General features: G+C 71.9%; 79 protein-coding genes, 2 tRNA genes and 1 pseudogene (1 of these 82 running past the window's edge). 52 read left to right on the forward strand and 30 right to left on the reverse strand.

Annotation, left to right across the window (positions count from 1 at the left end):
• The 4 genes from V2J85_RS13755 to obgE form a co-directional block, all read left to right on the forward strand.
• A protein-coding gene (locus V2J85_RS13755) for an Rne/Rng family ribonuclease (RefSeq protein WP_330821730.1) crosses the window boundary here: on the forward strand, positions 1-1,362 show its 3' end. 2,463 nt of this gene lie to the left of the window's left edge; the window shows 1,362 of its 3,825 coding nt (coding positions 2,464-3,825); its start codon lies off the left edge, out of view; its stop codon occupies positions 1,360-1,362.
• Between the two features lie 235 nt (positions 1,363-1,597).
• Entirely contained in the window at positions 1,598-1,918 is a 321-nt protein-coding gene (rplU, locus tag V2J85_RS13760) for a 50S ribosomal protein L21 (protein ID WP_030413828.1), read from the forward strand.
• A gap of 14 nt (positions 1,919-1,932) precedes the next feature.
• The gene (gene rpmA / locus V2J85_RS13765) at positions 1,933-2,190 is read left to right on the forward strand and encodes a 50S ribosomal protein L27 (protein WP_261951501.1); all 258 of its coding nucleotides are present in this window, start codon (positions 1,933-1,935) and stop codon (positions 2,188-2,190) included.
• Between the two features lie 222 nt (positions 2,191-2,412).
• Positions 2,413-3,849 carry a GTPase ObgE gene (gene obgE / locus V2J85_RS13770; RefSeq protein WP_330821731.1) on the forward strand — a complete coding sequence of 479 codons (1,437 nt, stop codon included), beginning with the start codon at positions 2,413-2,415 and terminating at the stop codon, positions 3,847-3,849.
• Positions 3,850-4,111: 262 nt separating this feature from the next.
• Here the strand turns inward: obgE and V2J85_RS13775 are convergent, their stop codons facing one another.
• Positions 4,112-6,199 (reverse strand): hypothetical protein, encoded by a 2,088-nt coding sequence (locus V2J85_RS13775; RefSeq protein WP_261951503.1) that lies wholly within the window; start codon positions 6,197-6,199, stop codon positions 4,112-4,114.
• 505 nt (positions 6,200-6,704) lie between these two features.
• On the opposite strand from V2J85_RS13775, the gene proB reads away from it, so the two are divergent.
• The 5 genes from proB (at position 6,705) to V2J85_RS13800 (ending at position 11,846) form a co-directional block, all read left to right on the forward strand.
• Positions 6,705-7,823, forward strand: coding sequence for a glutamate 5-kinase (gene proB, locus V2J85_RS13780; RefSeq protein ID WP_261951504.1), 1,119 nt, complete (start codon positions 6,705-6,707; stop codon positions 7,821-7,823).
• Between the two features lie 247 nt (positions 7,824-8,070).
• A complete protein-coding gene (locus V2J85_RS13785; protein WP_261951505.1) occupies positions 8,071-8,568 on the forward strand; it encodes a hypothetical protein in 498 nt (165 codons plus the stop codon).
• Between the two features lie 72 nt (positions 8,569-8,640).
• Positions 8,641-9,909, forward strand: coding sequence for a glutamate-5-semialdehyde dehydrogenase (locus V2J85_RS13790; RefSeq protein WP_261951506.1), 1,269 nt, complete (start codon positions 8,641-8,643; stop codon positions 9,907-9,909).
• Between the two features lie 87 nt (positions 9,910-9,996).
• Positions 9,997-10,614, forward strand: coding sequence for an SCO2584 family spore wall biosynthesis protein (locus V2J85_RS13795; protein ID WP_261951507.1), 618 nt, complete (start codon positions 9,997-9,999; stop codon positions 10,612-10,614).
• A gap of 107 nt (positions 10,615-10,721) precedes the next feature.
• A complete protein-coding gene (locus V2J85_RS13800; protein WP_261951508.1) occupies positions 10,722-11,846 on the forward strand; it encodes an SCO2583 family membrane protein in 1,125 nt (374 codons plus the stop codon).
• A 60-nt stretch (positions 11,847-11,906) separates the two neighbouring features.
• Here the strand turns inward: V2J85_RS13800 and V2J85_RS13805 are convergent, their stop codons facing one another.
• On the reverse strand, positions 11,907-12,995 hold the full coding sequence (locus tag V2J85_RS13805) for a M48 family metallopeptidase (protein WP_261951509.1): 1,089 nt from the start codon (positions 12,993-12,995) through the stop codon (positions 11,907-11,909).
• Between the two features lie 151 nt (positions 12,996-13,146).
• Here V2J85_RS13805 and V2J85_RS13810 point away from each other — a divergent pair, with 151 nt between their 5' ends.
• The 9 genes from V2J85_RS13810 to V2J85_RS13850 all read left to right on the forward strand — a co-directional run bounded on the left by V2J85_RS13810 (position 13,147) and on the right by V2J85_RS13850 (position 18,261).
• Positions 13,147-13,296, forward strand: a complete 150-nt coding sequence (locus V2J85_RS13810; RefSeq protein WP_261951510.1) for a hypothetical protein — start codon at positions 13,147-13,149, stop codon at positions 13,294-13,296.
• Between the two features lie 92 nt (positions 13,297-13,388).
• Positions 13,389-13,598 carry a hypothetical protein gene (locus V2J85_RS13815; protein WP_261957574.1) on the forward strand — a complete coding sequence of 70 codons (210 nt, stop codon included), beginning with the start codon at positions 13,389-13,391 and terminating at the stop codon, positions 13,596-13,598.
• Positions 13,599-13,650: 52 nt separating this feature from the next.
• Complete coding sequence (gene nadD / locus V2J85_RS13820; protein WP_051798734.1) at positions 13,651-14,262, forward strand: nicotinate-nucleotide adenylyltransferase; 612 nt, start codon at positions 13,651-13,653, stop codon at positions 14,260-14,262.
• Between the two features lie 24 nt (positions 14,263-14,286).
• The gene (locus V2J85_RS13825) at positions 14,287-16,155 is read left to right on the forward strand and encodes an LCP family protein (protein ID WP_330821732.1); all 1,869 of its coding nucleotides are present in this window, start codon (positions 14,287-14,289) and stop codon (positions 16,153-16,155) included.
• Between the two features lie 271 nt (positions 16,156-16,426).
• Positions 16,427-16,861 carry a ribosome silencing factor gene (gene rsfS / locus V2J85_RS13830; protein ID WP_261951512.1) on the forward strand — a complete coding sequence of 145 codons (435 nt, stop codon included), beginning with the start codon at positions 16,427-16,429 and terminating at the stop codon, positions 16,859-16,861.
• Entirely contained in the window at positions 16,858-17,511 is a 654-nt protein-coding gene (locus V2J85_RS13835) for a histidine phosphatase family protein (RefSeq protein ID WP_261957127.1), read from the forward strand. Before rsfS ends, V2J85_RS13835 begins: the two co-directional genes overlap by 4 nt.
• Positions 17,512-17,625: 114 nt before the next feature.
• A tRNA-Ala gene (locus tag V2J85_RS13840) sits at positions 17,626-17,698 on the forward strand.
• A 149-nt stretch (positions 17,699-17,847) separates the two neighbouring features.
• Positions 17,848-18,024, forward strand: a complete 177-nt coding sequence (locus V2J85_RS13845) for a hypothetical protein (RefSeq protein ID WP_261951513.1) — start codon at positions 17,848-17,850, stop codon at positions 18,022-18,024.
• Positions 18,025-18,027: 3 nt separating this feature from the next.
• Positions 18,028-18,261: a hypothetical protein gene (locus V2J85_RS13850; protein WP_030413843.1), complete on the forward strand. Its 234-nt coding sequence runs from the start codon at positions 18,028-18,030 to the stop codon at positions 18,259-18,261.
• Positions 18,262-18,481: 220 nt separating this feature from the next.
• On the opposite strand, the gene V2J85_RS13855 is transcribed toward V2J85_RS13850, so the two are convergent.
• Positions 18,482-19,816 (reverse strand): glycosyltransferase 87 family protein, encoded by a 1,335-nt coding sequence (locus V2J85_RS13855; protein ID WP_330821733.1) that lies wholly within the window; start codon positions 19,814-19,816, stop codon positions 18,482-18,484.
• A 155-nt stretch (positions 19,817-19,971) separates the two neighbouring features.
• Between V2J85_RS13855 and V2J85_RS13860 the strand changes: the two genes are divergently transcribed.
• The 7 genes from V2J85_RS13860 (at position 19,972) to V2J85_RS13890 (ending at position 32,405) form a co-directional block, all read left to right on the forward strand.
• Positions 19,972-20,044, forward strand: a tRNA-Ala gene (locus V2J85_RS13860).
• 343 nt (positions 20,045-20,387) lie between these two features.
• The gene (locus V2J85_RS13865) at positions 20,388-22,346 is read left to right on the forward strand and encodes a S53 family peptidase (RefSeq protein WP_261951515.1); all 1,959 of its coding nucleotides are present in this window, start codon (positions 20,388-20,390) and stop codon (positions 22,344-22,346) included.
• A 253-nt stretch (positions 22,347-22,599) separates the two neighbouring features.
• Entirely contained in the window at positions 22,600-25,506 is a 2,907-nt protein-coding gene (locus V2J85_RS13870; RefSeq protein ID WP_261951516.1) for a leucine--tRNA ligase, read from the forward strand.
• Positions 25,507-25,876: 370 nt separating this feature from the next.
• Positions 25,877-26,776 (forward strand): hypothetical protein, encoded by a 900-nt coding sequence (locus tag V2J85_RS13875; protein WP_410011143.1) that lies wholly within the window; start codon positions 25,877-25,879, stop codon positions 26,774-26,776.
• Positions 26,777-27,187: 411 nt separating this feature from the next.
• On the forward strand, positions 27,188-28,033 hold the full coding sequence (locus V2J85_RS13880) for a DegV family protein (RefSeq protein WP_261951517.1): 846 nt from the start codon (positions 27,188-27,190) through the stop codon (positions 28,031-28,033).
• A 407-nt stretch (positions 28,034-28,440) separates the two neighbouring features.
• Positions 28,441-29,424, forward strand: a complete 984-nt coding sequence (locus V2J85_RS13885) for a ComEA family DNA-binding protein (protein ID WP_330821734.1) — start codon at positions 28,441-28,443, stop codon at positions 29,422-29,424.
• Positions 29,421-32,405 (forward strand): ComEC/Rec2 family competence protein, encoded by a 2,985-nt coding sequence (locus V2J85_RS13890; protein ID WP_330821735.1) that lies wholly within the window; start codon positions 29,421-29,423, stop codon positions 32,403-32,405. Before V2J85_RS13885 ends, V2J85_RS13890 begins: the two co-directional genes overlap by 4 nt.
• Here the strand turns inward: V2J85_RS13890 and V2J85_RS13895 are convergent.
• The gene (locus V2J85_RS13895; protein ID WP_330821736.1) at positions 32,335-33,963 is read right to left on the reverse strand and encodes a substrate-binding domain-containing protein; all 1,629 of its coding nucleotides are present in this window, start codon (positions 33,961-33,963) and stop codon (positions 32,335-32,337) included. The two genes, V2J85_RS13890 and V2J85_RS13895, sit on opposite strands and share 71 nt — an antisense overlap.
• Before the next feature lie 363 nt (positions 33,964-34,326).
• On the opposite strand from V2J85_RS13895, the gene V2J85_RS13900 reads away from it, so the two are divergent.
• Positions 34,327-35,112: an arylamine N-acetyltransferase family protein gene (locus tag V2J85_RS13900; RefSeq protein ID WP_330821737.1), complete on the forward strand. Its 786-nt coding sequence runs from the start codon at positions 34,327-34,329 to the stop codon at positions 35,110-35,112.
• A gap of 206 nt (positions 35,113-35,318) precedes the next feature.
• Here V2J85_RS13900 and V2J85_RS13905 read toward each other — a convergent pair whose 3' ends face one another.
• Entirely contained in the window at positions 35,319-35,555 is a 237-nt protein-coding gene (locus V2J85_RS13905) for a hypothetical protein (RefSeq protein WP_261957128.1), read from the reverse strand.
• A 241-nt stretch (positions 35,556-35,796) separates the two neighbouring features.
• Between V2J85_RS13905 and holA the strand changes: the two genes are divergently transcribed.
• Positions 35,797-36,780, forward strand: a complete 984-nt coding sequence (gene holA, locus V2J85_RS13910; protein ID WP_261951522.1) for a DNA polymerase III subunit delta — start codon at positions 35,797-35,799, stop codon at positions 36,778-36,780.
• A gap of 280 nt (positions 36,781-37,060) precedes the next feature.
• On the opposite strand, the gene V2J85_RS13915 is transcribed toward holA, so the two are convergent.
• Both V2J85_RS13915 and rpsT read right to left on the reverse strand, forming a co-directional pair.
• A complete protein-coding gene (locus V2J85_RS13915) occupies positions 37,061-38,029 on the reverse strand; it encodes a hypothetical protein (protein WP_330821738.1) in 969 nt (322 codons plus the stop codon).
• A 612-nt stretch (positions 38,030-38,641) separates the two neighbouring features.
• A complete protein-coding gene (gene rpsT / locus V2J85_RS13920) occupies positions 38,642-38,908 on the reverse strand; it encodes a 30S ribosomal protein S20 (protein ID WP_261951524.1) in 267 nt (88 codons plus the stop codon).
• Positions 38,909-39,224: 316 nt separating this feature from the next.
• On the opposite strand from rpsT, the gene lepA reads away from it, so the two are divergent.
• From lepA to hemW, 4 genes are all read left to right on the forward strand, one after another.
• Positions 39,225-41,099 (forward strand): translation elongation factor 4, encoded by a 1,875-nt coding sequence (lepA, locus tag V2J85_RS13925; RefSeq protein ID WP_261951525.1) that lies wholly within the window; start codon positions 39,225-39,227, stop codon positions 41,097-41,099.
• A 359-nt stretch (positions 41,100-41,458) separates the two neighbouring features.
• Positions 41,459-43,348 carry an AMP-dependent synthetase/ligase gene (locus V2J85_RS13930; protein WP_261951526.1) on the forward strand — a complete coding sequence of 630 codons (1,890 nt, stop codon included), beginning with the start codon at positions 41,459-41,461 and terminating at the stop codon, positions 43,346-43,348.
• A gap of 251 nt (positions 43,349-43,599) precedes the next feature.
• Entirely contained in the window at positions 43,600-45,951 is a 2,352-nt protein-coding gene (locus tag V2J85_RS13935; RefSeq protein ID WP_330821739.1) for an ATP-binding SpoIIE family protein phosphatase, read from the forward strand.
• A gap of 77 nt (positions 45,952-46,028) precedes the next feature.
• Complete coding sequence (gene hemW, locus V2J85_RS13940; RefSeq protein ID WP_330821740.1) at positions 46,029-47,261, forward strand: radical SAM family heme chaperone HemW; 1,233 nt, start codon at positions 46,029-46,031, stop codon at positions 47,259-47,261.
• A gap of 109 nt (positions 47,262-47,370) precedes the next feature.
• Here hemW and V2J85_RS13945 read toward each other — a convergent pair whose 3' ends face one another.
• Together V2J85_RS13945 and V2J85_RS13950 are read right to left on the reverse strand one after the other, a co-directional pair.
• Positions 47,371-48,204, reverse strand: a complete 834-nt coding sequence (locus V2J85_RS13945; protein ID WP_261951529.1) for a DUF3097 domain-containing protein — start codon at positions 48,202-48,204, stop codon at positions 47,371-47,373.
• An 88-nt stretch (positions 48,205-48,292) separates the two neighbouring features.
• A complete protein-coding gene (locus V2J85_RS13950; protein WP_261951530.1) occupies positions 48,293-49,030 on the reverse strand; it encodes an MBL fold metallo-hydrolase in 738 nt (245 codons plus the stop codon).
• Between the two features lie 194 nt (positions 49,031-49,224).
• Here V2J85_RS13950 and hrcA point away from each other — a divergent pair, with 194 nt between their 5' ends.
• The 4 genes from hrcA to V2J85_RS13970 all read left to right on the forward strand — a co-directional run bounded on the left by hrcA (position 49,225) and on the right by V2J85_RS13970 (position 53,618).
• The gene (gene hrcA / locus V2J85_RS13955; protein WP_261951531.1) at positions 49,225-50,241 is read left to right on the forward strand and encodes a heat-inducible transcriptional repressor HrcA; all 1,017 of its coding nucleotides are present in this window, start codon (positions 49,225-49,227) and stop codon (positions 50,239-50,241) included.
• Positions 50,242-51,378 carry a molecular chaperone DnaJ gene (gene dnaJ / locus V2J85_RS13960; protein WP_261951532.1) on the forward strand — a complete coding sequence of 379 codons (1,137 nt, stop codon included), beginning with the start codon at positions 50,242-50,244 and terminating at the stop codon, positions 51,376-51,378. It begins immediately after the preceding gene.
• A 363-nt stretch (positions 51,379-51,741) separates the two neighbouring features.
• Positions 51,742-52,878, forward strand: a complete 1,137-nt coding sequence (locus V2J85_RS13965; protein WP_330821741.1) for a nitronate monooxygenase — start codon at positions 51,742-51,744, stop codon at positions 52,876-52,878.
• Positions 52,875-53,618 (forward strand): 16S rRNA (uracil(1498)-N(3))-methyltransferase, encoded by a 744-nt coding sequence (locus tag V2J85_RS13970; RefSeq protein WP_261951534.1) that lies wholly within the window; start codon positions 52,875-52,877, stop codon positions 53,616-53,618. The genes V2J85_RS13965 and V2J85_RS13970 overlap by 4 nt, the downstream gene beginning before the upstream one ends.
• A gap of 144 nt (positions 53,619-53,762) precedes the next feature.
• Here V2J85_RS13970 and V2J85_RS13975 read toward each other — a convergent pair whose 3' ends face one another.
• Entirely contained in the window at positions 53,763-54,194 is a 432-nt protein-coding gene (locus V2J85_RS13975; RefSeq protein WP_261951535.1) for an OsmC family protein, read from the reverse strand.
• 151 nt (positions 54,195-54,345) lie between these two features.
• On the opposite strand from V2J85_RS13975, the gene V2J85_RS13980 reads away from it, so the two are divergent.
• The gene (locus V2J85_RS13980) at positions 54,346-54,705 is read left to right on the forward strand and encodes a histidine triad nucleotide-binding protein (RefSeq protein ID WP_261951536.1); all 360 of its coding nucleotides are present in this window, start codon (positions 54,346-54,348) and stop codon (positions 54,703-54,705) included.
• A gap of 6 nt (positions 54,706-54,711) precedes the next feature.
• Positions 54,712-55,617: a ribonuclease Z gene (locus V2J85_RS13985; protein WP_330821742.1), complete on the forward strand. Its 906-nt coding sequence runs from the start codon at positions 54,712-54,714 to the stop codon at positions 55,615-55,617.
• Between the two features lie 64 nt (positions 55,618-55,681).
• Here the strand turns inward: V2J85_RS13985 and V2J85_RS13990 are convergent, their stop codons facing one another.
• Positions 55,682-56,512, reverse strand: a complete 831-nt coding sequence (locus V2J85_RS13990) for an HAD family acid phosphatase (RefSeq protein WP_330821743.1) — start codon at positions 56,510-56,512, stop codon at positions 55,682-55,684.
• Between the two features lie 306 nt (positions 56,513-56,818).
• Between V2J85_RS13990 and V2J85_RS13995 the strand changes: the two genes are divergently transcribed.
• The 3 genes from V2J85_RS13995 to V2J85_RS14005 all read left to right on the forward strand — a co-directional run bounded on the left by V2J85_RS13995 (position 56,819) and on the right by V2J85_RS14005 (position 60,012).
• A complete protein-coding gene (locus V2J85_RS13995; RefSeq protein WP_261951539.1) occupies positions 56,819-58,126 on the forward strand; it encodes an enolase C-terminal domain-like protein in 1,308 nt (435 codons plus the stop codon).
• Between the two features lie 171 nt (positions 58,127-58,297).
• A complete protein-coding gene (locus V2J85_RS14000; RefSeq protein ID WP_261951540.1) occupies positions 58,298-59,383 on the forward strand; it encodes an S-(hydroxymethyl)mycothiol dehydrogenase in 1,086 nt (361 codons plus the stop codon).
• Positions 59,383-60,012, forward strand: coding sequence for an MBL fold metallo-hydrolase (locus V2J85_RS14005; RefSeq protein WP_261951541.1), 630 nt, complete (start codon positions 59,383-59,385; stop codon positions 60,010-60,012). Before V2J85_RS14000 ends, V2J85_RS14005 begins: the two co-directional genes overlap by 1 nt.
• Before the next feature lie 279 nt (positions 60,013-60,291).
• Here the strand turns inward: V2J85_RS14005 and V2J85_RS14010 are convergent, their stop codons facing one another.
• Entirely contained in the window at positions 60,292-61,629 is a 1,338-nt protein-coding gene (locus V2J85_RS14010) for a family 4 glycosyl hydrolase (protein ID WP_330821744.1), read from the reverse strand.
• A 111-nt stretch (positions 61,630-61,740) separates the two neighbouring features.
• Between V2J85_RS14010 and V2J85_RS14015 the strand changes: the two genes are divergently transcribed.
• From V2J85_RS14015 to era, 7 genes are all read left to right on the forward strand, one after another.
• A complete protein-coding gene (locus V2J85_RS14015) occupies positions 61,741-62,841 on the forward strand; it encodes a carbohydrate kinase family protein (protein WP_261957129.1) in 1,101 nt (366 codons plus the stop codon).
• Positions 62,842-63,006: 165 nt separating this feature from the next.
• Positions 63,007-64,011: a PhoH family protein gene (locus tag V2J85_RS14020; protein ID WP_261951543.1), complete on the forward strand. Its 1,005-nt coding sequence runs from the start codon at positions 63,007-63,009 to the stop codon at positions 64,009-64,011.
• Positions 64,012-64,053: 42 nt separating this feature from the next.
• Positions 64,054-64,551, forward strand: coding sequence for an rRNA maturation RNase YbeY (ybeY, locus tag V2J85_RS14025; protein WP_261951544.1), 498 nt, complete (start codon positions 64,054-64,056; stop codon positions 64,549-64,551).
• A 12-nt stretch (positions 64,552-64,563) separates the two neighbouring features.
• Positions 64,564-65,880 (forward strand): hemolysin family protein, encoded by a 1,317-nt coding sequence (locus V2J85_RS14030; protein WP_261951545.1) that lies wholly within the window; start codon positions 64,564-64,566, stop codon positions 65,878-65,880.
• A gap of 326 nt (positions 65,881-66,206) precedes the next feature.
• On the forward strand, positions 66,207-66,566 hold the full coding sequence (locus tag V2J85_RS14035; protein WP_330821745.1) for a cytidine deaminase: 360 nt from the start codon (positions 66,207-66,209) through the stop codon (positions 66,564-66,566).
• A gap of 240 nt (positions 66,567-66,806) precedes the next feature.
• The gene (locus tag V2J85_RS14040) at positions 66,807-67,808 is read left to right on the forward strand and encodes an aldo/keto reductase (protein ID WP_330821746.1); all 1,002 of its coding nucleotides are present in this window, start codon (positions 66,807-66,809) and stop codon (positions 67,806-67,808) included.
• A gap of 55 nt (positions 67,809-67,863) precedes the next feature.
• Positions 67,864-68,802 carry a GTPase Era gene (era, locus tag V2J85_RS14045; RefSeq protein WP_261951548.1) on the forward strand — a complete coding sequence of 313 codons (939 nt, stop codon included), beginning with the start codon at positions 67,864-67,866 and terminating at the stop codon, positions 68,800-68,802.
• A gap of 269 nt (positions 68,803-69,071) precedes the next feature.
• Here era and V2J85_RS14050 read toward each other — a convergent pair whose 3' ends face one another.
• The 4 genes from V2J85_RS14050 to V2J85_RS14065 all read right to left on the reverse strand — a co-directional run bounded on the left by V2J85_RS14050 (position 69,072) and on the right by V2J85_RS14065 (position 73,445).
• Positions 69,072-70,355: an MFS transporter gene (locus V2J85_RS14050; protein WP_330821747.1), complete on the reverse strand. Its 1,284-nt coding sequence runs from the start codon at positions 70,353-70,355 to the stop codon at positions 69,072-69,074.
• Positions 70,352-71,719: a GH1 family beta-glucosidase gene (locus V2J85_RS14055; protein ID WP_330821748.1), complete on the reverse strand. Its 1,368-nt coding sequence runs from the start codon at positions 71,717-71,719 to the stop codon at positions 70,352-70,354. The genes V2J85_RS14050 and V2J85_RS14055 overlap by 4 nt, the downstream gene beginning before the upstream one ends.
• Positions 71,720-71,872: 153 nt before the next feature.
• Positions 71,873-72,139 carry a protealysin inhibitor emfourin gene (locus tag V2J85_RS14060; RefSeq protein WP_261951551.1) on the reverse strand — a complete coding sequence of 89 codons (267 nt, stop codon included), beginning with the start codon at positions 72,137-72,139 and terminating at the stop codon, positions 71,873-71,875.
• 196 nt (positions 72,140-72,335) lie between these two features.
• Complete coding sequence (locus V2J85_RS14065; protein WP_330821749.1) at positions 72,336-73,445, reverse strand: M4 family metallopeptidase; 1,110 nt, start codon at positions 73,443-73,445, stop codon at positions 72,336-72,338.
• A 287-nt stretch (positions 73,446-73,732) separates the two neighbouring features.
• On the opposite strand from V2J85_RS14065, the gene leuA reads away from it, so the two are divergent.
• Entirely contained in the window at positions 73,733-75,496 is a 1,764-nt protein-coding gene (leuA, locus tag V2J85_RS14070; RefSeq protein ID WP_330821750.1) for a 2-isopropylmalate synthase, read from the forward strand.
• 248 nt (positions 75,497-75,744) lie between these two features.
• Positions 75,745-76,455 carry a TerB family tellurite resistance protein gene (locus tag V2J85_RS14075; RefSeq protein WP_261951554.1) on the forward strand — a complete coding sequence of 237 codons (711 nt, stop codon included), beginning with the start codon at positions 75,745-75,747 and terminating at the stop codon, positions 76,453-76,455.
• 576 nt (positions 76,456-77,031) lie between these two features.
• Here the strand turns inward: V2J85_RS14075 and V2J85_RS14080 are convergent.
• From V2J85_RS14080 to V2J85_RS14115, 8 genes and pseudogenes are all read right to left on the reverse strand, one after another.
• Positions 77,032-78,276 carry a cytochrome P450 family protein gene (locus V2J85_RS14080; RefSeq protein WP_261951556.1) on the reverse strand — a complete coding sequence of 415 codons (1,245 nt, stop codon included), beginning with the start codon at positions 78,274-78,276 and terminating at the stop codon, positions 77,032-77,034.
• Entirely contained in the window at positions 78,192-79,649 is a 1,458-nt protein-coding gene (locus tag V2J85_RS14085; protein WP_410011144.1) for a cytochrome P450, read from the reverse strand. The genes V2J85_RS14080 and V2J85_RS14085 overlap by 85 nt, the downstream gene beginning before the upstream one ends.
• Positions 79,646-80,224, reverse strand: a complete 579-nt coding sequence (locus tag V2J85_RS14090; RefSeq protein WP_078872263.1) for a GTP-binding protein — start codon at positions 80,222-80,224, stop codon at positions 79,646-79,648. Before V2J85_RS14090 ends, V2J85_RS14085 begins: the two co-directional genes overlap by 4 nt.
• Positions 80,225-80,258: 34 nt before the next feature.
• A complete protein-coding gene (locus V2J85_RS14095) occupies positions 80,259-80,621 on the reverse strand; it encodes a DUF742 domain-containing protein (RefSeq protein WP_030413708.1) in 363 nt (120 codons plus the stop codon).
• Positions 80,618-81,046 (reverse strand): roadblock/LC7 domain-containing protein, encoded by a 429-nt coding sequence (locus tag V2J85_RS14100; RefSeq protein ID WP_261951557.1) that lies wholly within the window; start codon positions 81,044-81,046, stop codon positions 80,618-80,620. Before V2J85_RS14100 ends, V2J85_RS14095 begins: the two co-directional genes overlap by 4 nt.
• A complete protein-coding gene (locus V2J85_RS14105; RefSeq protein WP_330821751.1) occupies positions 81,043-82,512 on the reverse strand; it encodes an ATP-binding protein in 1,470 nt (489 codons plus the stop codon). The genes V2J85_RS14100 and V2J85_RS14105 overlap by 4 nt, the downstream gene beginning before the upstream one ends.
• Before the next feature lie 241 nt (positions 82,513-82,753).
• Positions 82,754-82,966 carry a DUF397 domain-containing protein gene (locus V2J85_RS14110; protein WP_261951559.1) on the reverse strand — a complete coding sequence of 71 codons (213 nt, stop codon included), beginning with the start codon at positions 82,964-82,966 and terminating at the stop codon, positions 82,754-82,756.
• Positions 82,948-83,780 (reverse strand): annotated as a pseudogene (locus V2J85_RS14115) (helix-turn-helix domain-containing protein). The gene V2J85_RS14110 and the pseudogene V2J85_RS14115 overlap by 19 nt, the downstream one beginning before the upstream one ends.
• Before the next feature lie 131 nt (positions 83,781-83,911).
• On the opposite strand from V2J85_RS14115, the gene recO reads away from it, so the two are divergent.
• Both recO and V2J85_RS14125 read left to right on the forward strand, forming a co-directional pair.
• Positions 83,912-84,658, forward strand: coding sequence for a DNA repair protein RecO (recO, locus tag V2J85_RS14120; protein ID WP_330821752.1), 747 nt, complete (start codon positions 83,912-83,914; stop codon positions 84,656-84,658).
• 94 nt (positions 84,659-84,752) lie between these two features.
• Positions 84,753-85,571 carry an isoprenyl transferase gene (locus tag V2J85_RS14125; RefSeq protein ID WP_261951562.1) on the forward strand — a complete coding sequence of 273 codons (819 nt, stop codon included), beginning with the start codon at positions 84,753-84,755 and terminating at the stop codon, positions 85,569-85,571.
• A 219-nt stretch (positions 85,572-85,790) separates the two neighbouring features.
• On the opposite strand, the gene V2J85_RS14130 is transcribed toward V2J85_RS14125, so the two are convergent.
• The 6 genes from V2J85_RS14130 to V2J85_RS14155 form a co-directional block, all read right to left on the reverse strand.
• Positions 85,791-86,828, reverse strand: a complete 1,038-nt coding sequence (locus V2J85_RS14130; RefSeq protein ID WP_330821753.1) for an NlpC/P60 family protein — start codon at positions 86,826-86,828, stop codon at positions 85,791-85,793.
• A 30-nt stretch (positions 86,829-86,858) separates the two neighbouring features.
• Positions 86,859-87,212 (reverse strand): WXG100 family type VII secretion target, encoded by a 354-nt coding sequence (locus tag V2J85_RS14135; protein ID WP_261951564.1) that lies wholly within the window; start codon positions 87,210-87,212, stop codon positions 86,859-86,861.
• Positions 87,213-87,356: 144 nt separating this feature from the next.
• Positions 87,357-87,785 (reverse strand): Fur family transcriptional regulator, encoded by a 429-nt coding sequence (locus tag V2J85_RS14140; RefSeq protein WP_261951565.1) that lies wholly within the window; start codon positions 87,783-87,785, stop codon positions 87,357-87,359.
• Between the two features lie 101 nt (positions 87,786-87,886).
• A complete protein-coding gene (locus V2J85_RS14145; RefSeq protein ID WP_261951566.1) occupies positions 87,887-88,786 on the reverse strand; it encodes a metal ABC transporter permease in 900 nt (299 codons plus the stop codon).
• The gene (locus V2J85_RS14150) at positions 88,786-89,565 is read right to left on the reverse strand and encodes a metal ABC transporter ATP-binding protein (protein ID WP_330821754.1); all 780 of its coding nucleotides are present in this window, start codon (positions 89,563-89,565) and stop codon (positions 88,786-88,788) included. Before V2J85_RS14150 ends, V2J85_RS14145 begins: the two co-directional genes overlap by 1 nt.
• 40 nt (positions 89,566-89,605) lie before the next feature.
• Positions 89,606-90,568: a metal ABC transporter substrate-binding protein gene (locus V2J85_RS14155; protein WP_330821755.1), complete on the reverse strand. Its 963-nt coding sequence runs from the start codon at positions 90,566-90,568 to the stop codon at positions 89,606-89,608.
• A 210-nt stretch (positions 90,569-90,778) separates the two neighbouring features.
• On the opposite strand from V2J85_RS14155, the gene V2J85_RS14160 reads away from it, so the two are divergent.
• Complete coding sequence (locus tag V2J85_RS14160; RefSeq protein WP_261951569.1) at positions 90,779-92,161, forward strand: glycine--tRNA ligase; 1,383 nt, start codon at positions 90,779-90,781, stop codon at positions 92,159-92,161.
• Positions 92,162-92,258: the final 97 nt, after the last annotated feature.

The following is a 92,258-nucleotide window of genomic DNA, read 5'->3' on the forward strand; positions in this document are numbered from 1 at the left end:
GAGACGATCCACGGCTACGTCGCCCACGTGGCGCCGGACCTCACCGACCGGCTGCAGAAGTGGACCTCGGACGTCGACGTCTTCGCGACGTACCGGATCGACGAGCAGCTGATGAAGGCGCTGGACCGCAAGGTCTGGCTGCCCAGCGGCGGCTCGCTGGTGATCGACCGGACCGAGGCGATGGTCGTGGTCGACGTCAACACCGGCAAGTTCACCGGCCAGGGCGGCAACCTGGAGGAGACGGTCACCAGGAACAACCTGGAGGCGGCCGAGGAGATCGTGCGCCAGCTGCGGCTGCGCGACCTCGGCGGCATCATCGTGATCGACTTCATCGACATGGTGCTGGAGTCCAACCGCGACCTGGTGCTGCGGCGCCTGCTGGAGTGCCTGGGCCGGGACCGTACGAAGCACCAGGTGGCCGAGGTCACCTCGCTCGGCCTGGTCCAGATGACCCGCAAGCGGGTCGGCCAGGGCCTGCTGGAGTCGTTCTCCGAGTCGTGCGTGCACTGCAACGGCCGGGGCGTCATCGTCCACATGGACCAGCCGACGACGGCCGGCGGTGGCGGCAAGCGCAAGAAGAAGGGCAAGGCGGCGCCGGTCGAGGCCGTCGAGCCGCACGTCCACGAGGTCGAGGCCGCCGAGCCCACCCCGGACGGTGGTGCGCCCGAGCTGGAGCCGGTGGCCGTGACGGAGGCCGAGCTGCAGCCCACGGTGGCCGGTGCCGACGAGTGGTTCAGCAGCCCGGCCGAGGCCGAGGCCGCTGCCGGACGGGGGCGGGGCCGCCGCCGGGTGAGCCGGAAGGTGTCCGCTCCGGCGGGCGCACCGAAGGCCGCCGCCGAGGAGGCCGCCGCGATCGTGCTGCCGGCCGAGCCGGCGCCCGCACAGGCCGTCGAGCCGGAGCCGGCCGCCGAGGTCGCTGCCCCGGAGCCCGCGCCGGCCCGTCCGCGCCGTCGGGTGACCCGTAAGGTGACCGCTCCGGCGGGCTCGCCCGAGGTGTCCGACGACTCCGCGGCGACCGTGGTGATCGCCACGCCGGCCGCCGAGCCGGTGACGGAGCCGGCCGAGGCGCCGGCCGTGTCCGCGGAGCCCGTCGAGGGCGCCGAGGCGGCCGAGCCGGAGGCGGCGCCCGTGGCCAAGAAGACCGCGAAGAAGGCGACGGCCAAGAAGGCCACCGCCAAGAAGACCGCGGCGAAGAAGACCACGGCCAAGAAGACGGTGGCGAAGAAGACCACCACCGCCAAGAAGGCCACGACGAAGAAGACCACCACGAAGAAGGCGACGACGAAGAAGGCCGCGGCCAAGAAGACCGCAGCCGCCGAGCAGCCCTCGGTCGCGTCGGTGTCCCTCTCGACGGAGGACTGAGCGTCACGGATCTGCCCCGGGCCGTCACGGCGGCCCGGGGCCGGTTTGACCCCCTGGTCAAGGCCCCGTAACCTTGACCGTCGGTGTCTGAAACTTGAGGCACCACCAACTTCTGAGCAACTACCTCTCGGTCCGCCGAGGGAGGCCGCTCGTCCGATCGGATTCCACGGGACGTCCCGAGCCCGTGAGAGCGGCTGGCATCAGAGGATCCGTTTCTAGCGAAAGAGAGTTCCGCGTGTACGCGATCGTGCGCACCGGCGGACGCCAGCAGAAGGTTTCTGTCGGCGACGTCATCGAGATTGACCGCATTTCCACCAGCAAGGTCGGCGACACCGTCGAGCTCTCCACGCTGCTGGTCGTCGACGGTGACGCGGTCACCAGCGACCCGTGGGTCCTGGCCGGCGTGAAGGTCCAGGGCGAGGTCGTGGACCACCACAAGGGCAACAAGATCCGGATCCAGAAGTACAAGAACAAGACCGGTTACAAGAAGCGGATCGGCCACCGCCAGCTCCACACGGCGCTGAAGATCACCGGCATCGACGCCCCGGCGAAGTAAGGGACTGAGGAGACATGGCACACAAGAAGGGCGCATCGTCCACCCGGAACGGTCGCGACTCCAACGCTCAGCGGCTCGGCGTGAAGCGCTTCGGCGGTCAGGCCGTCCTCGCCGGTGAGATCCTGGTCCGCCAGCGTGGCACCCACTTCCACCCCGGCGCGGGCGTCGGCCGCGGCGGCGACGACACCCTGTTCGCCCTGCAGGCCGGTGCGGTGCAGTTCGGCACCCACCGTGGCCGCAAGGTCGTGAACATCGTCCCGGTCGCCCAGTAATACGGGCCCGGACGTCACACAGCATCACCAGGGGCGGACCGCCTTTTCCCGCGTGAGCGGGAAGGCTGGTCCGCCCTTGGCGTGTTACGACAGAGAGATCCCTGACGTACGCGCCTTCACTGCCGTACGTGCCGCACTGCTCCCGGCAGTTCCGCGGCGCGGCCGCAGTACCCCCGTAGTACGCAGTACCTGACCACCCCGCTCATCTGGAGGCACCCCACCATGACCACCTTCGTGGACCGCGTCGAGCTGCACGTCGCCGCGGGTAACGGAGGCCACGGCTGTGCCTCCGTACACCGGGAGAAGTTCAAGCCGCTCGGCGGACCCGACGGCGGCAACGGCGGCCGCGGCGGCGATGTGATCCTGGTCGTCGACCAGGACGTCACCACGCTCCTCGACTACCACCACCACCCGCACCGCAAGGCCACCAACGGCCAGCCCGGTGCCGGCGACAACCGCGAGGGCAAGAACGGCAAGGACCTAATCCTGCCGGTCCCGGACGGCACGGTCGTGCTCGACAAGAACGGTGAGGTGCTCGCCGACCTGGTGGGCCAGGGCACCACCTTCGTCGCCGGCCGGGGCGGCCGCGGCGGCCTCGGCAACGCCGCGCTGGCCTCCGCCCGCCGCAAGGCGCCCGGTTTCGCGCTGCTCGGCGAGCCGGGGGAGAGCCGGGACATCGTCCTGGAGCTCAAGACCGTCGCGGACGTCGCCCTGGTCGGCTACCCGAGCGCGGGCAAGTCGTCGCTGATCTCGGTGCTCTCCGCGGCCCGGCCGAAGATCGCGGACTACCCGTTCACGACGCTGGTGCCCAACCTCGGCGTGGTCACCGCCGGCGCCACGGTCTACACCATCGCGGACGTCCCCGGGCTGATCCCGGGCGCCAGCCAGGGCAAGGGCCTGGGCCTGGAGTTCCTGCGGCACGTCGAGCGCTGCGAGGTGCTGGTGCACGTCCTGGACACCGCGACCCTGGAGTCCGACCGGGACCCGGTCTCCGACCTCGACGTCATCGAGGAGGAGCTGTCCCAGTACGGCGGCCTGGAGAACCGGCCCCGGGTGGTCGTGCTCAACAAGGTCGACATCCCCGACGGCAAGGACCTGGCCGACATGATCCGGCCGGACCTGGAGGAGCGCGGCTACCGCGTCTTCGAGGTCTCGGCCGTCGCCCATCAGGGCCTGAAGGAGCTGTCGTACGCGCTGGCCGACATCGTCGCCAAGGCGCGCGCCGCCAAGCCCGTCCAGGAGGCCACGCGGATCGTCATCCGTCCCAAGGCGGTGGACGACACGGGCTTCACGGTCACGCAGGAGGGCGAGGGCTTCTTCCGCGTACGGGGCGAGAAGCCGGAGCGCTGGGTGCGGCAGACCGACTTCAACAACGACGAGGCGGTCGGCTATCTGGCGGACCGGCTCAACCGCCTCGGCGTCGAGGCCGCGCTCCTCAAGGCGGGCGCCCGCGCCATGGACGGCGTGGCGATCGGCCCCGAGGACAACGCGGTGGTCTTCGACTGGGAGCCGACGGTGACGGCCGGCGCGGAGATGCTGGGCCGGCGCGGCGAGGACCACCGCTTCGAGGCGCCCCGCCCGGCCGCGCAGCGCCGCCGCGACCGCGACGCGGAACGCGACGAGGCCGCCCAGGAGTACGACGGCTTCCGGCCGTTCTAAGGGTTCCCGAAGCGCCGTTCCAGGGGTTCCCGAAGCGGGGGGCCCGCGCGCATGTACCCGCCCACCCCCCCGAAGGGGGGTGGGCGGCGGGGAAAAACCAAGCGGCAGCCCCCAAGCAAGGCAGCCCCAAGCAAGGCAGCACCCCTCCGCGGCAGTCCCCACCCGCAAGAACCCAAAGCGCAGGCCCCGGGAAGATTCTCTTCCCGGGGCCTGCGCCGGTGCTCAGGGCCGTCCGCGGAGGCCGCAGACGGCGTTCTGCGGGCTAGACGCCGGCCGTCGCGTCCGAGGTGCCGGTGGCCTCGTGCTCGGCCGTCTCCGGGCCGTCCACGCCCTCCTGCGAGCGCTGGCCGGGGATGCCGGAGAGCCGGTTCTCCATGCGGATGCGGCGCTCGTCGGCCTTGGTGCACAGATCCATCGCCGCCAGGTTGAAGCGGACCGATGACGGCGGGTCCGACGGGCCCAGCAGGTGCTCCTTGAGCTCCGCCCGCGCCGCGACGAGGGTGTCCTTCTCCCGGTCGCGGACCGCGTCGAGCAGACCGGCCACCCCGGCCGCGTCCGGCGTGAGGATCGTCGCCGCCCGGACGGTCGGGAAGTTCGCCCGGAAGTCGTCCTCGGTCATGCCCGACGTATTGGCGACCGCGTACGGCTTCTCGCTGGTCAGGTAGTCGGAGACCACGCTGGAGACATCGCTGACCAGCACGTCGGCCTGGTTGAAGCAGCTGAAGATGCCGGGGCGGGCGGTGGTGATGATCTGGTGCTCCCACTCGGGGAAGGAGTTCCAGTACGCCTCCTCCCAGGCGGTGACCGCGTCCGCGACGGCGGCCGCGCGGCCCTCGTCGGGGGTGCCCTGCAGCCGCATCCGCTCCAGCTCGTCGGCGCTCTTGCGGAACGCCGAGGTGGTCAGCGTGTCCAGCTCCTCGGCGCGGCGGGCCAGCTCGGCGGCGGCCTCCGGGCCGGGGCGCGTCCCGCTGCGCCGGCCGTTGGCCTCCGTGATCATCGCCTGGATACGGGCGTTGGCGGCGCCCGCCCGCGGGTCGACGGAACCGGTCATCGGGTGCGGCTTGTACAGCAGCCGCACGTTCTCGTCGGCGAGGAGCTCGCGGACGATGTTCTCGCCGGCCAGGATCACCGAGGTGTTGCCCGGGTTGCCGTCCCAGCCCTCCCAGGTCGGGGCGTACAGCACGGTGGTCGGCCGGCCGGCCGGGGCGCCCTCGTACGCGCGGATCGGGGACAGCTGGGGGCGGCCGACCTCGACGACGTCCTTGTCCTCCACGCCGATGTCGGCGAGCTGGTAGCGGTCGCGGGCCGCCGGGCCCGCCACCCAGACCTCGTCGTAGGCCTTGGCGTACGGGTTGCAGGAGGACAGCTTGTCGCTCTCGCCGTGGTTGATGAACGCGTGCTTGATCGACGGGATCCGGAGGATCTGCGAGGTCTTGCCGGAGTTCGCCGGGTGCAGCAGGACCTTGAGCGTGGAGTGCTCCAGGCGCATCAGGTTGGCGACCTTCGGGATGCAGACGATCGGGATGTCCGTGGCCTCGATCTTCTGCACCATGAAGCGCTCACGGAGCACGATGATCGGGTTGCCGTCCAGGGAGGCGAGCGTGCTCAGCCACATGTTGGCCTGGTAGGCCGAGGACGCGCCGCCGGAGAAGTACATGCCGACCGTCGGCCGGTACCCGGCCAGCCAGTTGTCCAGCCACTCCAGCGCCTGCTGTTCGGCGACCACGCGCTTCTTGGGCAGCAGCCAGGTGCTCAGGTAGAGGGTGCCGCCGGCCGACAGGGCCAGGGAGACGGTCAGTCCGATGCCGCCCCAGTAGGCGTCGGTCGTGATCGCGGTCACCATCATGCCGATGGTGGTGGGCACCGAGAAGCGCAGCAGCCGCCGGCCCGTCTGGCGGGACAGGATCCGCGGCGGGGCGTCGCACAGCCGCAGCTCGCCGGCGTCGATGTTGCGCGTCACGAACGGCAGGCTGCGGGTCCGGCGGACCAGCACCGCGACCGCCTGGCACACGAAGTGGGTGCCGTAGAAGAGGAGCAGCGTGATGGTGAGCGGCGCCTGCTCCTCCAGCGGGTTGATGCCGTCGATGTGCAGCAGGCCGACCAGTATCAGCATGTCGCGCAGCAGCTGGCGCACCGTGACGTCGAACCGGATCCGGCCCAGCACGGCGAGCAGGCCGGGCTGCTTGTGCTGCAGGACCAGGTCGAGGCCCAGGTTGACCACGGAGGCGGCGATGAACAGCGGGATGACGGGCAGCAGCGCACCGACGAGCTGGGCGGTGAACGCGAGCATCATCGCGAGGAGTGCCGCGAGCTGTACGGCTCGGCGGGGAACGATTCCGGCGGAAGGCACGGGGGAGGGCTCCTGGCAGCAAGAAGGTCAGGGGGGAGGCCGAGGTGGGGCGGCCGGGTCCCGCGCTGCGACGCCGCCGGAGCGGCGAAACGGGACCGATGGACACCCGACCGTATGACCTTGTTGGCCTTGGTGACAATCTGCTGTGGCTCTCATCACCGCGAAAGCGGACCAATCGAACGCAACCTCTTGGCCGTTCCGCCCGTCTTAAGGAATTCCGGGTGGGTGGCGGTGAATGCAGGAAATACGGCCGTGGGAAGAAGCCTTCGGCCGTACGGGGCGGGCGGACCGGAGGGCGCTCCTCCGTATTGTTCCAGCCACTTCATGGTGGCGTTCGCCACCCGGACGGCCCGGTCACCGTTCCGCCGGACGTCCGCCAGGCGATATCGGCACGCGCCGGCGGGCCGCACTGCCGTAGATTGCGCCCGTAGGGACGTGTACGGGACGGTCCGGGACCACCCGTACGGCGGCCGGGAAACAGGCGAGCAGTACAGGGGTACAGCAGGTGGCAGGCGCAAGGCAGGACGTCGCTCACGCCCGGCGGATCGTGGTCAAGGTGGGCTCGTCCTCACTGACCACGGCCGCCGGCGGACTGGACGCGGACCGGGTCGACGCGCTGGTGGACGTGCTGGCCAAGCACCAGGACAAGGAGATCGTGCTGGTCTCCTCCGGTGCCATCGCGGCCGGCCTGGCCCCGCTGGGCCTGGACCGGCGGCCCCGCGACCTGGCCCGCCAGCAGGCCGCCGCCAGCGTCGGCCAGGGCCTGCTGGTCGCCCGCTACACCGCCTCCTTCGCCCGCTACGGCCGGCGCGTCGGCCAGGTCCTGCTGACCTCCGACGACACCAGCCGCCGGGCCCACTACCGCAACGCCTACCGGACCCTGGACCAGCTGCTGGCCATGGGCGCCGTGCCGATCGTCAACGAGAACGACACGGTCGCCACCGACGAGATCCGCTTCGGCGACAACGACCGGCTGGCCGCGCTGGTCGCCCACCTCGTCCGCGCCGACCTGCTGATCCTGCTGTCCGACGTGGACGGCCTCTACGACGGCGACCCGGCCACCCCGGGCACCTCGCGGATAGCCGAGGTCCGTGGTCCCAAGGACCTGGAGGGCGTCTCCATCGGGAGCGCGGGCAAGGCCGGCGTGGGCACCGGCGGCATGGTCACCAAGGTCGAGGCCGCCCGGATCGCCGCCGCGGCCGGCGTCCCGGTCATCCTGACCTCCGCCGTGCACGCCGCGGAGGCGCTGGCCGGCGGGCCCACGGGCACGCACTTCCTGCGGACCGGGCGGCGCTCCGCCGACCGGCTGCTGTGGCTCGCGCACGCCTCCACGCCGCGTGGCGCCCTCGTCCTGGACGACGGGGCGGTGCGGGCCGTCGTCGAGCGGCACTCCTCGCTGCTGCCCGCCGGTATCGCCGCGGTGGAGGGCGAGTTCTCGGCCGGCGACCCGGTCGAGCTGCGGGACGGCGGGGGCCGGGCGATCGCCCGCGGCCTCGTCAATTTCGACGCCCGGGAAATCCCCCGATTGATTGGCCGTTCGACCCGCGATCTCGCCCGTGAGCTGGGCCCCGCCTACGAGCGGGAGGTCGTGCACCGCGACGATCTGGTGCTGCTGCACCACTGACGCCGTCGCGCCCCCGCCGGCGGCCGGCACGGCACCGGCACCCGCCCCGCCCGTGGTACGCGGACCGGTCTTTCCCGCGAGAGCTTGGCAAAAACGCCCCCGCGACGGCCCGCGGACTGGTCAACTTTGTTGCGGGGCGCCACAGGGGAGGGGTGCCCGCCGCGCGCAAGCGCACCCGTCGACGTACCACCCAGTCGGCCCCGCAACCGCCCGGGGGCCGAGCAATTCGCAACACAGGAGGCCGCCGGTGAGACGAGGGCGCCCAGGGGCACCGCCCCGAGGGACGGCGGAGCGCGCACTGACCAGCGTCGGACCCGGCTTGGCCGCCGGCCGGCCCGAGGACGAGGACCTGGGGGAGCGCAGCCGGACCGCGCGGCCAACCACGGAGAGTGACCGTGTGGAGGCGTCCCGGCTCTGGCACATCACCCTCAGCGTCTCGGGGGCCGAGGCCCCGCTGCGGGAGGTCCGGCGGGCGCTGGAGCAGCTCGCGCACGACCATCCCTTCCTGCTGACCAGCCGCTACGCCAACGACCACGCCGAGATCCGCTACTGGGAGGAGGCCCGCGACCTGCACGACGCCGCGGCGGTCGCCCTGCGGCTCTGGGGCGAGCACCGCTCGACGGCCAAACTGCCCCCGTGGGAGATCGTCGGCCTGGAGGTCATCGACCGGGAGACGTACCACCAGCGCATCGCCGAGGGCTACGGGCCGCCACCGGCCGCACCCGTGGGCGTGCACCCGTTCTGACCGGTGGCCCGCCGCGTTCCGCGCTGTGAGATACCCCCTGGCCGCGGCCTGCCCGCCCGATAGGCTGCGGCCATGACCAGCAGCGCATCGCAGACCTCACCCGTCCTCGACACCGCCCGCCGCGCGCGGGAGGCGGCCGCCGTCCTGGCGCCACTGCCGCGGACGGCCCGCGACGCCGCGCTGCTCGCCATCGCCGACGCCCTGGTGGAGCGGACCGAGGAGATCGTCGCCGCCAACGCCCAGGACATCGCCAAGGCCCGTCAGGCCGGCACCGCCGAGTCGATCGTGGACCGGCTCACCCTCACCCCGGAGCGGATCGCGGCGATCGCCGCGGACGTCCGCCAGGTCGTGGCGCTGCCCGACCCGGTCGGCGAGGTGGTCCGCGGCTCGACCCTGCCCAACGGCCTCGACCTGCGCCAGGTCCGGGTCCCGCTCGGCGTGATCGGCATCATCTACGAGGCCCGCCCCAATGTGACGGTGGACGCCGCCGCCCTCTGCCTGAAGTCCGGCAACGCCGTGCTGCTGCGCGGCTCGTCCTCCGCCTACGCCTCCAACAGCGCACTGGTGGACGTGCTGCGCGACGCCGTCCGGAGCGCCGGGCTGCCCGCCGACGCCGTCCAGCTGGTGCCCGGCGAGAGCCGCGACTCGGTGCGCGAGCTGATGCGCGCCCGCGGCCTGGTCGACGTGCTGATCCCGCGCGGCGGCGCCTCGCTGATCCGTACGGTCGTCGAGGAGTCCACCGTCCCGGTGATCGAGACCGGCACCGGCAACTGCCACGTCTACGTCGACGAGGCCGCCGACCTCGACATGGCGATCGACATCCTGATCAACTCCAAGGCCCAGCGGCCCAGCGTCTGCAACGCCGCCGAGACCGTGCTGGTGCATGCCGGGATCGCCGAGAAGTTCCTGCCGCGCGCCCTGGAGGCGCTCACCGAGGCCGGCGTGGTCGTGCACGGCGACGCCGCCTGGCAGCAGGCCGGCCCCGGGCTGGTCGCCCCCGCCACGGACGAGGACTGGGCGACGGAGTACCTCTCGTACGACATCGCGGCCGCCGTGGTGCCCGACCTGGAGGCGGCGGTCGCGCACATCCGGCGCTGGTCCTCCGGGCACACCGAGGCGATCGTCACCACCTCGCAGGCCGCGGCCCGCCGATTCACCCAGTTGGTGGATTCCACGACCGTCGCGGTCAACGCCTCGACCCGCTTCACGGACGGCGGCCAGTTCGGTTTCGGCGCCGAGATCGGCATTTCCACCCAGAAGCTGCACGCCCGCGGCCCCATGGGCCTGCCGGAGCTGACCTCCACCAAATACATCGTCACCGGCGATGGCCACACCCGCTGACGCCGGCCCCGGATTTCCCGTCCCCGCAGCCCCGTTCTCTGTGCTTTCTCCCTGCCCAAAATGGCCCCCCGGGGCTAACCTGGACGGGTGCCGTACGACGTGGGGGGCACGCCGTTCCCGGACGGCGAAGAGCCCGACGAGCACCACCACGGGAGCCACGGAAAAGCGGATGAGGAATTCGCTTCCGTGGTCTTCGACGAGGAATTCGTCCGGTCCGCGCGGATCCACGAACCCTCGGCGGTCGAGCGGATGCTGGCCGCCGCCGAGGCGCGCGCCGAGGCCGAGGCGGCCCGCTCGGCCCCCGGTTTCGGCCCCGACGCAGCGGACGACCCCGATGCGTACGGCGACCCGCGGCACCGCGGTGCGTACGGCGGGTACGAGGACGACGACTACGACGACCGGCCGTACGGCCCCTACGGTGGCTCGCTGCGGCCCTACCGCGGCAGCACCCGCTGGCACCGGCCGGTGGCCTGGGTCCTGGCCGTGGTCATGGGCATCGGGCTGGTCGCGCTGGCCTTCAGCGCCGTCTACCGCGGCGCGTCCGGGCGCAACCAGAGCCCGGCGCCGGCACCCACGTCCAGCGGTGTCGACGCCCCGGCCACCGGCGGCGCGGACAGCGTCCGTACGGCGCGCCCCGGCCTGCCGTCGCTGCCGTCCGCCGAGACCGTGCGCCCGTCATTTTCCGCCGGCACCCAGGCACAGTGACACCGCCGCGCGTTGCCCGCATCCGGGGCGCCCGAAACGGAACGGTGCGCTGAAGTTGCCCGCCGCCCCGGCGTTTACCTTTGCCCCGGCCGACCTACTCTTGTTGTATGACCGGGCCTGGTGACCCTCCCGAAGGGACGCCCAACGGCGCCCCGGGAGGCGGTGAGGACGAGTACCGATCCGTCGTCTTCGACGAATCGTTCGTGCGCGCTGCGCGGCTGCAGGAATTCTCCGCCGACGAACGGCTCGGCGAGCACCACGCACCGGCGGTGAAGACCCGGCGCGCCTGGATGCGGCTGGGGGGTTCCCGGCAGGCGATCCTCCTGGTGCTGCTGATCGTGCTGGCCTTCGGCACCGCCGTCTACATGGGCATCCGGCACCCCTACAAGACCCCCGAGCCGGCCCGGGTGCAGCCGTTGCGGTCGGCCGTCGTGCCGCTCGCGCCGAGCGGGGAGGTGCCCGGCGGGACGCCCGAGGACCTCTTCGCGCACAGCCCCGCGGCGAACTACCGGGTCGGCGCCGCGGGCGTGAACCTGCCCACGGTCTCCCGCACCGACCACTTCTCCGACGGCCAGATCGTCTCCGCGCTGACCATCGCCAAGGACTACCTCGTCCGCTCCTCGCTGGACCCGGACACCGTCACCGGCGGTTCCGTACGGCCGCTGCGGCTGCTGCTCGACACCGGCCAACTCGACCAGTTCGACCGGAGCTTGGCGCACCCCGACGACAACGGCCACGACGCCGCCACCGGCTGGCTGGTCCGCTTCGACCCCCGACAGACCCGCCTCGCCGACCGGAACGTACGGGTCAACGGCACGCTGTCCGCCGCGGAGTTGAGCCCGGACGCGCTGGAGGTCACCGCGGACTACACCTTCGTCTACGCCGTCCAACCCGCCCCCGGCGCCCGGCAGGCCGCGGCCGGCCAGGACGTCGGCAAGGCCACCGCGGGCGCCGCCTCGCTGGTCACCGTGCGGCGCGAGATGCACTTCCGGCTGGGCCGCGACGACCTGGCCGACCACCGCCTGGAGGTGCTGCAGAGCAGCCTGCAGGCCGGGCCGCTGGCCTGCTCCTCGCAGCCGGCCGACGCGCTGCACCCGCTCTTCGCGGGACAGCACGCCGGCAGCGACCGCCCGGCCGGCACCGACCCCTACGCCAGGGACCGGGCCAACCCCTCGCTGTGCGGTCAGCTGGCGCCGTCCGCCGAGCCGAAGCCGGCCCACCCGATCCGCTAGGCGGCCTAGGACCCGCCGGGCGTGCGGGCCGCTCCACCGGGGGTCGTGCGGGCCGCTCCGTCAGGCTTCCGAGCCGTTGGGCCGGTCCGTGCCGTTGGCGCCGCCCTGGCCGCCGCGCGAGCCGCCGCCGAAGACCGTGTCCCGCAGCTTGCCGCCCAAGTCGCCCGCGCCGCCCGCGATATCGCGGACCAGGCCCATCAGCGGGTCCTTGCTGTTGCGGACCGAATCGGCGTAGTGCGCCGCGGAGTCCCGGAACGAGTCGGACACCGAGGCGTCCTTGTCCTCGTCGCGGCGGGGGTAGTGGCCGTCCATGATCCGCTGGTAGTCGCGGCTGGCCGCCCACTTCTTCAGCTCGGCCGCCCGCACGGTGGTGAACGGGTGGCTGCGCGGCAGGAGGTTGAGGATCTTCAGCACGGAGTCGCGCAGGTCGCCGCCCGACTCGTACTCGTCGGCCTGCTTGAGGAAGGCGTCGACGTTCATCTCGTGCAGGTGATTGCCGCCGGCCAGCTTCATCAGGCCGCGCATCGAGGCCTGCAGGTCCTGACCGACCAGCAGCCCGGCGCGGTCCGCCGACAGCTCGGACTTGCGGAACCACTCGCGCAGCGCCGTCACGATCGCCATGATCGCGACGTTGCCCAGCGGGATCCAGGCGACCTTCATGGCGAGGTTCGTCAGGAACAGCAGGATCGTGCGGTAGACCGCGTGCCCGGAGAGGGCGTGGCCGACCTCGTGGCCGACGACCGCCCGCATCTCCTCCTCGTCGAGCAGCTCGACGAGACCGGTCGTCACCACGATGATCGGCTCGTCCAGGCCGATGCACATGGCGTTGGGCTGCGGGTCCTGATTGACGTACATCGGCGGGACCTTCTCCAGGTCCAGGATGTAGCAGGCGTCGCGCAGCATGTCGTTCAGGTGCGAGAACTGCTGGTCGCCGACGCGCACCGAGTCCGACAGGAACAGCAGCCGGAGGCTGCGCTCCGGCAACAGGCCGCTGAGCGTCTTGAAGACGGTGTCGAACCCGCTGAGCTTGCGCAGGGCGACCAGCGCCGAGCGGTCCGCGGGGTGCTCGTACGACCGCGAGGAGATTCCGGGGAATCGCCGCCGGTCCCGGCTCGGTACGTGCGCGCTGCCGTCTGGGCTCTCCGTCATTGGGGCCTCCCCCTCTTCGACTGCGTGAGTTTCAGACTAGAGGACGCCACCGACAGGCGAATGGATGCTCGGGCGTACGCTGGCGATCGCACCAATGACCGCACAGGCCCGTACAAAAGACCCGCCGGGCCGGTACCCGAGGAGCGCCGCCATGCCGCATCCGAGCCTGCTGCTCGCCGCAGCCGAGGAGACCGCCAGGGACGGCGGCCCCGGATGGATCCTGCGCACCGTGATCATCGGCGGCGTGCTCGGCGCCGTCCTGCTCGCGTGGTTCCTGCTGCGCGGCTACGGCCAGGACTGACCGGCCGGGGGCCGCGCCCGGAGGCGTGCGGACGCGGCCGGGCGCATCCGGGTGGAGTCGCCGTGAGCCGGCGGTGAGCCGACGCTTACGATGTGGTGGAAGTCTCTGCCCGCACCGAGCCCGGATTGGTCCTGCTGACGATGAGCCTGCACACCACCGCACAGTCCCTGGTTTCCCTCGCCGCCGAACCCGGCCACGAGGGCGGTCACGCCAGCCTCAGCCCTTTCGTGACCGGCGGCGGTGCCCTGTTTGTCCTGCTCCTCCTGCTGTGGGTCACGACCCGCTTCAACCGGGACCGCTGAGCCCCGGCACCCGGCCCCCGGCATCGCGCGCCGCCCAGTAGGGTCTGCACGCATGGGAGAGCACACAGGGCCCGTGAAGCGGCGACTCGGAGTGATGGGCGGGACGTTCGACCCGATCCATCACGGACACCTCGTCGCCGCCAGCGAGGTGGCCAGCCAGTTCCACCTCGACGAGGTCATCTTCGTGCCGACCGGGCAGCCGTGGCAGAAGAGCCACAAGAAGGTGTCCCCGGCCGAGGACCGGTACCTGATGACGGTCATCGCGACCGCCTCGAACCCGCAGTTCTCCGTCAGCCGCATCGACATCGACCGCGGCGGCAAGACGTACACGATAGACACGCTGCGTGATCTGCGCGCGGAGCACCGTGACGCGGATCTGTTCTTCATCACCGGCGCCGACGCGCTCAGCCAGATCCTGACCTGGCACGATGCCGCGGAGCTGGTGTCGCTCGCCCACTTCATCGGGGTGACCAGGCCCGGCCACGTCCTCGCGGACCCCGGGCTGCCCGAGGGGGCGGTGTCCCTGGTCGAGGTGCCCGCGCTGGCCATCTCCTCGACCGACTGCCGGGCGCGCGTCGCCCAGGGGGATCCGGTCTGGTACCTGGTGCCGGACGGTGTGGTGCGCTACATCGACAAAAAACAGCTGTACCGCAACGACCGCTGACGGGGCTGACGGAAAGGGGCACCGGTGAGCGACCGACACGATCCGTACGGGCCGCAGGACCCGTATGCCCGCGACCCTTACGCCCAGGAGCAACCAGGGCAGCAGGGGCAGCCGGGCTACACCTACGACGCCTACGGGCAGCCGGTCTACCACGACGCCGCCCGGCCGCCGTACGAGCAGCAACACGACCCGTACGGCGGGCACTCCGCCCCGTCCGCCTACGAGGGCTACGACCCGTACGGCACCGCGCAGGGCCACCAGGCGCAGCAGACCTACCAGGGTCACCAGGGGCAGCAGGCCGGCGTGGACTACGGCTACGACCCCTACGGCCGCGGCCAGGTCCAGGCCGACCCCGGCTACCCCCAGCAGTACGACCCGTACGGCCGGCCCCAGCAGGCGTCCCCCCAGCAGGCACCGCCGCAGCAGGTCCCTCCGCAGGAGTGGATCCCGCAGCAGGCCCAGCAGTCGCCGTACGAGCAGCTCTCCTACGAGGAGCAGCGCCACGGCGCACCGGCACCCGGTGGCCGCGAGGACGCCCGGCAGCCGGGCGGCGGGCGCCGCGCCCCCTCGGACGGTCCGGCGGCGGCGACGCCCGGCGGCCCGGCCGACAGGTCCGGCGGCGCCTCTTCCGGTGACCCGGAGTACCAGACCGAGCAGTTCTCCTTCATCGAGGAGCCCGACGAGGACTCCGAAGACGTCATCGACTGGCTGAAGTTCACCGAGAGCCGCACCGAGCGGCGCGAGGAGGCCAAGCGGCGCGGCCGCAGCCGGATCATCGCGCTGTCGGTCGTGCTGGTCCTCCTGGTGGCCGGAGGCGCCGGCTACCTGTGGTGGGCGGGCAAGCTGCCGGGACTGGCCGGGCCGGGCGCCGGCCGGACCGCCGCGGCCGGCGGCCAGAAGCGCGACGTCCTCGTCGTGCACCTGCGGGACACCAAGACGGGCAACAGCTCGACCGCGCTCCTGGTGGACAACGAGACCACCCACAAGGGCACCACCGTCCTGCTGCCCAACAGCCTCGTGGTCCCCAAGGACGACGGCAGCGCCACCACCCTCGGCAAGTCCGTGAAGGACGACGGTGCCGAGCCCACCCGGGACGCCCTCAACAGCCTCCTGGGCGCCGATCTGAAGGCCACCTGGCGGCTGGACACGCCCTACCTGGAGAACCTCGTCGAGACGGTCGGCGGCATCACCCTCGACACCGACGCCACCGTGCCCGGCGCCAAGAAGGGCGCCTCCCCGGTGGTCAAGCAGGGCCGGGCCCAGGACCTGGGCGGCCAGGCGGCCGTCGCCTACGCCACCTACCAGGCGCCCGGCGAGCCCCAGACCCGGCAGCTCCAGCGCTTCGGCCAGGTCATGCAGGCGACGCTGAAGAAGGTCTCCAGCGATTCGGACGGCGCCACCGCCACCGTCAAGGCGCTCCTCCAGGTCCTCGACCCGCCGCTCACCGAGGCCCAGCTGGGCAGCTCGCTGGCGCAGCGCGCAGAACTGGCGAAGACCGGCGCCTACCGCACGACCCTGCTGCCCGTACAGACCGATGGGACGCTCAGCCAGGGCACCGCGGCCGGCGTCGTCAAGGACGTGCTCGGCGGCACGGTCAAGAAGACCGCCCCCGACTCCACCGCCCGGGTGGCCGTCCGCAACGCCACCGGCAACAAGGCGGCCACCGGAAAGGCGCAGGTCGCCCTGCTCAACGGCGGCTACAGCTTCGTCGACGACGGCGCCGAGGGCGCGGCCCGGGCCACCTCCCGGGTCACGTACGCGGACGCCGCCTCGAAGGCGAAGGCCGCCGAGGTCGCCAAGACGCTGGGCCTGCCGGCGGGCGCGGTCCGACAGGGCAAGGGCGCCGGGAACGCCGACATCACGGTGGTCCTCGGCCAGGACTACAAGGGCTGACGGGAGGGGCGGGCGGTCCACCGGACCGGCCCGCCCCGACCGGTCACCGGTGGGCCGTCGGATCCGCCGCCACCGCCCTGACCAGCCCGGATGTGCGATCTGACCGGCTGGTTCGAAAACCCTGCCGGGAGTGTCAGTGGTCCGTGAGACCCTTGAGGGGTACCTGACCGCCGATCCGGTTGCCCACGGGGACTGCGGCGCGCGCCGCGGCGGGGCCGAGCCCCGCCCCGTGACCGGCCGGAGAAGCAGCCCTCGACCCGGAAAGCCGCTTGTGACCGCCACGGACCGCTCCATCGAGCTCATCAACGCCGCAGCCCAGGCCGCGGCCGACAAGCTCGCGCACGACATCATCGCGTACGACGTCAGTGACGTCCTCTCGATCACCGATGCCTTCCTGCTGGCCTCGGCCCCCAGCGACCGCCAGGTGAAGTCGATCGTCGACGAGATCGAGGAACGGCTCTCCAAGGACCTCGGCGCCAAGCCGGTCCGCCGTGAGGGCGACCGCGAGGCCCGCTGGGTGCTGCTCGACTACGTCGACATCGTCGTGCACGTCCAGCACAGCGAGGAGCGTGTGTTCTACGCGCTCGAGCGGCTGTGGAAGGACTGCCCGGAGATCGACCTCCCCGAGGACGCCAAGGCCACCCGCGGCAAGGCCGCCGCGCACGCCGAGGCCACTGCGGGCGGGCAGGACGGAGAGCTGCTCTGAACGGCACGAAGCGGGCGTCGGGCCGCCGCATCGTCCTGTGGCGGCACGGCCAGACGGCCTGGAATCTGGAGCGCCGCTTCCAGGGCTCCACGGACATCGAGCTGACGGACGCGGGCCTGGCCCAGGCCCGGCGCTCGGCCCGGCTGCTCGCCGCGCTGCGGCCGGACGCGATCATCGCCTCCGACCTCAGCCGCGCGGCCGCCACGGCGAGCGAGCTGGCCACGCTCACCCGGCTCGACGTGACCCATGACGCGGCCCTGCGCGAGACGTACGCGGGCTCCTGGCAGGGGCTGACCCACGAGGAGATCCTCGCGCGCTACGGCGAGCAGTACACCGCCTGGAAGCGCGGGGAGCCGGTGCGGCGCGGTGGCGGCGAGCTGGAGACCGAGGTGGCCGACCGGGCCGCCCCCGTGGTGCTCAACCACGCCGACAAGCTGCCCGAGAACGGCACCCTGGTCGTGGTCAGCCACGGCGGCACGATCCGCACCACCATCGGGCGGCTGCTCGGCCTGGAGGCCCACCACTGGGAGGGCCTGGGCGGGCTGTCGAACTGCTGCTGGTCCGTGCTCGGCGAGGGCGCGCGCGGCTGGCGGCTGTTGGAGCACAACGCCGGCACCCTGCCGGAGCCGGTGCTCGGCGACGACGTCTGACCCCCGCCGGGGGCCCGGGCGGACCCGGATTTCACATCTGGGCAGGTCGCAGGCTAAAGTTCATCTTGTTCGCGGCGCCGCCGGGGAAAACCCCGGAGGAGCGGAACAAGACCCGGGGCTATAGCTCAGTTGGTAGAGCGCCTGCATGGCATGCAGGAGGTCAGGAGTTCAATTCTCCTTAGCTCCACAACCCGGATGATCCCGCCTCCAAATGGAGGCGGGATCATTGCGTATGTGCGGACCCGCGCACGGCCAGGCCCGCTGCGAAGACGGACCTGACCTGGTGGGCCGTCCGTGGCAGAATCGGACGGCGCCGCCAGGGGAGGAGAGACAGCGATGCCCACGAGCATCCTCGGGGAGGTCGACGGCCTGCTCGACGTCGCTGCGGCGGGCGCCGGTACCGGCTCCGCCCTGCAGTGCCCCTCGTGCGGGTCGTCACACGTCGCGCAGGTGCTGGGCGACAACGGCGGCATCTCCTTCGTTTGTACGGCCTGCGGCCACAGTTGGAGCTGATGGATGGGCGCCCACAGCAGGAAATGTGACTGGTGCGGCAGCGGAACGCCGATCGTGCGCGACATGGAGCCGGTCAACACCGACTACCAGTACTGGTGCGAGGAATGCGCCCGTGCCCTGGTCATAAAGGGCGACCCGATCGAGACCTACCGGGAGCTCGACGGGGAGCCGATCTACGGGCGGTTGCTCGACGAGCACTGCACGCTCAAGCGCTTCTACTCGTTCGCCACGGCCTGACCGGCGCCGCCCGCCAACTGGCGCCCGTTCCGAACATCTTGGGACGGATGAGCACGCCGTTCTGGCGCTCTTCCCGGCATCTCCGGAGTCTTCCGGGCACTTCCGCACGGTTCCGGTCGGTTCCGGTCGTTTCCGGTCGGGCGGAACTGCCGTGAGTCTGCCCGGCGTTGGACCGGACGACGGCATACCGGCCGGCACACCGACCGGCGTCCCGGTCGCGTCAATCGCGGGTGGCGGGGGAGCGGTTGGCCCGCCACAGCCGGGCCCCGGCCAGGGCCAGCACGGCCAGTCCGGCGAGCGGATAGACGTCGGAGAGCAGCATCTGGATGCCGTTCTGGTGCAGTTCCTGGTGCTGGTGCCAGCGGTGCGGCACCCACCACAGGGCGAAGGAGCAGAAGAGGAGGCCGAGCGTGACGGTGGTCACCCACCAGCGGCGCGCGCCGGTGCTGGTCCGGTCGAGCGCCTCGGAGCCGAGCAGGACCAGCATCGGCACGCACCACACCCAGTGGTGGGACCAGGAGATCGGGCTGATCAGGAGGGCGGTGGCGGCGCAGGCGACGGCCGCCCAGGCGCGCCCGCCGTCGGCCGGGGACGCCGTCGGCCCGCGCAGCAGCGCCCCGGCGGCCAGCGCGAGGCCGGCGAGCGCGGTCAGCCCGGCCAGTACGGCCCAGGAGGCGCCGGGGTCGTGGGTGTGCAGCAGCCGGGCGAGCGCGCCGCGCAGCGACTGGTTCGCGGTGATCTCCACCTCACCGACCCGGTCGGCGGCGAAGACGATCCCGGTCCAGAAGCGGTGCGAGTCGCGGGGCAGTGCGAGGGCGGAGAGGACGGCGGTGGCGAGGAAGGTCGCGGTGGCGACGGCGGCCTGCCGCAGCCAGGGGTTCCAGGCGGCGCGCGGACCGGCGCCGGAGTGCAGGCGCTGCCCGGCCCGTACGGCGCCGGCCACGGCCAGGAAGACGGCGAACAGCGCCGGTGTGAGCTTGATGCCGGCCGCGATACCGATGCCGATACCCGCGAGCCGCTGGGTGTCCTTGCGGGTCAGGTCCCACAGCACGAGCGCGGCGAGCAGCAGGTTGATCTGGCCGTAGCGCAGCGTCGTCCACACCGGTTCGCACCACACCAGCAGTGCTGAGACCGCCAGGGTGGCGGCCGGCCGGGGCAGCCGCCGGGGCCGGCCCGCCAGGCGCAGCGAGAGGTCGACGACCGCGATGAGCAGCAGCAGGTTCCCGGCGGTGGCCAGGGTGCGCATCGCCGGGACGCCGAGGAGGGTGAGCGGGGTGAAGAGCAGCGCCGCGAAGGGCGGGTAGGTGTTGGGCAGGTGGGCCGAGGTGGCCACCATGTCGTAGAGGGACCCGCCGTCGCGGACGGTCAGACCCTCGGCCCGGTAGACCATGAGGTCGATCATCGTGACGTGCGCGAGCCGCTGGGCGATCCAGAAGGCGGTGAAGGAGACCAGGCAGGCCAGGGCCGCCGCGGCCGTCGGGTGGCGGCGCAGGACGCCCTTGCCGGGGTGCGGGCCGCCGGGGTCGGTGGACTGTTCCAGCTCCAGCGCGGTCACGGCGTACGGCTCCCCCAGGACGAATCGGGCACGGCCTGCCGACAGTACCGCGCGCCCCGTCCAAGGGCCCTCGGGAGAACGATTTGGCAGAAGGCGGGGAGGTCCGTGTAATGTAGGCGATGCCGCAGCGGGGAACCGGGCGGAAAACAAAATACGGGGCTATAGCTCAGTTGGTAGAGCGCCTGCATGGCATGCAGGAGGTCAGGAGTTCAATTCTCCTTAGCTCCACAGAGACAGAACAGGCCGTCCATCGCGGACGGCCTGTTCTGCTGTGTGCGTCCGGCTCACGGGTGGGGCGAATGCTGGGCTTGTGGCGTGACGGTAGGTCAAGTCCGTGTCCGCTATGGCGGATTCACTGTTCGCCGGATGGTCATTCCTGACCAGTCCTTGCCATTCCTTGGCTTCTTCTTGGTGATCACATTCCCCTGACATGAACAGTTCACCGAAAGAGTGGCGAATCGCGTGTGAGCGTCACATCCACCGCATGCACCGCTCGTGAGGTGCCGCGCATCGGCGCACCGGCGCACCGCGTCACCCCGCAGCGCATCGCATCGCCACAGCAGGGGGTTACATGAGATCAAGCCACACCGGATCACCGCGCGTCCGCGCCGGTCTGGCCTGGGCAGCCGCGCTGCCCCTGGTCGCCGGCGCGCTCGCACTCGGCGCGCCCGCCGCCGACGCCGCGGGCCACGACGGTGGCCGGCACGCGCTTCTGGGCACCAAGCCCCTGTGGGCCACCAAGCAGGCCGACCAGGGCGCCACCGCCGACTCCGCGGCCGTCAGCGCCCGGGTCTACCTCGCCGGCCGCGACGCCAAGGGCCTGGCCGCCTACGCCCGGGCCGTGTCCGACCCGCACTCGGCCGCGTACGGGAAGTACCTGAGCGCCGCGCAGACGCGGGCCCGCTTCGGTGCCACCCGTGACCAGATAGCCAAGGTGACCGACTGGCTGACGAAGTCCGGCCTGAAGGTCACCGGCACCACCAACCGCTACCTCACGGTCACGGGCGACGCGGCCGCCGCCGAGCAGGCCTTCGCCACCGACCTGCACAACTACCGCAAGGGCGGGCACACTTACCACGCCCCGTCGACCACCGCCTCCGCGCCCGCCACGCTGGCCGACGCGGTGCTCACGGTCACCGGCCTGGACAACGCGCCGAAGCTCGCCAAGCACCACTCCGGCGAACTGCCGCCCCCGGAGGACGTCTTCCGGAACTCCGGCCCGTTCTCCTCGTACTACGGCTCCCGCACCAACAAGAAGCTGCCGTCCGCCTACGGGAGCAAGGCGCCGTACGCGGTCAAGGGCTACACCGGCAAGCAGCTGCGGGCCGCCTACGGGGCGAAGAAGTGGACCGGCAAGGGCGTCACCGTCGCGATCACCGACGCCTTCGCCTCGCCGACGATCTCCAAGGACGCCGCCACCTACGCGGCCCGCAACGGCGACGCCGCGTACCGCCGCGGCCAGCTCTCCCAGGTGCTGCCCAACAAGTACACGCACATCGACGAGTGCGGCGCGGCCGGTTGGTACGGCGAGGAGACCCTCGACGTCGAGGCCGTCCACGCGGTCGCCCCGGCCTCCGACGTCGTCTACGTCGGCGCCTCGTCCTGCATGGACGACGACCTGATCGACTCGCTCGGCAAGATCGTCGACGGTCACCTCGCCGACATCGTCTCCAACTCCTGGGGCGACATCGAGGCGAACGAGACCCCGGACGTGGCCGCCGCCTACGACCAGCTCTTCCAGCAGGGCGCGGTCCAGGGCATCGGCTTCTACTTCTCCTCCGGCGACAACGGTGACGAGGTCGCCAACACCGGCACCAAGCAGGTCGACACCCCGGCGAACTCCGCCTGGGTGACCGCGGTCGGCGGCACCTCCCTGGCCGTCGGCAAGCACGACACGTACCAGTGGGAGACCGGCTGGGGCACCCAGAAGGCCCTGCTCTCCAAGGATGGCAACAGCTGGGCCGGCTTCCCCGGCGCCTTCAACGGAGGGGCCGGCGGCGGCGTCAGCAAGACCGTCCCGCAGCCCTTCTACCAGCGCGGAGTCGTTCCGGACTCGCTGTCCAACTCCCTCCTGAAGGGCCGGATGCGCACCGTTCCGGACATCTCCGCGGTCGCCGACCCCAACACCGGCTTCCTGGTGGGCCAGACCCAGACCCTGCCCGGCGGCAAGCTCGGCTACGACGAGTACCGCATCGGCGGCACCTCCCTGGCCGCCCCGGTCATCGCCGGCGTCCAGGCGCTCGCCCAGCAGGCCCGGCACGGTGTGGCCATCGGCTTCGCCAACCCCGGCATCTACCAGCGCTACGGCACGTCCGCCTACCACGACGTCACCGACCACCCGCTGGGCGCCGGGCGTGACCTCGCCGTCGTCCGCGTGGACTACGTCAACGGCACCGACGGCAGCAAGGGCACCACGACCTCGCTGCGCAGCCTCGGCAAGGACAGCTCCCTGCACGCCGTCGTCGGCTACGACGACGTCACCGGTGTGGGCAGCCCCAGCGCCGGCTACGTGAGCTCCTACCGTCCCTGACGGACCGCGCGGCCCGCGCCGGGGAATCCTCGGCGCGGGCCCCGCACGCCCTGCGGTACCCTGGCGCCATGCGTGCCGTACGCCTTCTGCTTAGCGGGCCGCGCTGATCAGTGCCGACGGATGACAGACCCGTCGGAATCGGCGCGGCGTCCCCTCCTGTGCGAGGGGTCTTTTTGTTTCCGGAGTTCCGGGGACAAGGTCCGGGACAAGGCGCGTTTCCGCAGGCAGAGACGATCGATGGAGCTTTGAGACGATGAGCGAGACGACCACCGCTGCCGAGGTGGCAGCGCCGCACCGCTATACGGCCGCGCTGGCCGCCGACATCGAGGCACGCTGGCAGGACTTCTGGGAGAAGGACGGGACCTACGAGGCCCCGAACGCGAGCGGGGAGCTGGCCGGCGACCCGGAGCTGGTGGCCCGCCCCAAGAAGTTCATCATGGACATGTTCCCCTACCCGTCGGGCGCCGGCCTGCACGTCGGCCACCCCCTGGGGTTCATCGCCACCGACGTCTACGCCCGCCACCAGCGCATGACGGGCCACAACGTCCTGCACACCCTGGGCTTCGACGCCTTCGGCCTGCCCGCCGAGCAGTACGCCGTCCAGACCGGCACCCACCCGCGGGTCTCCACCGAGGCCAACATCGTGAACATGCGGCGCCAGCTGCGCCGCCTGGGCCTGGGCCACGACCAGCGCCGCTCCGTCGAGACGATCGACCCGGCGTACTACAAGTGGACCCAGTGGATCTTCCTGCAGATCTTCAACTCCTGGTACGACCCGGAAGCGGACGCCGCCCGCCCGATCGACACCCTGGTCGCCCAGTTCGAGGCCGGCACCCGCCCGACCCCCGACGGCCGCCCCTGGGCCGAGCTGAGCGTCACCGAGCGCGCCGACGTCCTGGGCGAGTACCGCCTGGCGTACGCCTCGGACTCGCCGGTCAACTGGTGCCCCGGCCTGGGCACCGTACTGGCCAACGAGGAGGTCACCGCCGAGGGCCGCTCCGAGCGCGGCAACTACCCGGTCTTCAAGGCCAAGCTGCGCCAGTGGAACATGCGCATCACCGCCTACGCCGACCGGCTGCTGCGCGACCTGGACGCGCTGGACTGGCCGGAGGCCATCAAGCTGCAGCAGCGCAACTGGATCGGCCGCTCCGAGGGCGCCCGGGTCGACTTCCCGGTGGGCGACGACAAGATCACCGTCTTCACCACCCGTCAGGACACCCTGTTCGGCGCCACGTACATGGTGCTGGCCCCCGAGCACCCGCTGATCGCCGGCTCCGACAACGGCGACACCACCGGCACCATCGTCCCCGACGCCTGGCCCGAGGGCACCCACGACGTGTGGACCGGCGGCCACGCCACCCCGCGCGAGGCCGTCGCCGCCTACCGCAAGCAGGCCGCGGCCAAGTCCGACATCGAGCGGCAGGCCGAGGCCAAGGACAAGACCGGCGTCTTCACCGGCGTCTTCGCCACCAACCCGGTCAGCGGCGAGCAGGTCCCGGTCTTCATCGCCGACTACGTCCTGATGGGCTACGGCACCGGCGCGATCATGGCCGTGCCCGCGCACGACACCCGCGACTTCGCCTTCGCCCGCGCCTTCGAGCTGCCCATGCGCTGTGTCGTCGAGCCGACGGACGGCCGCGGCACCGACCCCGCCACCTGGGACGACGCCTTCGCCTCGTACGACGCCAAGATCATCAACTCGTCCGGCGACAGCATCTCGCTGGACGGCCTGGGCGTCACCGAGGCCAAGGCGAAGATCACCGACTGGCTGACCGGGCGCGGCATCGGCGAGGGCACCGTCAACTTCCGGCTGCGCGACTGGCTGTTCAGCCGCCAGCGCTACTGGGGCGAGCCGTTCCCGATCGTCTACGACGAGGACGGCGTGGCGCACGCGCTGCCCGAGTCGATGCTGCCGCTGGAACTGCCCGAGGTCGAGGACTACTCCCCGCGCACCTTCGACCCGGACGACGCCGACACCCAGCCCGAGACCCCGCTGTCCCGCAACGAGGACTGGGTCAACGTCGAGCTGGACCTGGGCGACGGCCGGGGCGTGCGGCGCTACCGCCGTGAGACCAACACCATGCCCAACTGGGCCGGTTCCTGCTGGTACGAGCTGCGCTACCTGGACCCCCGCAACGACGACGCGCTGGTCGACCCGGCCGTCGAGCAGTACTGGATGGGGCCGCGCGACGGCCAGCCGGCCGGCGGTGTCGACCTGTACGTGGGCGGCGCCGAACACGCCGTGCTGCACCTGCTGTACGCCCGCTTCTGGTCCAAGGTCCTGCACGACCTGGGGCACGTCTCGTCCTCCGAGCCGTTCCACAAGCTGTACAACCAGGGCATGATCCAGGCCTTCGTCTACCGGGACAGCCGCGGCATCGCCGTCCCGGCCGCCGAGGTCGAGGAGCGCGACGGCGCCTACTACTACCAGGGCGACAAGGTCAGCCGCCTGCTGGGCAAGATGGGCAAGTCCCTGAAGAACGCCGTCACCCCCGACGAGATCTGCGCCGAATACGGCGCGGACACCCTGCGCCTGTACGAGATGGCGATGGGCCCGCTGGACGTGTCGCGGCCGTGGGACACCCGGGCGGTCGTCGGCCAGTACCGCCTGCTGCAGCGCCTGTGGCGCAACGTCGTCGACGAGGCGACCGGTGAGGTCACCGTCGCGGACGTGCCCGAGTCGGACATCGACGTGGACACCCTGCGCGCCCTGCACAAGGCCATCGACGGCGTCGGCCAGGACCTGGCGAACCTGCGCTTCAACACCGCCATCGCCAAGGTCACCGAGCTGAACAACCACCTGACCAAGACGGGCGGCCCGGTCCCGCGCACGGTCGCGGAGCGGCTGGTGCTGCTGATCGCCCCGCTGGCCCCGCACATCGCCGAGGAGCTGTGGCGCAAGCTGGGCCACACCGACTCGGTGGTGCACGCGGACTTCCCGGTCGCGGACCCGGCGTACGTCGTGGACGAGAGCGTGACCTGCGTCGTCCAGATCAAGGGCAAGGTCAAGGCCCGACTGGAGGTCGCCCCGTCGATCTCCGACGCCGACCTGGAGGCGACCGCACTGGCCGAGCCGGCGGTGGTCGCGGCACTGAACGGCGCGGGCATCCGCAAGGTCATCGTCCGTGCACCGAAGCTGGTGAACATCGTCCCGGCGTGAGCCATCTGCGGCTTTCCGGTCCGTGCGGACCTGAGCCATCGATGGCGCCTTCCGGTCCGTGAGGTCCGTGAGGACGGACGCCGTCGGCGGTGCCTGCCGGTCCGTGAGGTCCGTGAGGACGGATGCCCTCGGCGGTGTCTGCCGGTCTGCGAGGACGGATGCCATCGGCGGTGTCTGCCGGTCCGCGAGGACGTGAGCGGCGGGCGCCGGCCGGGGGCGGCGGAAGGCCGGACGAGCGCGGTGTAGGGGGTTTCCCCTACGGGCAGGTTGGGGGTTCTTCCGGAGCCCGCAACCTGCCCTTTCCGTTTACGGTGGAAGGACAGGGCGCGGGCGGAAGTCCGGCGCCACCGACACGCCTGGGGGAGATCCCATGGAAGCCGCCGCCGCCATCATCGGACTGCTCTTCGTGCTGTTCGTCCTGGCCGGCGTGCTCCTGACGGTCAAGGCAGTGAAGGCGGCCAAGCGCGGTGTGGACCGTACGGTCGCCCAGGCGCGCCGAACGGTCGAGGACACCACCCTCCGGGCCCGCCAGCTCGCCCAGCCCGGGGTGGTCGGCGAGCTGGCCCAGCTGCGGCTGTCGCTCAGAACGTCCATGCGGGCCACCCAGGACGTGCTGTACGGGGGTGCTCCGGACGACGCGTCCCTGAGCGAGGCGATCGGCCTGTTCGAGCGGCTGAGCGCCCATGGTCACGAGCTGGACGCCGAGCTCAAACGCCTGGAACGCGAGCCCGACCGGGCCACCATCGCCGCCCGGCTCCCGGAGCTGAGGGAGCGATTGGAACGGATCACGCACTCCGCCGAGTCGCTCCGCTGGGCCGCCCGCGACCGGGCCCGCAAGTTCGCCGACGACGACCTCGCGGCGCTGACCGACCAGATCGACGTCGAGGCGGGCGCCTTGCGTCACTGGACCCAGGCTCCTGAGGAGCAGCCGAGCGGCCGGGGTGCGGACGGGGGCCGCTCCGGGGACGTTCGGGGGGCAGGGCAGGGGGCGCCGGCGCCTGATGGTCACCGCTCGTGGGGGCCGGAGGAGGGGGACGAGCAGCAGCGGGCGATCACCGCTCGCGACGGCCGCAGCCGGCCGACGTACCCGTGGGAGAAGTCCCCGCGGGCGGAAGGCATGACGACTCGGCGGACGGAGGGCAGGGGGACGGGAGCGGGCACCGGTACGGGTACGGGGACTGGCACTGGTACCGGAACGGGCACCAGTACGGGCACCGGTACCGGAACGGGTACGGGTACCGGAATGGGCGCGGGCACGACCAAGACCTGAGTGCTGAGAGGCGGTGGAGGTGGGTGGGGGGCGGGGCGGGGCCCCCGGGGAAGGCCCATCCCACCCACGGCAATACGGGAGGCCCACGACCGCCCGCCACCAGGAACGCCAACCGGGAGTCCGCAGCCGGGGCGCGCCAACCGGGAGTCCGCAGCCGGGGCGCGCCAACCGGGAGTCCGCAGCCGGGGCGCGCCAACCGGGAGTCCGCAGCCGGGGCGCGCCAACCGGGAGTCCGCAGCCGGGGCGCGCCAACCGGGAGTACCCGCGCGACCGCGGCCGTCGCGAGGGCCGTCGCGAAGGTGATGCTTCCGTTGCCCGCTGGGTACTTGGCAGAGCCTTGGGGAAACCTGGAAGATCTTGGGGACGGACCCGCACTGTGCGACGTCCCGATCCCCGGATAATCTCCCTGTCATGTCCCGCCATGTCGCGATCGTCACCGATTCCACGGCCTACCTGCCGCGGACGGCCGTCGAGCGCCACCGCATCACGGCTGTACCGCTGACCGTCGTCCTGGGGGACCAGGCCCTTGAAGAGGGCACCGAGATCTCCGCGAGATCCGTCGCGCAGGCCCTGCAGAAGCGGCGCAGCGTGACGACGTCCCGGCCCAGCCCGGCGGTGTTCGCGGACACCTACCGCGAGGTGGCGGCGGCCGGAGCGACCGGCATCGTCTCCCTCCACCTCTCCTCGGAATTCTCCGGCACCTACGACGCGGCCGTGATGGCCGCCAAGGACGCCCCGGTCCCGGTGCACGTCGTGGACACCGGAATGGTCGCCATGGCCCTCGGGTTCTGCGCCCTCGCCGCCGCCGAGACCGCGGAGGCCGGCGGCGACGTGGACGAAGCGGTCGCCGCGGCGGAGAAGCGGGCCGCGGGCACGTCCGCCTACTTCTACGTCGACACCCTGGACTATCTGCGCCGCGGTGGCCGGATCGGCGCGGCCCAGGCCCTCCTCGGCTCGGCGCTCGCCGTCAAACCGCTTCTCCAACTGGCGGACGGGCGGATCGAGCTGCTGGAGAAGGTCCGTACGGCGTCCAAGGCCATCGCGCGGCTTGAGGAGATCGCCGTGGAACGGGCGGGCGAGGGCCAGATCGACATCGCGGTGCACCACCTCGCCGCCGCGGAACGCGCGGACGCGCTCGCCCAGCGGCTCCGTGAGCGGATCCCGGGGCTGAACGAACTCCATGTGAGCGAGGTCGGCGCGGTGATCGGTGCACACACCGGGCCTGGGTTGCTGGGGGTCGTGGTGTCACCGCGCTGAGCGAGGCGGCAGGGGCACGGCAGGGCACGTGTGGGTGACGAAGTTGTCCACAACTTCGCTGATATCCACGGGATGTGACACCGCTCGGCAGATTCTGCGCCGGTCACTTAGCGTCAGGAGCTATGAACTCCTCGCAGACCGCTCGACTCGACTCGTCCGTATCCCTCCCCATGTGGGCCGCGCCGGCTGACCCCTCCTCCTCGGCTCCGGAAGCCTCTGCCGAACGTCCCGGTTGGTCGTGGGCGTCCGACCCAGCAGTCCCGTACGAGCCGGACGCACGGACTGGCACCACTCCACCCACTCCTGACTCCTCACCCCCTCCGGAACCGGTGGGCGAATCCGTGGCGCCCGCGCCGGAGCCGGCTGCCGAAGCCCCGTCGCCCGCGCCGGAACCTGTGCGCGGACCCGTGGCCCCCTCTCGTGCGCGGGCGCGAGAGGAGTGGGAGCGCGAGCGGGTACGGGCCCGGGTGGCGGCGATCTTCGGCGATACGGAGCGGGCGGCCGCGATGACCGGGCCGCTGCCACCCGGACACGATCCGCCGCCCCAGCCCCAGCCCCAGCCCCAGTCCCCGCGACCGCGCCCGCAGCGCGCGGAGCGGGCCTGGCTGGCGGTGCGCGAACGGCTCCCGCTGTGGCTGCAGTTACGGTGCGGTACCGACCCCAGGGCACTGGCCGCCCTGGCGTTGGTGCTGATCGTGGCGGTGGCGTTCGCGGTGCACCACTTCTGGACCGGGCGGCCGGAACCGGTACGCGCCCCGGCCGTCGAACGGTCCGCCACGGGGCCGGACGACCAACACCGTGGGCCGGGCCGGGCCGCCGACCCGCACTCGTCCACCCTTCCGTCACCCGCTTCCTCGTCGGCTTCCTCGACGGGCGCGAGTGGTTCAGCGGACGGCGCAGCGGGTGGCTCCTCGGGCGGTGCGGGGCGCCAGTTGGTCGTCGATGTCACGGGCAAGGTCCGGCATCCCGGCATCCACCGGATGCCGCCGGGTTCCCGAGTGATCGACGCGCTGCGGGCCGCGGGCGGTGTGTTGCACGGGGCGAACGTCAGCGGGCTCAACCGGGCGCGGCTGCTGACCGACGGCGAACAGATCGCGGTCGGCGTGCCGGGCGCCGCGGCCGGGGGCGGTGCCGGCCCCGGTGGTGCGGGGGCCGGTGGTACGGGCAGCGGGACGGCGGGTGGCGGAGCCGGTCCGAGTGGTCCGGTGAGCCTCAGCGCGGCGACGGAGCAGCAGCTCGACGCCTTGCCGGGCGTCGGCCCCGTACTGGCGCGCCACATCATCGAATTCCGTACCCAGCACGGCGGCTTCACCTCGGTGGAACAGCTTCGTCAGGTGACCGGTATCGGCGACCGTCGATTCGCCGATCTGCGGCCCTTGGTGGAGCCATGACCACCGCCCGCCCCTCGGTGCACGCCACGGCCCCCTCGCCGCACGGCGCTTCGGACCCGCGGCAGGAAGGACCGCCCGATCTACGCCTGGCCGGACCGGCGCTGGCGGCCTGGGCAGCCGCGGCGATCGGGCTGGGCGCACCCGGCAGCGGAGTGGCGGTGGCCTGCGCGGTGGGGGTGCTGCTCGCGGCACTCGCGTTACGGGTGGCCGTCCTCCGGCGCCGGGCGGAACGCGGGGGAGGTGAGGAGCGCGAGGGACCTGAGGAGTGCGAGCAGCACGAGGTGGACGAGGAGGGCAACGAGAACGAGGAGGGCAACGAGAACGAGGAGTACGACGAGGACGAGGAGTACGAGGAAGACGAGCAGAGTGGGGCGGGTGCGGGACGTGGGGCGGCGGGCGGCGCAGGGGCCGTTCGGGGCGGCGCGGCGGGTCGCACGTACCGGCCCGGCTCCTCCCGTCGATGGTCCTCCGGGGCGTGGGTGGCGCTGGCCGCCGTGCTGCTGGGGGCTGTCGCAGGGGCGGCGTCCGCGGCGTTGCATGCGGCGGACGTCCGGCGTGGTCCGTTGCCGGACCTGGCGGACCGCTATGCGCGGGTCACGGTGGAGCTGGAGGTGACCGATGATCCTCGGCTGACCCGGCCCCGGGTGCGCGGTTCCCAACGGACGCCTGCGGCCGTGGTGTTCAACGCCGATGCCGTGCGGGTCACCGCTCCGGACGGTGCGGTCACCGCCGTGCGTACCCCCACTCTGGTCCTCGTACGGCAGGGCGGAAGCGACAAAGGCGCGCCGCCCGACGGTGTGAGCTCCGCGGGTGAGCGGGACCGACCGGACGAGCACTCGGCGTCGGCGGCCTCGGCGCTGTCGGAGGCGTGGCGCGGGCTGCTGCCGTCGACGCGGATCCGGGTCGTGGCGCGGGCCGTACCACCGCTCATGCCGGGTGATCAGGTCGCCGCGGTGTTGCGGGTCGACGCCGACGCGCCGCCGGTCAAGGTCGGTGGCCCGTCGGTGCTGCAGCGGGTGGCCGGACGTGTGCGGGCCGGGCTGCGTGAGGCCACGGACGGGCTCCGGCCCGACGCCCGTGCGCTGTTGCCCGGGCTGGTCGTAGGGGACACCTCACGCGTGCCGCCGGATCTGGACGAAGCCTTCCGGGCCACCGATCTGACGCACCTGCTCGCCGTCTCCGGCAGCAATCTCACGATCGTGCTCGCCCTGCTGATCGGCCCGCCGCACCTCGCCACGCGTGCCGAGCGGCGTGGGCTGGCGCCCCGCCTGAGGCTGTCGTTGCGCGGCACCGCCGTCATCGGGGGCGTGCTGGCGCTGGCCTTCGTGGTCGTGTGCCGCCCGGACCCGAGCGTGCTGCGAGCCGCCGCCTGCGGCCTGATCACCCTGCTGGCCATCGGCACCGGCCGCCGCCGTTCGCTGCTGCCCGCGCTGGCCGCCGCGGTGCTGCTGCTGGTGCTCTACGACCCCTGGCTCGCGCGACGGTTCGGCTTTCTGCTCTCCGTACTGGCCACCGGCGCACTGCTGTTGCTCGCACCGCGCTGGAGCGCCGCCCTCCAGCGGCGCCGGATGCCACCCAGGCTCGCCGAAGTGATCGCGGCCGCTGCCGCGGCACAGGCGGTCTGTGCGCCCGTGATCGTGGTGCTCGCCGCCCGCGTGGGCCTGGTGGCCGTGCCGTGCAATCTGCTGGCCGAGCTGGCGGTGGGCCCGGCCACGGTCCTCGGGTTCGCGGCGCTGGTCACTGCCCCGTTCGTCCTGCCCGTCGCCCAGGCGCTGGCATGGTGCGCCGGCTGGCCCGCCGAGTGGATCGCCGGTGTCGCCCGTACGGGCGCGGCGCTGCCCGGAGCAGAGATCGGCTGGCCCGGCGGCTGGGCGGGTGCGCTGGCGCTGGCGGCCGTCACGCTGGTGCTGGTGCCGGTCGGGCGAAGGGTGGTGCGCCGTCCCTGGCTCTGCGTCCTGTGTGCGTTCGCCCTGTTGCTGGCGGTGTGCCGTCCCGCTCCGTTCACCCGTGTCATCACCGGTTGGCCGCCGCCCGGGTGGCGTGCCGTGGTCTGCGACGTGGGGCAGGGCGACGGCCTGGTGCTGGCCGCCGGGGACGGTACGGCGCTGGTGGTGGACACCGGCCCCGAGCCGCGCGCCATCGACCGCTGCCTCACGGAGCTGGGAATCCGCCGGATCCCCCTGCTCGTCCTCACCCACTTCCATGCCGACCACGTGGACGGACTTCCCGGAGCGCTCCGTGGCCGGTCGGTCGGTGCGATCGAGACCACGACCCTCCAAGATCCGCCGGGCCAGGCCCGGTTCGTGGTGGAGACGGCCGCCCGGGCCGGGATTCCGCTGGTGCGTGCCGTTCCGGGGGAGCGGCGGCACCTCGGCCCGCTCAGCTGGGAAGTGCTCTGGCCTCCTGGTTCGCCGTTCGCCCCGGTGCTCGACGGGCCCAACGACGCCAGCGTCACCCTGCTCGTACGGACCGGCGGACTGACGCTCCTGCTCCTCGGTGATCTCGAACCGCCTGCCCAGCAGGCGCTGCTGGCGGCGCATCCGGAGGTTGCCGGGGTCGACGTCCTTAAGGTGGCGCACCACGGTTCCGCGCGCCAGGACCCGCCGCTGATGCACCGGCTGGCGCCGCGCCTGGCGCTGATCTCGTGCGGTGCCGATAACCCCTACGGCCATCCCGCGCCGCGGACGGTCGCCGCGCTGCGGGCTCTGGGCGCGCGGGTGCTGCGTACCGACACCGATGGTGCGATCGCGATCCTCGGGACTCCGGGCAGACTCGCCGCCACCGTGACCGGCCGTCGGACGGGGGCGCGTCCGCCGAGCGGCCGGGGCGGTGGGCGCGGTCGGGGAAGGCGGCGCGGCCGGCGAATACGCAGCCGGGGGCCGGCCGGGGCCCGGTCTGCCGGCCCGCGGCTCAGGGCCGGCAGATGGCGTCCGGCAGGCTCTGGCGATCGGCGCAGGGCACGTGCTTGTACATCCGCATGATGTTCTTCGCTGTGTCGGAGTCCATGAACGCCAGGAACTTCGCGGTCAGTGAGCCGTCCTCGGGCCGCCCGTATGTGTAGAGGTACTCCACCGTCCAGAAGGGGTAATCACGTTGCTGTCCCCACTCGATGTCCGGCTCGTGCCCGTTCAGGCGCACGCTCACCACGTGCTGCCGTTGAGCCGCCGCATAGACCTCGGCGTAACCGACGGCGCCGGGCACCCGGTCCACCGCGTCCAGCAGGCTCTTGGTGCTGTCCACCTCGCAGCGCGTCAGGCGCGCCTGCTCGTCACGGTCCTTGTCGCCGCAGTCGTAGGACGACACCACGCCCGGCTCCGAGTGGTGCAGCACCGACGTCTCGAACGCCCGGCGGGTGCCCGAGCCGGCGTCGCGGCTGACGAGGCGGATCGGCAGGTCGTTGCCGTGCAACTGCTTCCAGTTGGTGTACGTCCCGTCGTAGATCTTGCGGACCTGGGCGGAGGTGAGGTCGTCGACACCGGCCTTCTCGTTGGCCACGAGGCCGAGCAGGATGACGCCGATGCGGTCGCCTTCGAGCCGCCGGTAGAGGGACGGCGCGGGCACGTCCGACACGGCGAGGAAGCCGGGCCCCTCGACGGTGGCCGGCTTGCCCTCCCGGTTGAGGCTGCCGAGGCCGGAGAGGCTGCCGGACGCCGAAACGGTGATCTCGGCACCCGCGCACCGGGCCCGGTACTGCCGGGCGATCTCCCGCATCGGCGGGGCGAACGCCGTGGACCCGTCGATGGTCAGCCGCCCGGTGGCGCATTCGCCGGCCGCTGTCGGGGCCGTCCGCGCGCTGAGGAGCAGTCCGCCGAGCAGTCCCAGCAGCACGATGAAGGTGCCGCCCAGCGCGAGACTGAGCTTGCGCGGCCCCCAACGCTGGGCGTTGCGGCGGATCCGTCCGCCGCTGATGAATCCGCTGACGGTCACGGCCCCGGCGCCGGTCCCGGGCGCGCTGCCGGTGCGGCTGCTGTTGCCAGTGGTGCCGGGGGTGCCGGAGGTGCCGCTCCCGGAACCGGCGTCCGTGCCCGCATCCGGACCCGGGTCCGTGCCCGGGTCCGCACCCGTACGCGTATCGGTGGCCGAGAGGAGAACCAGCAGCTTGAAGTGATTCCGTTTGTTCAGCGGCACCTTGGGGATGAAGAGCCGGCCGCCGTCATGGCGCAGCCCGCCGCCGTTGCGGGTCAGCATGCCCACCAGGTCGGTCGGATGGGCGTCCGGCACCTCGACGCCGATGACCGTGCGCCCGGCGAACTCGACCGTCAGCGGCTCCTGATAGTCCTGCCGGACGATGTCCTTGCCGCCGTCGTTCTCGAACCGCAGCAGGGCCAGCGTCGCCTCGTTGACCTCCTGGTCCTGCCGCAGCAGCCGCAACTGCACCAGGCTGTGGGCATCTTGGGGGTTCATGCCGATCGCCGTGTCCATCTGGACGCGGTATCCGATCCGCTTCCGTCCCGGCAGAAACCGCTCGACGGCCCACACCACGGCCGTGGCCACGAGCCCGGCCGCGGTGAGGATCGTCTCGGTGTCCGGCAGAGCCACGGCAACCTCGCACAGCTGAACGGGCGTTGGGAGGTCAAATTTTTAAGCAGCCCCGCTGGGCCCCGGGAGGCCTTCGGCAGCTCGTCATCGGAGGTTCATCCGTTGGCCGCCGGTGACGGCGTCTCCTTCCCTCGCCGAGGTCTCCGCCGCCCGGCCCGGCGTCGGCGGTCCGCGACCCGTGGTCCTCCGGCGGTCCCTCACGCTCACCCTCCCCACGCCCTTCCCCTCGCCCTCGTCCTCGCTCTCGTCCTCCCGTTTCGGCTGGTCCTGGCTCTGTAGGCTCCGGAACGAGGCTCCCCCTTCGGCGGGGACGGCGGGGCTGTATGCCGGTGGAGAGATAAGGGACGAGCGGAGGCGGGGCAGATGGACGAGAGGGCGGCCGATGCCTATCTGGAGCGCATCGGTGCGGTGCGGCCCGGGTCACCTGATGCCGGGGCGTTGGCGGCGCTGCACCTCAGGCATCTGCGGGCCGTGCCGTTCGAGAACCTCGCCATCCACCTCGGTGAGGAGATCGTGCTGGCGGAGCAGCCGCTGCTGGACAAGATCGTCGGTGCCCGGCGCGGTGGGTTCTGTTACGAACTCAACGGCGCCTTCGCCGGGCTGCTGCGGGCCCTCGGGTACGAGGTCGAGCTGTTGTCGGCGCGCGTGTTCGGTGCCGAGGGGCGCCTCGGCATCCCGTACGACCACCTTGCGCTGCGGGTCCACACGCCGAGTGGGCCGTGGCTGGCGGATGTCGGCTTCGGCCGGCACAGCCACTTTCCGCTGCGCTGGGACAGCCGCGCGGAGCAGACCGATCCCGGTGGGACGTTCCGGCTGGAGGAGACGGCGGAGGGCGACGTGGACGTCCTGAGGGACGGCTCGCCGCAGTACCGGCTCGAACAACGGCCGCGTGCGCTGGCGGACTTCGAGGTCGGCTGCTGGTGGAACCGCACCTCGCCGACCTCCCACTTCACCCGGTCCCTGGTCTGCTCACGGCTGACCGAGACCGGTCGGATCACGCTCTCCGGCCGCACGCTCGTGATCACCGGGGAGGGCGGCGTGCGGGACGAACGTGAGCTGGCGGCGGAGGAGGTACTGGCCGCCTACCGGGAGCACTTCGGGGTGGTGCTGGACCGGGAGCCGGTGGTGGGGGTGGCGGCGGCCGGGTGACCGCCTGGGTGTGGGCGGGCCCGTGGGCGGCGGGTCGGCCGGGGCAGGTGGTGGCCGGGCAAGCCCGTGGCAGCCGGGCCGGGCCGGTGGCGGGAAGCAGACCGGGCGCAGCCGGGCACCCCCCCCGTGGCAGCCGGGCACCCCCCGTGGCAGCCGGGCACCCCCATGGCAGGTGGGCCGGCCGGTCAGTGGCAGCTTGCCAGGTGCTACTCGGCCTCGCGCCAGCCCTCGTGCTCCGCGGCGAGGTCGTCCAACCGTGCCGGGTCGTGGCGGGCGTCCGGGTCTTCGACCACCACCAGCCACTGGGCGTCCTCGGCGTCGTCCTCGCCGGCCAGGGCGTCCCGTACGAGCTGGGGCTCCTCGGTGACGCCGAAGCGTTCGGCGAGGGCCTCGGCGACCTCCTCCGCGGCGTCGCGGTCGGGCAGGACGAGGACGTGGCGCACATGCGCGGGCGCGGGCGCCGGGGCGGAGGGAGCGGCGTGGAGATCGTGGTGATCGCGGTGCCGGGGCGCGGCGGCGTGGTCGTTCATCAGGCCATTGTCCCGGTCCGGGACCGGGGGTCTCGGCGCGCGGGTTCCGTACGTCACGTCCAGCCCTCGACGCCAGGGACGTAGCGGGGCGGGGCGGGTGGGCCGGAGACGGTCCGATCGGCGTTGTCAGTGGGGCGTGGGATGCTGGATCGCGATGGCCAGGAAGACAGCGAACGACGATCCCCTCGCCCCCGTGACGATCGCGGTGGGGCAGGAAGACCTGCTGCTGGAGCGTGCGATGCAGCAGGTGGTGGCGGCTGCCCGCGCGGCCGACGCGGACACCGATGTGCGCGACCTCACCCCCGACCAGCTCCAGCCCGGCACCCTCGCCGAGCTGACCAGCCCCTCGCTGTTCGCCGAGCGCAAGGTCGTGGTGGTGCGCTCGGCCCATGACCTGTCCGCGGACACGATCAAGGACGTCAAGGCGTATCTCGGCTCGCCCGCCGAGGAGATCACGCTCGTGCTGCTGCATGCCGGCGGCGCCAAGGGCAAGGGCCTGCTGGACGCCGCCCGTAAGGCCGGGGCGCGGGAAGTGGCCTGCCCGAAGATGACCAAGCCGGCCGACCGGCTGGCGTTCGTGCGGGGGGAGTTCCGTACGGTCGGGCGGTCGGCGACGCCCGAGGCGTGCCAGTCGCTGGTCGATGCGATCGGCAGCGATCTGCGGGAGCTGGCCTCCGCGTGTGCGCAGCTGGCCGCCGACATCGAGGGCACGATCGACGAGGCGATCGTCGGGCGGTACTACACGGGCCGGGCCGAGGCGTCGAGCTTCACCGTCGCGGACCGTGCCGTCGAGGGCCGGGCCGCCGAAGCCCTGGAGGCGCTGCGCTGGGCGATCGCGACCGGTGTCGCGCCCGTCATGATCACCAGCGCGCTCGCTCAGGGCGTCCGGGCCATCGGCAAGCTCGCCTCCGCGCCGCGCGGCGCCCGCCCCGGCGACCTCGCCCGCGAACTGGGCATGCCGCCCTGGAAGATCGACCGGGTGCGGCAGCAGATGCGCGGCTGGTCGGCGGACGGTGTGGCGACGGCGCTGCGCGCGGTGGCGGCGGCCGATGCGGGCGTCAAGGGCGGCGGGGACGATCCCGAGTACGCCCTGGAGAAGGCGGTCGTGACGATTGCCCGGGCGGCACGGTCCCGCTGAGGGGTCCCGCTGAGGCGCGGAGTGGCGCGGAGCGGAGAGTGCGGAGCCCGGGGTTCCCTCCGATCCCGCGATCCTCGGGCCTCGGGCCTCGGGCCCCGGGGCCCGAGGATCGCGGGATCGCGGGATCGGAGCCGGAGTTCCGCCGAGCCGTAAGCAAGCCCCGACACTCCCGACACTCCCGATACTCCCGACACTCTCGTCACTCCCGTCAGCCCCCGTCCACGCCGCTCCGTCAGCCGGGTCGGCGCCGGTCCAGTCTCCGTCGCCCCGTCAGCTCTCGTCAGCGCGCGTTCTGCAGGCGTTTGAGGGTCTCCGTCGCGCTGGACTTGAGCATCGTCGCGATCTCGTCGGAGGTCGGCTGCTTGCCGGAGCTGCTGCTCGAGGCGTAGCTCGACCACGTCGACTGGAAGGTCATCCAGCCGTCCCGCACGCCGAGGATCACGTAGGAACCGCTGTCGCTGCCCAAGTCGTTCCGCGTCACCAGGTAGGCCTCGTCGCCGATGCCCGGAACGGACTCGACCTTGTAGCCGATGGAGGTCTCCTGCTTCTCGTACGCGCGGTAGTTGTCGGCGAATTCCGGTTCCGGGTCGGCCGTGCGGTGCAGCGTGGCGCTGGTGTAGAGCCAGGTCGAGGAGTAGGTGGCGGAGCTCGCGTTCTCCTGCTCCAGTGCGACGTTGCACCACATGGTGTCCATCGACTTCTGGCGGGCCCCGCTGTGCTGAGGGTTGGCGTCCTTCGAGGAGGAGCCGGTGTTCGCCTTGGTCTTGTAGTGGGCGTTCTCGAAGGGCGTCATCGAGGTGGCCGCGCACAGGTCATCGGTGTAGGCGTAGCCCGCGAGGTCGGGGCTGGGCTCGGAGGAGAAACCACCGGTGGCGAACAGCAGCGAACCCCAGATCGCGGAGGCGGCGACCGCGCCGCCGATCGCCCACAGCCAGCCGGAGGCACCCCTGCCGCTGCCACGGCCGTTGCCGCCGGGAGCACCGGCCGGCCCGGTGGGTGCCCCGGGAGCACCCATGCCCACCGGCGGGTAGCCGTAGTTGCCGACGGGTGGCTGCGAGGGCGGCTGCATCGGTGGCTGCGACGGGGTCGGCTGGCCGGCGGCCGGATCCGGCTGTCCGGGCACGGGATGCGGCTGCGCGTACGGATTCTGCTGCGCGGGCACCGGATTCTGCGGTGGTGCGGGGACCTGGCCGTAGGGGTTGGGCTGCGGCAGGCCGTGCGGCTGAGAGGGCTCCCCCGAGGTTGACATGGCCGCAGAGTAGCGGACCGGCCGAACACGGACCCCGGCCCTCGGACGCCCCTACGACGAATAACCCCACGACAGCGGAGGTGTGTCTGCACACGTCGCTACGACGAGGTGGCTGCGGCTCCGCGGCGGATCGATCCCGGCTCGGAGCCGGCTCAGCCACATGACGGGTTGCCCCCGGTCCACGACGGGCCGGCTCCACGACGGGCCGGCTCCACGACAGGCCCCCGCTCCACGACAGGCCCCCGCTCCACGACGAGCCCCGCGCAACGACAGGGTGGGCTCCAAGCTCCAACCCCCGCAACCACGACAAAGGCCCCCCACCCCGGGGAAGGGGCGGAAGGGCCTTCGTCTTGGAAAGTCGGGCTCGGTCGGCGGTGGAGGCCGCCGGTGAGCCGGGTGCGCCGCACCCGCGTGGCGAACGCAGGCCGTGTGCGGCGCGGTGGTGCACCGGTCAGGGAGCGGAGAGAGGGGCCGCTGGGTCCCTGTCGGCAGGGTCGTGCAGGAGTGCAAGTGCAGAGGCAGCGGAGCTGCGCACTGCGAGTGCGGGGTCAAGGTCCGGATCCGGGCTCCGTGGAGGAGACGGGGCCCGGGAAGATCCCCGCGAAGGTCGGGTCAGCCCTGGAGGGTCGCGACCTTCTTCGCCAGCGCCGACTTCTTGTTGGCGGCGGCGTTCTTGTGGATGACACCCTTGCTGACGGCCTTGTCGAGCTTCTTGGCAGCCTCGGCCTGGGCGGCGGTGGCCTTCTGCAGGTCGCCGGCCTCGATGGCCTCACGGGTGCGACGGATCGAGGTCTTCAGAGCCGACTTGACAGCCTTGTTGCGCTGACGAGCCTTCTCGTTGGTCTTGATCCGCTTCATCTGGGACTTGATGTTCGCCACGAAAGAGCCTTTTCAGGTTCGTTGGAGTTTCGAGTTGCGCCGCGCACGAGAGAGGGCACGAAGCGCAGTGGACCAGGCTACCAGCAGGGTCTACGGCCGCCCAAACCGGACCGGACCCGCTCCCCGGAGCCCCGCCCGAAGCCCCGCCCGGAGCTCCTTCCCCACAGGGCACACCCGCCCGAAGCCCCGCCCCGGAGCTCCCTGCGCCACGGGGCACACCCGCCCGAACCGGACCGGGGGCGTCGCTCATGGGACCATGGGGGGAGACGTCACATACCCGAGTCCCGCCTACCCGCGTTCACTGAATGGACCCTGCGTGCCCGCGACCCCTACGAACGTGCCGGAGCCGAGCCGTACCGATCCGGCCCTCCTCCGTAACTTCTGCATCATCGCGCACATCGACCACGGCAAGTCGACGCTCGCCGACCGGATGCTCCAGCTCACCGGTGTCGTCGACCAGCGGCAGATGCGCGCGCAGTACCTCGACCGCATGGACATCGAGCGCGAGCGCGGCATCACGATCAAGTCCCAGGCGGTCCGGCTGCCCTGGGCCCCCTCCGAGGGCGAAGAGGGAAGTGGCACGACCCACATCCTCAACATGATCGACACCCCCGGCCACGTCGACTTCACGTACGAGGTGTCGCGCTCCCTCGCCGCGTGCGAGGGGTGCATCCTCCTCGTCGACGCCGCCCAGGGCATCGAGGCCCAGACCCTCGCCAACCTCTACCTGGCGATGGAGCACGACCTCACGATCATCCCCGTCCTCAACAAGATCGACCTGCCGGCCGCGCAGCCCGAGAAGTTCGCCGCCGAGCTGGCCAACCTGGTCGGCTGCGAGCCCGAGGACGTGCTGAAGGTCTCCGCCAAGACCGGCGTCGGCGTGCCCGAGCTGCTCGACAAGGTCGTCCGCGAGGTGCCGGCCCCGGTCGGCGTCAAGGACGCCCCCGCCCGCGCGATGATCTTCGACTCCGTCTATGACGCCTACCGCGGCGTGGTGACGTACGTGAAGGTCGTCGACGGCACGCTCGGCAAGCGCGAGCGCATCAAGATGATGTCCACGGGCGCCGCGCACGAGCTGCTGGAGATCGGGACGAACTCGCCGGAGATGAAGCCGGCCGAGGGCCTCTCGGTCGGTGAGGTGGGCTACCTCATCACCGGCGTGAAGGACGTCCGGCAGTCCAAGGTGGGTGACACGATCACCCAGCTCTCCAAGGGGGCGGAGGAGCCGCTCGGCGGCTACAAGGACCCCAAGCCGATGGTGTTCTCGGGGCTGTACCCGCTCGACGGCTCGGACTACCCCGAGCTGCGCGACGCCCTCGACAAGCTCCAGCTCAACGACGCGGCGCTGGTCTACGAGCCGGAGACCTCCGCGGCGCTCGGCTTCGGTTTCCGCGTCGGCTTCCTCGGTCTGCTGCACCTGGAGGTGATCCGGGAGCGGCTGGAGCGCGAGTTCGGCCTGGACCTGATCGCCACCGCGCCCAACGTGGTCTACCGCGTGGACATGGAGGATGGCGCCGAGCACGAGGTCACCAACCCGAGCGAGTTCCCGAGCGGCAAGATCGACAAGGTGCACGAGCCCGTCGTCCGGGCCACGATCCTTGCGCCCAGCGAGTTCATCGGCGCGATCATGGAGCTGTGCCAGAACCGTCGCGGCAACCTGCTCGGCATGGACTACCTCTCCGAGGACCGCGTCGAGATCCGCTACACCCTCCCGCTCGCCGAGGTCGTCTTCGACTTCTTCGACCAGCTCAAGTCCAAGACCCGTGGCTACGCCTCGCTGGACTACGAGCCCACCGGCGAGCAGGTCGCCGACCTGGTGAAGGTCGACATCCTGCTGCACGGCGACAAGGTGGACGCGTTCTCCGCGATCACCCACAAGGACAAGGCCTACGCCTACGGTGTGCGGCTGGTCGCCAAGCTGCGCGAGCTGATCCCGCGGCAGAGCTTCGAGGTGCCGATCCAGGCGGCCATCGGCAGCCGGGTCATCGCCCGTGAGACGGTCCGCGCCATCCGCAAGGACGTCCTCGCCAAGTGCTACGGCGGTGACATCTCCCGTAAGCGGAAGCTGCTGGAGAAGCAGAAGGAAGGCAAGAAGCGGATGAAGATGGTCGGCAGCGTGGAGGTCCCGCAGGAGGCCTTCATCGCGGTGCTGTCCTCGGACTCCGACGGCGACGCCAAGGCGAAGAAGTGACCGCCGGGCAGTAGCCGCACAGCGGAAGAGGGGCGCCGGGTCCGGTACGGGACCCGGCGCCCCGCTTCGTCTCCATGGCCGTTCCCTGCCCCCCGAAGTCGTGGGCCCCTCATCGGGATGAATGCGGAGCGTGGCGTTCCGCGAGGGCGGGAACCGGGTGTGCCGGGTGTGGTCTGGTGGGTGTGATCGGCGCGGCTCGCAATCGGGCGATGCGCGTGCTACGTACACCTATCGCACTGGTCACAACGTGAACCAGTCGGTCGTAGCCCCTTACGTGTCGGCGCAACGCGCTCTAGTCTGATCACTGCTCAAAGGTTACTCGCGAGTCACCAGCAATGAAGCGGGCCCCGGAGGACGCCGTGACGGACACCCACACGCTGATCGAAAACCGGCCGCCTTCGGTGGCACACCTCTTCCTGGAGCGGGTCGCGGCCACTCCCGACATCGAGGCCTATCGCTATCCCGTCCCTCCCGCCTCGGGTCAGGGCCCGGACGACTGGAAGGCGCTCAGCTGGGCCGAGGCCGCCGACCGGGTCTACGCCGTGGCCGCCGGGCTGATCGCGCTGGGCGTGCGGCCCGAGGAGCGGGTCGCGCTGGCCGCCAACACCCGCGTGGAGTGGATCCTCGCCGACCTCGGCGTGCTGTGCTCCGGCGCCGCCACCACCACGGTCTACCCCAGCACCAACGCCGAGGAGACCGCGTACATCCTCGCCGACTCCGGCAGCCGGGTGCTGATCGCCGAGGACGCCGGCCAGCTCGCCAAGGCGCGGGAACGCCGCGCCGAGCTGCCCGACCTGGCGCATGTCATCGTCATCGACGCGGCCGCCGCCGAGGCGTCCCCCGAGGACCCCGAGGGGTGGGTGCTCAGCCTCGCCGACCTGGAGAAGCGCGGTCACGCCTATCTGGAGAAGCACCCGGAGTGCGTCAAGGAGCGGGTCGCCGCGCTGCGCGCCGACCAGCTGGCCACGCTGATCTACACGTCCGGTACCACCGGCCGTCCCAAGGGCGTGCAGCTGCCGCACGACTGCTGGGCGTACATGGCGCGGGCGATCCCGGCAACCGGCATGGTCACCGAGGAGGACGTGCAGTACCTCTGGCTGCCGCTGGCACACGTCTTCGGCAAGGTGCTCACCGCGGGCCAGATCGCGGCCGGCCATGTGATCGCGGTGGACGGCCGGGTCGACAAGATCATCGAGAATCTGCCGGTCGTCCGGCCCACGTACATGGCCGCCGTCCCGCGGATCTTCGAGAAGGTCTACAACGGCGTCGCGGCCAAGGCCCGGCAGGGCGGCGGGGCCAAGTACAAGATCTTCCAGTGGGCGGCCGAGGTGGCCCGCGAGTACGCCAAGGTCTCGCAGGACAACTTCCGCCGCACCGGCAACGCCTCCGTGCCGTTCGCGCTCGCCGCCAAGCACAAGATCGCCGACGCCCTCGTCTACGCCAAGCTGCGGGACGCCTTCGGCGGGCGGCTGCGCGCCGCGGTCTCCGGCTCGGCCGCGCTCTCTCCGGAGATCGGCTACTTCTTCTCCGGCGCCGGCATCCACATCCTGGAGGGCTACGGCCTGACGGAATCCAGCGCGGCCAGCTTCGTCAACCCCGGCGAGGCGTACCGCACCGGCACGGTCGGCAAGCCGCTGCCCGGCACCGAGGTCCGGATCGCCGAGGACGGCGAGATCCTGCTGCGCGGCCCCGGCATCATGCAGGGCTACCACGGCCTGCCGGACAAGACCGCCGAGGTCCTGGAGGAGGACGGCTGGTTCCACACCGGCGACATCGGCGAGCTCTCCCCGGACGGCTACCTGCGGATCACCGACCGCAAGAAGGACCTGATCAAGACCTCGGGCGGCAAGTACATCGCGCCCGCCGAGGTGGAGGGCCAGTTCAAGGCGGTCTGTCCGTTCGTCTCCAACGTCCTGGTGCACGGCGCCAACCGGAACTTCTGCACCGCGCTGATCGCCCTCGACGAGCCGACGATCATGGGCTGGGCCGCGGAACACGGCCTGGCCGGCAAGACGTACGCCGAGGTCGTCGCGACCGACCAGGTCCGCGAGCTGGTCGACGGCTACGTCGAGCGGGTCAACGAGGGGCTGCAGCGCTGGCAGCAGATCCGCAAGTTCCGGCTGCTGCCGCGCGACCTGGACATCGAGCACGGTGAGGTCACCCCGAGCCTCAAGATCAAGCGGCCGGTGGTGGAGCGGGCGTTCAAGGACCTGCTGGACGAGATGTACGCGGGCACCCGGGAGGCGTAACCACCCGCCGCGCCGTCCCCGGCCGGCGTGCGGGGTGGGCCACGGGCCTGCCCCGCACCACGGCCGTGGCGCCACGGCACCGCGGCGCCGCGGCCGCCACCCGGCCCGCCCGGCCAACTCCTCCGGCGTGTCAGCCGAATTGGCTGCTCTGACCGCCCACTTCCGTGACTCACTGCTTATGGCTGCGCTCTTTCTGTCACTCTGTCGGTGGCGCATCCGGCGCTGCAGCGGAGCTGTTCGGGAGTTGCTCAATGAGGACGACAACTTCGTCTCCACGGGACGACGTCACGGCGACGCGCACGACGACGGCCGGCCCCGGGCTCCCCGCCGCGCGCACCCGGCGGGCCGGTCTGCCCGGGGACCCGCAGGCCGCGGCCGCCGCCCGGCGGTGCGTCCGGTCCGCCTTCGACGAGTGGGCGGCCCAGCGGCTGCCCGGCACCGAGCGGTTCACCGACCGGCTCACCGACGAAGCGGTGCTGCTGGTGAGCGAGTTGGTGACGAACGCGGTGGTGCACGCGGGCACCACCATCGAGCTGAGCTGCCGGCTGGACCCCGCCGCGGAACCGGAGCCGGGCCCCGGACCGGACCTGGACGACGCCCCCGCGCCCGCCGTCGTCATCGAGGTCTCCGACCGCCACCCCACCCAGCCGATCCGTGCCCGTGACGAGACCGCCCGGAACGAGAGCGGCGGCCACGGCCTCCAGCTGATCAGCGCGGTCGCCGAATCCTGGGGCATCACCTACCGCCGCGACCGGAAGACCGTGTGGTTCCGGCTGCCGCTGCCCGCCCCGGAGGCCGCCGCCCGCCCGCTGCCGGAGCCCGCGTACGAGGAGACGCCGTACGAAGGGGCGCGGTACGAGGGGGCGTCCCATGAGGGGGCGCGGTACGAGGGGGCTCCCCATGAGGGAGCGCGTCACCAGGGGGCGCCCTACGACCCCCCGCCCTCGCACGCCGCCGACGATCCCGCGGCCCCGTACGACGACGCCGCGGCCGCGTACGCCGACGAGGTGCTCCAGCGCGGGCTGCGGGCCGCCGAACTCCTCGCCCCGGCACCCCGCCGCGCCGACCGCCAGGAACTCGACGCCGACCGGGTCGACAACGGCGCGCTGTCCTTCCTCGCCGAGGCCTCCGACCTGCTCTCCGGCCAGCTCGACGCCGATCAGGTCGCCGCGCTCGCCGCCCAGCTGATCGTGCCGCGGCTCGCCGACTGGTGCGCGGTGTGGCTCCACGACGGCGACGGCGGCGCCCCCGGCCGGGGCATCGCGACCGGCGGCGACGAACAGCGGCTGGCCCGCGTCTGGCACAGCTGCGAGAGCCGGATCGACACCCTGCGCGCCGCGCTGGAGAAACAGCCGCCGGACTTCTGGGGCGACGCCCCGCCGGGCGCCGCACCCGCCGCCGTCCCCTGGCCCTGGCCGCACGACCCGGACGGCGAGGACCAGGACCACGACCACCCGGACGCCGACCGCCCGGGCGACGGTCCCCCGGGCGGGCACGGCCTGCCGGAGCTGCGGGAGCTGCCGGGCCACGCGCTGCCGGACCTGCCGGGCCACGTCCTGCCGGCCTACGCCCTCCCGGGCGGCGAGCGCCCCGACGGCGACCGGCCGGGCGGTGCCGCGCTCGCCTGCCCCCTGGTCGCCGGCGGCCGCCGGCTGGGCACGCTGCTGCTCGGCCGCGGCGGCCTGCCGCGCTTCCCCGACGAGGTCGTCGGGCTGATCGAGGACCTGGGCCGCCGGGTCGCCCGCGCGGTGGCCACCGCCCGGGCCTACAGCCGCCAGGAGCGCATCAGCCAGGTCCTGCAGCGCCGGCTGCTGCCCCGGGGCCGGGCGCAGGTGCCCGGCGTGGCGTCCGCGGTGGTCTACGAGCCGCGCGAGGGCGCCTGGGCGGGCGGCGACTTCTGGGACCTCTTCGACGCCGGCGACGGCCGCTGGTGCTTCGCGCTCGGCGACGTCTGCGGCAGCGGCCCGGAGGCGGCCGCGGTGACCGGCCTGGCCCGGCCGGTGCTGCGGCTGCTGGCCCGGGACGGCTTCGGCGTCGCCGAGGTGCTCGACCGGCTCAACAAGACCATGGCCCGGGAGGCCGCGGACTCGGTCGCGGCGGTCGCCGCGGCGGTGGCGGCGGCCGGAGCCGGCGCCGAGGCACCGGTGGAGATCCGCGAGGAGGGCGAACAGGCCCGCTTCCTCTCGCTGCTCTACGGCGAGATCGCCCCGTACCCGGGCGGGGCCGGCGGCGCCCGCTGCACCCTCGCCAGCGCCGGCCACCCGCTCCCGCTGGTGCTGGGCACGGACGGCGCGGTCCGCACGGTCGCGGCACCGCAGATGCTGCTGGGCGTCGTCGAGGACGCGGCGTACGTGAGCGAATCGTTCGACCTGCGCCCGGGGGAGACCCTGCTGTGCGTCACCGACGGGGTCACCGAGCGGCGCTCGGGCGGGCGGCTGTTCGACGACGAGGACGGCCTGGCCACCGCCCTCGCCGCGGGCGCCGGACTGGGCGCCACCGCCCTCGCCGACCACATCCGCCACACCGTGCACGCCTTCGCCCCCGACCCGCCCGACGACGACCTGGCCCTGCTCGTCCTCCAGGCGGCGGGCGGCCCGGCGTAGGCACCACCGGGGCCTACGGGGCGCCCGCCGCCCGCGCGCGAACCGCGCTGTCGGTGCGATGACGGACAATGGTTCCCATGCCTTCCGCACTGCCTGATGGTGAGCCGATGCCCGACGACGGGGCGCTGCCCGGTCATGCGCTGGCGGCGGCGGCCGGCCGGCCCCTCGGCTTCTATCTGCACGTGCCGTACTGCGCCACCCGCTGCGGCTACTGCGACTTCAACACCTACACCGCGAGCGAGCTGCGCGGCTCCGGCGGGGCGCTGGCCTCCCGCGACAACTACGCCGACACCGTCGTGGAGGAGATCCGGCTGGCCCGCAAGGTCCTCGGCGACGACCCCCGCCCGGTCGAGACGGTCTTCGTCGGCGGCGGCACCCCGACCCTCCTCCCGGCCGCCGACCTGGGCCGGATGCTCGCCGCCATCCGGGAGGAATTCGGCCTGGCAGCCGGCGCCGAGATCACCACCGAGGCCAACCCCGACTCCGTCGACCCGCGCTACCTCTCCGAGCTGCGCGCGGCCGGCTACAACCGGGTCTCCTTCGGCATGCAGAGCGCCCGGCAGCACGTCCTGAAGATCCTCGACCGCACGCACACCCCCGGCCGCCCCGAGGCCTGCGTCGGCGAGGCCCGCGCCGCCGGTTTCGAGCACGTCAACCTCGACCTGATCTACGGCACCCCCGGCGAGTCCGACGACGACTGGCGGGCCTCGCTCGACGCCGCGCTCGGCGCCGGCCCCGACCACATCTCCGCCTACGCCCTGATCGTCGAGGAGGGCACCCAGCTGGCCCGCCGGATCCGCCGCGGCGAGGTCCCGATGACCGACGACGACGTGCACGCCGACCGCTACCTCATCGCCGAGGAGCGGCTCACCGCGGCCGGCTTCTCCTGGTACGAGGTCTCCAACTGGGCCACCACCGAAGCCGCCCGCTGCCGCCACAACGAGCTGTACTGGACCGGCGCCGACTGGTGGGGCGCCGGCCCCGGGGCGCACAGCCACGTCGGCGGCGTCCGCTGGTGGAACGTGAAGCACCCCGGCGCGTACGCCCAGGCACTGGGCGAGGGCCGCTCCCCGGGCGCGGGCCGCGAGATCCTCGCCGACGAGGACCGCCGGGTGGAACGCATCCTGCTCGAACTGCGCCTCGCGGACGGCTGCCCGCTGGACCTCCTCGCCCCGGCGGGCGCCCGGGCGGCCGAGCGGGCACGGGCCGACGGCCTGCTGCAGGCGGGGCCCTACGAGGAGGGCCGGGCCGTCCTGACACTCCGCGGGCGGCTGCTGGCCGACGCGGTGGTGCGGGATCTGGTGGACTGATCACTCGACGGAGTGATCACGCCCCCGGACCCGGCTGCCGGATCGCGCCCGCTCCTTGCCTGCCGACAACACATCGGCAGGCAAGGGCAGTTGGGCGGTGGGTCGCAAGTCAAACGGCATCGCCGACCGTAACGAAGTCGATCAGCTCCTCCACCCTCCCCAGCAGCGCCGGCTCCAGGTCCCTGTAGGACCGCACGCACGACAGGATCCGCTGCCACGCCGCGCCGGTGTTCTCCGGCCAGCCCAGCGCCCGGCACACGCCCGTCTTCCAGTCCTGCCCGCGCGGCACCGACGGCCAGGCCGGAATGCCCACCGAGGACGGCTTCACCGCCTCCCACACGTCGATGTACGGGTGGCCGACGACGAGCGCGTGCTCGCCCGTCACCTCGGCCGCGATCCGGGACTCCTTCGAGCCCGGTACGAGGTGGTCCACCAGCACCCCCAGCCGGGCGTCCGGCCCCGGCGCGAAGCTCCGGACGATCGCCGGGAGGTCGTCGACGCCCTCCAGGTACTCCACGACGACGCCCTCGATGCGCAGATCGTCGCCCCAGACCCGCTCGACGAGCTCCGCGTCGTGCCGGCCCTCCACGTAAATGCGCCCGGCGCGCGCGACCCGGGCGCGGGCGCCGGGGACGGCGAGTGAACCCGACGCCGTACGGGCCGGGCCGCTCGGGGCCGGCCGGTTCCGCGGGCGGACGAGCGTGACGACCTTGCCCTCCAGCAGGAAGCCGCGCGGGACCATCGGGAAGACCCGGTGCTTGCCGAAGCGGTCCTCCAGGGTGACCGTCGGGCCCTCGGCGGTCTTCTCACAGCGGATCACCGCCCCGCAGAAGCCCGTGGCGACCTCCTCGACGACGAGATCGGGCTCGGCCGGGACCTCCGGCGCGGGCCGCTGCTTCTTCCAGGGCGGGGTGAGGTCGGGGCTGTAGCGCTTGCTCTGCATGGGCCTTTTCTATCGGGAGGACGGAGTGCGGGAGACGTTCTGCCCGGGAACCCGGGAGACGTTCTGCCCGGGAAACGGCGCAGCCGGGTCAGGAGGACGGCGGGACGCCGAAGCGGGCCGCCAGGGCGTCGCGCTGGGCGCGGACGAAGGCGGCGTCCACCACGGCGCCGTGGCCGGGCACGTACCGCGCGTCGTCGCCGCCGAGCGCCAGCAGCCGGTCCAGCGCGGCGGGCCACTGCCGGGGCAGCGCGTCGGGGCCGGCGCTCGGCTCGCCGGACTCCTCGACCAGGTCGCCGCAGAAGACGATCTCCGGGTCGCCGTGCCGGCCCGGCACCAGGACGGCCAGGTCGTGGGCGGTGTGGCCGGGCCCGACGTTGGCGAGCAGCACCTGCCGGTCGCCGAGCTCGACGGTCAGCTGGCCGTGGACGTGGTGGTGCGGGGTGACCAGCAGATCGGCGGCCTCCGCGGCCGCGTCCCGGTCGACGCCGTGCCGGACGGCGTCGTGCCGCAGCGCGTCCTTGTCGCGGCGGAACAGCTCGGCGAGACCGGCCGCGCCGAACACCGCCACACCCGCGAAGGCGGCGGTGCCCAGCACATGGTCGAAGTGCGGATGGGTGAGCGCGACATGCGTCACTTCCCGGCCCAGCACCCCGCGGACCGACCGGCGCAGGTCCGCGCCGTCGCGCAGGGTCGCGCCGGTGTCGACGATCATGACGCCGGCCGACCCGGCGATCACGCCCACGGTCTCGTCCCAGCCCGGCATACGGCGCCTGGCGACACCTTCACCGAGCCGTTCCCACCCGGCCTCTTCCCAAGCTGTGCGCATACCGAGACGCTAGCTCCATCGCGATAGCGTTGCCCGGCAGATCGCCCGAACACGGTCATCGGGTGCGTGCTCCGTGCGGCCGCCCTTGCCGTGGTCGTGCTACCCGGCCGTACACTGGCTCAGGGTCTGGCACTCGGCCCGGGTGAGTGCCAGGAGACAGACGAGACGGCGACGGCCGGCTGGAGGTGCGCGGGATGCTCAGTGAACGCAGGCTCGAAGTGCTGCGCGCCATCGTCCAGGACTACGTCGGGACGGAGGAGCCGGTCGGCTCCAAGGCACTCACGGAACGCCACCAGCTCGGGGTCTCCCCGGCGACCGTCCGCAACGACATGGCGGCCCTGGAGGAAGAGGGCTTCATCGCCCAGCCGCACACCAGCGCCGGGCGGATCCCGACCGACAAGGGCTACCGCCTCTTCGTCGACAAGCTGGCCGGCGTGAAGCCGCTGTCCAGCCCCGAGCGGCGGGCGATCCAGAACTTCCTCGACGGCGCGGTCGACCTCGACGACGTCGTGGGGCGCACGGTCCGGTTGCTGGCGCAGCTGACCCGGCAGGTCGCGGTCGTGCAGTACCCGTCCCTGACGCGGTCCACGGTGCGGCACGTCGAGCTGCTGGCGCTGGCCCCGGCCCGGCTGATGCTCGTCCTGATCACCGACACCGGACGGGTCGAGCAGCGGCTCATCGACTGCCAGACGCCGTTCGCCGAGACCTCGCTGGCCGACCTGCGGGCGCGGCTGAACAGCCGGGTCGTGGGACGCCGTTTCACGGATGTGCCCCAGTTGGTGCAGGATCTCCCGGAGTCCTTCGAGCAGGACGACCGCGGCACGGTCTCGACAGTGCTGTCGGTGTTGCTGGAAACTCTGGTGGAGGAGACCGAAGAGCGGCTGATGATCGGCGGTACCGCCAATCTCACGCGCTTCGGGCACGACTTCCCGTTGACCATCCGTCCGGTGCTGGAGGCGCTCGAGGAGCATGTGGTGATGCTCAAGCTCCTCGGCGAAGCCAAGGACTCGGGCATGACCGTACGCATCGGGCATGAGAATGCCCACGAAGGCCTGACGTCCACATCGGTCGTCACGGTCGGCTACGGTTCGGGCGACGAGGCAGTCGCCAAACTCGGCGTGGTCGGACCGACCCGCATGGACTACCCCGGAACGATGGGAGCGGTACGCGCAGTGGCACGTTACGTCGGACAAATCCTCGCGGAGTCGTAAGTGGCCACGGATTACTACTCGGTCCTCGGCATCAGCCGTGACGCCTCGCAGGACCAGATCAAGAAGGCCTTCCGCCGGCTGGCGCGCGAGCTGCACCCGGACGTGAACCCGGACCCGAAGACCCAGGAGCGGTTCAAGGAGATCAACGCCGCTTACGAGGTCCTGTCGGATCCGCAGAAGAAGCAGGTCTACGACCTCGGCGGCGACCCGCTCTCGCAGTCCGGTGGCGCCGGTGGCGCGGGCGGCTTCGGTGCCGGCTTCGGCAACTTCTCCGACATCATGGACGCGTTCTTCGGCACCGCCTCGCAGCGCGGTCCGCGGTCGCGCACCCGCCGCGGCCAGGACGCCATGATCCGGCTCGACGTCGAGCTGAACGAGGCGGCCTTCGGCACGACCAAGGACATCCAGGTCGACACCGCCGTGGTGTGCACGACCTGCAGCGGCGAGGGCGCCGCCCCCGGCACGTCGGCGCAGACCTGTGACATGTGCCGCGGCCGCGGTGAGGTCTCGCAGGTCACCCGGTCCTTCCTGGGCCAGGTCATGACGTCCCGCCCCTGCCCGCAGTGCCAGGGCTTCGGCACGGTCGTGCCGACGCCGTGCCCGGAGTGCGCGGGCGACGGCCGGATCCGCTCCCGCCGTACGCTGACCGTCAAGATCCCGGCCGGTGTCGACAACGGCACCCGGATCCAGCTCGCCGGCGAGGGCGAGGTCGGCCCCGGCGGCGGCCCGGCCGGCGACCTCTACGTCGAGATCCACGAGCTGCCGCACCCGGTCTTCCAGCGGCGCGGCGACGATCTGCACTGCACGGTCACCATCCCGATGACGGCGGCGGCGCTGGGCACGAAGTGCCCGCTGGAGACGCTGGACGGGGTGGAGGAGATCGACGTCCGGCCCGGTACGCAGTCCGGCCAGTCGATCCCGCTGCACCAGCGCGGCGTGACCCATCTGCGCGGCAACGGCCGGGGCGACCTGATCGTCCACGTCGAGGTCCAGACCCCGACCAAGCTCGACCCGGAGCAGGAGGAGCTGCTGCGGCGGCTCGCCAAGCTGCGCGGCGAGGAACGCCCCACGGGCCAGTTCCAGCCGGGCCAGCAGGGGCTGTTCTCCCGCCTGAAGGACGCGTTCAACGGCCGTTAGGACGGGCGCCAGCCACGTGGAGCGGACGTGAGCCACGTGGAGCGGACGTGAGCCACGTGGAGCGGACGTGAGCCACGTGGAGCGGACGTGAGCCACGTGGAGCGGACGTAGCCACGAACGACGGGGTGCCCGGCGGGAATATCCGCCGGGCACCTCGCCGTTGTGGCCCCGCAGGGGGCGCTCGTGTCCCCTACGGGATCCGTTCGCCCCACCCCTAAGGCCCCGCCCTCACCCTTAAGGCTTTGAGCCCCTCCCCATGCCGCCCCCGCCCCGCGCATGCCGCCCCCGGCCCCGTCCCCCGGCCCCCTCTCCCGCCGAGCCCCTGATGCGGGGCGCCGCCACATCCCGTGACACGATGTGGTCATGCCCAGCGCACTGACCGATCTCTGCCGCTATCCGATCGTGCAGGCCCCCATGGCGGGCGGCGGCTCCGGACCCGAACTCGCCGCCGCCGTCTGTGGCGCCGGTGGTCTCGGCTTCCTCGCCGCCGGCTACAAAACCGCCGACGGCATGTACCAGGAGATCAAACAGCTGCGGTCGCTGACCGACCGGCCGTTCGGCGTCAACCTCTTCATGCCGCAGCCGTCGCTCGCCGATCACTCCGCCGTCGAGGCGTACCGCGAGCAGCTCGCCGGCGAGGCCACGTGGTACGAGACCGAGCTCGGCGACACCGACGAGCCCACCGACGACGGCTACGAGGCCAAGCTCGCGATCCTGCGCGAGGACCCGGTGCCGGTGGTGTCGTTCACCTTCGGCTGCCCCTCCCGCGCGGTCCTCGACGCCTTCGCCAGGGTCGGCACGTACACCATCGTCACGGCCACCACGGCGGCCGAGGCGCAGGCCGCGCAGTGGTCGGGCGCGGACGCCGTCTGTGTGCAGGGCGTGGAGGCGGGCGGCCACCAGGGCACCCACCGCGACGACCCGCACGCCGACGGGACCGGCGCCGGGCTGGGCCTGCTGGCGCTGCTCGGACAGGTCCGGGAGGCCGTGCAGATCCCGGTGATCGCCGCGGGCGGGCTGATGCGCGGGGCGCAGATCGCGGCGGTGCTGGCCGCCGGGGCGACCATGGCGCAGCTCGGCACCGCCTTCCTCGCCACCCCGGAGTCGGGCGCCAATCCGCTGCACAAGCAGGCGCTGACCAATCCCCTCTTCACCCATACGGAGCTGACCCGGGCGTTCTCCGGACGGCCGGCCCGCGGCCTGGTGAACCGCTTCATGCGGGAGCACGGCCCGTACGCACCGGCCGCCTACCCCGCCGTCCACTACCTCACCTCCACGGTCCGCAAGGCGGCGGCCAAGGCCGGCGACGCGCAGGGCCTGAACCTGTGGGCCGGTCAGGGGCACCGGCTGGCCCGGGAGCTGCCGGCCGCCCGGCTGGTGGAGGTCCTCGTGGCCGAACTCGACGCGGCCCGCGCCGGGTTGGGCCTCACGGGGAGCACGGAATCCGGGGACGGACGTACGGGACCCGGTGACGCACCGGCCGCCGGGGGCGCCGCATGACCGCGCCCGTATTCCTCGTCGAGTCGCTCGCGCACGTACGGGCGGGCGGCACGGTCACCGTCGACGGGCCGGAGGGCCGGCACGCGGTGTCGGTGCGCCGGCTGCGGGTCGGCGAGGAGGTCGTCCTGACGGACGGTCAGGGGACCGGCGCCCACGGCACGGTGGCCGCCGCCGAGGGCAAGGACCGGCTGACCGTCGCGGTCGCCGAACTGCGCACCGAGGAGGCGCCGGACCCGACCATCACGGTCGTCCAGGCGCTCCCCAAGGGCGACCGGGGCGAACTGGCCGTCGAGACCATGACCGAGACCGGGGTGGACGCCATCGTGCCCTGGCCGGCGGCGCGTTGCGTCACCCAGTGGAAGGGCGAGCGGGCCGCCAAGGCGCTGGGCAAGTGGCGGGCCACGGCCCGTGAGGCGGGCAAGCAGTCCCGCCGGCTGACCTTCCCGGAGGTCGCGGACCCGCTGTCCACCAAGCAGGTGGCCGCCCTGCTCGCCGACGCCGACTTCGCGGCCGTGCTCCACGAGGAGGGCAGCGCCCCGCTCGCCACCGCGGAGCTCCCGGCCACCGGCCGGATCGTGCTGGTCGTCGGGCCCGAGGGCGGCGTCTCCCCGGAGGAGCTGGCCCTCTTCGCCGAGGCCGGCGCCAAGCCGTACCGCCTGGGCCGGACCGTCCTGCGCACCTCCACGGCCGGCACCGCGGCCACCGCCCTCCTGCTGGGCCGCACCGGACGCTGGGGCTGAGCCCGCCCCGACCGCGGCATCCGAGCCCGCCGCACCGCGGCCGCCCCTCCACGCAACGGTGCGCCGACCGGCCTCAACGACCCGTCGGCGCACCGCCGTTCACGAGCGAAGGCCGACCGCCACGGGCGGCCGGCCGGCCGCCCGTCAGCTCAGCAGCTCGGCCGCCAGCGTGATGTTCTTGACGCCGGCCAGCGCCTGGCTCACCGGGCAGTTCTTCTTGGCGTCCTCGGCCGCGGCCTGGAAGTCCGCCTCGGACAGGCCGGGGACCCGGGCCTTGACGGTCAGCGCGATCGCGGTGATGCCCTCACCGGGCTGGAAGGTGACGTCGGCCTGGGTGTCCAGGGCCTCGACGGTGAAGCCCTTGCCGGCCAGGCCGTGCGAGAAGGCCATGGAGTAGCAGGACGAGTGGGCCGCCGCGATCAGCTCCTCGGGGCTGGTCACGCCGTTCGGCTGCTCCGCGCGGGCGGGCCAGTTCACGTCGTACGTACCGACCTTGGAGGACTCCAGGGCGACGGTGCCCTTGCCCTCCAGGAGGTTGCCTTCCCAGTGGGTCTTGGCGGTGCGCGTGGTTGCCATGGTGCATAACTCCCGGTTGTGGGCGAAAGCGATCAAGGACAGCTTAGTGATCCCGGTCCCCCCGTCGCTGCGACGCCCCACACGGCTCGCCCGGTAGCATCCGAGGCCGTGCGCACCGTGCGTACGAGGGATGAGCTGGGAGGAGCCAACGGTGGCGGGAGAACCGCAGGCCGATTGCCTGTTCTGCAAGATCGTGGCCGGGGAGGTGCCGGCGACCATCGTCCGCGAGACCGAGACCACCGTCGCGTTCCGCGACATCAACCCCCAGGCCCCGACGCACGTCCTGATCATCCCCAAGGTGCACCACCCGGACGCCGCGGCCCTCGCCGCCGCCGAACCGCAGGTCGTCGCCGACATAATGCGCGAGGCCCGGGAGGTCGCCGCCGGGGACGGGGTCGAGGACACCGGCTACCGGGTGGTCTTCAACACCGGCTCCGGCGCGGGCCAGACCGTCTTCCACGCCCATCTGCACGTCCTCGGCGGCCGCGGCCTCCAGTGGCCCCCCGGGTAACCAGCCATGTCCGTACGTGAACTGGTCGTCCTCGGTACCGCCAGCCAGGTCCCCACCCGGCACCGCAACCACAACGGCTATCTGCTGCGGTGGGACGGCCAGGGGCTGCTCTTCGACCCCGGCGAGGGGACGCAGCGCCAGATGCTGCGCGCCGGGGTCGCGGCCCACGACCTCAACCGGATCTGCATCACCCACTTCCACGGCGACCACTCGCTCGGGCTCGCCGGGGTGATCCAGCGGATCAACCTCGACCGGGTGCCCCACCCGGTCACCGCCCACTTCCCGGCCAGTGGCCAGCACTTCTTCGAGCGGCTGCGCTACGCGACCGCCTACCGCGAGACCGTCCGGCTGGTCGAGCGGCCGGTCGCGGCCGACGGGGAGCTGGACCGCTGCGCCGCGTACGTCCTGGAGGCGCGGCGGCTGTCGCACCCGGTCGAGTCGTACGGCTACCGGCTCGTGGAGCCGGATGCGCGCCGGATGCTGCCGGAGCGGCTGGCGGAGCACGGCATCACCGGGCCGGACGTCGGGCGCCTCCAGCGGGAGGGCGAGCTGAACGGCGTCACCCTGGACGAGGTGAGCGAGCGCCGCCCCGGCCAGCGGTTCGCGTTCGTGATGGACACCCGGATGTGCGAGGGCGTCGAGGCGCTCGCGGAGGGCGTGGACATGCTCGCCATCGAGTCCACGTTCCTGGACGATGATGCCCAACTGGCCGCCGATCACGGTCACTTGACGGCCGGCCAGGCCGGCGCGGTGGCGGTGCGGGCCGGGGTGCGGCATCTGGTGCTGACGCACTTCTCGCAGCGTTACGACGACCCCGCGGAGTTCGCGCGGCAGGCCCGCGCCGCGGGCTACGACGGTGAGCTGACCATCGCCAAGGACCTCATGCGGGTGCCCGTGCCCAAGCGACGCTGAGCACGGGCTCCACGGGCCCGTCGTGACGGTATTCGACGTCGGCCGTCACGACGAGCCTGTGCCGTTACGGCAGGTAGTACATCGGGTTCGGCAGCTTGAACGTGCGGTTGGCGTAGCCGCCCTGCAGATCGCTGTACTGGTCGCCGAAGTTGGCGACGATGTCGTAGCCCAGGGACTCGATGTGCTTGCGGGTGCCGGACTTGTACTCGACGGTCGTGCAGGCGCTGCCGCAGGGCAGGTAGGCGGGCGGGTGCTCCTTGTCCTTGAGGTAGACGTGCGTCCGGTCCAGCGGCACGTCGTAGCCCACGTTCTTGAGGTTGCGCACGCTCCAGTCGCGCTGGGCCTCCTTGCGGCCGGTGATGAAGAAGACCTCGGCGCCCTTGTCGCGGGCCCGGTCGACCAGCCGGTTCATGCCGAAGACCGGGTCCATGTCGGTGTGCTCCAGGTACTTGTCCTGGCTCTGCGGGGTGAAGGCGAAGCCGACCTGGAGCTCGTAGTTGTACGTGAGCAGGGTGGTGTCGTCCATGTCGAGGACGATGGCGGGCTTGGCCTTCTTGCCGGCCAGGGCCTGGCGGGCGAGCGCCTTGTCCAGGTAGGTGCGGGCCTTGGCCTCGATGCCGCGGACCTGGCGGGCGTAGTTGCTGTGCGGGGAGGCGTAGTGCTCGCCGTCGGCCGTGACCGTGTCGCCGTAGTACGCCTTGATCTTGTCCTGGACCTGCGTGAGGTTGGGGATCTCCTTGTCGGTCCGCGGGACGGAGTGCTCGGCGGTGGCCTGGCCGACGCCGAAGACGGCGGTGCCGGCGACGAGGGCGGCGACCGTCGCGGCACCGAGGCGGGCGCGGCGCGACAGGACGGGGCGGAGGCGACCGGAGCGGAAGCGGTCGGGACGGGGCATGCGCGGCTCCTCTTGGAGAAACGGGGTGGTGGGTCCCAGGACTCCGAGGGGCTGACGACCCCTCATTCCTTGGTCTACGCGCGGAGATTCAACCCTTGGTGGGAAATTCCCGCAAGGGGTGGGGTATTGACGGCCCGCAGGGGTCTCCGTAGCCTCCACCTGCATGTGTGGATGCTGTTTATATGTGTGAATAGCATGTCGCTGCCGACCGCGGCACCGGCCCCGTCACGACCATGCCACCGGCCCCGTCACCGACCGTGCCACCGATTCCGGCCGCGGGCCGGTCGTACCCCGTAGGAGCCCCGGATGACCGACGCCCCGCACCCCCTCGCCATCGCCGAGATCCGGCTCACCCCGATCCTGGTGGCCGACCCCCCGCTGCTCAACACCCAGGGCGTACACCAGCCGTACACCCCGCGGCTGATCATCGAGCTGGTCACCGAGGGCGGGGTCACCGGGCTCGGCGAGACCTACGGGGACACCGGCTATCTCGACCTGGCCCGGCCGCTGGCCGCGGCGCTGATCGGCCGGCGGGTCACGGACCTGAACGGACTGCCCGCGCTCGCCGCCGAGGTGTGCGGGGACTCACCGGACGCCACCGGCGGCGACGCGGTGCACGCCGGCGGGCTGCGCGGCGTCCGGACCGCCGAGAAGCTGCGCCTGTCGGTCCTCTCCGGCTTCGAGGTCGCCTGCCTGGACGCCTGGGGGAGGGCCGCCGGACTGCCGGTCCACGCCCTGCTCGGCGGCAAGCTCCGGGACCGCGTGGAATACGGCGCGTACCTCTTCCACCGGTGGGCCGAACACCCCGGCGGCCGCGGCGAACGGGACGACTGGGGCGCGGCACTCGACCCGGCCGGGGTGGTGGCCCAGGCCCGCCGGTTCGCGGACACCTACGGCTTCACCTCCTTCAAGCTCAAGGGCGGCGTCTTCGAGCCCGCGCGGGAGGTCGCCGCGATCCGCGCGCTGGCCGCCGCGTTCCCCGGCCGGCCGCTGCGGCTCGACCCCAACGGCGCCTGGAGCACGGCCACTTCGCTGCGGGTCGCGGACGAGCTGGCGGACGTCCTGGAGTACCTGGAGGACCCGGCCGGCGGGACCGCGCGGATGGCGGAGGTGGCGGCCGGCACCCGCGTACCGCTGGCCACCAACATGTGCGTGACGACCTTCGACGAGATCGCCGAGGCGTTCCGCCGCCGCGCCGTCCAGGTGGTGCTCTGCGACCACCACTACTGGGGCGGGCTGCGCGCCACCCGCGAACTGGCCGCCGTCTGCCGGACCTTCGGCGTCGGCCTGTCCATGCACTCCAACACCCACCTGGGCATCAGCCTGGCCGCGATGACCCAGGTGGCGGCGACCGTGCCGAACCTCCACCATGCCTGCGACACCCACTACCCGTGGCAGGCCGAGGACGTCCTCACCGAGCGGATCGCGATCCGCGACGGTCAGGTCGACGTCGGCGACGCCCCCGGCCTCGGCGTCACCCTCGACCGGGACCGGCTCGCCGCGCTGCACCGCCGCTGGCTGGCCGACGACGGCGGCCTGCGCGACCGCGACGACGCCGCCGCCATGCGCTGCGCCGACCCGGACTGGACCGTCCCGGCCGTCCCGCGCTGGTGACCGTGGCCGCCGGCGGGCCGGACCGGCGGCCGTACCCGGTCGCCGCCCGCCGGGGATCATGAACCCGGCCGTGGTCCTGTGCGCGGTCGCCCGGCACGCGTACGGTGAGGCACGGCTCAGTGGCAGCACGCCACAGTGGTCCCGTAGCGATCTTTGAAAGGGGCTGTTCCGATGGCACAGGAAGTGCGCGGCGTGATCGCGCCGGGGAAGAACGAACCGGTCCGGCTGGAGACGATCCTGGTGCCGGACCCGGGTCCCGGCGAGGCCGTGGTGAAGATCCAGGCGTGCGGGGTGTGCCACACCGATCTGCACTACAAGCAGGGCGGCATCAACGACGAGTTCCCGTTCCTGCTCGGCCACGAGGCGTCCGGCGTCGTGGAGTCGGTCGGCGCCGGGGTCACGGACGTCGCGCCGGGGGACTTCGTCATCCTCAACTGGCGTGCGGTGTGCGGCCAGTGCCGGGCCTGTCTGCGCGGCCGCCCCCAATACTGCTTCGACACCCACAACGCCCGCCAGAAGATGACGCTGAAGGACGGCACGGAGCTGACGCCGGCGCTCGGCATCGGCGCCTTCGCCGACAAGACGCTGGTCGCCGCGGGGCAGTGCACCAAGGTCGACCCGGAGGTGTCGCCCGCGGTGGCCGGCCTGCTGGGCTGCGGGGTGATGGCCGGCATCGGCGCCGCGATCAACACCGGCGGGGTCACCCGCGGCGACTCGGTCGCGGTCATCGGCTGCGGCGGGGTCGGTGACGCGGCCGTGGCCGGCGCCCGGCTGGCCGGCGCGGCCCGGATCATCGCCGTCGACATCGACGACCGCAAGCTGGACATCGCGCGCACCATGGGCGCCACCCACACCGTCAACTCCCGTACCACCGACCCCGTCGAGGCGATCCGCGAACTGACCGGCGGCTTCGGCGCGGACGTCGTCATCGAGGCGGTCGGCCGCCCCGAGACGTACAAACAGGCCTTCTACGCCCGCGATCTGGCCGGCACGGTCGTCCTGGTGGGCGTGCCCACCCCGGACATGACCCTGGAACTGCCGCTCCTGGACGTGTTCGGCCGCGGCGGCGCGCTGAAGTCCTCCTGGTACGGCGACTGCCTGCCGTCCCGCGACTTCCCGATGCTGATCGACCTGCACCAGCAGGGCCGGATCGACCTCTCCGCGTTCGTCACCGAGACCATCGGCATCGACGACGTCGAGCGGGCCTTCGACCGGATGCACGCCGGCGACGTGCTGCGTTCGGTGGTGACGCTCTGATGGCGGCGCGGATCGACCACCTCGTCACCTCGGGGACGTTCTCGCTCGACGGCGGCACCTGGGACGTCGACAACAACGTGTGGATCGTCGGGAACGACGACGAGGCGATCGTCATCGACGCCGCGCACGACGCCGACGCCATCTTCGAGGCGCTGGCCGGCCGGACGCTGCGCGCGATCATCTGCACCCACGCGCACAACGACCACATCGACGCCGCCCCGGCGCTGGCCGCCCGCACCGGCGCCCGGATCCATCTGCACCCGGCCGACCTGCCGCTGTGGAAGATGACCCATCCCGGTACGGTCCCGGACGCGGACCTGGCCGACGGCCAGGTCCTGACCATCGCCGGTACGGACCTGACCGTGCTGCACACCCCCGGTCACGCACCCGGGGCGGTCTGCCTCCACGCCCCCGACCTGGGCACCGTCTTCACCGGCGACACCCTTTTCCAGGGCGGCCCGGGCGCAACTGGCCGGTCCTTCTCGGACTTCCCGACGATCGTCGCGTCGATCCGGGACCGGCTGCTGACCCTGCCACCGGAGACGGTCGTACGCACCGGGCACGGCGACCCCACCACGATCGGGGCGGAGGCACCGCACCTGGACGAGTGGCTCAAGCGGGGGCACTGAGGCGGCGGGTCGCTGAGGCGGCGGGTCGCTGAGCCAGCCACGGGGGGTCCGGGCGCACGCATCCCGTAGGGCTCGGGCGAACAGATCCCGTAGGGGACACGAGCGCCCCCTGCGGGGCCACAACGCGGCGGGGGCGAGGGGTATTCCGGGTCCCGGGGCGGAGAGTATTCCGGGTCCTCCCGGGGCGGAAGGTATTCCGGGTCCCGGGTTCCGGGGTCCGGGTTCCGGGTTCCGGGGCGGCGGGTGCTCCGGGGCCGAAGGACCGGTCCGTGGCTGTCCTCAGCCCTCCTTGGCCGCCCGCTCCAGGATGCGGGCGGCCACCGCGGGGGAGTCCACCAGGGGGTGCAGGGCCAGGGCGCGCAGGGCCGCGCCGCGGTCCTTGCGGGTGGCGGCCACCACCGCCGCCCGTTCGACCGCCTTGACCTGGAGCATCAGCCCCAACTGGTCCTCGCGCAGCGGGCCGCAGGGCAGCGGCCGGGCGCCGTGCGCGGTCACCTCGCACACCGTCTCCACGATCGCGTCCGGCGCCAGCTGCGGCACCGTCGTGCCGTTGCGGACGTTCAGGATCAGCCGGGTGCCGCTGTCCCGCACGATGGCGTGCATCAGCGCCAGCGCCACCCGGTCGTAGCCGCCGCCCTCCAGGTCGTGGCTGTCGCGCTCCCAGCCGCCGCTGGCCTCCCGGCTGTGCGCCATGTACGTCTCCTCGCGCTCCAGCCGCGTCCGCTCCCACAGCGCGTACACCGCGTCCGGGCCGCCGGCCGCCGCAGCCCGCTCGAAGAAGCCGCCCTGCTGCTGGTCGAGGAACTCGCCGCGGGTCTCCGGGGTGTCCCGGAGGGAGTCGAGGGTCTCGCGGCGGAAGTAGTAGTAGTGCAGGTACTCGTTCGGGAGCACGCCCAGGGTCTGCAGCCATTCCGCGCCGAACAGCCGGCCCTCCTCGAAGGAGGCCAGCGCGGCGTCGTCGCCCAGCAGGCGCGGCAGCAGGTCGGTGCCCTCGAACGTCAACGACCGCAGCCAGCCGAGGTGGTTGAGGCCGACGTAGTCGTAGCCGACCCGGCCGCTCTCGAAGGCCGCCGGGTCCAGTCCCGCCGCCCGCGCGGCCCGGCGCACCAGCCCGACGGGGGAGTCGCAGATCCCGATGACGCGGTCGCCGAGCACCTGGGACATCGCCTTGGTCACCATGCCGGCGGGGTTGGTGAAGTTGATGACCCAGGCCGCCGGCGCGAGCTGGGCGACCCGCTCGGCGATGTGCAGCGCCACCGGGATCGTCCGCAGGCCGTACAGGACCCCGCCCGCGCCCACCGTCTCCTGGCCCAGCACGCCCTCGGCCAGCGGGATGCGTTCGTCGCGTATCCGGCCGGCCGTGCCGCCCACCCGGATCGCCGAGAACACGAAGTCCGCCCCGGCCAGCGCCTCGTCCAGGCTCTGCGCGACCCGGACCGGCACCGGCGCCGGATGCCCCTCGGCAAGCCGTGTCAACACCTCCGCGATGACCGCCACCCGCCGGGTGTCGGTGTCGTGCAGCACCACCTCGGAGACGGAGTCCGCCGGGTCGGCCAGGAGCGCGCGGTAGACCAGCGGCACCCGGAAGCCGCCACCGCCGAGAATCGTGAGCCTCATGGGGCGGAACGTACCGCAGCATCAGGCACACTGGCGGCACGTGCCGATACGAGAGGGGCGTGCACGGTGACCAGCCGACGTGATGTCCATCCGCCCACGGGCCCGGCCGAGATGCCACCGGGCCTCGACCCGCTGGCCGGCGTACGGGCGGACGGCGATCCGCGCACCGACGTCTACCTCACCGGCACGGTCTTCCTCGACATCATCTTCACCGGCCTGGACTCCGCCCCGGTCCGCGGCACCGAATCCTGGGCCCGCGGCATGGGCTCCAGCCCCGGTGGCGTCGCCAACATGGCCACCGCCCTGGCCCGGCTCGGCCTGCGCACCTCCCTGGCCGCGGCCTTCGGTGACGACAAGTACGGCGAGTACTGCTGGGAGGCGCTCGAAGAGGGCGAGGGCATCGACCTGTCGCTGTCACGCACGGTCCCCGGCTGGCACTCCCCGGTCACCGTCTCCATGGCGTACGAGGGCGAGCGCACGATGGTCTCGCACGGCCATCAGGCACCGCCCCCGGACTTCACCTTCGACGGCCGGCACGCACCGGGCTGCCCGCCGCCGTCCCGGGCCTGCGTCGCCTCGCTCGTGCCCGGCCGGCGGGAGCCCTGGCTGGAGTGCGCGGCCGGCCGCGGCAGCCGGATCTTCGCGGACGTCGGCTGGGACGACAGCGGCCGCTGGGACCCGGCCGACCTCGCCGACCTCGAACACTGCGAGGCGTTCCTGCCCAACGCCGAGGAGGCGATGCGCTACACCCGCACGACCTGCCCGCGTGCGGCCGCCCGCAAGCTGGCCGACCGGGTGCCGCTGGCCGTCGTCACGCTGGGTTCGGAGGGCGCGTACGCGGTGGACGGGCGGACCGGCGAGACCGCCGAGGTGCCGGCGATCGCGGTGGAGGCGCTGGACCCGACCGGCGCCGGCGACGTCTTCGTGGCGGGCTTCGTCACCGGCACCCTGGCCGACTGGCCGCTCACCGACCGGCTGGCGTTCGCGGGCCTGAGCGCCGCGCTGTCCGTGCAGGAGTTCGGCGGGTCGCTGTCCGCGCCGGGCTGGGCGGAGATCGCCGCCTGGTGGCAGCAGGTGCGGCTGTGCGAGGCGGGTGCCCCGGGTGCGCTGCGCCGGCAGTACGCCTTCCTCGACGAGGTGCTGCCCGCGGCCTACCGTCCGGCGCCGCTGGCCCGCGCGGTCCCCACGATCGGCTTCCGCCGCCCGGCCTGAGCCCCGCGCCGAAACCCCAGCTCAGGCCGGCCGCCAGGAAAAACTCTCGGGCCTGTCGGTGCCCCGTCGTACTCTTGTATCGCAAGGAGGCCGTGCCGCCAGGCACCTCCTCGGCACGTCTTCATGAGCAAAGGATGGGGGTTGAGCAGGCCACCGAGCCGCCCTATGACGCAGACACCCATGGAACCGCAGGCGAGCGCCCAGTTCACCGTCCCGGCCAAGCACCCGATGGTGACGGTCCTGGGGTCCGGAGACTCGCTCCTGCGAGTGATCGAAAAAGCCTTCCCGGCGACCGACATCCACGTCCGGGGCAACGAAGTCAGCGCGGTGGGCGACGCCCGGGAAGTGGCCCTCGTCCAGCGCCTTTTCGACGAGATGATGCTGGTGCTCCGCACCGGGCAACCGATGACGGAGGACGCGGTGGAACGCTCGATCGCCATGCTGCGCGCGGCGGAGAACGGCGAGGGCGCGGTGAGCGAGACGCCCGCCGAGGTGCTCACCCAGAACATCCTCTCCAACCGCGGGCGGACGATCCGTCCCAAGACCCTCAACCAGAAGCGCTACGTCGACGCCATCGACAAGCACACCGTCGTCTTCGGCATCGGCCCGGCCGGTACCGGCAAGACGTATCTGGCGATGGCCAAGGCCGTCCAGGCGCTCCAGGCCAAGCAGGTCAACCGCATCATCCTGACCCGCCCCGCGGTCGAGGCCGGCGAGCGGCTGGGCTTCCTGCCCGGCACCCTCTACGAGAAGATCGACCCGTATCTGCGCCCGCTCTACGACGCGCTGCACGACATGCTCGACCCCGACTCCATCCCGCGCCTGATGGCCGCGGGCACGATCGAGGTCGCGCCGCTGGCGTACATGCGCGGCCGGACGCTGAACGACGCGTTCATCATCCTCGACGAGGCGCAGAACACGAACCCCGAGCAGATGAAGATGTTCCTCACCCGCCTCGGGTTCGAGTCGAAGATCGTCGTCACCGGCGACGTCACCCAGGTCGACCTCCCCGGCGGCACCAAGAGCGGTCTGCGCCAGGTCAGGGAAATCCTGGAAGGCGTCGACGACGTGCACTTCTCCCTGCTCACCAGCCAGGATGTGGTCCGGCACAAGCTCGTCGGCCGTATCGTCGACGCCTACGAGAAGTACGACAGCCGCAACGGCCAGTGAGCCGGACGCACCGCGCGAACGAGAAGCGAGACGCAACGCCCCATGTCCATCGACGTCAACAACGAATCCGGCACGGAGGTCGACGAGCAGGCGATCCTGGACGTCGCCCGCTACGCCCTCGGCCGGATGCGCATCCACCCGCTCTCCGAGCTGTCCGTGATCGTCGTGGACGCCGAGGCCATGGAGCAACTCCATCTGCAGTGGATGGACCTGCCCGGACCGACCGATGTCATGTCCTTCCCGATGGACGAGCTGCGTCCGCCGGCCAAGGACGACGAGGAGCCCCCGCAGGGCCTGCTCGGTGACATCGTGCTCTGCCCGGAGGTCGCGAAGAAGCAGGGCGAGGAGGCGCCGACCGGGCACAGCATGGACGAGGAGCTCCAGCTGCTGACCGTGCACGGCGTCCTCCACCTCCTCGGTTACGACCACGAGGAGCCCGACGAGAAGGCCGAGATGTTCGGCCTCCAGGCGGCGATCGTCGACGGCTGGCGCGGCGAGCGGGGACTGACCGGCCCCTCGCCGGCGCCCACCGTGACCTGACGGGCGCCCGTGATGACCACCCAGCTGATCGCGGTCGCGGTCCTGCTCGTCGTGATCGCCTGGCTCGCCGCCTGCGCGGAGGCCGGCCTGGCCCGTACGACGAGCTTCCGCGCCGAGGAGGCGGTCCGTTCCGGCCGCCGCGGCAGCGCCAAGCTCGCCCAGGTCGCCGCCGACCCCACCCGCTACCTCAACGTCGCCCTGCTGGTGCGGGTCGGTTGCGAGATGGCCGCCGGCGCCCTGGTCACCTACGCCTGCCTGCGCTCGTTCGACGAGACCTGGCAGGCGCTGACCGTCGCCATCGCCGTGATGGTGCTGGTCAGTTATGTCGCGGTCGGCGTCTCGCCGCGGACGATCGGCCGCCAGCACCCGCTGAACACCGCCACCGCGGCCGCCTACGTCCTGCTGCCGCTGGCCCGCATCATGGGCCCGATCCCGCAGCTGCTGATCCTCATCGGCAACGCCCTCACCCCCGGCAAGGGCTTCCGCAAGGGCCCGTTCGCCTCCGAGGCCGAGCTGCGGTCGCTGGTCGACCTCGCCGAGAAGGAGTCGCTGATCGAGGACGAGGAGCGCCGGATGGTGCACTCCGTCTTCCAGCTCGGCGACACCCTCGTCCGCGAGGTGATGGTGCCGCGCACGGACCTGGTCTCCGTCGAGCGGTTCAAGACCATCCGGCAGGCGCTGACCCTCGCCCTGCGCTCCGGTTTCTCCCGCATCCCGGTGACCGGCGAGAACGAGGACGACATCGTCGGCGTGGTCTATCTGAAGGATCTGGCCCGCAAGGTCCACATCAGCCGCGACGCGGAGACCGAGCTGGTCTCCACGGCCATGCGGCCCGCGGTCTTCGTGCCGGACACCAAGAATGCCGGTGATCTGCTGCGCGAAATGCAGCAGGACCGCAATCACGTCGCGGTGGTCATCGACGAATACGGCGGCACCGCCGGAATCGTCACCATCGAGGACATTCTCGAAGAGATCGTCGGCGAGATCACCGACGAATACGACCGGGAATTGCCGCCGGTCGAGGACCTCGGTGACGGCCGCTACCGCGTCACCGCCCGCCTCGACATCGGCGACCTCGGCGAGCTGTACGGCCTGGCGGAGCTGGACGACGAGGACGTCGAGACGGTCGGCGGGCTGCTCGCCAAGCTGCTCGGCCGGGTCCCGATCGCCGGTGCCACGGCCGAGGTGGACCTCTCCGACACGGCCGCCGACCCCGAGCTGAAGGCGCTGCGGCTGACCGCCGAATCACCGGCCGGCCGCCGCAACAAGATCGTCACGGTGCTCTGCGAGCCGGTGCGGGCCACGGACGCCGGAGAGCTCTCCGCATAATCCGGGCGCACCCGGGAAATGCCGAAATCGGCGGTCGAAACAAGAAGCTGAAACGAGCGAGTGCTCCGGCACTTAACTTTCGGCGCCCGCTGCCTCCGGCGCTACTTATCTGCAGTGCACCGGAAATGTTCTGGAAGCCATTTCCGGTGGGGCTGGATTCTTCGCGGCGCGCCATGGAAGGATCTTCGGGCGGTCGCCGAAAGGCGGCCGTCCTGCGGGAGAGAAATCGTCCGAGAAATCTTGCCGCGCAGGTTGCCCCGGCCACGGGGGTCCGGGGCAGCCACCTTCTTCCTCACGCCGCGGGGCCGGCGCATATGCTCGCCGGTATGACCGAAGCCGCACCGCTGGACCCCGAAGACCGCAAGATCATCACGCTCGCGCGCTCGGCGCGGGCCCGTAACGGCGTGCCCGAAGGTGCCGCCGTACGCGACGAGACCGGCCGCACCTACGTCGCCGGCACCGTCGCCCTGGACTCGTTGCAGCTCAGCGCCCTGCAGACGGCCGTGGCGATGGCCGTCGCCAGCGGCGCCACGTCCCTGGAGGCGGCAGCGGTGGTCACCGACGCCGAGCACGCCGCGGACGCGGACCGCGCAGCCGTCCGGGACCTCGGCGGCCCCGAGACGCCGGTCCTGGTCGCCGGCCTCGACGGCGCCCTGCGCACCACCGTCCCGGCGGGCGAGGCGTAAGGCGCGGCATAGCCGGCGAGGCGTCACCGAGGCACGGCAACACGGGCGGGGCCCCAGGACGGGCTCCCCGCCCAGGTCCGACCGGGGCCGCTCAGGTCCGCCCGGGTCTTCCCCCGGCGGGCCATAACCGCCGGCTATTACCGCAACTCTTGGACGCGTCCCGGCCGGGGCGACGAAGATCATGGGTGTCAGCAGTCGTCGCCGGCCCCGCCGCCGGCCCGCGCCCACCAGGAGCCCGCCGTGACCGCCGCAACCGCCCTCCCCGCCCGTACCCTGGGCGGCCTCACCAGCTCCGCCATCGGCTTCGGCGCGATGGTCCTCTCGCCCGGCGTCTACGGCGAGACCGACGAGCAGCGCGCCACCACCGCCCTGCTCTCCGCCCTCGACGAGGGCGCCACCCTCATCGACACCGCGGACGGCTACGGCCCCGACGGCCACAACGAGCAGCTGATCGGCCGGGCGCTGCGCGGCCGCCGCGGCGAGGTCGTGCTCGCCACGAAGTTCGGCTTCCGGCTCCCCGAGGGCGTCGCACCGCACCCCTTCCCGGTCAACTACGGCTTCGGCGAACTGGCCGTGAACGCCGACCCCCGCCACGTACGCGGCTACGCCGAGGCATCGCTGCGCAATCTGGGGACCGACGTCATCGACCTGTATTACCCGCACTACCCGGACCCGCAGGTTCCGTTCGAGGACACCGTCGGCGCCGTCGCCGAGCTGATCGATGCCGGTCTGGTCCGTCACCTGGGCCTGTCCAACGTGACCGCCGACCAGCTCCGCCGCGCGCACGCGGTCCGCCCGGTGGCCGCCGTCCAGGTCCAGTGGTCGATGTGGCAACCCATCGACGCCGAGCTGCTCGCCACCGCCCGCGAGCTGGGCGTGGGCGTCGTCGCCTGGAGCCCGCTGGGCAGCGGATTCCTCACCGGCACCGTCCAGCAGGTCACCGACGACGATTTCCGCCGCCACCTGCCGTTCGACGCCGCCAACCTCAAGGCCAACCAGGACCGCTTCGCACCGGTCCGCGGCCTCGCCGAGGACCTCGGCGTCTCCTCCGGCCAGCTGGCGCTGTCCTGGCTGCTGCACCAGGACGAGCACGTCGTGCCGATCCCCGGCAGCCGCACCCCGGCCCACATCGCGGAGAACCTCGCCGCCGCCCGGATCACGCTGTCCGCCGACACCCTCGCCCGTATCGATGCCGCGCTGAAGGACACCACCTTCGAGGGCACGGCGGCGGTCGTCGACTGAGCGTCCGCGGCCCGGATGGTCGGAGCGGCGTCCGGGATCGGGGAGAATGGGCGCCATGAGCGTTCGTACAGACTCCTCCGCCGCCCACCGGGCCGGCTTCGCCTGCTTCGTCGGCCGTCCCAACGCGGGCAAGTCGACCCTCACGAACGCTCTCGTGGGTACGAAGGTGGCGATCACCTCCAACCGCCCGCAGACCACCCGCCACACGGTCCGCGGCATCGTGCACCGCCCCGACGCCCAGCTGGTGCTCGTCGACACCCCGGGCCTGCACAAGCCGCGGACCCTGCTCGGCGAACGGCTCAACGACGTCGTCCGCACCACCTGGTCCGAGGTCGACGTGATCGGCTTCTGCCTGCCCGCGGACCAGAAGATCGGCCCCGGCGACCGGTACATCGCCGGTGAGCTGGCCGAGATCAAGAAGACCCCCAAGGTCGCCATCGTCACCAAGACCGACCTGGTCGACTCCAAGGCGCTGGCCGCCCAGCTGATCGCCATCGACCAGCTCGGCAAGGAGCTGGGCATCGAGTGGGCCGAGATCATCCCGGTCTCGGCCGTGGGCGACACCCAGGTCTCGCTGCTCGCCGATCTGCTGGTGCCGCTGCTCCCCGAGGGCCCGGCGCTCTACCCGGAGGGCGACCTCACCGACGAGCCGGAGCAGGTCATGGTCGCCGAGCTGATCCGGGAGGCCGCGCTGGAGGGCGTCCGCGACGAGCTGCCGCACTCCATCGCCGTCGTCGTCGAGGAGATGCTCCCGCGCGCGGACCGCCCCGCCGACAAGCCGCTGCTGGACGTGCACGCCAACGTCTACATCGAGCGCCCCAGCCAGAAGGGCATCATCATCGGCCCCAAGGGCAAGCGCCTGAAGGAGGTCGGCACCAAGTCGCGCAAGCACATCGAGGCACTGCTCGGCACGCCGGTCTTCCTCGATCTGCACGTCAAGGTCGCCAAGGACTGGCAGCGCGACCCGAAGCAACTGCGCAAGCTGGGCTTCTAGTTCGCAGTTCTCGCGAGACCGGCAGGGCCGGCCGGGCCGGCCGGTCTCGTGGGGCCGGCCCCGGGCCGGCCGCCTCGGGGCCCGCTGGGAATACCCCCCGCCCCCGCCCCGTTGTGGCCCCCGAGGGGGCGCTCACGACCCCTACGGGATCCGTTCGACCGCCCCCTACGGCTCAGCCGCCCGAGCCCGATAGCCCACCCGACCCCACCCCGCCCCGCCTCACCCGAACCCCCGCCTCACCCCACCCCGCCCTCACGCCACCCCCCGCCTCACGCCACCCCCCGAATCCGCCGCACCAGCAGCGCTCCCAGCAGGCCGATGGCCGCTGCCACGGCGTACAGCGTCCGGTAGCCACCGAGGTGTACGAGGGGCGCGGCCAGCGCCGGGGCGGCCACCTGGGGCAGGGAGTTGGCGATGTTGATGAGGCCGAGGTCCTTGCCGCGGTGGGCCGCGGCGGGCAGGACGTCCATCATCAGCGCGAGGTCGACGGACGTGAAGACTCCGAACCCGATGCCGAGCAGCGCCGCGGCGCACAGGGCGCCCGGCCAGGTCTGCCAGACGGCGAGCAGCACGGTGGCCACCGTCATGATCACTCCGGCGCCCAGGACGAACGGCTGCCGTCGCCCGGCCCGGTCGGACCAGATCCCGCCGACGACGACCGTGGTCAGCAGCGTCACGCCGTTCACGGCGGTGAGCAGCAGCACCCCGCCGTCCGGGTCCGCCCGCCGCAGCACATCGCGCAGGTAGTACAGCAGGTACAGCAGCACCAGCGCGTTGCCCAGGTTGATCAGGAACCGGGTCAGCCATGCCCAGCCCAGGTCCGGATGGCGCCGCGGGCTGATCCAGAAGCCGGCGAGCAGGGCGCGCCAGGACAGTGCCGGCCGCCGCCCGGCCGGCAGCACCGCGTCCCGGTGCCCCAGCACGTACGGCAGGGTGCCCAGCACCACGAACCCGGCGCAGGCCAGATACCCGGCCTCCAGCCCGCCCGCCACGGTCGCCAGACCCGTCCCCGCGACCACCCCCAGGATCTGCGCGGCGCCCAGCCAGCCGCCCACCGCTCCCCGCTGCCGGTGCGGCACCCGGTCCGGTACGGCAGCGGTGATCGCCGCGAACGCCGCGTTGAGCGCGAGCTGCACGGCACCCCACGCGAACGCCATCGCCAGGACCGTCCGGGCCGCCGCCAGAGCCGCCAGCGCGACGGAGCCACCGGCAACTCCCGCCGCGATCCAGGGAGTTCGCCGCCCGTAACGGGAGGTCGTACGGTCCGACAGCGCGCCGAAGAGGGGATTGGCCACCAGGGAGACCGCGGCCCCCGCGCCGGTCACCCAGGCCAGCACGGACTCCTTGGGCATCCCGGCCGCCGGTGCCGCCACCTCCGCCGCCTGCCAGGCCAGCAGAATCTGGAGCGGGCCGTACCAGCCCGCCCAGATCGCCCCGTTGGCCACCGCCAGGGACGCGGTCCATCCGGGCCCGACCGGCGCGGACGGCTCGGCCAGCGGGTCCGGTGCCGCGACCCGGCACCGCCACCGGCCCGCCCCCGTGGCCCGGCTCACCCGCCCGCCTGCTCCCGCAGCACCTCGCGGAACCAGCGGTACGAGGACTTCGGCGTCCGCGTCAGCGTCGCGTAGTCGACATGCACGAGCCCGAACCGCCGCGCGTACCCCTCCGCCCATTCGAAGTTGTCCAGCAGGGACCAGACGAAGTACCCCCGGACGTCCACCCCCGCCGCCATGGCGGCGTGCAGGGCCCGCAGATGCCCGTCCAGATAGGCGATCCGCTCCCGGTCGTCGATGCCCTCGTACGAGCAGCCGTTCTCGGTGATCACGATCGGCGGCAGCCGCTTTCCGTACCGTTCGCGGAAACCGACCAGCAATTCGGTCAGCCCTTCCGGAACCACCGCCCACCCGAAATCGGTCCGGGGGTATCCCTCGATGTCCTGGGGCGCGAAGGGCAGCCCCTCGGGTATGCGGGTTCCGCCGACTTCCGTCGCCTCGCCCCTCGGCCGTCCCACCAGCGACGGCTGGTAGTAATTGATCCCGTACCAGTCCAGCGGCTGGGAGATCACCTTCAGGTCGTCGTCGACGTTTCCCGGCAGCAGCTCCGCCACGTCCTCGTCCGGATAGCGGCCCAGCAGGACCGGCTCCGCGAACAGCCGGTTCAACAGCAGGTCGTAGAAATCCGCCGCATGACGGTCTTGCGCCGCGTCGGACGCGGCCCAGGTCGGCCCGTGGGAATTGGCGATCCCGATGGACCGGGCGCCCCGGGCCCGCAGCGCCTGCACCGCCAGTCCGTGTCCCAGCAGCTGGTGGTGCGCCGCCGGCAGCGCCCCGAAGAGCAGTTCCCGTCCCGGCGCGTGCTGCCCCAGCCCGTAGCCCAGCAGCGTCAGTTCCGCCGGCTCGTTGAGCGTGATCCACCGCTCCACCCGGTCCCCGAGCCGGGCCGCCACGGCATCCGCGTACGCGGCGAACCACTCGGCCGTTTCCCGTACGAGCCAGCCCCCGCCGTCCTCCACGACCTGCGGGGTGTCCCAGTGGAAAAGCGTCGGCACCGGCGCGATCCCGGCCGCCAGCAAGGCGTCGACCAGCCGGTCGTAGAAATCCAGCCCGGCCGCGTTCACCGTCCCGCGCCCGTCCGGCACCACCCGCGGCCACGCCACCGAAAACCGGTACGCGCCGACCCCGAGTTCCTTGAGCAGCCGCACGTCCTCCGGATATCGGTGGTAATGATCGGTCGCCACCCGCGCGTCCGACCCGTCCTTGATCCGCCCGCTCTCTCCGGCGAATACGTCCCAGGTCGACGCTCCGCGCCCGCCTTCCTCCACCGCGCCCTCGATCTGTGCGGCGGACGTCGACACCCCCCACAGGAATTCCTTCGGGAAACGCGGCAGGGGCCTGGGGAACTCCGGCACGGCAGTCATGCCGGGATCTTCGTTACCGGCGGTAACAGTGTCAAGGGGTAGGGAGCATACGGGAGTTGGCGGGGCACATACGGGAGTTGGCGGGGCGTGTACGGGGGTTGGCGGGCAGCCGGCGATGCCCCGCCGCTACGTCCCGCCACGCCCCCGTGACACCTACGCCCCTTCCTTCATCACCCTTGTGATCAAGGTCCGCTGGTCGTCCGTGAGGCGGGGATCGGAGCAGTACACCGTGCGGCCGTCGACGGTGATCTGGTAGCTGAAGCCGTCGGGGACGCCGACGGGGGGTTCGGTGCGGGCGGTGGCGAGGGCGCGTGCGGCGAGCGACTGCCACTCGGCGGAGTCGTCGCGCCCCGCGGTGTCGATCTCGGCCCGGCGGTCGATGGCCGCGAAGCCGCCGGTGCGGTGAACGTGAATGCGCATAACGGGCTCCTCCGACGTCCTGCGACGGACTCCTTCCCCGTTTGGGGGGCCATATGGCCACGGTAGCCGGGGGCGGGGGGTGGGCGCCTGCTGGTCGCCGGCGCCCGTGCACCACCCCCGCCCTTACGGGTAACCGGCACACCCCCGAGGTACGCCGGTCACTTCCCATGTGGCCGAAATGCCACGTCTCGTGTCGCTACTTCGCCGAGATGCCGACCTGCGACCAGGCCTTGACCACGGCCTCGTGTTCGTCGCCGGTGCCGAAGCGGGCCTGGGCGGCCTTGATCGTGAGCTTGGCGAAGTCGGCGAACGTGGCGTTCTTGGGCAGTTCGCCGCCGGTCAGGACGTCGTACCAGACCTGGCCGGCGCGCTCCCAGGCCTTGCCGCCGAGCTTGCTGGCGACGAGGTAGAAGGCGTGGTTGGGGATGCCGGAGTTGATGTGGACGCCGCCGTTGTCGTCGGCGGTCTTGACGTAGCCCTCCATCGTGGCCGGCTGCGGGTCCTTGCCCAGGACGTCGTCGTCATAGGCCGTGCCCGGCGCCTTCATGGAGCGCAGGGCCTTGCCGGTGACGTTGGGGCCGAGCAGGTCGGCGCCGATCAGCCAGTCGGCCTGGTCGGCGGTCTGGCCGAGGGCGTACTGCTTGATCAGGGAGCCGAAGACGTCGGAGACGGATTCGTTGAGGGCGCCGGACTGGCCCTGGTAGTCGAGGTTGGCGGTGTACTGGGTGACGCCGTGGGTGAGCTCGTGGCCGATGACGTCGACGGGGATGGTGAAGTCCTTGAAGAGGTCGTTGTCGCCGTCGCCGAAGACCATCCGCTCGCCGTCCCAGAAGGCGTTGTCGTACTTCTGGCCGTAGTGGACGGTCGCGTCGAGGGCCAGGCCGGCGCCGTCGATGGACTTGCGGTGGAACGCCTTCAGGTAGAAGTCGAAGGTCGCGCCCAGTCCGGCGTGGGCGCGGTTGACCGAGGCGTCCTTGGAGGGGCCGTCGGACTCGGAGTGGACCTTGGTGCCGGGGAGGGTCTCCTGGTGCCCGGCGTTGTAGATGGTGCGGTTCGGCTTGTCGGCGTCGGCGCCGGGCTCCCCGGGGGCCGCCGCGCGGGCGGCCACCTCGCGGCGCCGGGTGCGGCGGGCGTGGTCGTGCTCCAGGGTGCGGCGGGCCGGCTCGTGCCGGGCCGGGTCGTCCGACTGGGCGAGGTTGTCGAGGATGTGCGGCGGGATGATCGTGCAGAAGACGGGGTGGCCGGGGCTCGTGGCGCCGGTGGTCTTCCGGGTCTCGTCGTTGTCGAGGTCCGTGTTGAGGTCCATGGACAAACGGTGGCACTGTGTAGTGCGGGTGTCACTGCCTGCGGTGGAGATTCCCGAATATGTGTGGTTCGTCGCATTTAGGGCGTAACGTCCGGCCCGGTCCCGCATACTGATACGCGACCGCCACTCAGGGCGTACCTCGGTTAGGGTGCTGAGCATCATGCGTTACGGGCTGCTTCTCCTTAGCTGCCGCGGCGAGGGCCTGTAGTCGAGGCCGACCCCCTCCCCGCGGAGTCCGGTGTTGCCCACCGTCGGCCGTCGAAAGCCTTCGACAGGAGCCCCGCGCAATGACCTCCGAAAACGCCGTCGGTCGTCCCACGCCCATCACCGCAGCGACCGTCACCCAGCAGCCCTCCGGGATGCCGATCCACAAGTACGGCCCGTACGAGGCCGTGGACCTGCCGGACCGGACCTGGCCGGACAACCGGATCACCAAGGCGCCGCGCTGGCTCTCCACCGACCTGCGGGACGGCAACCAGGCGCTGATCGACCCGATGTCGCCGGCCCGCAAGCGCGAGATGTTCGACCTGCTGGTGCGCATGGGCTACAAGGAGATCGAGGTCGGGTTCCCGTCGTCCGGCGAGACCGACTTCAACTTCGTACGGTCGATCATCGAAGAGGGCGCGATCCCCGACGACGTCACGATCTCCGTGCTGACCCAGGCCCGTGAGGACCTGATCGAGCGGACCGTCGAGTCGCTGCGCGGCGCCAAGCGCGCCACCGTCCACCTGTACAACGCGACCGCCCCGACCTTCCGCCGGGTGGTCTTCCGCGGCTCCAAGGACGACATCAAGCAGATCGCCGTGGACGGCACCCGGCTGGTGATGGAGTACGCGGAGAAGATCCTCGGCGACGAGACGGTCTTCGGGTACCAGTACAGCCCCGAGATCTTCACCGACACCGAGCTGGACTTCGCCCTGGAGGTCTGCGAGGCGGTCTGCGACGTCTGGCAGCCCGAGGAGGGCCGCGAGATCATCCTCAACCTGCCCGCCACGGTGGAGCGTTCGACGCCGTCCACGCACGCGGACCGGTTCGAGTGGATGGCGCGCCACCTGACCCGGCGCGAGTACGTGTGCCTGAGCGTCCACCCGCACAACGACCGCGGTACGGCCGTGGCCGCCGCCGAGCTGGCGATCATGGCGGGCGCCGACCGCATCGAGGGCTGCCTGTTCGGGCAGGGCGAGCGCACCGGCAACGTCGACCTGGTGACCCTGGGCATGAACCTCTTCAGCCAGGGCGTCGACCCGCAGATCGACTTCTCGCAGATCGACGAGATCCGTCGGACCAGCGAGTACTGCAACCAGATGGAGGTCCACCCGCGCCACCCCTACGCGGGCGACCTGGTCTACACCGCCTTCTCCGGCTCCCACCAGGACGCCATCAAGAAGGGCTTCGACGCCATGGAGGCCGAGGCGGCCGCCGCCGGCAAGACCGTGGACGACATCGAGTGGGCGGTGCCGTACCTGCCCATCGACCCGAAGGACGTCGGCCGCTCCTACGAGGCCGTCATCCGGGTCAACTCGCAGTCCGGCAAGGGCGGTATCGCCTACGTCCTGAAGAACGACCACAAGCTGGACCTGCCGCGCCGGATGCAGATCGAGTTCTCCCGGATCATCCAGGAGAAGACCGACGCCGAGGGCGGCGAGGTCACGCCGACCGCCATCTGGTCCGTCTTCCAGGACGAGTACCTGCCCAACCCCGAGAACCCGTGGGGCCGCATCCAGGTCAAGAACGGCCAGACCACGACGGACCGGGACGGCATCGACGCGCTGACCGTCGAGGCGGTCGTCGACGGCCAGGACACCGTGCTGACCGGCTCCGGCAACGGCCCGATCTCCGCGTTCTTCGACGCCCTGCAGGGCATCGGCGTGGACGTACGGCTGCTGGACTACCAGGAGCACACGATGAGCGAGGGCGCCTCCGCGCAGGCCGCCTCGTACATCGAGTGCGCGATCGGCGACAAGGTCCTGTGGGGCATCGGCATCGATGCGAACACCACCCGTGCCTCGCTGAAGGCCGTGGTCTCCGCCGTCAACCGCGCGGGCCGCTGAGCCGTCCCTTCTCGCGATCGGCTCCTACCTGCGCCGATCGGCCCGTGGATCATGACCGCGCCCCCGCAGCTCACCGCGAGTTGCGGGGGCGCGGTCGTGCGCGGAGCGGCAGCATCCGGCCGGTTGTCCGATACGAGGTGCTGACGGCGCATCAATGATGTGGCTAACATCACGTCCAACACGGCGATGGGGGCGTGGGGGTATCTCCTGTGCCTTGACGGCAACGGGGAGTTACGGAGGCTGACGGAATGCACAAGGTGTGTGTGATGGGAGTGCGCACGTCCTGGCGTACCGTCGCCGACGGTGAGTTCTTCTGCCCGGACTGCGGCGGCGACCGCAACTACCTCCGACGCACCGGCCACCGCCGCCTCACCCTCCTCGGCGTCCCGCTCCTCTCCCGCGGCCACACCGGCCCGGTGCTGGAGTGCTCCGCCTGCCACGGCCGCTTCGGCCTGGACGCCCTCGACCACCCCACCACCGTCCGCTTCTCCGCGATGCTGCGGGACGCCGTCCACACCGTCACGCTCGCACTGCTGGCCGCCGGCGGGACGTCCTCCCGCGCGGTCCGGGAGACCGCCGTGGACGCCGTCCGCACGGCCGGCTTCCCGGACTGCTCCGAGGACCAGCTGCTGACCCTCCTCGCCGCCCTCGCCGCCGACACCGGGCGGCTCACCGGCACCTACGACGCGGTGACCGGCGGCCACTGCGGCCACGCCGGCCTCGACCCGTGCGGCACCGCGCTGGCCATAGAGCTACACGAGACCCTGGAGCCGCTCGCCCCGCATCTCGCGCCGGCCGGGCGGGAGTCGCTGCTCCTCCAGGGCGCCCGGATCGCCCTCGCGGACGGCGCCTACACGCCGGCGGAGCGCGAGGTGCTCACCACGGTCGGCGGTGCGCTGACCCTCGGTCCGGCGGACACCGAGCGGCTGCTCGCCGCGGCGGCGCGCACGCCCTCGTAGGGTCCCGGGCTTCCTGGCCTCCTGGCGGGCGCCCTTCGCGGTGATCTTGATCGCGTAGGACTGCGGTGCCGAGACCCCGCAGGTGCCGTGGTCGTCGCAGAAGGTGGCCAGGGCGGTGAGCGTGGCGCGGCCGCCCGGCTCGGCGCCCGGCGTGGGCTTCAGGCGCATGGGCTTGCTCAGATACTCGCCCGGCATGAGGTCGGCGTAGCTGATGAACCGCCCTTTGTGCAGATCGACGGTGTGCCATGTGCCGCCCGCCGCGTTGTCGAAGAACTGGACGGTGACCGGCGCGGTGCCGGTGAGCGAGAGGGTGACGGCCGGCAGCGTGCCGTCCGTGGTGTTGCGGACGAATTCGGCGAAGCCGTGCCAGCCGGAGCCGACGGCCACGGTGCGGGGGAGGTCCAGGAGTGCGGTGCTGACGCCCGGAGTTCCGGTCGCGGCGGAGCTGCATCGGGAAATCCCTCTCGGTCCGGAGGCGGTTGCCGTTACCGACCGGTGAGGGGGCGGGAAGGTTGCGGCCCCCGTCGCCGCCGGGGCGGTGACGGGGGCCGTGAACTCCTCGGGCGCCAGCGGCGGTTACGCGTCCGCCGTCGGCGTCAGGCGTACCGGCAGGCCCCGCAGGCCGCCCGAGATGAAGCCGCCCGAGGGCTGCAACTCCTCTGCCGGCACGGCCAGTTCGAGCTCCGGAAAGCGCGCGAAGAGGGCCGGGAGGGCGATCCGGGCCTCCATGCGGGCCAGCGGGGCGCCCAGGCAGTGGTGCACGCCGTGGCCGAAGGCCAGGTGCTCCTGGACGCCGCGCCGGACGTCGAACGTGTCCGCCCCGGGGCCGTGGAACTCCGGGTCGCGGCCGGCGCCGGCGTACCCGGGGAGGATCGCGTCGCCCTTGCGGATGGTGATCCCGTCCGGCAGCTCGATGTCCGCCACCGCGAAGCGCAGCGGCAGGCTCGCGATGCTGGGGGCCCAGCGCAGCGTCTCCTCGATGACGTCGTTCCACGGCACCTGGCCCGACAGCACCAGCTTCAGCTGGTCGGGATGGGTGAGCAGGGCCGTCACCGCGTTGCCGATGAGGTCGACGGTGGTCTCGTGACCGGCGCCGATGACCAGCAGCAGGGTGTCCAGGAGCTCCTGCTCGGTCATCCGCTCGCCGTCGTCGTCCCGTGCGGAGACCAGCAGGCTGGTGAGGTCGTCCGCCGGCGCCTCGCGCTTGGCGGTGACCAGGCCGGTCAGCAGGGTGTGCACGGACGCGGCGGTGGCACCGGCCTGTTCCGGCGTGGCGGTGGTGTCCATGATCGCCTCGACCAGCCGGGCCAGTTCGGCGCGCGGCTCGCCCTCCGGGAAACCGAAGAGCTCGCAGATGACCTGCATGGGCAGCGGGTGGGCGAACACCTCGCGCAGGTCCACGACCGAGCCGGCCGGGTGGCCGGCGAGATCGTCCAGTAAGGCCTGGGTGATCCGCTCGACGCGCGGCAGCATGGCGTCCGTACGGCGGGCCGTGAACGCCGGCGCGATCAGCTTGCGCAGCCGGCGGTGGTCCGGGCCGTACGCGGTGAACATGTTGGTGACGCCGATCCACGACTGCAGCCAGCTGCCGCGGATCTCCTCGCGCTGCCAGGCCGGCCAGTGCTCGCGGGGGTTCTTCGAGACCCGGTCGTCGGTCAGCAGCGACTTGAGCAGGGCGTGGTGGGTGACCGCCCACGCCTCGATGCCGCCGGGCAGCTCGATCCGGGCCGCCGGGCCTATCGCGCGGAGGCGGGCTGCCTCTCCGTGGATATCGCTTCCGACCGGGTCGATGACGTAGGGCTGCTGTCCCTGTTGTGCCATGGAGTGGCTCCTGCCTGGTCGGGGGTGATGGGGGAGAAGCGGGCCGGCAGTGCGACCAGGGCCCGGTGGAAGGCGCCGTGCCGCCACTCCAACTCGCTTGCCGGTACGGCGAGTTCGATGTCGGAGAGCCAGGCGGTGAGCCGCTCGATCGCGGTGGTGGCGATCAGCAGCGCGTGCCGCTTCACGGGGCAGGCGTGCGGGCCGGCCGACCAGGACAGGTGCGAACCGCCGCCCGAGCCCGGTACCTCCAGCGAACTGGTGTCGAACTGGCTGTTGGCGGCCGCGTACGACACCATCACCAGCTGGCCCCGGCGCACCCAGGTGCCGTGGAAGAAGACGTCCCGGACCGGGAAGTGGGCGGAGTAGTTGGTCAGCGGCGGGTCGTTCCACAGCACCTCGTTGATGGCGTCCTGCGGGGTCAGGGCGCCACCGGTGAGGGTGTTGTAGTAGCGGTCGTCGGAGAGCATCCGCGACAGCGAGTTGCCGATGAGGTTGGCGAGCGGCTCGTTGCCCGCGCCCATCACCAGGATGATGTTGTGGATCAGTTCCTCGTCGGACAGCCCGTTGGGGTGGTCCATGAACCACGAGGTCAGGTCCGCGCCGCGCTGCGCCTTCTTCGACCCGACCAGCTCCATGATGTACGCGGTGTACGCCTCGTTGGCGGCCGCCGCCTCCTCGGGCGAGGTGCCCTCGATCATCCCGGCGAGGGCCTCGATGAGCCGGTCGCTGTAGGAGTCGGGCAGCCCGAAGAGGTTGTTGAACATCAGCAGCGGGATCAGCCGCGCGTAGTCGGCGATCAGATCGACCTCACCGCGGGCGCCGAACCGCTGGATCAGGGTGTCCGCGGCGTGGTGCACCCGGGCCCGCAGCTCGTGCGGTTCCACCAGCTTGAAGCTGTCGACGATGACGTCCCGGTAGCGGACGTGCGCCGGCCCGTCGCTGTAGAAGACGTTCGGCCGCCAGCCCAGCATCGGCAGGATCGGCGAGTCCGCCGGGATGGTCTGCATCCACTCCCGGGAGTCCTTCGACCAGGTCGTGTCGTCGTGCAGCAGGTCCAGCGCCGCGCGGTAGTCGGTGACCAGCATCGCGGTCACGTCGGGCGCGATCTCGACCGGCGCCAGCGCACCGTACTGCCGCAGCTGGGCGTAGCTGCGGGCCGGGTCGGCGGCGAACTCCGGTCCGTAGAGCTTCACCGGCTGGTGCGCGTCGGGCCGGGCCTGCGGGTACGCCATGGCCTGCTGCGGCGGGACCGCGGAGTGCGCCGGGCAGCCCGGTGGCGGTGCGGCGCCCTGCTGCGGTGGCAGCTTCCCCGGGCTCTCGGCTTCGCTGGAGCGGGGGAGACCCCATTCTTCCGGCTGGTGCGGGGAAGTCACGGGTTCGGGTTCTCCTCGGGAGTGTGGGCCAGGACGTGGCCGACGAGCGCGATCAGCGCGTCGACGGACTGGTCGCGGTCGCGGGCGTCGCACAGCACCAGCGGCGTTTCGGGGTGCAGGTCGAGCGCCTCGCGGAGCTTCTCGACGGAGTACTGGGGCGCGTCGGGGAAGGTGTTGACCGCGACCGCGTAGCGCAGCCCGGCCTCCTCCACGATGTCCATCACCTCGAAGGAGTCCGCCAGCCGGCGGGTGTCCGCGAGGACCAGGGCGCCCAGCGCGCCGCGGGCGATGTCCTGCCACAGGGGCCGAAAGCGCTTCTGCCCGGGCGTGCCGAACAGGTAGAGCACCAGGTCCCCGGGCAGCGTCAGCCGCCCGAAGTCGATCGCGACGGTGGTGGTGGTCTTCTCCCGTACGCCGGCGAGATCGTCGACGATCGCGCCGGACTGGGTCATGACCTCTTCGGTGTGCAGCGGCGGGGTCTCCGACAGCGCCCGGATGAGCGTCGTCTTGCCGACCCCGAACGGACCCGCGACCAGCAGCTTGACCAGGGTCTGGTTCTCGCCGGAGAGGTACATGTTGCCGGTGCCGGTACCCGTACCGGTCGCGCTGCTAGGACTTGAGAGAGCGGAGTCCATCGAGAACCCTCTCCAGAATCTGCCGGTCGAATTGCTCGGCTTCGGGGATGGGGACACGGGCGTGCAGCCGCCCGGCATCGACAAGGTCGGCCACCAGCACCTTCACCACGCTGACGGGCAGGTGAAGGTGGGCGGCGACCTCGGCCAGAGACAGCGCCCCGGGCTGCAGCAGCTCCAGGATGCGGTGCTCTTCCGGGCGTACCTCACTGGTGATCGGCATCCCCACGCTGTGCAGCAGGGTGAGCCGGTCCAACGTGTTGCGGCTGGGGCGGGCGCGTCCGCCGGTGGCCAGGTAGGCCGGGACGAGGCGCCTGCCGCTGCTCTGGCGGGGCGTCATGCCGGGTTACCGAGGTCCCGGGCCGGGCTGTTCATCACCTTGCTGCCCAGCGTCGTCACCTGGATCTGCATGTGGTGCGCGACGACTCCCATGTTCACCTCCGGGTCGGCGAAGACGGCCAGGCAGGTGTTCTCGCCGGCCGGTATCGCGAAGACGAAGCCCTCGTCGGACTCGATGACGGTCTGCCGCAGCCGGGTGTCGTCCTTCTCGGCGAACGCGGCGGTGACGGCGCGTGCGGCGCCCTGGAGCGCGGACATCATCGCGGCGACACCCTCGCCGGCCTCCCGGGACAGACCCGGCGAGGCACCCTCGATGAAGCCGTCACCGGAGATCACGGCTGCGTGGATAACATGCGGCAACTCCAAGAGCGGCGCCAGCACCCAGGACTTGTCCTCGGCGACACGGCGGCGGGTGGGGCTGTTCATGACTGGGCGTTCCCTTCGGGACTGCGAGGGGGTTCTGACTGGGCGGCTGCCCGGCCGGTTTCGGTGCCCCGCTGGAGGGCGGCCCACCGGGATCCGGTCTCCTCCGGGGAGCGCGGGGGAATCGGTTCGGTGCGCGGGGCCTGCTCGGCCTCCGACACGGGCTTGCGGCGGCGCCGGCGCGGCAGTTCGCCCTCGGCGGCCGGCGCGTCGTACGAGGCGTGCACGGCGGGCGCGGCGGGCGCCGCGGGGGCGGCCGGCGCGGCGGGGGCGGCCGGTGCGGGAGTCGGCTGACCGGCGGAGGACGCTGCCGAGGAGGGCGCCGCCCCGGTCGGCAGGGCGGAGGAGGATCGTTCCGTCATCCCGGAACGGTGCGGCAGCGGAGCCATCACGGACATGGGCTGGGCACTCTCGTCGAGGACGGTGAGGAGGGGGTCACCCGGGATGTACACCACGGCCCGCACGCCGCCGTACGGCGACGGCTCGACGTGCACCCCGAAGCCGTACTGGCGCACCAGCTGGCCGGCCGCGGCGAAACCGGACCGCGGCGGGTCGCCGAGCTGGGTCAGCAGCAGATCGCCGTCGCCCGCCAGCAGCTCCATCGCCGCCTTGATCTCGTCGTCGTGCATGCCGACGCCGTAGTCGTCGATGATCACCGAGGCGCCGCGGTTGCCCTGCTGGAGGGTGATCGTCACCGGCAGCTCCCGGTGCGAGTGGTGCAGCGCGTTGGCCAGCAGCTCGGTGACGGTGATCGCGATCGGCTCGACGGCTCGCGCGACGACCGCGATCGGGTCCCGCAGCTGGTTGCTGATCTGCACGCGCTCGTAGCCGCGCAGCCGGGACATGGCGCCCACGACCAGCTCGGCCAGGTACGAGTCCTCGCGGGTCAGGCCCGGCCAGGCGCCGCAGACGACGCCGGTGGCCTGCACACGCCGCAGCGCCTGCTCGTTGAGGAAGTCCGCGTTCAGCAGGGCCTGCGCGATCTCCGGGTCGTCGTAGCGGTGCTGCATCTCCTGCAGCGCCGTCTGCAGGCGGTACAGCAGCGCCTGGATGGTGGTGGTCGCGCCGCGGAGTGCCGACTGCGCGGCCGCGTCGACGCGCGTGCGCTCCTTGGTGATGGCCTCGCTGACCTGCTCCAGTACGGCGCCGAGCGCCTCGTCCGTCTCCGACCCGGCGAACCGGGCGTCGAGCAGACCGTGCACCGGCACGTGCGGGTGGGCCAGCGCCATCGTCAGGTCGGGGAGCCGGGTACCGGCCAGGTGCCGGATCTCGGCCTCGGTGGCGCGCAGCCGGGCCGACAGCTCCGTATTGCTGTGGAGCGTGGCGCTGTTCTGTTCCTCAGCGGCGGCCAGGCGCGCTCTCAGGGCCTTGCGCTGTCCGCTGGCCCGGACCGAGAACGCCGCCAGGACCACGGCGGCGGCCGTACCTGCGCTGAGGCACCACAACAGCGCCTCCGGTATGGATGTCATCGAGATCCTCATGTGGGGTACTGACTGGGTCGGCCGGCCATCACGGCGACGTGGTGCCGATCATCACGGGATGCTACCGGGGAGTTGACGTGCCGTGAGGGCCGATCCCAAGGGGCGACTGAGAAGTACGGAAGGTCACCTTCCGCCCGCGATGACCGGACGATAACGTGATGCGGCCCCGTCATCCAGGGAAGATGGCGGGGCCGGTGTGTGCCTGTTGTGTGCCCTTGGTGAAAGCCGGTCAGGCGTTCCGGAATTGCGCGTTCTTGACGGTCGCTATGAAAGTGGACCAAGCGCCCGCGGGCACTATCAGGGCGGGGCCCTGGGGGGTCTTGCTGTCGCGGACGGGGACCACTCCGGGGAAGTCGTCGGCGACTTCGACGCAGCTGCCGCCGTTGGTGTCGCTGTAGCTGCTCTTGCGCCACCGAGCACTGCTCAGGTCGTACTCGCGCATCGTCTGTAGTCCTCTACCATCGACTCGATCAAGGGCAGGGACGCCTCCGGCGACAGCGCGGCGGCCCTTGCCAGATCGTAGCTCTGCTGTACGTGCCTCACTACGGCCGGATCGTCCAGCAGATTCCCCGAATACACGCCCTCTGTATAGGCGGTTGGCGGCGCGTCCTCGAACTCCATGAGCGTCACCATCTTGCCGATGAAGGAAAATGCGCCGGCCGCGAACGGAAGTACCTGCACCAGGATCTTGCGGTCGCGGACGAGTCGCGCAATGTGCTCCAACTGCTCGGCCATAACGGCCGGGCCTCCCACTGGCACGCGCAGTACCGCTTCGTGCAGGACGGCCCAATACGCCGGACGATCAGCGGGCTTGAGGACCGCCGCCCGGTCGAGTCGGGCGCGGACTTTTTCCTCGATGTGCTCGTCCGACGCCAATGGATTGCCCGCGAGCATCAACGCCCGCGCATAAGCCGACGTCTGCAGCAGTCCCGGCACGATCATCGACTCGAACTCACAGATCTTCGTAGCCAGCCGTTCCAGATCCGCCGCTGCCGCGAAGTAGGAGGCATACGGCGAAGCCTCCAGCAGTTTTCGGTAAAGGCGCTCGAAAAGCCGTCCGTCTTCAGTGCCTCGTCGATCTGGATCGCCATTTCCAGGCGCGGCCGGCGTTCCGCGGACTCGAACCTGCAGACCAGTGCGCGGGACGCGAACAGCCTCCGCCCCAGTTCTGCCTGACTCAGACCGGCCGCCTCCCGGCGGTTCGTGAGTTCCGAGCCCCAGAATTCCCAGCCGACCTGCTGCGAAGCGTTGGCCATGGCCCACCCCTCTTGCTGTGCTGTGTTGCCGTACCGCTCTTTCCGTCACAGACTAGTTCCGGAGCGTTACCACGCGGGTGCGAACGGTGAACCCGACCGACCCCCTCTCCGCATGCGCCAGAATGGGCGCCATGAGTCTGTTCCGCGACGACGGCATCGTGCTGCGCACCCAGAAGCTGGGTGAGGCGGACCGGATCATCACGCTGCTCACCCGCGGCCACGGCCGGGTCCGTGCCGTGGCCCGGGGCGTGCGGCGGACGAAGTCGAAGTTCGGGGCGCGGCTGGAGCCGTTCTCGCACGTGGACGTGCAGTTCTACGCCCGCGGCAGCGAGCTCGTCGGGCGCGGGCTGCCGCTGTGTACGCAGAGCGAGACGATCGCCGCGTACGGCGGCGGCATCGTCACGGACTACGCCCGCTACACCGCCGGCACGGCCATGCTGGAGACCGCCGAGCGGTTCACCGACCACGAGGGCGAGCCGGCCGTCCAGCAGTACCTGCTGCTGGTCGGCGGGCTGCGGACGCTCGCGCGCGGGGAGCACGCGCCGCACCTCGTGCTCGACGCGTTCCTGCTGCGCTCGCTGGCCGTGAACGGTTACGCGCCGAGTTTCGACAGCTGCGCGCGGTGCGGGATGCCGGGCCCGAACCGGTTCTTCTCGGTCGCGTCGGGCGGGGTGATCTGCGGCGAGTGCCGGGTGCCCGGGAGCGTCGTACCCTCCTCGGAGGCGATCGGGCTCCTGAGCGCGCTGCTGACCGGCGACTGGGATACCGCGGACGCCTGCGAGGCCCGGCACGCGCGGGAGGGCAGCGGGCTGGTCACGGCCTATTTGCACTGGCACCTGGAGCGGGGCCTGCGCTCCCTGAGGTATGTAGAGCAGTAGGGCAGCAGGCGCGGTGGCGCAGTGGTCACCCGCGCACAACGACAATCCTCGAAGCGACACAGCGACACAGCGACACATAGGAGACGTGGGCCGCATGGCACGACGCGGGATTCTGGGCCGTAACCGACGCGAGTACGTCACGCCCGAGCCGCACCCTTCCGGCGCGCGGCCGCCGAAGATCCCCGGGGAGCTCGTCCCGAACCATGTGGCCGTGGTCATGGACGGCAACGGCCGGTGGGCGAAGGAGCGGGGCCTGCCGCGCACCGAGGGCCACAAGGTCGGCGAGGGCGTCGTGCTGGACGTCCTCAAGGGCTGCATCGAAATGGGCGTGAAGAACCTTTCGCTCTACGCCTTCTCCACCGAGAACTGGAAGCGGTCGCCGGACGAGGTGAAGTTCCTGATGAACTTCAACCGCGATGTCATCCGGCGGCGGCGCGACGAAATGGACGCGCTCGGTATTCGTATCCGGTGGGTCGGGCGGATGCCGAAGCTGTGGAAGTCCGTGGTGCAGGAGCTCCAGATCGCCCAGGAGCAGACCAAGAACAACGACGCGATGACGCTGTATTTCTGCGTGAATTACGGCGGTCGGGCGGAGATCGCGGACGCCGCGGCGGCCATCGCCCGGGACGTGCGGGCCGGGAAGCTGGACCCGTCGAAGGTCAACGAGAAGACCGTCGCGAAGTACATGTACTACCCGGACATGCCGGACGTGGATCTCTTCGTGCGGCCGTCCGGTGAGCAGCGCACCTCGAACTACCTGATCTGGCAGAGCGCGTACGCCGAGATGGTCTTCCAGGACATCCTGTGGCCGGACTTCGACCGGCGGAACCTGTGGGACGCGTGCCTGGAGTACGCCAAGCGGGACCGGCGGTTCGGTGCCGCGCCGGTGGCGGAGGGCGAGTCCGCGACGTGACGGCCTGAGACGGGGCGGCCCGGCTTCCTTCCTGTGCTCCAGGAAGGAAGCCGGGCCGTACGCTTGGGATCGCAGGCGAACTGCGCCTCCCTGACGGCCGGTTCGCCGCCGGACGGGGCGGCGGTGATCCGCACCATCCGGTGGTTCTTGGCGAGCTTGCGGGGGGTTCTCCTGTGCGGGGACACAGGGGAGACGCCCCCGGAGGCTCCTGAAGGCCGTCTAGAGGCCGTTGCGGCGGTAGGGCACGTACGGCTGGCCGATCGACCTCTCGTGCGCCGCGTCGCCCGAGTAGTACGGGTACGGGATGACGTGCGAGACGGTGCCCTGGGAGCCGTTGTCCTCCAGGGCGATGTACTTGGTGTGGGCCTCGTCGGCCCAGCCGCCGAAGAGGACGGTGTGGTCGCCGGCGATCAGGGCGTCGCCCGGCTGCAGGTCGTCCTTGGTGATGGCGTGGGCGGTGTTGCCGCCCATCAGGCCGTAGGTGTTCAGGCCCGGGGGTTCCAGGCCCCAGGCGGCGGAGACGAAGCCGGAGCAGTCGTCGCGGTAGCCGTTGGTGGTGGCCGACTGGCTGTAGCCGATGCGGTGGTTCACCCGCTCCAGGGCCCGGTCGATGATGTCCTTGCGCTCCTTGGGAAGCCCGGAGGTGTCGGGGGCGTCCTGCACGCCGGCGCCGGTGGTGGTGTGGTGCTTGCCCGGCGACCAGGCGTCCCAGTCGCCCTTGGTCTCCCACTTGCCGTCGCCGTGGCCCTGGGTGGGCGCCGGGCCGCCGGTGCCGCCACCGCCGTGGCCGCCGCCGCTCGCGCCGCCGCCCCCTCCGCCGCCACCGGAGCCGGAGCCGCCACCGGCGCCGTGCGAGCCGGTCCGCGGAGACTTGGGCGCGTCGTGGTGCTTGCCGTCCTTGATCTTCTTGAGGTCTTCCTCGATCTTCTTCTCGTTGGCCTCGTACTCGGCCTTGACCTTCTTGATCTTGTCGGCGTCCGCCGCGAGCCCGTCGAGCAGCTGGGACTTGGCCGCCGCGAGGCGCCGGCAGAGCTCGGCGATGTCCTGCACGTCGGCCTGCACCTGATAGGCGATGCCGAAGCCGGGAAGGGACGCGAGGGGCGCGGTCGCGAGGTCGATGCTCGCCGCCGTCGCCATGGTGTCCTTGACCTCACACAGCCGCCGGTGCAGCTCCAGCATCTTCTCGGCCGCCGAGCGCCAGTCCTTCTCGATGGTGTTGAGCTCCGCCATCTCGACACCGAACGTGTCGCCTGCCATCCGTACAACCCCCCGTGTTGTCGTGGCTCGTCAGTAGACCTGGGACAGCCGGGTGACGGCCTGGCCCAGCGTGGTGAGATCGTCGGAGATCGCGTTCATCTCCTTGACGCGGCCGTGCGCGACGGTGACGAAGGCGTCGGACGCCGGGCCGTGCCAGGTCAGCTTTCCGAGCGCGGTGTTGACCTCCTTGGTCAACCCGTCCAGCTCCTTGCTGAGCTTGTCCAGCTCGGCCGCGATCTTCTGCAGGTCCGCGTCACCGCCGCCGAACATCTGGGTCAGCACCCAGTGGGCGATCTCGGCGGGCGCCATCATGACGTCCTTGCCGACCTCGACCACGTCGCCGACGAGCTGCTTGCCGTCTTCCCAGAGATCCCCGAGACCCATTACTACCCCCCCGTGTGGGCGCGAGCACCGCGCCGATAGCCAACCGAGGCTACCACTAGCGTGTACCTGTCACCTATGCGCAAGACGAAGAGGCCGCCTCCGATCAACTCGGCGGCGACCCCGGCGTATTCGCAGCTCAGGCGGCTACTTCTCCGCGGCGGCCCGCTCCGCGCACTCGCCGCACGTACCGAAGATCTCGATCGTGTGCGCCACGTCCCGGAAGCCGTGCTCGGCGGCGATCTGGTCGGCCCACTTCTCCACCGCGGGGCCCTCGACCTCGACGGCCTTGCCGCAGCTCCGGCAGACGAGGTGGTGGTGATGGTCGTCGGTGCTGCACCGGCGGTAGACCGCCTCGCCCTCGCTGGTGCGCAGCACGTCGACCTCGCCGGCGTCGGCGAGCGACTGCAGCGTCCGGTAGACGGTGGTCAGCCCGACCGAGTCGCCCCGGTGCTTGAGCATGTCGTGCAGCTCCTGGGCACTGCGGAACTCGTCCACCTCGTCGAGTGCGGCGGACACCGCGGTCCGCTGCCGCGTCGACCGGCCGCGTACCGGAGATCCCGCGCTCGTCGCCACCGTTGCCTCCCTTAGGACGTCAGGTCTTCCCCCTGCGCATGCGTCCCGCCATTGTGCCAGGTGATGACCGGCGCCCTGGTGGGACGCTTACTTGCGTGCGGCTATCCGGCCACGCTCACATCGTCCGGGGCGGAGCGGCCGGCGGGTACCTCCAGGGTGCACCCCGCATCGGGCTGTGCGGCAGCCCTGGCGCGCTTTTTCGCGAGCGGCGTGGCGAGCGCGGTCAGCACGACGAACAGGCCGATGGCGAACAGCACGATCGTGGCACCGGACGGGACGTCCACGTAGTACGAGGTGGTGGTGCCCGTAAGGGTGACCGCGACACCGATCGCGACGGCAACCGAGAAGGTGACCGCGAAGCTGCGGCTGATCTGCTGGGCGGCCGCGACCGGGATCACCATCAGGGCGCTGACCAGCAGCAGTCCGACCACCCGCATGGCGACGGTGACGGTGACCGCGGCGGTGACCGCGATCAGCAGGTTCAGCAGCCGGACCGGCAGACCGGTCACCCGCGCGAACTCCTCGTCCTGGCAGACCGCGAACAGCTGGCGGCGCAGCCCGACGGTGATCGCCAGGACCAGCGCGGCGAGCACGTAGATCGTCGTCATGTCCTGCGGCGAGACGGTCGTGATCGAGCCGAAGAGGTACGTGCCGAGGTTCGCGTTGGAGCCGGCGTCGGAGAGGTTCATCAGCATCACGCCGCCCGCCATGCCGCCGTAGAACAGCATGGCCAGCGCGAGGTCGCCGCGGGTCTTGCCGTACCAGCGGATCAGCTCCATGACGACCGAGCCGGCGACCGCGACGGCGGTGGCGACCCAGACCGGGCTCTGGTTGAGCAGGAAACCCAGCCCGACGCCGGTGAGCGCGACATGGCCGATTCCGTCGCCCATCAGGGCCTGGCGGCGCTGGACGAGGTAGATGCCGATGGCGGGCGCGGTGATGCCGACGATCAGGGCGGCGATCAGGGCCCGCTGCATGAAGGCGTAGTTCAGGATGTCCATCAGGTGAGCAACCCCGTCCGGATCGGTTCCGCGGCCGCGTCGGCGTGCGGGTGGACATGGTCGTGGCCCGGGAGGGCGTGCTGGCCCACGGCCTCGGGCGGCGGGCCGTCGTGGACGACGCAGCCGTCGCGCAGCACCACCGCGCGGTCGATCAGCGGCTCCAGCGGGCCGAGCTCGTGCAGGACGAGCAGGACGGTGGTGCCGCGGGCGACCTGCTCGCGCAGGGCGGCGGCGAGCACCTCCTGGCTGGCGAGGTCGACACCGGCCATCGGCTCGTCCATGATCAGCAGTTCCGGTTCGCCGGCCAGCGCCCGGGCTATCAGCACCCGCTGGTGCTGCCCGCCGGAGAGCGCGTTGACCGAGTCCTTGGCGCGGTCGGCCATGCCGACCAGCTCCAGCGCGTGGTGCACCGCGGCCCGGTCGGCCTTGCGCAGCACGCCCAGCTTCGTACGGGCCAGCCGGCCGGCCGTGACGACCTCGCGGACGGTGGCGGGCACCCCGCCGGCCGCGGTGGTGCGCTGCGGGACGTATCCGACCCGGGCCCAGGCCCGGAAGCGGCGGAACTCCGTGCCGAACAGGGACAGCGAGCCGCCGCTGAGCGGGACCTGGCCGATCACCGACCGGACGGCGGTGGACTTGCCGGAGCCGTTCGCGCCGAGCAGCGCGACGACCTCGCCGGAGCGCACCGTCAGGTCGACGCCCCGCAGCACGGGGCGGGCGCCCAGTGATGCGGTGGCGCCGCGCAGGTCGATGACCGGCTCGGGGAGCGGATCCTTCACGGTGACCTCCGTGGGGTGCGGGGCGGGGTGGTCGGTGCGTTCACTTGCTGCCGAGCGCCTTCTGCAGCGCCGCGAGGTTGGCGCGCTGCACGCCGAAGTAGTCCTTGCCGCGGGACTTGGCGGTGATCCCTTCCAGCGGGTCGAGGACGTCGGTCTTCAGGTGGAGGTCGCCGGCCAGGGCCTTGGCGGTGGCCGGGTTGGCGATCGTCTCGAAGAAGACCGTGGAGACGTGGTGCTCGGTGGCGAGGGTGTGCAGGGCCTTGATGCGGTGCGCGCTGGGCTCGGACTCGGGATCGAGGCCGCTGATGGCCTCCTCGGTCAGGCCGTAGCGCTCGGCGAGGTAGCCGAAGGCCGCGTGGGTGGTGAGGAAGGTGTCCGAGGCCCGGTTCTTCAGGCCGGCCTTGAACTCCGTGTCCAGCCCGGTGAGCTTCTTCACCAGGGCGTCGGTGTTCTTCTGGTAGTCGGCCTTGTGCTTCGGGTCGGCCTTGGCCAGGGTCTTGTTGACGCCCTTGGCGACCTCGGCGTACTTCACCGGGTCGAGCCAGATGTGCGGGTCGTTGCCGCCCTCGGCGTCGGAGTGCGAGTGGTTGTCGCCGGTGGTGTGGTGGTGGCCGTCGACCTCGGTGCCGTGCTTTTCGAGGGAGGTCAGGGCGGCGGCGTCGGCGATGTTCTTGACGCCGGACTGGGCGATCGCCTCGTCCACGGCGGGCTGCAGGCCCTTGAGGTAGACGACCGCGCCGGACTCGCCGAGCTGGGCGGTCTGCTTGGCGGTGAGCTCCAGGTCGTGCGGCTCGACGCCCGGCTTGGTGAGGTCGGTCACCTCGACGTGCTTCCCGCCGATCTGCTCGGCGAGGAATTCCATGGGATAGAAGGACGCTGTCACCTTCAGCCTGCCATCGGCCGTCTTGCCGCTGGCGGTGGGGGCGCAGCCGGTGAGGGCCAGCAGGCCGAGCCCGGCGGCTCCGGCGACCGCGGCGGTGGCGAGGTGACGACGTATGTTCATGACACTCATTTTCAACAAACCTGGAAACGATTGTCAATAAACCTCGGGCCGGTGTGAGCGGGCCGACAGTGGCCGGGAACCGATTTGGTCCCGGGGCGGCGCCCGCCGGTACCCTGAACTATTCGCCCAGCCGTCTTGCGACCTGCACCCCCGACGAGACGCGAGGGCGCCGCCCAATTCATCGTTCGTCGTCGTAATGAAGAGAGCACCGTGGCCGCCGACAAGATCGATACCATCGTCAGCCTGAGCAAGCGCCGTGGCTTCGTTTACCCCTGCAGTGAGATCTACGGCGGCTCCCGGGCTGCCTGGGACTACGGTCCGCTGGGCGTCGAGCTCAAGGAGAACATCAAGCGGCAGTGGTGGCGCGCCATGGTCACCTCGCGCGAGGACGTCGTCGGCATCGACTCGTCGGTGATCCTGGCGCCCGAGGTGTGGCAGGCGTCCGGCCACGTCGCCACCTTCACCGACCCGCTCACCGAGTGCACCTCCTGCCACAAGCGCTTCCGCGCCGACCACCTGGAGGAGGCGTACGAGGCCAAGCACGGCAAGCTGCCCGAGAACGGCCTCGCGGACATCAACTGCCCGCACTGCGGCAACAAGGGCGGCTTCACCGAGCCCAAGCAGTTCTCCGGCCTGCTCTCCACCCACCTCGGCCCGTCCCAGGACACCGCCTCGGTCGCCTACCTGCGCCCCGAGACCGCCCAGGGCATCTTCACCAACTTCGCCCAGGTCCAGCAGACCTCGCGCAAGAAGCCCCCGTTCGGCATCGCGCAGATGGGCAAGTCCTTCCGGAACGAGATCACTCCGGGCAACTTCATCTTCCGCACCCGCGAGTTCGAGCAGATGGAGATGGAGTTCTTCGTCAAGCCGGGCGAGGACGAGCAGTGGCACGAGTACTGGATGGAGCAGCGCTGGAACTGGTACCGCGACCTGGGCCTGCGCGAGGAGAACATCCGGTGGTACGAGCACCCGAAGGAGAAGCTCTCCCACTACTCCAAGCGCACCGCTGACATCGAGTACCGCTTCAACTTCGGCGGCACCGAGTTCTCCGAGCTGGAGGGCGTGGCCAACCGCACCGACTACGACCTGGGCGCGCACTCCAAGGCGTCCGGCCAGGACCTGTCGTACTTCGACCAGGAGGCCGGCGAGCGCTGGACCCCCTACGTCATCGAGCCGGCGGCCGGTGTGAACCGCGCGATGCTCGCCTTCATGCTCGACGCCTACGTCGAGGACGAGGCGCCCAACGCCAAGGGCAAGATGGAGAAGCGCACGGTCATGCGCCTCGACCCGCGCCTGGCGCCGGTCAAGGTCGCGGTGCTGCCGCTGTCCCGCAACCCGCAGCTCTCCCCGAAGGCCAAGGGCCTCGCCGCAGACCTGCGGAAGAACTGGAACATCGAGTTCGACGACGCGGGCGCCATCGGCCGCCGCTACCGCCGCCAGGACGAGATCGGCACCCCGTTCTGCGTCACCGTCGACTTCGACACCCTCGACGACAACGCGGTCACCGTCCGCGAGCGCGACACCATGAAGCAGGAGCGCGTCAGCCTGGACCAGATCCAGCCGTACCTGGCCGCGCGTCTGCTGGGCTGCTGAGTCGGCCATCGGGTAGCTGCTGAGGCAGCTGCCTGGTGAACGAGGGGGGCGGGTACCGGAATGGGACCCGCCCCCCCGGTGTTTGACTTTTTGGCAT

This window comes from Streptomyces bugieae (assembly GCF_036352915.1).
Classification (GTDB): Bacteria; Actinomycetota; Actinomycetes; order Streptomycetales; family Streptomycetaceae; genus Streptomyces; species Streptomyces endophytica.

What these genes read in the sequence shown, in the direction of transcription:
- V2J85_RS13880 (WP_261951517.1), top strand. Translation starts at nt 27,188, where the DNA reads ATGTCCCGCCATGTCGCGATCGTCACCGATTCCACGGCCTACCTGCCG.
- V2J85_RS13985 (WP_330821742.1), top strand. Translation starts at nt 54,712, where the DNA reads ATGTCCGTACGTGAACTGGTCGTCCTCGGTACCGCCAGCCAGGTCCCC.
- hrcA (WP_261951531.1), top strand. Translation starts at nt 49,225, where the DNA reads ATGCTCAGTGAACGCAGGCTCGAAGTGCTGCGCGCCATCGTCCAGGAC.
- V2J85_RS14110 (WP_261951559.1), bottom strand. Translation starts at nt 82,966, where the DNA reads ATGCGCGAGTACGACCTGAGCAGTGCTCGGTGGCGCAAGAGCAGCTAC.
- V2J85_RS13810 (WP_261951510.1), top strand. Translation starts at nt 13,147, where the DNA reads ATGCCGCATCCGAGCCTGCTGCTCGCCGCAGCCGAGGAGACCGCCAGG.
- V2J85_RS14145 (WP_261951566.1), bottom strand. Translation starts at nt 88,786, where the DNA reads ATGGACATCCTGAACTACGCCTTCATGCAGCGGGCCCTGATCGCCGCC.
- ybeY (WP_261951544.1), top strand. Translation starts at nt 64,054, where the DNA reads ATGTCCATCGACGTCAACAACGAATCCGGCACGGAGGTCGACGAGCAG.
- V2J85_RS13965 (WP_330821741.1), top strand. Translation starts at nt 51,742, where the DNA reads ATGCCCAGCGCACTGACCGATCTCTGCCGCTATCCGATCGTGCAGGCC.
- V2J85_RS14100 (WP_261951557.1), bottom strand. Translation starts at nt 81,046, where the DNA reads ATGAACAGCCCCACCCGCCGCCGTGTCGCCGAGGACAAGTCCTGGGTG.
- V2J85_RS14130 (WP_330821753.1), bottom strand. Translation starts at nt 86,828, where the DNA reads ATGGCAGGCGACACGTTCGGTGTCGAGATGGCGGAGCTCAACACCATC.
- rpmA (WP_261951501.1), top strand. Translation starts at nt 1,933, where the DNA reads ATGGCACACAAGAAGGGCGCATCGTCCACCCGGAACGGTCGCGACTCC.
- V2J85_RS13805 (WP_261951509.1), bottom strand. Translation starts at nt 12,995, where the DNA reads ATGACGGAGAGCCCAGACGGCAGCGCGCACGTACCGAGCCGGGACCGG.
- V2J85_RS13950 (WP_261951530.1), bottom strand. Translation starts at nt 49,030, where the DNA reads ATGCGCACAGCTTGGGAAGAGGCCGGGTGGGAACGGCTCGGTGAAGGT.
- V2J85_RS14035 (WP_330821745.1), top strand. Translation starts at nt 66,207, where the DNA reads ATGACCGAAGCCGCACCGCTGGACCCCGAAGACCGCAAGATCATCACG.
- V2J85_RS14090 (WP_078872263.1), bottom strand. Translation starts at nt 80,224, where the DNA reads ATGTACCTCTCCGGCGAGAACCAGACCCTGGTCAAGCTGCTGGTCGCG.
- V2J85_RS13890 (WP_330821735.1), top strand. Translation starts at nt 29,421, where the DNA reads ATGACCACCGCCCGCCCCTCGGTGCACGCCACGGCCCCCTCGCCGCAC.
- V2J85_RS13990 (WP_330821743.1), bottom strand. Translation starts at nt 56,512, where the DNA reads ATGCCCCGTCCCGACCGCTTCCGCTCCGGTCGCCTCCGCCCCGTCCTG.
- obgE (WP_330821731.1), top strand. Translation starts at nt 2,413, where the DNA reads ATGACCACCTTCGTGGACCGCGTCGAGCTGCACGTCGCCGCGGGTAAC.
- V2J85_RS13865 (WP_261951515.1), top strand. Translation starts at nt 20,388, where the DNA reads ATGAGATCAAGCCACACCGGATCACCGCGCGTCCGCGCCGGTCTGGCC.
- V2J85_RS14095 (WP_030413708.1), bottom strand. Translation starts at nt 80,621, where the DNA reads ATGACGCCCCGCCAGAGCAGCGGCAGGCGCCTCGTCCCGGCCTACCTG.
- V2J85_RS14030 (WP_261951545.1), top strand. Translation starts at nt 64,564, where the DNA reads ATGACCACCCAGCTGATCGCGGTCGCGGTCCTGCTCGTCGTGATCGCC.
- leuA (WP_330821750.1), top strand. Translation starts at nt 73,733, where the DNA reads ATGACCTCCGAAAACGCCGTCGGTCGTCCCACGCCCATCACCGCAGCG.
- nadD (WP_051798734.1), top strand. Translation starts at nt 13,651, where the DNA reads ATGGGAGAGCACACAGGGCCCGTGAAGCGGCGACTCGGAGTGATGGGC.
- V2J85_RS13945 (WP_261951529.1), bottom strand. Translation starts at nt 48,204, where the DNA reads ATGCAGAGCAAGCGCTACAGCCCCGACCTCACCCCGCCCTGGAAGAAG.
- V2J85_RS13850 (WP_030413843.1), top strand. Translation starts at nt 18,028, where the DNA reads ATGGGCGCCCACAGCAGGAAATGTGACTGGTGCGGCAGCGGAACGCCG.
- V2J85_RS13900 (WP_330821737.1), top strand. Translation starts at nt 34,327, where the DNA reads ATGGACGAGAGGGCGGCCGATGCCTATCTGGAGCGCATCGGTGCGGTG.
- V2J85_RS13975 (WP_261951535.1), bottom strand. Translation starts at nt 54,194, where the DNA reads ATGGCAACCACGCGCACCGCCAAGACCCACTGGGAAGGCAACCTCCTG.
- V2J85_RS13790 (WP_261951506.1), top strand. Translation starts at nt 8,641, where the DNA reads ATGACCAGCAGCGCATCGCAGACCTCACCCGTCCTCGACACCGCCCGC.
- holA (WP_261951522.1), top strand. Translation starts at nt 35,797, where the DNA reads ATGGCCAGGAAGACAGCGAACGACGATCCCCTCGCCCCCGTGACGATC.
- V2J85_RS14075 (WP_261951554.1), top strand. Translation starts at nt 75,745, where the DNA reads ATGCACAAGGTGTGTGTGATGGGAGTGCGCACGTCCTGGCGTACCGTC.
- V2J85_RS13935 (WP_330821739.1), top strand. Translation starts at nt 43,600, where the DNA reads ATGAGGACGACAACTTCGTCTCCACGGGACGACGTCACGGCGACGCGC.
- V2J85_RS13845 (WP_261951513.1), top strand. Translation starts at nt 17,848, where the DNA reads ATGCCCACGAGCATCCTCGGGGAGGTCGACGGCCTGCTCGACGTCGCT.
- V2J85_RS14055 (WP_330821748.1), bottom strand. Translation starts at nt 71,719, where the DNA reads ATGACTGCCGTGCCGGAGTTCCCCAGGCCCCTGCCGCGTTTCCCGAAG.
- V2J85_RS14135 (WP_261951564.1), bottom strand. Translation starts at nt 87,212, where the DNA reads ATGGGTCTCGGGGATCTCTGGGAAGACGGCAAGCAGCTCGTCGGCGAC.
- V2J85_RS14105 (WP_330821751.1), bottom strand. Translation starts at nt 82,512, where the DNA reads ATGACATCCATACCGGAGGCGCTGTTGTGGTGCCTCAGCGCAGGTACG.
- V2J85_RS13915 (WP_330821738.1), bottom strand. Translation starts at nt 38,029, where the DNA reads ATGTCAACCTCGGGGGAGCCCTCTCAGCCGCACGGCCTGCCGCAGCCC.
- V2J85_RS14065 (WP_330821749.1), bottom strand. Translation starts at nt 73,445, where the DNA reads ATGGACCTCAACACGGACCTCGACAACGACGAGACCCGGAAGACCACC.
- V2J85_RS14000 (WP_261951540.1), top strand. Translation starts at nt 58,298, where the DNA reads ATGGCACAGGAAGTGCGCGGCGTGATCGCGCCGGGGAAGAACGAACCG.
- V2J85_RS14005 (WP_261951541.1), top strand. Translation starts at nt 59,383, where the DNA reads ATGGCGGCGCGGATCGACCACCTCGTCACCTCGGGGACGTTCTCGCTC.
- V2J85_RS14125 (WP_261951562.1), top strand. Translation starts at nt 84,753, where the DNA reads ATGGCACGACGCGGGATTCTGGGCCGTAACCGACGCGAGTACGTCACG.
- era (WP_261951548.1), top strand. Translation starts at nt 67,864, where the DNA reads ATGAGCGTTCGTACAGACTCCTCCGCCGCCCACCGGGCCGGCTTCGCC.
- hemW (WP_330821740.1), top strand. Translation starts at nt 46,029, where the DNA reads ATGCCTTCCGCACTGCCTGATGGTGAGCCGATGCCCGACGACGGGGCG.
- recO (WP_330821752.1), top strand. Translation starts at nt 83,912, where the DNA reads ATGAGTCTGTTCCGCGACGACGGCATCGTGCTGCGCACCCAGAAGCTG.
- V2J85_RS13995 (WP_261951539.1), top strand. Translation starts at nt 56,819, where the DNA reads ATGACCGACGCCCCGCACCCCCTCGCCATCGCCGAGATCCGGCTCACC.
- V2J85_RS14060 (WP_261951551.1), bottom strand. Translation starts at nt 72,139, where the DNA reads ATGCGCATTCACGTTCACCGCACCGGCGGCTTCGCGGCCATCGACCGC.
- V2J85_RS13870 (WP_261951516.1), top strand. Translation starts at nt 22,600, where the DNA reads ATGAGCGAGACGACCACCGCTGCCGAGGTGGCAGCGCCGCACCGCTAT.
- V2J85_RS13970 (WP_261951534.1), top strand. Translation starts at nt 52,875, where the DNA reads ATGACCGCGCCCGTATTCCTCGTCGAGTCGCTCGCGCACGTACGGGCG.
- V2J85_RS14080 (WP_261951556.1), bottom strand. Translation starts at nt 78,276, where the DNA reads ATGGCACAACAGGGACAGCAGCCCTACGTCATCGACCCGGTCGGAAGC.
- V2J85_RS13800 (WP_261951508.1), top strand. Translation starts at nt 10,722, where the DNA reads ATGACCGGGCCTGGTGACCCTCCCGAAGGGACGCCCAACGGCGCCCCG.
- V2J85_RS14155 (WP_330821755.1), bottom strand. Translation starts at nt 90,568, where the DNA reads ATGAACATACGTCGTCACCTCGCCACCGCCGCGGTCGCCGGAGCCGCC.
- V2J85_RS14015 (WP_261957129.1), top strand. Translation starts at nt 61,741, where the DNA reads ATGCCACCGGGCCTCGACCCGCTGGCCGGCGTACGGGCGGACGGCGAT.
- V2J85_RS13875 (WP_410011143.1), top strand. Translation starts at nt 25,877, where the DNA reads ATGGAAGCCGCCGCCGCCATCATCGGACTGCTCTTCGTGCTGTTCGTC.
- V2J85_RS14010 (WP_330821744.1), bottom strand. Translation starts at nt 61,629, where the DNA reads ATGAGGCTCACGATTCTCGGCGGTGGCGGCTTCCGGGTGCCGCTGGTC.
- V2J85_RS14020 (WP_261951543.1), top strand. Translation starts at nt 63,007, where the DNA reads ATGACGCAGACACCCATGGAACCGCAGGCGAGCGCCCAGTTCACCGTC.